This window comes from Mesorhizobium sp. B2-3-4, from assembly GCF_006442315.1.
Classification (GTDB): domain Bacteria; phylum Pseudomonadota; class Alphaproteobacteria; order Rhizobiales; family Rhizobiaceae; genus Mesorhizobium.
The window spans coordinates 1-109,493 of record NZ_VFVY01000001.1 but is presented as its reverse complement, the minus strand read 5'-3'; the positions used below and the strand labels follow the sequence as shown (position 1 = coordinate 109,493).

Here is a 109,493-nt window from a genome sequence, read left to right as displayed (position 1 = left end):
GCGACCGGCCATGGCAGCCCTACCTCTTGTGCGCCTACGTCGCCTTCATCGGCAATATCGGTCTCGGCACCTTCATCGACATCGACCATTGGCGCCACATGTATCTGCTGCTCGGCCTGATCTGGGGCGCGATCGCACTCGAATATCGCCACCAGCGACTGTTGCGCCCGGCAATGCCAGGCTCATTCAAACCGGCGATCGCCGCGAGATAATTATCGCGGAAACCGGTTGACCCGAGCGGGGTTATCACGATACATCGCGACCGGTCCGGAGTGTAGCGCAGCCCGGTAGCGCACTTGACTGGGGGTCAAGGGGTCGTCGGTTCGAATCCGGCCACTCCGACCATTTCGAAGCAGGACTTGCCCCCGAAGTCCGTCACCCCACATCATCCAAGCACCGATCGCCCATTCTTGCCGGCGCCGCTAAGCTGTATCCGGCGCTATCCCTGGCAGACATCGACCCATTGTGCGCCGGTAAGATCAACCATCCGCTGCGGTGCGATCCGCACGGCTGCATTGGTGGCGCCGGCGGCGGGCACCACCTCGTCGAATTGGCGAAGCGAGACGTCGCAATAGACCGGCAGCGGGGTCGGCAGACCGAACGGACAGACGCCGCCGACGGGATGGCTCGTGGCGGCAACCACCTCTTCGGCGTCCAGCATGCGCGGCTTGCCGCCGAACTGGTCCTTGAACTTGCGGTTGTCGAGCCTGGCGATACCGCTGGTCACGACAAGCATGGTGCGCTCACCGACGCGCAGACAGATCGTCTTGGCGATCTGTGCCGGCAACACGCCATGCGCCTCGGCCGCCAGCGTCACGGTCGCCGAACTCGCCTGCGTGACGAGGACCTCGATGTCAGGCGCGTGGGCGGCAAAGAAGGCACGAACGGTATCCAGGCTCATGTCGGAAACTCAGGGTTCAAATTGCTGCTGGCGGGCGTTTGCATGTAGCAGACATAAGCGTGTGCGATTTGCAAATCGGCAAGCCCAGCCTGCCAGGCAGCGCCACGGCATCAACAAGAAACCCGCCAAGCGGGCCCTGGCGGGTTTCTTGTTGACAGTCGTCGCCGATTCTATGCCTGCGGGCGGCCTTGCGCGGCCGGTGTCGGCACGGGCGCAATGAGCGTGTCCTGCGGCAGACGAAGCGCGGTCGCGATACGACGCAGCTTCGCCGGGTCGGCTGCCAGGCCGTTCTCGATGTCCTCGATCTCGTCGACCGAAAGGCCACAGGTCAGGGAAAGCGCTTCGAGGCTGTATCCGCGCGTTTCCCGCATGGCCCTGAGGGTGTTGTAATCAGGCCCGATCTCGTTGGCCAATGGTTCTGAAAGGGCGTGGCTTTTTGCATTGTTGGGCATTGGCAACTCCTTTGGCTGAAAGCGTTTGATGAAAATGGGATGTTGCCTGAGACGAGCAGGAAGATGCCCTCTCGCCAGCGATTTGCCAAGCGCCAAACAGGCCGTCACGGGATCGTGAACCCGTGTACGCGCGAGCCGCCTCGCCCTTTATCGATCAAGTTGTTTTGAACGCCCCGACACCTTTTTGGCCGGCAGTTTCGCCCCGCCCGTTCGTTATCCAGACGTCGCTGGCATGAAACCATCCCGTTCCGGCCAGCCTTGCCCAAAAGGATCCCCCCAATGAACTTCAGGACATCCCTCCTCGTGCTCGGCACGATCTCTATGCTTTCCGGCGCCGGCGTGGCCGGCGCGCAGGCGGCGGACGCATTGCGCGTGCGCGGCACGGTGGTCAGTTTCGAACCGTCTCTGCTGACCGTGAAAACCCGTCAGGGCGATACATCAGCGATCAAACTGAAAGACGGCTGGAAGATTTCAGGCGTCGCCAGCGCATCGGTAAAGGACATCAAGCAAGGCGATTTCCTTGGTATCGCGTCCGTTTCCAAGGCTGACGGCGGCAGCGGTGCGCTGGAAGTGGTGGTCTTCCCGGCGGCCTTGAAAGGCACTGGCGAGGGCGATCGGCCCTGGGACCTCGAGCCGAACAGCCGCATGACCAACGGCACCGTCGCCGACGTCACCGACATAAACGGGCGGGCCGTGACGCTGACCTACGACAATGGGCAGACAAAGAAGATCTCGATCCCGGATGGCACGCCTGTCGTGACCTTCGCGCCGGCCACGCCCACCGATCTCAAGCCAAGCGCGACGGTCTTCGTGACCGCGCAACGCGAGGCGGACGGCACGCTGAGCTCGAGCCGCGTCGTGGTGGGAAACAATGGGGTGATCCCGCCCATGTAGGCCAGCGACACGGCTTTCGGCCTGCGCCCTCGGTGAAGGTGCAGGCCCCTGACGGAAACAGTTCAGAAACAAAATTCTACAATCGGGAAATACTGACGAAAAAATTCGGGCGCGTAATTCCATTCGCGGCGGTCGGGGTATCGGCCCGGTTTACATCTGCCCGCGAAAAAAGGAAACGATCCCATGAAGAAGTCCCTCCTCTCGGCCCTCGGGCTTGCAGCAGCAATCGCTTTCACGGTGCCGATGGTCGGCGCGACGAGCGCGGATGCGGCGCCGATGGCAAAGCATCATCACCATCGTCATCATCATCGCCACCACCACTGGCACAAGCACCACCATCATCACCATCACCACCACCACATGAAGAAGATGATGAAAAAGGCCTAAGCATATCGACTGCCAACGAGAAGACCGGCCTTGGCTTCTTGTTCAAGGCTGGTCTTCCTTGGTCGAGCAACGCCGGGCCTGGATAATTCGGGCCAATCGAACCGTCGCTGGAAAGAGGCGCGGTGGCTACGACAAGCGAGGGCTTCAACGCGAAGCCAAATCGCGATACGGCAAGGGATATTTCTGACCGGCGCGCGCTGCCGGATCAGACTTCGCTGACAAGGCCAGGTATCCCCAATGACGGCCAAGGCCGATCTTTCCCGGACAGACCGTATTGTCCTGTCGGCCGCGCGAATTTGGCTGACGCTGCTTCACCCTGTCCTGGTCGTGCGGTTCGTCATCAAACTGGGCTATCTGCCCAATCCGGCCGCGCCCGCGCGCTACCACGAGCTGTTGCTCTGGCGAAAGATCCTCGATCGCAACCCGCTGTTCGTGACGCTGACCGACAAGCTCGCGGCCAAGGTCTATATCCGGGACGCTTGCCCCGAGATCGCCATACCGGAAACGCTGTGGTCCGGGCGCAATGCCGCCAATATCCCAGCCGGCCTGCTGACCGGCACCGTCGTGGTCAAGGCAAGCCATGGCTGCGCGATGAACCTGTTCGTTTCCAGGGGCGAACCAGATCGCACCGCCATTATCCGCAAGGCGAGCCGCTGGCTCAGGAAACGCTATGGCCGGCGCAATGGCGAATGGGCCTATTGGCCTGTCGTGCCGACCATCTTCGTGGAAGAGCGGCTTGCGCTTTGCGGCGGGACGATCGCCACCGACATCAAGGTCCATGTCTGCAGCGGCGTGATATCGCATGTCTGGGTCGAGGATAAGCACGCCGAGCGGTCACTGCTTTTCGACCGCCATGCCACTCCATTGCCCGGGCGCGATCCGGATTATCCCCGCGAGAACCAGGCTCTGCCTGTCAATGCGCGGCTCATCGACTATGTTGGCCAGGCAATCTCGATCGCCCCCGACATAGCCGGCGACCTCGACTATGTCAGGATCGACTTTCTGGTCACCGACGATCGGCTTTACGCCGGCGAGATCACCGTCTATTCGGCCGCCGGCTATGGCACGTGGACAAATCCGGCCATCGCCGCGGAAATCGAGCGGCTCTGGCGGCTCGACCAGTCGGCCTTCCTGCGCCGGCCGCATACGGGTCTGATGCGCCTCTATGCAGACGCGCTTCGCGCCAGATGCCGGAGCGGTATCGCAAACGGCTGACGAGAGTTGCGACGAGGCCGCGCCCGAGGGGCGAAGTCATGTCGACATCCAGGCAAATCCGATGCGGCGACGCCCTGCGAAAGCTTTTACTAAAACACAAATCGCGATACGAGACGGACACAGCCGACCGACGACCTGCCGGATCGGCCCAGCCAACAATCGCCGGATATGCTGATGAGGGCCAAGGCCGATTTTCGCTGGACGGGGCGCGTTATCCTGTCGGTCGCACGGTTGTTGCTGACCCTTCGTCATCCCGCGCTCACGGTGCGGTTCGCAATGAAACTCGGCTATCTGCCTGATCTGGGGATGCCCAGAACATACCACGAGATGTTGCTCTGGCGAAAAATCGTGGACCGCAATCCACTCTTCGTCACATTGACCGACAAGCTTGCCGCCAAGGCCCATATCCGCAACGCCTGTGCCGAGATCGCCATACCAGAAACACTCTGGTCCGGGCGCGACCCCGCCGCCATTCCTCTCGACCTGCTGGCCAGCGATGTCGTCGTCAAGACGAACCATGGCTGCGCGATGAACATATTCGTTTCCCGCGGCGAACCTCACCGCGACCGTATCGTCGCCAAGGCAAGGCACTGGCTGAAAAAACGCTATGGCCGCCGCAATGGTGAATGGGCTTACTGGCAGATCGTGCCCACGGTTTTCGTGGAGGAGCGGCTGGCGCTCGCCGGCGGCAGGATCGCAACCGACATCAAGGTGCATGTCTGCGGCGGCGTGATAACGCATGCCTGGGTGGAGGATAAGGCGGCTGGGCGTTCGCTGCTTCTCGACCGGGAAGCCAATCCGCTGCCCGGTCGCGACCCGGATTATCCGCGCGAGGATCAGGCGGTGCCGGTCAACGCGCAACTCCTCGACCATGTCCGACAGGCGATCTCGGTCGCGCCTGCCATCGCCGGCAATCTCGACTATATCCGCGTTGATTTCCTGGTCACCGACCATTGCCTCTACGCGGGCGAAATCGTCGCCTATCCAGGCGCCGGCTACGGCACAACCACCAATCCAGCCTTCGCTGGCGAGATCGAGCGGCTCTGGCGGCTCGATCAATCCGCGTTCCTGCGCCGGAAGCACAGGGGCGTTGCCAGGCTCTATGCGGAAGCGCTTCGCGCCAGATGCCAAGGCCACGGTTGACAAAGGCGACCGCCTTCAGGGCGACCGCCATTTTGCGTCTCAAATAAAATCGGACCGCAGGTCGATATCAGCGGCGGCTGAACAACAGGCTAGCGGCAAGGCCAAGTACTACCAGGCCTACTGCCGCGGCTGCCGCCGGATGATCGCGGGCCGATTTCTCGATCACCCTGCCCCGCTCGCGAATAGCCGGCATCGCATCGCGCAGGCGCCCCGCCAGATCCGAATAGGTATCGAGTGCCGCATCGCGGCCATCCTCATAGTAGGCGCCGCCCCGCCTTGACACCGTCTTGCGCAGCGCCGCGAGTTCCCTCGACAGCGCCGCTACCTGCTTTTCGAGGTCGATGTCGGAGAGGGTGGAAAATGATGCCATCATGCGTTTCCTTGTCTTACAAATCGCAGAGCCTTGCAGCTCCAAGAAGGAAACGTAACGCCTGACGCGAAGAGGGGTTCCGGTTTCGAAGCTTCAACCGCTTCGCGGCGCTCAGCGCACCTGGTCGAGCAGGCGCTTGCATTCCAAGAGGTCGAACAGCGCCTCCTGCAGCAGCGCGCGATTATCGCGCGAGAGTTTCGACGCGTCCGGCGTAACCGGTCCTTCCTCGTCGCTCTTGCCCAGGCCGAAAAAGCGGCGGCTGGGCTTGACCCTCGGCTGGCCAACCAGTTCGTCATCGCCGCCGCGTGGCTGCGCGGCCGGCGTCAACGGCACCTGGTCGGCCTGCTTGCGTTGCGAGATCGCTTCGACGGCGGCCATGTCGCCATTGCCTATGGCGACCAGGAAATGATTGCCGTTTTCGCGCAGCAGCTTCTGCACGCCCTTGATGGTGTAGCCCTGGTCGTAGAGCATATGGCGGATGCCCTTGATCAGTTCGACATCCTGCGGCCGGTAATAGCGACGGCCGCCGCCGCGCTTCATCGGTTTGATCTGATTGAAACGGGTTTCCCAGAAACGCAGCACATGCTGCGGCAGGTCAAGATCTTCGGCAACCTCGCTGATGGTGCGGAAGGCGTCAGGGCTCTTGTCCATGGGCGAAATCCTCACGCTGGGCGTGGCCCGGAACGGTCTTCGAACGAGATCACGCTCAACCCAGGAGAAGAGCACGTTCCGCCAGCACGGAACGGATCACACGCCAGAACACCAATCCGACCATGCTGCCGAATCGGGCTTTATTTCAGCGGTTTGTGAAGCAATATTCAAGCCCGGCGTCATCGCCGCGCCGGTTTTCAACCGGACAATGGAAGCTACTTGCCGCCCTTGGCCTTGCTGTTCTGGTGAGAACGCAAGATGCGGTTCTTCAGTACGTTGGACGATTTGAAGGTCATCACCCGGCGTGGCAGGATCGGCACTTCTTCACCGGTCTTGGGATTGCGCCCGATGCGCTCATTCTTGGAACGGACATGAAACGTCGCAAAGGACGACAACTTCACCGTTTCGCCACGCACGATGGCTTCGCATATTTCGTCGAGCACGGCTTCGACGAGTTCGGCGGATTCAGTGCGCGACAGGCCGACCTTTCGGTAGACGGCCTCGGCAAGGTCGGCGCGCGTAAGTGTCTTTCCCCCCATGCGACCGTCCCATCAGCTCAAACATAAAATCGGCACAACAACGGCAGAGCCTAAGTAATTGATCCGGCAAGGTCAAGGACCGAACCGAGCCGTACGGCACTTACCAGCGAACCAGCACAGCGCCCCAGGTGAAGCCCCCGCCCATCGCTTCCAGGAGCACGAGGTCACCCTTCTTGATGCGGCCATCTGCAACGGCCACCGACAGCGCCAGCGGTACGGAAGCGGCCGAGGTATTACCGTGCAGATCGACGGTCACCACCACCTTTTGCTCAGCTATCCCGAGCTTTTTGGCTGAAGCGTCAATAATGCGTTTATTGGCCTGGTGCGGCACGAACCAATCGAGATCCTCGGCGGTAATGCCAGCGGCAGAGAAAGTCGCCTCGATGACATCGGTAATCATGCCGACGGCGTGCTTGAAGACCTCGCGGCCTTCCATCCGGAGATGGCCGACCGTTCCTGTCGTCGATGGCCCGCCGTCGACGAAAAGCTTCTCTTTGTGCGCGCCGTCGGAGCGCAGGCTGGCCGCCAGGACACCGTGGTCGGCGATCGTGCCGGTTCCCTCGCCCGCTTCCAGTACGAGCGCGCCGGCGCCGTCGCCAAACAGCACGCAGGTCGAGCGATCGTTCCAGTCTAGAATGCGCGAGAAGGTTTCCGAGCCGATGACCAGCACGCGCTTTGCCAGACCGCCTCTGATGTAGAGGTCGGCGGTCGTCACCGCATAGACGAAGCCCGAGCACACAGCCTGCATGTCGAAGGCAAAACCGTGCTGCATGCCGAGCCGGTTCTGGATCTCGACCGCGGTGGCCGGGAAGGTGTTGTTGGGCGTCGAGGTCGCCAGCACGATCAGGTCGATGTCGTCCGGGGTCAATCCGGCATTGGCAAGGGCGGCGCGGGCCGCCGCCTCGCCCAGCGAAGCCGTCGTCTCGTCGTCGGCTGCTATATGCCGCTGGCGGATACCGGTGCGCTGGGCGATCCACTCGTCGGAGGTCTCGACCATGCCTTCAAAATCGGCATTCTTCATGATGCGGCGGGGCAGCGCGGCGCCCGTGCCGCGCACAACTGATCTGATCAAAATTCTTTCCTATTCCTTTGCGTCGGCGGCGACGTCGGATTTCCTAGATGTCAGGGCATGCGGGTTGCGCGCATGAAACAGATCGAGGTCGGCCTCGATGCGGTCGAGCAGATTGTTGCGCACCATGTCGTAGCCGAGTTCGATCGCCGCGGCGAAACCGTCCGAATCGGCGCCGCCATGGCTTTTGACGACAATGCCGTTCAGCCCGAGGAACACGCCGCCATTGGAGCGGCCGACATCCATCTTTTCGCGTAGCCGGTCGAAGGCGCCCTTGGCGAAGACATAGCCGATCTTGGCCATCAGGGTGCGGCTCATCGCGGCACGCAGATAACCGCCTATCTGGCGCGCGGTGCCTTCCGCCGTCTTCAGCGCGATGTTGCCGGCGAAGCCTTCCGTCACCACGACGTCGACCGTGCCCTTGCCGATGTCGTCGCCTTCGACGAAGCCATGGTAGTTCATCGAGGCCATGTTGGCTTCGCGCAACATGCGTCCCGCTTCCTTGACCTCCTCCTGGCCCTTGATCTCTTCCACGCCGACATTGAGCAAGCCGACCGTCGGCCGGGCGATGCCGAATACGGAACGCGCCATGCCGGTACCCAGAATGGCGAAATCAATCAGTTGGTGCGCATCGGCGCCGATGGTGGCGCCAACGTCCAGGACCACGCTTTCGCCGCGCAATGTCGGCCACAAGGCCGCGATCGCCGGGCGATCTATGGTGGCCATGGTGCGCAGGCAGAATTTCGACATCGCCATCAGCGCGCCGGTGTTGCCGGCGGAGATGCATGCGTCCGCCGCGCCGGACTTGACCGCCTCGACCGCCTTCCACATGGACGACTTCCAGCGGCCATGGCGCAGCGCCTGGCTCGGCTTGTCGTCCATCCTGACCGCGATCTCGCAGTGGAAGAACTCGCTGACCTCGGCCAGTTTGGGAAATTTGGCGAGTTCGGGACGCACCAGTTCCTCGCGCCCGTAGATGACGAAGCGAATGTCGGGACGGCGGGTCGCGACCGTCATGAGCGCCGGAATGACCACGGTTGGTCCGTGATCGCCGCCCATGGCATCGATGGAAATCCTGATCACGCGGTATTCATCTCATGGTTAGGCGGCAGGTCGCTTTAGTGATCGCGAAGTTTCGGCGAAAATAGCGGTTTTGGGCTGTCGCACAACCGACTTTTCCGTCGCGGGCGAGGTTTTCAGGATTTTCCCAGCAAGGATCGCAGTTTTTGCTGAAATTCATTCTCGGCCGCTCCGGTGTCGTCGCCGGCACCAAGCGATGCGCCAGGCTTGCGCGGATAGGGATCGATCGCCAATCCGAAAAACTGTTCGGCAAGCGCCCCGACATCGATGGTGTCGCCGGAAAAGGTCTCGGGACTGTCGGGTCCGTCCGCATCGAGCAGGATTTCGCCACCGCCTTCGAACCCCTGCCGTCCAAGCTTGGAGTCCTCGGGCAAGAGCAGCGCCTCGACCGGCTCGTCGATATGCGCCTCGATGGGGTCCAGCGTGACGATGCAGGCCTGGGTGATGTCGGCTTCGACACGGCCGGTCACTTTCACGCCATTGCGCTTCCATGACGCGACCAGGAGTTCGGCGCGATAGGCTTCGACCGACAGCAGCCCGTGCGCCTCGGCAAGTGCCGCGCGCTGCGAGGCGTCGGCCTCTACAACAACCGGCAGCCCCTTCTGCGGCAACCGCGCGACATTGGCGAAAAAGGATACCGGGCTTTGCATATCCGCGTGTTTCATCGCTCAGCCTCCGTTGGCCACTGGAAACGCCACAGCGCCGGCAACGATCGATGCGGCCGGCTGCGCGCTCAATTGCCGGCTGGCGTCGGCGACATAGAAGGCCAGACGCGACGCTTCCGGCCAGGCTCCGGTGTCGGGACGGACATTGCGGGCAAGTGCCGCGGTCAGCCCGTCCTGATCGTTTCTCTCCAACGCATCGTCATAGGCGGCGGTGCGGCCGTAGAACATCTTCGCTAGCTTCTTCATGCGTTTGGGCACGCCGACGTCGCCAATGCCGAGTTCGCGCAGCGAATGATCGACATCGAGGAAGAACTCGTCGATCAGCACCTGCGCGATCTCCTGCGCCACGCCATCCTCACCGCGCAAACGGTGCTGAACCAGGAACATGTGCAGCGACAGCATCTCGAAACGGCCAAGCGGCGTGTCCGGCACATTCCAGTGGGAATAAAACACAGTCTGCCGCGCCGCCGCCACGATTTGTGCGTAAAGCGCGTCGGTGATAGCGCGGTTGGCATGGCGTTCACGGCCAAAAAGGCGCTGGAACATGGGGATGGTCTCCGGGGACCGTTTGTTGAATTGGCCTTGTTGCATCGGCAAGCAAGCTGGTTTACCGGTTTTGCGGCCCAGCGCAAGTTGCGGCGATGGAATGGAGAATTGTTGTTGCGCGCGCTGAATTTCAAGTCGACTTTCACTTCCAGGCCTGCCGGCGCGATCTCGCTGCTGGCTGTCATAGCCGCGCTGTCGGGATGCCACACCAATAAGATGATCGGCGACCTGAGCCCGAGCGAGACGTTCACGCAAGGTTATGTCCTCGACCAGCAGGCGATCGATTCGGTGCCGGTCGGTTCCAGCCGCGAACAGGTGCTTCTGGCGCTTGGCACGCCGTCGACCACGGCGACTTTCGACAACGAGGCGTTTTATTACATCTCGCAGACGCGCAAGCGCTACGTCGCCTTCGACAAGCCGAGGCTGATCGACCAGAAAGTGCTGGCGGTCTATTTCGGCCCCGACAGCCGCGTCACCCAGATCGCCAATTACGGCTTGAAGGACGGCAAGATTTTCGACTTCATCTCGCGCACCACGCCGACCGGCGGCAAGGACCAGAACTTCCTCAGCCAGATCATCAGCGGCGCCAGCAAGCTGGCGCCCGGTATCCCCGGCGGCGGCACCCCCTGATCATCAAATCCTGCTCGCCCGATTTTCGCGAAGCAGAAACATCTCAGGCGACCGAAAACCCGTGGGAGCAATCTCACGGGTTTTTGTTTGGCCAATGAGGGGCCGGCTTGTCACTGATGGAGCAAACTCATATCAACCGGCCAGGCTGAGGGGCTTGGACATGAGCAGCGACGACCGTGCGGTGCCGGACGGATGGATGGCAACGGGAACAGCCGACCCGCAGACGGTGACGCCGGACTGGCTTGCCATCGATCCACCGCCGATCGACGGCGTCGCAATCAAGGAAATCAGGCCGGTCGCGACCTCGAACGGCTACCTGACCGAGGTCTTTCGGGACGGATGGGGGCTTGATCCATCGCCTGTCGGCCAAGTGTTTCAACGCACGATGTATCCTGGCGCCGTAACCGGCTGGCATGCGCACAAGGCGACGCTGGACCGGCTTTTCTGCAGTGCAGGGAGTGTGCGCATATCGCTTTACGACGGGCGCAAGGCTTCGCCCAGCTTCGGCACGGTCTGGCACAAGATCGTCGGCGCGCTACGCCCGGCCATTGTCATCATTCCGCCAGGCGTGTGGCACGGTGTGACAGCGCTCGGGCCGGAAACGGCCGTGCTGCTCAATCTCGTCGACAAAGCCTATGCCTATGACGCGCCCGACCATTGGCGCTTGCCGCCAGACACGGAACACATCCCTTACAAGCTGGTTTAGCGTGCAACGATCCGGCCAGTCTGATGCCAGCGGGCGCAATGAGCCGCTCGCCTCGGTCGTCATCGCAACCCACAATCGGCCAGCCGCCTTGCGGCAAGCACTGCGGAGCGCGCTGGGCCAGACAGTACAGGATTTCGAGATCCTGGTGATTGGCGACGCCTGCCGACCCGATACGGCGGCGGTCATCGCCGAATTCGCCGATGCGCGCATCGTCTACATCGACCTGCCGGTCAATTTCGGTGAACAATCCGGCCCCAACAACATAGGCCTTGCAAGGGCGCGCGGGCGCTTCGTCGCCTTGCTCAACCATGACGACCTCTGGTTCCCCGACCATCTGGCGGCAGCCACCGGCTGGATCGATGCGACCGGCGCCGACATCGTCATCGCCCGCGGCGCCATCATCGAACCGCGATCCGATCAAGGAATTCCTCCAAGGAACCTGATCTTCGGGGTTGGCAGGAACGGCTTCTACGATCCCGTCATCACGGCGGGATACGGATCGGCGCAAATCGTCAGGCGATCGTCGCTCCCTTGGCTCGGCCCCTGGCGCCCGGCAGTCGAATGCTTCTGTGAGAGTTCGCAGGACTGGCTCTTCCGCGCATGGCGAAAAGGCGCCGTGATCGCGACGATGCCGCATTTGACCGTGCTCAGCCTGTTCTCCGGCACACGCAAGGGCAGCTATGTCGAAGAGACGGCGGCCGAGCAGCAGGAACTCGTCTCAGCCATGACAACGCCCGACGCGTTACGCGCAAAAATACTTGCCGAGGCCATTGCTCCCGCCCCCTTGAAAAAATCGAGCTATCTCAAACGCAGGCTTCTCGCCGCGTGCGGCATCCACCCGAGAGCTCGGGAGTTTCGCCGAAAGTATGGGCGCGGTGCCTTTGTCGCCAAGCTGCGCGGCATACGCGGCCTGCCGCCTCTGCCCGCGCGCGAACCGGGAGTGCAGGAGATGCTGGCGCGCTACCGCCAAGCCGGCGACCGCAGAGACGCGGACAAAGGCTGAACCGCCTTCCGTCGCGGCCATTTCGGCGCACGCTCGGCGCGCCTTGGGGAACTGGTTGCGCGCCGGTGGCACAGTCCGAACTGTAACGGCTAGCCACGAGGGAATGCCTTTTTCCTATAACGTCTATAAAAAATATAGAATTTCTGTATCGCAGGGCTTCGCGCCCGTACTGTGCCGTTCATATCAGTACGGACAAACGCTTCATGGCCAAGACAATACGCTTCAATGCCTTCGAGATGAATTGCGTGGGGCACCAGTCACCGGGGCTGTGGCGCCATCCGCGCGACAGGTCGTGGCAATACAAGGATTTGGAGTACTGGACCGATCTGGCCAAGCTGCTGGAGACCGGGTTTTTCGAGTCGATCTTCATCGCCGACGTCATCGGCTACTACGACGTCTACAAGGGCAATCTGGACAACGCCCTGTTGCAGGGCGTGCAGATCCCGGTCAACGATCCGCTGCAACTGGCCAATCCGATCGCGCTGGCGACCAGGCATCTGGGCATCGGCATCACCGCATCGACCAGCTTCGAGCACCCCTATACTTTCGCGCGCCGCCTTTCGACTGCCGACCATCATACCAAGGGCCGGGTCGGATGGAACATCGTCACCTCCTACCTGGAAAGCGGCGCCAAGAATGTGGGCCAGGGTGGGCTGCGCTCGCACGACAACCGCTACGACGTGGCGACCGAATATGTCGAGATCCTCTACAAGCTCTTCGAAGGAAGCTGGGAGGAAGGAGCCGTCATCCGCGACAAGGAACGCGGCATCTTCGCCGATCCGTCCAAAATCCATGAGATCGGCCATCGCGGCAAATATTTCGAGGTGCCGGGCTATCATCTGAGCGAGCCCTCGCCGCAGCGCACGCCGGTTCTGTTCCAGGCCGGCGCGTCGGGAGCCGGCAAGCAATTCGCCGCCGGCCATGCCGAGTGCGTCTTCATCTCGACGCCGCTCAAGGACGCAACGCGCACCTATGTGTCCGACATCCGCCAGCGCGCCGCCGCGCAGGGACGCGATCCCAAGAAGGTGCTGATCTACGCCATGGCGACCATCATCGTCGATGAGACCGACGAGAAGGCGCGCGCCAAGTACGAGGACTACGCCAGATACGCCTCCTATGATGGCGCACTGGTCCTGATGTCGGGCTGGACCGGCATCGATTTCGGCCACTACAGGCCGACCGACACCGTCAAGAAGGTCAAGACCAACGCCATAATCTCGGCGGTCGAGCATCTGGCCGAGGGCGATAAGGTCTGGACGATAGAAGAACTTGCCAAATGGGGCGGCATCGGTGGCCTCGGCCCGCTTTTCGTCGGTTCGCCGTCGACGATCGCCGATCTGCTCCAGGAGTGGGTGGAGGAGACCGACATCGACGGTTTCAACCTCGCCTACGCCTTGGCCCATGACAGCTTCGCCGACGTGATCGGCTATGTGGTGCCGGAGCTGCAGAAGCGCGGCGTCTACGCGACCGGCTACCGCGAAGGCACGCTGCGCGAAAAGCTGTTCGGCGAAGGACCCTATCTGCCGGCGAACCACCCCGCTCACCAGTTTCGCGACATTGAACGCGTGAAACGCGAGCAGGCCGCTGCGGCCCCAGGCGAAGCGGCCTGAAGCCATCGGCAGCACGCGCGCCGTGGCGACAACCGCGCCGACAAGCCCCGAATACGGACCCATTGCGACATGACCACGCCCGCGCCACCTGCCCTGGAAATCCAGGATGTTTCGCTCGCCTTCCGAGGCGTCAAGGCGATCTCCGACCTCAGTTTTCGTGTTGAGCAGCAAGAGATCTGCGCGCTGATCGGCCCGAACGGCGCCGGCAAGAGTTCGCTGCTCAACATTCTGAACGGCGTCTATGTGCCGGATGCGGGCGAGATCATCTTCGAGGGCGAGCATTTTCGCCGCATGCAGCCGCTCGAGGCGGCCCGGCGCGGCATCGGCCGCGGCTTTCAGAACAACGCCCTCTTCGCCGGAATGAGTGTCATCGACAATGTGATCGCGGGGCTTTCGCGGCGTTCGCGGCTGACCCTTGTCGAGGAGATGTTCCGGCTGCCGCGCGCACGCCGGGAGGAGCGCCGCTTTCGTGAACGTGCGCATGAGGTACTGCGCCTCTTCGGTCTCGACCGTCATGCCGCAACCGCCGTCGGCACGCTGCCCTATGGCACGCAGAAGAAAGTCGAGTTGGCCCGGGCCATCGTCGCCGAGCCGCGGCTGTTGCTGCTGGACGAACCGCTCGCCGGGATGAACGCCTACGAAAAACAGGAGATCGCGGCGGTCATCGCGCGCCTCAACCGCGAGCTCGAACTGACGATCGTGCTGATCGAGCACGATATCGGCATCGTCCTCGATCTCGCTCATCACGTGGTCGTGCTCGATTACGGCCGCAAGCTCGCCGACGGACCGCCGCAGACCATCCGCGACAATCCCGATGTCATCGCCGCCTATCTCGGCTCCGAACGCACCGAGATCGCCGCATGAACATGTTCCTCGAAACCCTGATCGGCGGCCTCCTTGCCGGAACCATGTACTCGCTGGTCGCGATCGGCTTCGTGCTGATCTACAAAGCGTCGGGCGTGTTCAACTACGCGCAGGGCTCGATCCTCCTCTTTGGCGCGCTCACCTTCGTTTCACTGACCGACCAGGGTGTTCCGGCTTTCGGCGCCATCGCGATCACCATCGCGCTGCTCGTGCTTATGGCCACGTCATCGAGCGGCTGTTGCTGCGACCACTCACCAACCGCAGCCCGATGACGCTGTTCATGGCAACGCTCGGCCTGTCCTACCTCGTCGAGGCCGTCGCCCAGGGCATCATGGGCTCACAGGTTCGCGCCCTCGACCTGGGGATAGATGACCTGCCCATCTTCGTCGGCGACATCATGATCAGCCAGTTCGACCTGATCGCGGCTGGTGTCGCGCTTGCCCTCGGCATCGCGCTGACGCTCCTGTTCAACCGCACGCGCATCGGCATCCAGCTTCGCGGCGTCGCCGACGACACACGGGCGGCCCTTTCGCTCGGCATCGACATCAACCGCATTTGGCAGATCGTCTGGGCGGTCGCCGGTATTGTCGGGCTGGTCGCCGGGCTTTTGTGGGGTGCGCGCCAGGGCGTGCAGTTCTCGCTTTCGCTGGTGGTGCTCAAGGCCTTGCCCGTCCTCATCATCGGCGGCTTCACCTCGATAGCCGGCGCCATCGTCGGCGGCCTCATCGTCGGCGCCGGCGAGAGCCTCACCGAAACCTATATCGGTCCCTTCCTTGGCGGCGGCATCACACCCTGGTTCGCCTATGCGCTCGCGCTAGCCTTCCTGCTCATTCGTCCCGCCGGGCTTTTCGGCGAACGCCAGATCGAGAGGGTTTGACGATGTCCGAGCTCGGCCTGCCCATCGCCCGCCCGATCGCCGACAAGGCCTTGGTTCGCGGCCTGGGCCTCGCAGCCTCCCTCGCCTTGGTGCTGGCAGCGCCATTCCTCGCCTCCGAATACTGGATCAACGCCATCATCGTCCCCTTCCTGATTCTGTCACTGGCGGGGCTCGGGCTCAATCTCCTGACCGGATATGCCGGCCAGTTGTCGCTCGGTGCCGGCGCCTTCATGATGGTCGGCGCCTACGCCACCTTCTCGCTGCAGCTTCGCGTGCCGGACTTGCCGCTGCCGCTGGCCCTGATCGTATCGGGACTGATCGCTGCTGCGGTCGGTGTGGGCTTTGGCATTCCCTCGACGCGCATCAAGGGTTTCTACCTGATCGTCAGCACGCTCGCGGCGCAGTTCTTCTTCGAGTGGCTTTTCCTCAAATTCCCGTGGTTCTACGACGGTAACTCGTCCGCTACCATCGCACTCCCCCGCGGCCTCGAGGTGTTCGGCCTCGACGCCAATGCGCCGCATGGCCGGTATTACCTGACGCTGGCGACCGTCGCGCTCGTCACCCTCCTGTCGTTCAACCTGGTGCGCAGCCAGACCGGGCGCAACTGGATGGCGATCCGCGACATGGACACCGCGGCAGCCGTGATCGGCGTGCCGGTCACACGGGCGAAGTTGCAGGCGTTCGCCGTATCGAGCTTCATTCTCGGCATCGCCGGCGCGCTGTGGGCCTTCGCCTATCTCGGCTCGGCCAGCGTGCAGAGCTTCGGCCTGTCGCGATCCTACCAGATCCTCTTCATCATCATCATCGGCGGGCTGGGCACCATTCGCGGCGCCTATCTCGGCGCGGCTTTCGTCAGCCTGCTGCCGCTCGCGCTGGACTGGCTGTTCCAGCATCTCTTCAGCGGTCACGTCGACGCCGGCCTGCTGCAGAACATCCAGAAAGGCATCTTCGGACTGCTCATCATGTGGTTCCTGATCAAGGAACCCGAAGGTCTCGCGCGCCTGCTCGGCATCAAGCTGCAGGCGCGCCGGCGATTGTTTCCTTCCTCTCAAACCTAGGAGCCTACCCAAAATGAAAAGACTGCTTCTCGCCGCGCTGCTTGCCGGCACCGTCTTGTGCGCCACATCGGCGGCGATGGCCGCCGATGTCAGCCAGTATATACCGCTGCCGACCTATCGCGTCGGCGCCTACGCATCGTCCGGCGAGCTCTGGTGGGCCGGCGAGCGCGACTATTTCCGCTACATCAACGAGGTCGAAGGCGGCGTCGAGGGCGTCAAGCTCAACTATGAGGAGTTCGAGACGGAGTGGAGCCCGGATCGCACCGTGGAGGTCTATGAGCGGGTGAAAGGCGGCAAGGACGGCTCGCCGCTCGCCTTCTTCTTTACCCACGGGACACCCGCGACCTACGCGCTCCTGGAAAAGGCGGCGGCGGACAAGATCCCGCTCATCGATCCCGCCGGCGGCAAGACCGAGACGGTCGACGGCACGGTGTTCCCCTACGCCTTCCCGCTCCTTTTCAGCTACTACAGCCAGGCGTCGACCGGCATCAACTACATCGCTTCCAAGGTCGGCGGCTTCGACAAGCTCAAGGGCCTGAAGATCGCGACCGTCTATCACGACAGCGCCTATGGCCGCGCCAGCCAGCCCGCCATCGACGTGCTGGCCAAGAAATACGGTTTCGAGAACATCCAGATCCCCGTCGCCGATCCCGGCAGCGAGCAGTCTCCGCAATGGCGCCAGATCCGCGAGACGAAGCCGGATTGGGTGTTCCTGCGCACCTGGGGGGTTTCGACGGTCGTGGCGATCAAGACGGCCCAGCGTTTCGGCTTCCCGGCGGATCACATCATCGGCGACGTCTGGGCCGGTTCGGAATCCGATGTCATTCCGGCCGGCAAGGCCGCCATCGGCTATTCGGCGCTCGCGCCCTATCCGGGCGGTACCGATTTCGACATCCACAAACGCCTGAAGGCCGACATCCTCGACAAGGGCAAGTCGGACCTGAGAGACCAGAAGCTCTTCGGCGCCGTGAACTACAATGTCGGCCTGGTCAACGCCGCACTCGCGGTCGAGGCGCTGCGGACCGGCTACAAGCATTTCGGCGCCCGCCCGCTGAACGGCGAGGAAGGACGCTGGGCCTTCGAGCACCTGACGATCGACGATGCAAGGCTGAAGCAGATCGGCTTCGAGGGGCTTCTGCAGCCGATCAAGATCACGCCCACCGATCATGAAGGCGGCGGCGCGGCGCGCATCCAGAGCTGGGACGGGGAGAAATGGGTGCTTCAGACCGACTGGATCAAGGCGGACCATGACCTTCTCAATCCGCTTATCAAGGAGGGCGCGGCTGCCTATGCCAAGGAGCACGGCATCACGCCGCGCACGCCGGAAACAGAGACCAACTGATTGTCGACTATCGGGGCGCGGCGCATACCGCGCCCCGATGAAAAGAGGCCGATCATGACCGCGACACTTGCTATCGCCGATGCACCCCCGCGCAAACTCCTCGATGTTTTCGGCATCGAGGTTGTCTACGGCGGAGCGATCCTGGCGGTTGCCGATGTTTCGCTGGCGATCAACGAGGGTGAAATCGTCGCCTTGCTCGGCGCCAACGGCGCGGGAAAAAGCACCGTCTTGAAAGCGATCTCCGGCCTCGCCGCCGCCGACCGGGCCACGGTGCGCCGTGGCCATGTCCATTTCGACGGCAACGACATCCTCGGCACGGCCGCGAACCGGCTGGCGGCGCGCGGCATCGTCCATGTGCTCGAAGGGCGCCACGTCTTTCCCCATCTGACGGTGGAGGAAAACCTGCTCGCCGGCGCCTTCCTGCATCGTTCACGCGGCCGCGAACTCAGGCTGCATCTCGAGGAAATTTACACCTGGTTCCCAAGGCTCAAGGAGAAACGGCGCACGCAAGCCGGCCTGACATCAGGCGGCGAGCAACAGATGCTCGCGATCGGCCGGGCTCTGCTCACCAGGCCGCGCCTGGTACTGCTTGACGAACCGTCAATGGGACTTGCGCCGCGCATCGTCCAGGAGATCTTCGAAATCATCGTGCGCCTCAACCGGGAGAAAGGCACCACCTTCCTGCTCGCCGAGCAGAATGCCGCGCTCTCACTCGCCCATGCCGAGCGCGCCTATGTGATGGAGGGCGGACGGGTGGCGCTGGAAGGCAAGGCGGCGGATCTGGCCGCACGCGACGATCTTCACCGGATCTATCTCGGCTATTCTGCATAGCCGCCACAGAGCCGGGCCGGCCGAGTGTCCCGTCCCTATAAAAAGCCCGCGGGGATCGCTCCCCGCGAGCTTTGCTTTACTTCCCTGGCTGGCGGTCAGCCGTGCGCGAGCACGGCGAGCAGCAGCAAGGCCACGATGTTGGTGATCTTGATCGCCGGATTGACGGCCGGGCCGGCTGTATCCTTGTAGGGATCGCCGACCGTATCGCCCGTCACCGAGGCCTTGTGCGCCTCGGAGCCCTTGAGGTGCTTGACACCATCCTTGTCGGTGAACCCGTCCTCGAACGACTTCTTGGCGTTGTCCCAGGCACCGCCGCCCGAGGTCATCGAGATGGCCACGAACAGGCCATTGACGATGACGCCGAGGAGCGAGGCGCCGAGGGCGGCGAAAGCCGAAGCCTTGGAGCCCGAGATCAGCAGCACGCCGAAATAGACGACGAGCGGCGCCAGCACCGGCAGCAGCGACGGGATGATCATTTCGCGGATCGCCGCCCTGGTCAGGATGTCGACTGCGCGGGCGTAGTTCGGCTTCGATGTGCCGGCCATGATGCCCTTGTCCTCGCGGAACTGCTTGCGCACTTCCTCGACGATCGAGCCCGCCGCACGGCCGACCGCCGTCATGGCGATGCCGCCGAACAGGTAGGGAATGAGGCCGCCGAAGATCAGGCCGGCGACGACGTAAGGGTTGGACAGGTCGAAGGAGATTTCGCCCATGCCCTGGAAGTAGGGATATTTGTCGCCATTGGCGGCAAAGAACCTGAGATCGTTCGAATAAGCCGCGAACAGCACCAGCGCGCCGAGGCCGGCCGAACCGATTGCGTAGCCCTTGGTCACTGCCTTGGTGGTGTTGCCGACCGCGTCGAGCGCGTCGGTGGAGTGGCGCACTTCCTTGGGCAGGCCGGCCATTTCGGCAATGCCGCCGGCATTGTCGGTGACCGGACCGAAGGCATCGAGCGCCACGATCATGCCGGCCAGGCCAAGCATGGTGGTGACGGCGATCGCGGTGCCGAACAGGCCGCCGAGCTGGTAGGTGGCGATGATGCCGCCGACGATGACGATGGCCGGCAGCGCGGTCGATTCCAGCGAGACCGCGAGGCCCTGGATGACGTTGGTGCCGTGACCGGTCACCGACGCCTGGGCGATCGAGTTGACCGGGCGCTTGTTGGTGCCGGTGTAGTATTCGGTGATCACCACGATGAGGCCCGTCACCACGAGACCGATCAGGCCGCAGATGAACAGGTTCTTGCCGGTGATGGCGATGCCGGCGACGGTGCCGATCTCGCCCCAGCCAATCGTGGCCGAAGTGGCGACGCCGAGGCCCACGATCGACAAGAGGCCGGTGACGATCAGGCCCTTGTAGAGCGCGCCCATGATCGAGCCGTTGGAGCCGAGCTTGACGAAGAAGGTGCCGACGATCGAGGTCAGGATGCAGGCGCCGCAGATGGCCAGCGGATAGAGCATCGCCGCCCCCAGGGCCGCGGTTCCGCCAAAGAAGATGGCGGCCAGAACCATGGTGGCGACAACCGTCACCGCGTAGGTTTCGAACAGGTCGGCGGCCATGCCGGCGCAGTCGCCGACATTGTCGCCGACATTGTCGGCGATGGTGGCCGGGTTGCGCGGATCATCCTCGGGGATACCCGCCTCGACCTTGCCGACCAGATCGCCGCCGACATCAGCACCCTTGGTGAAGATGCCGCCGCCAAGACGGGCGAAGATCGAGATCAGCGAGGCGCCGAAGCCAAGCGAGACCAGCGAGTCGATGACGACGCGGTCATTTGGCTGAAGACCCATCGGGCCGGTCAGGATGAGGTAATAGATCGATACGCCGAGCAGGGCCAGGCCAGCCACCAGCATGCCGGTAATGGCGCCCGACTTGAAAGCTATGTCGAGGCCCGCGGCAAGGCTGTTGGAAGCCGCCTGGGCGGTGCGCACGTTGGCGCGGACCGAGACATGCATGCCGATGAAGCCGGCCGCACCCGAGAGCACGGCGCCGATCAGGAAGCCGATTGCCGCGGTGATCGACAGCAGCCACCAGGCGAGCAGCAGCACGACCACGCCGACTATGGCGATGGTGGTGTACTGGCGCGCCAGATAGGCCTGCGCGCCTTCGCGGATGGCGGCGGAGATTTCCTGCATGCGCTGATTGCCCTGATCGGACGCGAGGACCGAACGTGTCGCCCAGATGGCGTAAAGGACAGAAAGCAGGCCGCAGGCGATGACGGCGGAAAGTATGGTCATTGCCGAATCTTCCTCGATTGTTGGCCCAAAAGAACCCCTCCCTGGGCCGTTGAGACAAAAGACGGAATCCCGTGCGTGGAATCCCCCTCTTCGCATCGGTGTATGCGAAACAGGGCTCGGAACGTCAAGATATTGTTCGGTTTTTGCCCGTCTTTCGCCCAAAAGACATAGGCCGGCCCGACAAGGCCGGCACGACCCCTGATTTAGATCGATTGAAATGACGCAACGGCAATACTCCGCTGAGAATACCATCCGCCAGAAAGCTATTGCGCCTCGCTTCCCATACGGCGCGCCGCGTAGCGCTCGACCGCTGACAGCCCGTCATAGATCAGCACGGCAAGCGCCGCGACGATCAGGCCGCCCTGCAGGATAAAGGCCAGGTTGTTCGACAGCAGGCCGGCGATGATCACCTCGCCCAGCGTCCTGGCGGCGACCGTCGAGCCTATGGTTGCGGTGGCGAGACTGATCACCACCGAGAGCCTGATGCCGCCAAGAATGATCGGCGCGCTAAGCGGCAGCTCGACCTTGGTGAGCCTTTGCCAGCCGGTCATGCCGGCGCCGCGCGCCGCCTCGACGACATTGGCCGGCAGCGTCGTCAGCCCTGTCAGTGCGTTCTCGAAGATCGGCAGCAGCCCGTAGAGAAACAACGCGATCAGCGTCGGCTTCTCGCCGAAGCCGACGGCCGGCACGGCCAGCGCCAGCACCGCCACCGGCGGAAAGGTCTGGCCGATATTGACCAGGCTGCGCGACAAGGGAAGAAATTCGGCACCGGCGGGCCGGGTGACGAGGATGGCGAGCGCCACCGCAACGATGGTGGCGGCGACGGTGGCTATCAGCACGGTGCGCAGATGCAGCAGCGTCAGCGTCAGCAGGCTGCCCTGGTTGTAGATCGCGGGCGCATTGTTCTCGGTCAGCGGCTTCAGCAACGGTTCGAACCAGCCGGGACTGGTGATGAAGGCAACGAGCAACACCACCAGCGCCAGCCTCAGCAGCAAAGGCAGCCAGGCCCTCATGCCGGCCTCGCGGCGCGCTTGACCAGCCCTTCCACCGTGACGCGGCCGAGCGGCTTGCCGTCGGCGCCTTTCACCGGCAGCGCCGGCCGGCCGGACCACAACAATTCGGCCAAGGCGTCACGCTGGCTGGCATCGCCCGGTATAGGCTCGCCTTCGGCACCGCCCTGCTCCACCGCGTCGCGCACCCGCCCCAGCGACAGCAAGCGGAATGGTCTTTCGCTGGCGCCGACCAATGTCTCGACAAAGGCATTGGCGGGCTTCGCCAGGATCTCGGCAGGCCTGGCGTATTGCACTAGCTTGCCGGCATCCATGACGGCGATCCTGTCGCCCATATGCACGGCTTCCTCCATGTCATGGGTGACCAGGATGATGGTGGTGCCGAAGCGCTTCTGGATCGCCAGCAGATCTTCCTGCGCCTTGGTGCGGATGATCGGGTCGAGCGCGCCGAACGGCTCATCCATCAAAAGCACATTGGGCTCGGCGGCGAGCGCGCGGGCAACGCCGACGCGCTGCTGCTGGCCGCCGGAGAGTTCATGCGGGTAGCGCGGTCCGAATTCCCCGGGATCGAGCTGGTAGAGCGTCATCAGTTCGTCGACGCGCGCCTTGATGCGGTCCTTGTCCCATCCGAGCAACACCGGCACGGTGGCGATGTTCTGCGCCACCGTGCGGTGCGGAAACAGGCCATGCCCCTGGATAGCGTAGCCGATGCTGCGGCGCAGCTGGTAACCGGGCACCGATCGATTGTCGGCACCGTCGAGCTTGATGATGCCCGATGTCGGCTCGACCAGCCGGTTGATCATGCGCAGCAGCGTCGTCTTGCCAGATCCCGAGGTGCCGACAATGACGGCGATGGTGCGCGGCTCGATCACTATCGACACGTTGTCAACCACGGTATTCGCATCGTAGCGCTTGGTGATGCCTTCGATCTCGATCATGCCGTTTGTACCTTGCGCCTGGTGGCGGTCATTTCGATCACCGCGTCGAGGATGATGGCGGCGGCGAAGGCGAGCGCCACGGTCGGCACCGCGCCGAGCAGCACCAGATCCATCGCCGTCTGGCCGACACCCTGGAAGACGAACACGCCAAAACCGCCGCCACCGATCAGCGCGGCTATGGTGGCAAGGCCGATATTCTGCACCAGGACGATGCGGATGCCGGTGAGGATCACCGGAAAGGCTAGTGGAAACTCGACGCCGAACAGGCGCTGGCGGTCGGTCATGCCCATGCCGCGCGCGGCGTCGTTGGCCGCGCGCGGCACGCCGGCAAGACCAACCACCGTGTTGGCCACAACAGGCAGCAGCGAATAGAGAAACAGGGCAACGAAGGCGGGAGCGGTGCCGATGCCCCTGATACCGAGCGCGGCCGCGCCCGGTACATGGAGGGCGATCCAGCCGAGCGGCGCGATCAGCAGGCCGAACAGCGCGATCGAGGGGATGGTCTGGATGATGTTCAAGACGTTGAGAACGCCGGCCCGCAGGCTCTCGACGCGGTGGCACAGAATGCCGAGCGGCAGGCCGACGATGACGGCGGCCAGCAGCGAGCCGAGCGCCAGGGTCACGTGTTTGGAGCCTTCGGCCCAAAAGCTGTCGGCGCGGTTGGAATATTCCTTGAGGATCGAGAGACTGTCCCAGCGTCCTGAAACCAGCAACAGGCCGATGGCCAGTGCCGCAACGACAAGCACCCCGACGCGGGCCCAAGGCGACAGATCGAGCCTGGTCAGCACATCGGCGAGCAAAAGCGTGAAGGCAAAGATGAGTATCCAGAAGCCGGAGGCCGGCGAGACCCGGGCAAAGGTATTGCCCGCCGGCGTGAGGAATGTGCCGGCGTCGCCGATGAGCAGTGCCAGCGCGGCAAGCGCCACGATGCCGGCCGCAAGGCGCAAGACGAGCGGCGTCCGGAACAAGGCGACGAAAGCGGCAATGACGAGGATCGCCAAAAGCAGCGGGCCCGTCGTTATCGGCAGGGCTTCGAGGATCGAGCGCGCCTGACCGGGAACGATCCGGTTGGCGCGGAAGGTGGCGAATGGCGCGAGAAACGCGGCATAGGCGGCGAGTGCGGCGATGACCACGCCGAGCTTGTCGAAACGGATGGTCATAGCACGCGCTCGCCTCGCACTGACGTCACTTAGCGACGCGCAGCTACTTCAAGAATCCGTTCTTCTTCAGGAAGTCCTCCGCAACGCCCTTGACCGGCTCGCCACCGACCTGCACGCGGCCGTTGAGTTCCTGCAGCGTGACGAGGTCGAGCTTGGCGAAGACCGGCTTCAGCAACGTTTCAATCTCCGGATGTTCCTTCAGCACGGATTCGCGGATGATCGGCGCCGGCTGATAGACCGGCTGCACGCCCTTGTCGTCCGTCAGCACAACCAGGCCTGACGGCGCAATGCCGCCATCGGTGCCGTAGACCATGGCCGCATTGGCGCCGCTGGTCTGGTTGGCGGCCGCGGCAATGGTCGCGGCGGTGTCACCACCCGAAAGCGTGATCAGCTGGTCCGGCTTCAGCGTGAAGCCGTAAGTCGTCTGGAAGGCGGGAAGAGCCGCCGCCGAATTGACGAACTCGGCGGAAGCCGCCAGCACCACCTTGCCGCCACCGGAGACGAATTTGCCGAAGTCCGACAGCGTGACCAGCTTGTTCTCGTCCGTCACGTCCTTGCGCAGCGCGATCGCCCAGGTGTTGTTGGCCGGCGCCGGCGACAGCCAGACGATCTTGTTGGCGTCGTAGTCGAGCTTTTTGGCCGTCTCATAGGCCTTGGCGGCGTCCTTCCACACGGGATCGTCGGCCTTCTCGAAGAAGAAGGCGGCATTGCCGGTGTATTCGGGATAGATGTCGATTTCTCCGGCGGTGATCGCCTTGCGCACGACCGGCGTACCGCCGAGCTGGATGCGGTCAGTGGTCTTGATGTTGTTGGCGTTGAGAACGAGCTGGATGATGTTGCCGAGCACGCCGCCCTCGGTGTCGATCTTCGATGAAACAACGACCTGAGCGCTCGCGGAGGCAACCGTGATGCCGAGCGCCAATGCCGCGCTGGCCAGAACCTTGACTGAAAACATCGTGAAATCCCTTGCTTTGAACCGGAATGCGGCGGCCGCATATGAGCATGGCTTCAACGCCCCGTCGGGGCACACGGTTTCATAACAATAGGCACAGGCGCAATAATTTTGTTTGAGGACTGCAAGTCGAGCCCGAGCAATCCTGACAACATCATGTCAGGCCGGCCGTTGCGGGATCAGGCTTCTGCTTTGCGCAAACCGGCCAGCTTGAGCGCGCCGAGCGCGACAAAGCAAAGCGCGGCGACCGGAAAGATCATCCAGTTGAGCATCGTCCAGCCCCAGGCGTTGTAGACCATGCCCGACATCAGCGACGCGCAGGCGACCGAGCCGAACAGGACGAAGTCATGGAAGCCCTGCACCTTGCCCTTTTCCGAGGGCCGGTAGCTCGCGGCGACCATGGCGGTGGCGCCGATGAAGCCGAAATTCCAGCCAAGGCCCAGCAGGATCAGCGACGTCCAGAATTGCCACAACGCCAAGCCGGACAAGGCAACGACGGCACAGCCGATCAGCAACAGCAGACCGATGGCGACAATGCGCTCGGCGCCGAAGCGATGGATCAGCGAGCCGGTGAAGAAGCTCGGCCCGAACATGGCCATCACATGCCAGGAAATGCCGAGCGTCGCATCGTCCTCGGACAGGCCGCAGCCGACCATGGCGAGCGGCGCCCCGGTCATGACGAAACTCATCAGGGCATAGCTGCCGACGGCGCAGAAAAGCGCCGCGACAAAACGCGGCCTGGTGACGATCTCGGCCAGGGGCCTGGTATCGCCTTCGACAATGTCGACCTTGCTCACTGGCTTCGCGGGCAAACGCAGGAACGACAGGATGACGGCGCCCACCGCAGCCAACACCAGGATCGACGCGAACGAGCCGGCAAACATCACCGGCGCGAACAGTTCGCGGGTGAAAATGACGATCTGCGGCCCAAGGATGGCGGTGATGATACCACCGGCCAGCACGAAGGAGATGGCACGCGCCTTGAATTCAGGCGGTGCGTTGTCGGCGGCGGCGAAACGGAACTGCTGCACGAAAGCGCCGCCGACACCAAGCACGAGCAGGGCGAACGCGAACAGCCAGAAACTTGCATGAAAAAGTGCCAGGGTGGCGACCAAACCGCCGATCGCGGTGACCACGGTGCCAGTCATGAAGCCACCGCGCTGACCCAGCGTGCGGATGATGGCCGCCGCCGGCAGGGCTCCCAGCGCCACGCCCAGATTGTAGCCGGTGACCGGCGCGGTTGCCAACGACTTGTCCGCGGCCAGCAGATATTGCCCGACCAGCGCGCCCATGGAGATGGCGATCGGCGCCGCCGAGCCGATGATCGCCTGCGAGGCGGCGAGGATCAGCGCGGTTCGCCGCGCCTCCTTGCCCGCCTCGATGGCGATGGCGGTCACGAAGCGTCCTTGCCGCGGCCCTCGCCACGCACCCGGCGCGAAACGCGGTCGAGTACGGCATTGACCAGCTTTGGCTCGTCTTCCTCGTAGAAGGCCTTGGCGATGTCGACATATTCCGTGACGATGACGGCGACCGGCACGTCCTCACGCTTCATCAACTCATAGACGCCCGCGCGCAGAATGGCACGCAGCGTGGAATCGAGGCGCGACAGCGGCCAGTCGTCGGTCAGCGCCTGGCGGATGATCGGATCGATGGTCTTCTGGTTTTCGACGACGCCCGTCAAAATGGCGCGAAACCATTGGGCGTCCGCTTCGCGATAGAGCGCGCCATCGACTTCCTTGCCGAGACGGAAAGCCTCGTATTCGGCAGTGATCTCGAACACGCCGCTGCCGGCGACGTCCATCTGGTAGAGCGCCTGCACGGCGGCCAGACGGGCGGCGCCGCGCTTGTTGGCGTGGCGTATCGCGGGCTGTCCGGGCGAAGCGGGTTCGCTCACGATTGCGCTCCCAGTTTCTCCTTCAGCGCGATCATGGTCAGCGCCGCACGCGCGGCAAAGCCGCCCTTGTCGCCTTCCGAACGCTTGGCCCTGGTCCAGGCCTGCGCATCGTTCTCGGTGGTCAGGATGCCGTTGCCGATGCAGATCGAGTCCTGCACGGACAGGTCCATGAGCGCACGGCTGGATTCATTGGCGACGATGTCGAAATGATAGGTGTCGCCGCGGATGATGGTGCCGAGCGCGACGAACCCATCATAATGCGTGCCGCCCTCGCCGGCGCCGTCCAGCGCGAAGGTGATGACGGCCGGTATTTCGAGTGAGCCTGGAACGGTGACGACATCATAGGTAGCACCAGCCTCCTCCAGCGCGCTGGTCGCGCCATCGAGCAAGGCGTCGGCGAGATCATCGTGAAACCGCGCCTCGATAATAAGCAGATGCGCCTTCGCCTTCGGGCGAATGAACGCTTTGCCATGTTGGGATGTGCCTGCCATAAAAGTCTCCGGGGGGTTGCCGGTGACTTAGGCCGAAGCCGGATTGATCGCAAGCGGAAGATTGCCGTAGGTGCGTGAGAGCATCTTTTGGAAAGGCCATCCGGCCTTTACAACCCCTCTTTCGCCGCCTCCGCCAGCCGGGCGGCGTAGCGGGCCATGGTGTCGATCTCCAGGTTGACGCGGTCGCCGGCCTGGCGCCCGCCCCAGGTGGTCACCGTGAGCGAGTGATGGATCAACAGCACGTCGAAGCGAGTGCCTTCCACCTTGTTGACGGTGAGTGAGGTGCCGTCGAGCGCGACGGAGCCTTTCGGCGCGATGAACTTCGCCAGGTGGCGCGGCGCATCCAGCGTGAAGCGCACGGCATCGCCTTCGTCCTTGCGTTCGACGATTTCGGCTGTGCCGTCGACATGGCCCGAGACGATATGGCCGCCGAGTTCGTCGCCGATCTTCAGCGCCCGCTCGAGATTGATCTTCGTGCCGGATTTCCAGCCTGCCGCGGTCGTCAGCCGCAACGCTTCTTCCCAGGCTTCGACTTCGAACCAGCGCGCATTCGAGCCGTGGTCGGGCAGCGCCGTCACGGTCAGGCAGACGCCGCCGCAGGAAATCGAGGCGCCAATGGCAATCGTCTGAGGGTCATAGGCCGTGTCGATGCGCAGGCCGACGCCTTCGCTCAGCGGCTTCACCGCCGCAACGGTGCCGATATCGGTGACAATTCCTGTAAACATCAGATATCCCTCACCCATTCGGCATAAGAGTCTTCGCCAAACCGCATCTCGCGCAGCTTGCGGAAACCTGCCGGGATATGGTCGGTGTCGATGGGCGATGCAATGCCGTCCGCGCCGATCGCTTCCGGTCCGTTAAACAGCACGATGCGATCGACCAGGCCTTCGGCCAGGAAGGCGCTCGCCACCTTGGCGCCACCCTCGACCAGCACGCTCGCCATGCCGAGTGCCGCCAGATCCTCGAGCAGCTCCGGCAATGCCACGCCGCCCTCGTGCGTTTCGGTGCCGATGAAGCGCACGCCGGCACGCTCCAGCGTCGCCCGCCGCAGCGGATCGGCCTCCAGGCAGGCGGCGAGATAGAGCGGCACGCGATCCACCCCAGAGACCAGCTTCGAGCCTTCCGGCAGCCTTATCTGGCGGTCAAGCACGATGCGCGCGGGAGAGCGGCTCTCCAGCCCGGGCAAACGCACCGTCAACGCCGGATCGTCTTCCAGCGCCGTGCCGATGCCAACAAGGATGGCGTCAGCCTCGGCCCGCATCAGGTAGACTTCACGGCGCGCCATATCGCCTGTTATCGCGACCTGGCCGGCGCCTTCCCGGCCGATCTTGCCGTCACTGGAAAGCGCAAGCTTCAGAATCACTTCCGGGCGTTTTTTCAGCGAGCGAATCAAATAACCCGCCATCTGTTCGGAGGCTTCGGCGGCTAGGACCTTTTCCACCACCTCGATACCGGCGGCGCGCAGGATCGCATAGCCCTGCCCGGAGACCCGGGGATCTGGATCGCTGGCGGCACCGACGACGCGCGCAATGCCGGCATTGACCAGCGCATTGGCGCAGGGCGGCGTGCGGCCATGGTGGGCGCAGGGCTCCAACGTGACGTAGGCCGTGGCACCGCGCGCGAGTTCGCCGGCCTCGCCGAGCGCCTCGGTCTCGGCATGCGGACGGCCGCCGATGGCGGTAACGCCGGTGCCGACGATCATCGGACCGGCGCCGTCGTCACGCACGATGATCGTGCCAACCGAAGGATTGGTCGAGGTGCGACCGGCATTCCGGCGAGAAAGCCGCAAGGCGGCAGCCATGAAACGGTGATCAATGGCCGTCTGTGCGGCCTCGCCGCGATGCGATGCTGCCATGCTCAGCCGGCGTCCTCTTCGCCCTTGTCTTCGTCACCCTTGAGCTCGCCGAGCAGTTCGTGGAAGTCCTTGGCCTCGCGGAAATTCCGGTAGACCGAGGCGAAGCGCACATAGGCGACATCGTCGAGCGACTTCAGCGCGTCCATGACCAGCCGGCCGACCTCGCCGGAGGCGATTTCGGTTTCTCCGGAGCTTTCGAGCTGGCGCACGATGCCGGTCACCGCCCGGTCGATGCGCTCGGGATCGACATTGCGCTTGCGCACGGCGATCTCGACCGAGCGCAACAGCTTGTCGCGGTCGAACGGCACTTTCCGGCCCGATTTCTTGACCACGACGAGGTCGCGCAACTGCACGCGCTCGAAGGTGGTGAACCGGCCGCCGCAATCGGGACAGACACGCCGCCGGCGGATCGCCGCGCCGTCCTCGGCGGGGCGCGAATCCTTCACCTGCGTATCTTCGGACTGGCAATAGGGGCAGCGCATGGAAAGCCTTGGGTTCGCGAATCTGGTGAGGCGAAAAGGCTTAGAGGCTTTTGCCACGATGGCAAGGCACACAGACCCTTTCTCGCCTCAGAGATAGCGAGCCGCGAGGCAGATTGCCAGCACCCTGCCCCCTGAGCCGCTCGCTAGGGCGCAACGTCCTTGGTTGGAAAGCCGCAGGCGGCGCCGAGGTTGCGATAGGCCTTTGTGAAACCGTCCATCGGAATGCTGGCGACAGCCTGCTTGGCGAAGGTGACGTCGAGCGATGTCACCTTTCGCATGGCCCGCAACAACGCCAGACTTGTCTTGGCCTGGTTCTCGATCGTCCAGCTTGGACGGCCATTGATGGCATCGTTGGAATCGATCGTCGCCGAGACCTTGACGCCGGGATCTCCGAAAATGGCCGCGATCTTCTTGCCGGTCGGCAGGTTCCTGTTGTCGATGGTGATCATGACGGCCGGGTATGCATCGGGAGGCAGTGCGTCACCGGTCGAGATCGACAAGGTCAGCGTGCCCGAATTGCCGCCGGCGTCGAAGAACGCGGTGGAAGCCGCGCAGGTCTTGTGCGCATCCTGGCCGGTGTCGAGCGCATCGACCATCGTCGTCCATCGGCCGAAGGTGCTCGTGGCCGGCATCTCCGAAGCGGGTTGCGTCTGCGCCAACGCAGACCCGCAAACAGCCAGCCAGCCGACAGCACCGAGCAAAGCAAGACAAAAACCGCGCATCATCCAGTCTCCAATTCCATGTGTCACCCGATCAAGGGTGACGCACCGCGGTGGATAAAAGATGACGTTCCGTGTCCGGTCAACCGAGGTAGGGGTAGAGCGGGAAGCGATCGGTCAATGCAACGACCTTGGCCTTGACCGCGGCCTCGACGGCGGCATTGCCCTCGTCGGAATTGGCGACCTTGAGACCGTCCAGCACTTCGGCGATGAGCTTGCCGATCTCACGGAATTCGGCCTGGCCGAAGCCGCGTGTGGTGCCGGCGGGGGTGCCAAGCCGCACGCCCGAGGTGACGAAGGGCTTCTCCGGGTCGAAGGGGATGCCGTTCTTGTTGCAGGTGATGTTGGCGCGGCCGAGCGCTGCCTCGGCGCGCTTGCCGGTGGCGTTCTTGGGGCGCAGGTCGACCAGCATCAGATGATTGTCGGTACCGCCCGAGACGATGTCGAGGCCGGTTTCCTGGAGGCTGGACGCCAGCGCCTTGGCGTTGGCGGCGACGCTTTCGGCATAGACCTTGAAGCTCGGCTTCAAGGCTTCGCCGAAGGCCACCGCCTTGGCGGCGATGACATGCATCAGCGGGCCACCCTGCAGGCCGGGGAACACGGCCGAGTTCATTTTCTTGGCGATGTCCTCGTCATTGCAAAGGATCATGCCGCCGCGCGGGCCGCGCAGCGACTTGTGCGTTGTCGTGGTCACCACATGGGCGTGCGGCAGCGGCGAGGGATGCACGCCGCCGGCGACGAGGCCCGCTATATGGGCCATGTCGACCATCAGATAGGCGCCGACCGCATCGGCGATCTCGCGAAAACGCTTCCAGTCCCAGATGCGCGAATAGGCGGTGCCGCCGGCCAGGATCAGCTTCGGCCTGGTCTCGTGCGCGGTCTTCTCGATCGCATCCATGTCGAGCAGATGGTCTTCCTTGCGCACGCCGTAGGAGACAACCTTGAACCATTTGCCGCTCATGTTGACCGGCGAGCCGTGGGTCAGGTGGCCGCCGGAATTGAGGTCGAGGCCCATGAAGGTGTCGCCGGGCTGCAAAAGCGCCAGGAACACCGCCTGGTTCATCTGGCTGCCCGAATTCGGCTGGACGTTGGCGAAGTTGCAGCCGAACAGTTTTTTGGCGCGCTCGATGGCCAGTTCCTCGGCCACGTCGACGAACTGGCAGCCGCCATAGTAGCGCTTGCCCGGATAGCCCTCGGCGTATTTATTGGTCATGATCGACCCCTGCGCCTCGAGCACGGCGCGTGAGACGATGTTTTCCGAGGCGATCAGTTCGATCTCGTGGCGCTGGCGACCGAGCTCGTTGCGAATAGCGCCGAAGATCTCCGGATCGGCATCTTCCAGCGTTGTTTCGAAGAAGGATTCGAATTTGTTCGACGCCGCCGCTGCAGTTGCCATGGCCTGAAAATCCTCCGGTTTGGGATCACTATCCACGCATATCGCTACCCAAAAGCGCTGCTCACTTGTGGGCGACATGCACTGGCGCGCCATTAACACAGTTGTTTTGGGCTCGCCACGTTTGCGGCGCGAAATTTGCTGGCCGGTTTGCGCCAAGGGATCGCGACGGATCGCTATTTCCTGTCCCGGCGCTGCTTCAGCAAGGCCTCGGTCAAGGTAATTTCGGAAAACAGCGCGCGCATCGTGTGATCGTTGATCTCCTGGCTGCGGAACATTTCGCGCAGCGCGGAACGTTCGGCTTCGATGCCCGCGGCCCTGAGTTCCAGCTCCAGCCTGCCGGCTTCGCGGGCCTCGGCGCGCGCCTCGTCGGCCTCGTCCGAAGCCGCGATCCGTCGACGGTAACCAGCCACGATGCTGTCGGCGACCGCCAATCGGGCTTCGACCGCCTCGCCTTCGCCTGCCTCATTGGCGATGCTCTCGATCCGTGCGATCGCCGCATTGGCGGCGCCGACGCGCGCCCGCCGCTCCTCCGCGGCCGCCGGATCTTCACCCGGCTCGACCAGCCCACGCGCAATCCTGGGCAAGGCGAAGGTGGCGATGAGGAGCGAGCAGATGATGACGCCGGCGGCAAGGAAGATCACGACGTCGCGCGCCGGAAAGGGCGAGCCGTCCTGCAGCGCAACCGGCAATGACAGGATGCCCGCAAGTGTGATGGCGCCGCGCACGCCGGCCACGGAGCCGGCGAGCCGGACGCGAAATCCGAACGGTTCGGCCTCGCGCTTGCCGAGCCGCGCGGCGATCGCCTGGGCGATGTCGCCGACCCAGATCCACAGGAAACGCAGTCCGATCAGGCAGAGCGTCAGGATCAGCACCGTCGCCACCGGTTCGATCAGCCAATGTCGGCTGGACAGTTCCGGCGGGACCTTGCGGATGATGTCGGGGAGTTGCAGCCCAAGCAGAATGAACAGGGCACCGTTGAAGACGAAGGTGAGCGTCGCCCACAGCGACAGGGTTTGCATGCGCGCCGACACGCCCAGGAAACGGAACATGCCGGTGACCCCGGTCAGCAGGCCGGCGGTGACCGCCGCCAGGATGCCCGAGGCACCGACATGTTCGGCGCCGAGATAGGCGACGAAAGGCAAAAGGATCATGACCAGGACCTGTGCCTCGGCCGGCACGCCCCCGATGCGGTTGAGCAGTTGCAGCGTCTTGGCGGCAATGAACAGGGCAGCGACGCCGGCCACGATGCCGGCGGCAACGGCGTAGAGGAAACTGAGCGAGGCTCCGGCAAGCGAGAAGCTCCCGGTCAATGCCGCCGCCACGGCAAAGCGGAACATGACCAGTCCGGACGCATCGTTGAGCAGCGACTCGCCCTCCAATATGTGCATCAGACGGGACGGAACCACATTCCTGTCGACAATCGAGGACACCGCCACTGCGTCCGTCGGCGACAGCACAGCGGCCAGAGCGAAAGCGACAACGAGCGGAATGCTCGGCACCAGCCAGTGCAAGGCATAGCCGAAGCCGACAATGGTGAAGAAGACCAGGCCGATGGCGAGATCGAGTATCGGTCCACGCAAGGCGACAAGTTCGCGTTTCGGCGCCACGAAAGCGTCGCCGAACAGAAGTGGCGGGATGAACACCAGCAGGAAAAGTTCAGGATCGATCTCGACATGCAGCCCCCGCGCCGGCCAGGCAAGGGCCGCGCCAATGGCGATCTGCAGCACCGGCAGCGGTACCCGCACCAGCCGCACCAGCGCGCCCGACAGCGCCACGAAGACGAGCACGACGAGAATGAAGATAGCGACGTCCATGGCACGATTCCGGCTGTTTGGCCGACCATGCGCAATCGCCGGAGCTTCGTCCAGCCGCTCTGACCGCTGGAAAACAGGGCAGGCCCGGCTTTAGCAGCGGCCGGCGCCCGGCGTCAGCGCAAGGCTGCCTAGGGGCACCGGGCGGCCGGCCTCCACGCCGGCCCCCTGGGTGCCGGCGCGGAAAATGCGGGGGCTTTCGGGCGGGAGGCTCTACCCGCCATGAGTCCCGCGGCTTCCTGAATAAGCCAGGACCCCACCGCCTCAACCTCCCGATAACGCGGGCTTGACAGGCGCTCTTTACCGCCCGGCGGCTTGCGGCTGACAGGCGCCTGTGCCACGCTGCACGGCGGCTGGCGGACGGGGGGTTCGATCGATGCTGTCACGGATCATGGCACATGCCGAACCGGCCTTCGCCTCGACGACGGCGGAGGATGCGAGCGTCGCCTATTTCGCGGCGATGCAAGCGTTCGGCGCTTCCTATCTGCAGACCCGGCTCTACCGGCGCCCGGCAGCGACGCTGACCTCGTCGAGCCATTGGGCGGCCGGAGGTTTCATCACCCGGCTGGCACCAGCCAACTGGCCGGGCAGCCCGGCGTTCGACTATGTCTGCTTCGAATGCAATCCGCTGCTCGGCGCGATCCGCGAAAGCCGCACGCGCTACCGCTTCTCGGACTTCGCTCCACGCAGCGGGGAATTCGGCGTCTACTGGGAAGCCCTCGGCGAGGCCGGGATCGATGACGCGCTGTGTTCCACCTCCTACGGCGCCGACGGCGCGATTGCCTCATTGCACCTGGGTTTCCACGAGCGCGATTTCACGGCGGACGAGAGCTTCGCCATCCAGATGGCCGGCCTCGTGCTGACCGAACGGCTGATGAGCCTGACCACGCCACCTGCAACCGCCACCGTCCGCCTGACCGTGCGCGAGCGCGACAGCCTGGCGCTTGTCGCGGAAGGCAAGACGGATTGGGAAATCTCGGTCATCCTGGGCATTGCCGAGGCCACCGTGCGCTTTCACGTCGACAATGCCAGGCGCAAGCTCGGCGCCGTCAACCGGGCGCAAGCGGTGGCTCGGCTGGTGAATCAGCGGCTGATCTGAAGGCAGCTCCCGCCAAACAAGAAAAAGCCGCCTTAACGGCGGCCTTTTTTAGAGCAATATCAGACACTTACAGCGAAGACGTCATCTGCAGTTCGCTGGCGCCGTCCAACGCGTAGACGTCGTCGCGGAACTGGACGACGCCGGGTCCTGTCGACCAGGCCGAGAGATAGAGGAAGTGCACGGGCACCGGGTTTGTGACCTGGATCGGCGTGTTCTGGCCGGTCTTGATCGCCGCCTCGAAATGCTGGCGATCCCAGCCGGGCGTGTCGCGCAGGATCCAGGTGACGAGATCGCGCACGTTCTGAACACGCACGCAGCCCGAGGAATCGAAACGCATCATCTTGCCGAACAGGCTCTGCTGCGGCGTGTCGTGCATATAGACGCCGTCCGGGCTCGGGAAATTGATCTTGACCGACGCCATGGCGTTTTCCGAACCGGGATCCTGGCGGAAGCGGTACTTGGCGGCATCGTCGGTCGACCAGTCGACATTCATCGGATCGACTTCGCTGCCATCGGGCGCGAACAGGCGGATATGGCTGTTCTTGAGATAGTCGGGATCCTTCCGCATCAGCGGAATGATGTCCTTGCGCACGATCGAGACCGGCGCGTTCCAGTACGGATTGACGATGATCTCATTGATCTTGGAATTGACGATCGGCGTCTGGCGATCGATCTTGCCGACGATCGCGGTGTGGCGAAGCACGACGCGGTCGTTCTCGACCGCCTCGACCTGTGCGGCCGGAATGTCGACCAGCACATAGCGGCTGCCCAGCGTACCCGCCTTCTCCTTCAGCCGCTGCAGATTGGTCTGCAACTGGCCAAGCCTGATCTGCGCCGAAACGTTCATCGCCGCATAGGTGTATTTGCCCATCGAACCGTCAGCCGGCAGGCCATGGCGCAACTGGAAGCGCTTGACCGCCGAGTCGACATAGGAATCGAAGGCCGTCGAAATACCGGCACTTTGCGACAGATCGCCGGCGACCATCAGACGCTTGCGCAACGGCACCACGTCCGGATCGTCGACGCCGAGCTGAAGCTTCTTGGTCGCGGGAACATCCGTCCAGCCACCCTGCGAGACGATATTCTGATACTGCGCCACCGCCTGTTCGGTGAAGGCAACGGTCTGCGGGCTGAAGATCGGCAGCGTGGAAGCCACCTTGCCGCCTTCGCTGGCACGGGCGTCGAACTGGTCGTCCCAATTGCCACGGGCCGAGGATTTCAGGATATCCCCGATCACATCCTGCGCATTCGCGCGACCGGCCACCACGGCGGCGGCGAGCGCGGAGGCTCCGGAAAGGAAAAAGCGGCGGCTGGTTCTCATGGACGTTCCAGACATTCTTGTAGCATTCGATCCAGGGGCGATCTTGCCCGCACTCTAGAGTTGGCAAACTTAACAATTCGCCAACCATGTCCGTATCAAGTCGGCCACAAACGCGCGAGGCATGAAACGGGTTCCAGGCGAACGCACGGCCTTGACCATGGCATCACCGGCATTCTCGGTTCCATTGGAATATGGCGGCAACGTGGCCTTGCGCGCAATTTCGAACCGGGCGGCGAAGCGAAATGAAAGCGCCGTGCTTTTTGGGTATCGCCTGACAGGGTTTGGCCGCCGGCCTCACAGCTTGGGGCTGTCAGTATCCAGTTCCGAACAGCGTTGCAGCACCTGGTTCTGAGGATAGCGCAGTATCTTGTTGTCCTCGAGCTTGAGCAGCAGTGTCCGGCTCTTCCCGACGCTGTTCTCGTCGTCGGAACAGGTCATGTCCAGAATGACGGCATCCAGGCCTTTCAGCTTCTGAACCTTGTCCAGCGTGCACCCGACTTCCCACATGTCCACGGACTTGTCGCTGAATGTGATCCTGGAATCATTGTTGTCGCACGGGCTCGAGCCTTCGTTGGCGAAGGCCCCCTTCCACCAATCCTCGGCGAAGGCGGTTTGAGGCCCAAGCAGGATCGCCATCAAGACAGCACAGATTTCGATGCAGCGCCTTCGATCCATCATGTCCCCCTTAACAGATGAGACACTAGGCATTGAGAGCGCGAAAGCATAGCGGGGTCATGCGGTTCGCCCGCCACGCCGGCATTTGTTGACTGACGGCGACCGTGCGCAACGAGAAAAAGGGCCGGCGCTTTCGGCACCGGCCCTGACTGGAAGTCGCTGTCCTTGCCGGCTTCTATGGCGCGGCTTTGATTTCGGCCGTCGGCTTACATCCGGTAAGCGATGGTGTCGTTCCAGAAATGGGGCAGAGTTTAAAACAAGCCGCTACGGACGGGTCTGCAACGAAACTGCTACGTTCAGCGGGCGTAAGGGATTGGCGGTGCATCGAGAGGTATAGCGGCGCGCAGCAGTTTTTCCAACGCCGCCGATGACTTCTCCAGATAGTCGGGTGACCAGCTGGCATAGCGTTCGGTCATCGAAAAGCCGGTGACCTTATGGCCCAGCTGCATCGCCGTCTCCCAAGGCTGCACACCCTCACGCCGGAGCCAGCGCGCCACGGTGTGGCGGCAGGAGTACGCCGTAATCTGCCGATCAAGCTTGGCCCGGCGCAGGGCGGCGCGGATGCCCTTGTTGATATGGCCGACCTTTTGGCCGCGGAACATCAGCACATACGGCGTGGTCTTGTCCATTGGCTCCAGCACTTCCCGCAGGAAGGGGAGCAGCTTGACGGTCGGACGGCGTTTTGAGGTCTGTTTACGCCCCTTGGGGTTCAGTTCTATCAACCCGGCCTCAAAATCAATCTGTGCCCACGTCAGGGTGGTTATGGCCTCATTCCTGGCACCAGTGCCAAGCATCAGGATGAGGAACAGCCGGATATGGTCACCGGCCGCCGTATACAGGCGCCGGATTTCCTCGACCTCCATGGGCCGGCCCATCGGAGGCCCCTGCTCCATCGCCGGGACCTCGATGTATGGCCGGTCGCGAACAATGCCGCGCTTCCAGGCGCGGTTGATGGCCGCGCGGCCGACTTCGAGCCCCCTGACTACCGAATTGTGCGAAAGCCCCTTGGCCTCCAGGAAGGCCTTGAACTCTTCCTGTCGGGGCACGTCCCGCAGGTCGGCCACGGTGGCGTCCTTCCAGAAGTCCAGCCAGTATCGCAGCAGGATCTTGACCGCCTGCCGCGAGCGCAGCTTCTCGACGTGGCTGGCCTGATATTCTTTCCAGACATCCCGCAGCAGGACGCTGTCGGCCGACAGGTCCCGGCCGTTCTTCATCCGCTGCTCCACAAACCACTCGGTGAGTTTGGTCTTGGCCTCTTCAAGGTCGGCCGTGCCCAAACTCACCTTGCGGGTCTGCTTTGCGGCTTCATCGTAGGATGTCCGATGCCAGGCGGCGCTGCCGGGACGCTTGTCCAGCCAGTAATCGCCAAGCTGGAACTCGCGTTTCTGGTATCGCGGCATGACTACTCACCGGGGGCTGACGTGCCGGGCCGGGGGTAGCGGCCGAGCATCATGTCGGCGACATGGATGCCCAGATACCGCACCTTGCGCGGCCCGAGCCGGATGGCGGGCACGAGGTTCTGTGCCCGCCATCGCTTCAGGGTGGACAGGTCGATGTCCACGAAGTGTGCGGCCTGCTCTTCCCCGTACCGGTGGTACGGGTCGATGCCGTGCTTCTGCATGATGGCTTCGCGCACTTTCTGGTACTCCTCATCCACAGGAGCCTCCCAATCTGAAAACCGTATCGGCTGCGACTGGGGCATTAAGAACCATTAACATAATGACTATGTTAAAGATTGCAATGTTCCACCGGCGCGAAAACGCGCCGATGATAAAGCCACCCAGTGTGACCAGATAGACGAACTGCCCCAGCGGTTCCCAGACGTAGCGGAAGGGCGGGGCAAACCAGCAATAGAGGTACGGATAGTGCCACCATCTGACGGTCATGTAGTTGGCGCACCACGCCAACCCGGCGACGACAAACAGCACGTCGGTATCGCCAATCAGCGCCTTCCTTGCCATTGCCTCCTCCTTTGGCGCCCGGAGCGGGAAGAACGCCGTCGAGGCATTCTTTCCGCTTGGCGACCCTGCCAGCTTGACCAGATGTGGCTGACGATGGCGGAGACTGCGCGGAATGCAGCGGTGATGAGCATCACCAGGATCTGCACGTAGGCGCGGACAAAAAGCTCCGCCAACCGCAGGATGAACTGCAGCAGATGTTGCATTGTGAGAGCCTTCAGCGTGGGTTGCAGATTTGGTTCAGGGCAGCAGTGTTGGCCGGGTCGCCCGCCTGGTAATGCCTGCAGTCGGTGTACTCGATCTTAACCCCGCTGCACTGGATGAGGAGCGTAAGGGCGCCGACGACGCACAGGACGGTAATCACGCACCATCCCAGAAAGTCGGCGAAAGTCTGCTCCGCTGCCACGGTCTGATAGATTTGCGTGATGGACGCCTCCGCCGAGGAGTTTCCGCCGTGGGCGTTGTTCGAGATTCGCTGTGACATGGTCAGACCCTCACGAACTTGCGGTGGGCCAAGGTGAATTGCCGGACTTCGTAGAAGCATTCCGGCGTCTTCACCCACACCACACGTTCCGTGCCGTGCCGACCTGCGAGGCTCACCGGCAGCGTATAGAAGGCCACGAACTTGCCCTTGAACGTCCCGTCCCGCCAGCGTTCGCAGTGGTCGAACACAGCCCCAATCACGCCGAAACCGGGGATTTCGTAATGGGGACGGAAGTGACGGTATTCACGTTCCAGCCAACGCGGAGCCTCATCCTGCGTTCGGTGGCCAAGGCTTCGGTTCTGAGTGGTGATTTCGGCCATGACGCGGCTCCCGTTCACCAGCACGGGTAGTTTCAGCTTTTGCAGGAACTTGCCCACTTTCGCCTCCATCCCCGGCGGTCGCTCCGGGTGTGGAGCGCCTTCGATGCCGGGTACGAGGTCGCATCGACCACTAAATGGAAAACCGATAAATTTGCCCGAGCAGAAAACCTTGGATCACACCAAGTGCTTTGAGTTCCAACCGGTGTGCACGAAGATGTGCATCTCACGATTCGGGAGGTCTGGTTGCCAATCAAGAAGCCGAGGAAAGCGCCTGGCCAAGCCTCTGACGAGGAAGAGAAGCGCTTGGTAGCGAAAATAGATGATGAATACGAGACCGACGTGCTTATGCCTGCGGTCAAGCATTTCAAAATGAGCAAATCCGATCTTGCCCGTGAGGGTATTCGGCAAATGCTTGAACGTAAAGACCAGCCGACTCCCGACGCCATGAAGCGCTTGGCCGAAATTGGTCTTATCGACGCTGTCGATCATCGGACTTATAACTGTTCGGACATCATCAGTGACGCGCAAACGCTAGTCGTGCAGACCGGGCAGCTCGCAACCTGGTCCAGGCTCCATGGGCACGAGAGAGCGCTTTTAAACCACATCGGCTCAGGCAAGCCTATCGACTTCGTATTGCCTGCGGAGGCCGGCTCCAGCCCCGAACTTACGTCATCTTCCAAAGAGGCGGTGCGGCGATTTTTTGCGTTGCTCAATTGCTACGATCACACGCCCACAGCAGTTGCGGGAATTTTCAAAGCAACCCGCTTTTTCAGTACCTGGATGAATCCCGATGCGTTTCGGCTTTTCACTGACACGATCGCGATTTCAAACTCGCCCTATGACCTGAGTATCAACGAACGGTCGCTTGTCTTTCGCAACGGGATCAATTGGGAGGGTCGGGAGAGCGTGGGATTTGCGCTCTCGCAGGCGAGGGACATCCATCCATCTGTTCAACTTGACCCCCTTGCCGCTGCAGGAATGGCTTAACTGGTATTAACACACTGGCTGCGCACTGATATGCAACGCTGGTTGTGTGGCAGAGGTCACAGGTGAAATCTAGGATGGTGCAGTTATAGGGCACAATATGGGTCGCAAGCGACCCGAAGTGCCTTGGGCTGCACCGTGCTAGGGTACTCCTGTGGCAATCACGTACTTCAACCACACCTTCATCAAAAAGATGCTCAGAAAGAGCCCGGCACCGCCGTTGCCAATCTGAACTACAACACCCGCCAGAAGGCGACCGTATATGTCGGCGCTGGCGGTGGCCTCTCCCCCAGCTACGGACACATCCGGCGAGTGCTGGAGGATCGGGAAAACCGCATTCGGAAAGACGGCCGGGTCATCGAGAAATTCATCATCGCCCTGCCCCGCGAAATGACGATGGAGCAGAGCATCGGCACGGTCCACAAATTCGGTTTCCGGCTGACCCGGGGCGGACAGGCGCCCTACTACTTTTCGATTCAGGACTGGAATACCCACAACCCCCATGTCCACTTCGTCCTGATCGACCAGCACCGGGAAACCGGCAAGACCGTCGCCAAGGCTTGGGAGCGCAACAGCACGCACCGCTTCAAGCGCCTCTGGCAGGACGTGGCGAACGACGACATGGCCGCGCTGGGTATCGACGCCCGGATTGATTTTGACGCCGCCGAGGAGAAGGCGCAGGCGCTGCGGGAGCAGGAGACGGCCAACGACAATCTTGAGCCCGCTCGGGAGGCCGCACCGCTAAGCACCGATAGCGAGATAGAACCGCCGGCAGAATCCGTGAACGACGAACCTCTGGAAACAGAGGACGCCGATGACGGCGATGATGAAGATATGGCCCTGCTGGAGCTTACCGGATCGCCCCTGGAGAATGTGCTGGAGGCGCACCGTGAACTGGAGACGCTGGAGAACGCCAAGACGGAGTTGACACGAGCCGAAGCTGACTTTGGTCGCGCCGACAAAGAGTTGGCGATAGCTTCGCATGAGGCTGGGCAAGCCCACATCGCCAACGAAGATGCCAAGAAGGCAGTCGAATCCGCGGCGAAGGAGTTCCGCCAGCATTTAAAGCCGAATGGGCGCCTGAAGGGGTTCTCGATAGGCATCGGTGGGCTCAGGTGGGCTTCGCAGGCCAGAACGCGCGCGGAACTCGCGGCTGTCAGAGTCTACATGGAGCGGTCGTTGCAGGAGCGGCAGGCAAAGGCCTTGCAGGAGCATCAGCAGCAGGTGCAGCGCTGGGAAAACGCGAAGGCTGACTACGCACGCAAGCAGGTCATGCTGGCAAATCAGCTCCTCCGCTACAGCAACCGCAGGAACCAGGATTATGCTGAGAACCTGTTCAAGGACGCTATCCGCAAGAACATGGAAAAGCTTTCCCTGGAGGAGTTGCGTGACCTGTACGAGAAAGGCGAACTGTCAGAAGCCAAGTACCGCCATATCCTGCATATTGCCGGCGCGATGCACGAACTTGACGACCTTGATGAAGAAACCGGCAAAAACCGAGATCGCAGCGAAGGCTACTGATAGAACTCCACCACGGTTTTCCGCCACAGGCGCTTGACCAGCTTAAAGGGCTTTAAGCCAAACACCTTCGCCCTGCCCGGCACGATCAAGATGCACTCCATAAAGCCCATTGAGGCGACCTGATCTGCGTTTCTGAGATTGGTCGGTGTTTCGCTCCGGCCCTGACTGGAACCGTGCTGACTGGCACTCTCGGACCGGCCGTAAGAGGTGCGCTTGCCGAGCAGTTTGCTGACCCGCTCCAGCCAGCCGATTTCATTCGAGCCGCCATAGACCAGCAGGCTGCATCCGCCGATGAGAGCTTCTGCATCCTGCTGGAATTCTTCCTTGATGTCCGATTCCGACAGGTAGGCGACCAGCAGGTTCACGCCGGCCTCACCCAGTTCGCGGTTGACATCGAGGAGGGCGTTGCAGCGCCCGATCGTCTTAGCTTCATCGACGATGACCCAGAGGCCTTTGCGCAGCGGCGTGTCGCCGGTGGCGTTGAACATTCGCTTCGCCGAGTTGATGGCGCACCCGATGAGCAGCCGCACCAGGGCGCCCTCGCCCGTCCCGAGACCACAGCGTATGAAAACCGCTACCGGCGCGTCGTCAGTAAACACTTGCTCCCATGTGAAGGTGTTGACCAGCAAGCCTTCGGCGTCCCGGTGTTCGGTGATGGCGCAGATGGACGGGCGCAGCCACACCTTCATCTTCTCGAAGTTGGTGGTAATGAAACTGCCCTTCTCCCGGTCCCCGGCGGAACGGAAGGAATCAACTGCGGCGGTGATAATCGGATCATCAACCAGCGCCATCAAAGCGAACAGCGCCTCCCGGCTTTCATTGCTGCTCACCAAAAGTCTCACAGCATGCGGCACCGTCGCCTGGCTAGGCTGTTTCAGGAGGAGGTACTTGATCACCCCTGCAATCATGATCTTTGGGTAATTGTCGAAGTGACTGTGTTTGCCGTGCTTCGCATCGGCGGCGAGCAGATCGGCAAAAACATCATTCTGCCGATCGAAATCGTACACATCATGGATGTCCAGGAATGTGACTGGGTTGATCCACGCCTCCGTGTTCTCGGGATTGTCGATGTCGATCACCAGCACCCGGTAGCCGAGCCCCTCCAGCGTCGTGCGGGTCCGTTTTAAGGTGCCGAGCTTCGGGTCATACATCACGAGGTCCGGAAGCTGCTGACGGCGCCGCTTGATGTGATTACCGCCGACATCGATGGTCTCCGTCACCCATGGCCGGTTGCGGAGATCCAGTAAGTTGGCGTTGACCGCCTGTGTCTTCCCCTGCCTTTTGTTCGCGATGATCATCAGGCTGGCATCCTTCGGCAGGTAGACCTTTCGGCGCTTCCGGGTAACGCAGGCCAGAAACCCACCCGGCTTCAACATCCCTTGTTCTTTTAGCTCCTTGTCCGAGTCAAAAGCGGCATCGCCGTGGGTTGGCTCCTCCTTCTGCGCCGTCATGCTACGGTATATGCCCTTTATTACGGCGATTATCCCATGAATAATATAGCCAAGAGCCAAATCAACCCAAGATATGAGCTTCAATAATCCTTTGACGAACTTGACGATAAGCATAGTATTTTCCTGTTCAGCTACATCTAAACTGTTTTTGCAACCGGGCGCAAACCCGGCTGGACACTCTTTTGCGCCCATTTTCGGAGAGCAAAATGCAACCCGCGAAGAAAATGCCTACGCATGACATCCTGGTCGCCACACCGCTGACCGAGGAAGAGAAAGCCCGGGGCGTGAAGCCGTTCTGGACCAAGATCGGAGCGGCCTGGTCGCTGCCCGATGGGAGTGGCTACAGCCTCGTTCTGCAGGCCCTTCCCCTCGATGGCCGCATGGTCATGAAGGTCCCGCAGTCGAAGGACGACGAGCAGAAGGACGACCCGCGCGACGACAGTCGTTTCGGTCGTTCGGACTACCAGACCCGAAGCAACGGCCGATAAACCACGCCTACGCCGGGTAAAGCCCAGCCTTCGGCTCCTGTCGGCTGCGGGGCGTTGACCCGGACTACGGCGCGGTTTCAGGCGCTGGGAACACCAAGCCCACACTGTGGGCTTGGCAGCCCCCTCACCCAAACATCGCGAGCAACCCATGCACACCACCGATCTGCATTCGGCGGTCACGGACCGCATTGTCTCAGAAATCGAAAAGGGAGGACTCCTGCCATGGCAGAAACCATGGGCCGTCACTCGGTCAAACGGCATCGGCATCATGCCAACCAATGCCGCGACCGGGCGGCCCTATTCGGGCATCAACATCGCCTTGCTGTGGTTTGCGGCGGGCGATCATGGCTACCCCAGCCATGGCTGGATGGGCTTCAAGCAGGCGCACGACCTGGGCGCCCGGGTAAGGGCTGGCGAGAAGTCCACAAGCATCGTCTACGCGACGGTACTTGAGAAGGAGAACGAGGAGACGGAGGAAACGATCCTCCAGCCTATCATCCGCGTTCACCGGGTCTTCAACCTGGCCCAAATCGACAACCTTCCGCCACACCTGTGCGAACCACCGGCGGAAGTGCCGGCGGAACTCACCTATCAAGATGCGCTCCGGACCTTGGACGGTAGCGGGATTAAGGTGGAATATCGGGGCGACAGGGCTTGTTACATCCCGTCGGTGGACATCATCCGGATGCCGCAGGCCAAGGCCTTCCAGACCGAGGAGGCGTTCTTCCAGACCGCCTTCCACGAGCTGACCCATGCCACCGGCCACAAAAGCCGGTTGGACCGTGAGTTCGGCAAGCGGTTCGGCGACGAGCGTTATGCGTTCGAGGAGCTTGTGGCGGAACTGGGCAGCGCCTTCCTTTGCGCCCACCACGACATCCAGCCCGGCAACTCCAGCGATGCCTCTTACATCGCCGGGTGGCTGAAGGTGCTGAAGCAGGACAAGCGCGCCATCTTCACCGCAGCCAGTCATGCATCAAAGGCGGCGGACTGGGTCAGAGAGCAGGCGGCCAAGGTTGTGGACTGCCCGGCCGCCCGCGAGATCCAGGCATCCCTCTAGCGATAGACCCCGGCGCGAAGCCGGGGTCTTTCTTTATGCCTAGAGATTGACCGAGCCAGGCAGGTCTGCGGCGTCGGCGCCGCGGTGGTTGAGGAAAGCCGGCCGGTCTGCCGCCATCGCCATCAGGACATAGGCTGCCCGCAGGTTTGGCAGCCGGGTTTGTCCGCGAAGGACTTTGAGATTGCCGTTTGCCTCCCGCCAACAGAACCGGAAGCCGTCCTCGGTGGTGCCATCCGGATGATGGTAACGAGCTGCCTGCAGACAAAGGCGCCCACCGTGTTTGTATTGCATGCTGACTTCGTCAATGATCTCGACGTTGGTCTGACCTGATGCCATTTACCGTATCTCCAAAGCGGCACCGCCGGGTGGCGGTTTTCATTTGCCATGGAAGATACCTTTTCAGGCGTCAATTCAGACTTCTGGATCGAAAAAAATTTGCAGGCAGATGACGGTCAGGCGAAGTCCCGGCCCTCTCTGACGAACACATCCGCTTCCTTGGCGGCGGCGGTGAAGGCTTTGCGACCGACACTAACCGTTTTGCGTTGCTCCAGAACGTCTCGCATGGCCTTGAGCGCCGCGCGGTATTTCGGCCCGCGGGTAGTCGGCCATTTCTCCAGCAACAACGAGGCAGCCTGGGCTGTCCTGGTCACGGTCAGATATCGGCCTGTCTGGCTGGTCTCGATTGTTACGGGAATGTCGAAATTCTCGTCACGCATACGCCCCACTCCACAACTCTGGCGAGTCGAACTACCCACCGCCTGATTCGTTCCGGCGAGCGAACCTACCCATTCCCAATCGACGTGCAGCCGATCGACCGCACAGCATGGCGCCAGAAGCGTTTTCAGGGGTGCGAGTGCTGCCATGCCTTGAACCCCACCCAGATCAATCCAGCGAGCCCGGCGATGGCCACTAGCCATGCACTGAGCCATGCCAGATACAAAATCAGCCAGGCGAATGCCGAAACTGCCGCCAGGGTGAACGCAATGCCCAGGACCAACGCCACCCAAATCATCGGCACGCGGCCTCCCACCGCTCATTCAGCCGGATCATCTGCTTTTGGGTGTTGCTTCCGCGCTGCACCCCGTCAGCGAAAAACTGCTTGCTGTGGAATGGCAGGTCGGCGCCGACCCGGGCGCAATCAACTCCACTTGTCGAGAAGGTGCTGCATGCCGTCATCGTCGGTAGCATCAACAGCGCGGGCAGCATCGTCAGCTTTGCCCACGCGATCGAGCGCCCTTCTGGCGTCGGCGCCCTCATTCAGCGCCGCTCCGGCTGACACCAGCCCGATCTTTTCGAGATACGGGAGAATTGCCGCGACGAGGGTGGCGATGGCAGCAAGCGCCTTGTCCAGCCATGCGGACATTACTGGACGGTTTGGCTTACCGCAGACGGATCGACCAGCTTGGCTTTGACGCCGTCAAGGCTGGTTTCCACCGGCGCCTTGATGCTCTCCAGGCCGGGCACCACGCCAAGGACGGTTACAGTGCCACCGAGGCCGAAAATGACCAAGAGAAGCTTCCAGTTCTTGGCTATGAATTCAACAATTGCACCCATGTTTTTATGCTTTCCTTATACAGGAATCAGACCACGAGCGAGCTTGGCTGTAAATAAAAATGGAGGCCGAAGCCCCCACCTTGTGTTGCACAAAAGGAAATTTGAACAACTGCGTTATACCGGAAAGTATCCCGCGTCGAGAATCTGACACGGCCATACTCACGCAGCAACTGAAATATCGTCCAGCGAGCGAATAGTCAGGGTGAATGGATTTGCCCCGATTATTGCGCGCAGTACCCCCAAAGCGTCGGCGCTGCTGGTGAGGGCGCCCGAAAAGACGCCCAGCCCGACCAGGATGCAGCCTTCGGTGTCGGCGGGGCGGTTGCCGGCGTGTATCAGGACCGCAGAGCGGCCGGGAACACCGGTAATCTCCCAAGTCCGCTTCCTTTTGACCGGGCTATTCGGTTCCCAGCCGTGGGGTACGCAGTGATATGTGCCGGCCGGGATACAGCTCACTTTGGGTTGGTTGTCCCGCCAACTATCCTCCAGCGTGTAAACCACCCGTTTGCCAGCCCGAAACACGCCGAGCGTAGCGTCCCCGGTGTCGGCATAACGAAGAAGGGTTATTTCCGGCGTCATCAGCGGAACGCCTTTTGGCGGATTTCCTGCAGAAGCTGGGTCTGGTTCGCCTGGTTGGCTTCGATCCGGGCAAGCCGCTCAATCTGGGAGACTGACGAGGCGTCGGCACGGTCCTGCCGGGTCTCCAAACGCGCGATTGCGGTGTCCTGCTGATCGTTGACGTTCTGCACCTTTGCAGCCCACCACACGCCCCCGGCGATATTCATGGCCGTGCTGAGGATGAGGCCAAGGGTAATCCGCAGGTCGAGGTGCCAATCGTGTTTGGGTTTCATCGGCCAAACCCGTCCAAACCGAGATTATTGGGTGTCACATCGATGTGCCGCGGTGTGATTTTGCTACCGGTCGCAAGTGCGTGAAGTGCGGATTCGATATTTCCTCGCGCCATTTTCTGGCCGACGTAGCGAGCAGCGGTGGCAGCAGCGACCGATCCGCCCCCGGTGCTGACCCCATGAGTGGAAGAGAGCGCCAGGTTAATGACAGGTCCAAGCCAGCTGTTCTGGGGATTGGCCAGATCCACCCCGCCTTTGCCGATCAGATTAAGCACCTGTTCGCCCTTCGAGGGATATGCAATCGCCTTCAGGACCGCCTTCTGATCGTCGGTAAACCCGCGCAATCTTTTCTCATTGCCGGGACGGAACCATCCCTTGAGATCAGTACGAACCTTGTTGATGTCGCCCCCAGCGGCCTCGACCACCTTTCGCACGTCGTCAAACCGCTTAAACTGGCTGTATTGACCGAGGTAATTGTAGAGCGTGTCCACATTGTCGGCCGAACCAGTCGCGATGTCTTCCGGCTTGAGACCAGTGACAAAATCATCGAACCTGCCGAGGAGCTGAGTGGCTTTCGCTGCATCCGGCGTCGCACCGGGGGTTTTGAGACCCTTTGAGATTGTTTGGCCGATGAGCTGGCGAAACTCATGAATCTCCCCTAGCGAAACCGGCCGGCCTTTCATGGCCTCCAGATCTTTCATGAGCCCCATGGTACCGCCGTAGAGGTTGTCGGCTGTCTGGCGCTTGCTCAATTCGGCGAAATTCATGTCGCCCAGAATACCGTCAATGCCCTTGGTGGATGCAGTGGGCGCCACAACCGTGCCGTTCTTGTCGGCCGCTTGAAGCGTGGCATTGGCATTGGCAGCCAAATCATCACCGACTGCCCGCCATTCGTCGGCTGTTTTGGCCCCGAAGCCCTTCGCGATCTTGCCATAGCCAGCCGCGATGATTTTCGGCGCTGCTGCAACGGTCTTAACCGCGCCTTCGATGGCCGGAACCGCCACGGCACCCGTCACGGCCCCGATCCCCGCATCTTCCGCGCGGGTCTTAAGGTCGCCGGGCGTGTCGCTGGCGCGGGTGGCGCCTTCCAACCCACCAGCAACCGCGCCAAGGCCCGCACGGCCCGCCATGGTGGCGGCTCCGCCGGGAATGAGAAGGAACGGCGCCACATCACCCGCGAACGAGGCAATGTTGCCTGTGGTGCCCATGCCGGAAACGTCGCGATCGATGTTCTTTTTGACCTGTGCTGCGGCTTCGCTGGTCTTTTTCGCCCCGACGAGGTCCGCACCGGTTTGAATGACGCCAACACCCCGCTTGAGGAGCCCGCCGCCAAAACCTGCCAAGGCGTGACCGGCCACGTCACCAGCCTTTTGGAGTAAGCCTTCATCTGGTGCCGAAGGCTGGCCCTTCAGGGCGAGCAACCCGTCGGTCGAGACCTTCGACAGGTCGCCGGATTTCAGCGCCAGGAGGTCTTCGGTGCTGACTTGCGACAAATCCATCTACTTCAGCACCCCACGGCGGCGAAGTTCGGCATCAATTGAGTCAGGGGCCAGCAGAAGCTGGCTTTGCGGGGTGGTTGGCGTGCTGTCAGAGGTGTTGCCTGCCGCTGGTGGCGGGTTGAGCGTGGCCTCCCTGCCGGACGCATGCAGGAAGTCTTTGAAATACTGATCAGGCGCAGCAAGCTTGAATTCTGCCGATGCCGGTGTGTCCATAATTCCAGCAAGATATGCGTCGGCGGTCCGCTGGACCTCGCTTTCTGGCACGGCTGCTCCGCTTTCCAGGCGCAGTTTGGCATTGGCCATATTGTAAAACGCTGTCCGAAGCTCACGGGCCTTTTCGGAGAAAGCAGGCGTCTTACCGACAAACGGTACGTTGACGCCCGATGCTTCGACCAAGGTCGATTTGTTCAACGAGCCGTCCGCGTTGAACATAATCTTGCGGATGTCGCCGACCGCTTTCTGGCCTTGTGTTACGATTGCCAATTGTCCGGCTTCCGTACCGCTCGGTTTAGTGGCGGGACCACCCGGAATGGTTTCAAGCGTTTGACCGTCGGCGGCCCAGCGATAACCTGCGGGCGCTTTACCCTGCCCAGGATGGGACGACGACACGTCCGATGCAGCGCTTTTTGCCTCCGCCGCGTACTTGCCAGCCTGGGCGTGCTCGGTGGCTATCTCAGCCTGCTTTTTCTGGATTTCCAGACCCTGTTTCAGGGCCTCTCCCCTGGCAGCGGCACGGGCCGCCAGCACGTCGGGGGCGAACGTAGACAGAATGCTGTCGATATTCATGGGCTTGGAGCCGCTGACCGCCGTGCCGTCCGGCAGCTGGCCCACCGGCACCAGCGATTTCACTCCGTCCGGGCCGGTCTGCAGGTTAACGCCAGTGTAGGTGGCGCCGTCAGGCAGTTGAGACGCAATCACCTTCTGCATGACGGGGTTGGCACGGATGAAGCGATCCACTTCCGAGGTATCCCCGAACTGGTCGGCAATCTGCAGCCCGTTCACCAGGTGGTCCTGATTGGCCTTGGCATACTCGCCGGCCTGCAGGATCTGCTGCATTTCCTGCTGGTGCTGGGTCAGGTCAATCTGGTGCTGGTTGAGCTGCTGAAGGTACCGGTTGGCCGCATCGCGCTTTTGTTGAGCCTGCTGCTTCTTGGTCAGGCCAACGCCCTGCACAACACCTTTGAGAATGGCCGATATATTCCCGCCCGGCGTGATCTGCGAAGCAATGCCGGCAAGGCTCTGCGCCGTTTGATCGTCCGCAGTCGGCTGGTTGGCCAGATCGCTCGCCTGGGAAAGCGGCAACGACGTGGGGCTACCCGACAGTTTCATCAGGTTGGCAAGGGTATCGCTATCCATGGACCCGGTTGCGATGTCCGCGAGATTGGCCATTAATTGAGCTTTCCGTAATCGACCATCTTGAAGCCTCGCGGGCCGACCATCACGGCATCGGGATTCACGTCTTCAACTTCATCGGCCATCACCCCGAGCATGACGGGACCGCCAGCCTTGTAGCGATAACGATAGACGTTCAGGCCGCTGTCGAGCTTCCCGACGAGCTGGATGTCGGTTTTCAGCCGGCGATCTGATGAGAGGTAGCCATTGATGGCAGCATTGGACACGGCAGAGGTACCAGCCTTCGACGCCAAGCCGTAGAGGCCGAACCCGGCCGGGCCGGCCGCCAGTGTCGCCAAGCCTGCAAGCGCGGCGATATTACCGAGACCGGCCTGACTGGCTTGCTGCTGCAATTGTTGTTGCTGGAGGGCGCCGCTGTAAATCGCGTTGTTGCGCGATGTCTGGAGGCCAGCATCGTTCAGTTGGAATTGCTGCTGCTGGCCAAGCGAGCTTTCGAGATTGGACAAGTTGGTCTGGATGCCGCCCGTGGCGAGCTGGTACAGGTTGGTGGCGTTGCCGATTGCCTGCTGGCGGCCCTGCTGTTCGATTTGGGCCGCGTTCTGATCAATCGTCTGACGACCTTGCTGGTAATTATAGCCGCGAGCAGCGCGGTCTTTGATGGCCGCCGTACTATCGGCTTGACCAAACCTTGCCAGCGCTGTTTCCGACTGGTTTGTCTGGTCCGAAGTGGCCTGATCCAGCCCCTGGATTTGCTGGGCTTTATAGCTGTTGACGTAATCAGCGAGACCCGGCACCTGTGAAATATCGTAATTGTTGGTCAGGGTATCGATGTAGTCGAGGTTCTGCTTGGCGATCGAATCGAGCTTGTCCTTGACGGCCTGCTGCTCCTCCGTCAGGGGCAGCTGGCTGGTAACAAGGGTCTTGGTGCCGTCCGGATTCGTGACGTAGTTGCTTTGCGTCCCGGCGACTTCATCCCGACTGTTGATGTAATCGACCGGCGGGGGCGGCGGCGGGGCAGCAGGCGTCTTTGGGCTTAAAATGCTTCCCACGTCATGCAAGCCTCCCGTTGAAGTAATTGTCCTTGGAGAGGATGTAGACGCCGCAGTTCATGGCACCATCGTAATACGGCTTGGCGCCCATGCGCAAAGCCAGTTTAACGGCACCAGCCCTCTTCGCGTGCAGGACGAGAAATTGTCTGTCGGGGGTAAACAAAAATGTCGCAATCTGCATTAAAAGATCTCGGGTGGCCCATTTCCCCTGCCACTCCGGACGGATTGCCATATCGAGGGTCCACAGGCCGTCTAGGCACTTCACCAGACCGAGCCAGCCAACCGTTTCGCCGTCCTTGACCAGGATGTAGTTTTCCGCCTGCTCCAGCACTCCCGCAAGCGCGCCGTCATCTGGAATATCCATGACGTGCGATAGCCAGGAGGCAACTGCCTCGCCAGCTTCGGTTGACGGAGCGGGTTGGCAAGTCATCATGGGTAGTAAACAAACACTCTGCCGTTGGCACCTGCACCACCGGTCGTATTGCTTGCGCCTGACCCACCACCGCCAGGCACGGCGCCGTTGAAGAAGCTGTTTTGAATCGTTATTGGTCCACCCGTGCCGCCGCGGGGTGAATCTCCACCCTGCCCTCCAACACCGTATGCGGTCGTGGAGGCATGAGCAGAATCCTCACCTCGCCCGCCATTGATGAGGATTGTTCCGGACCCACCAGTACCACTGGCGCCGCCCGTATACCCCACGTTGGCCGACGTGGCGAACGCACCTCCTCCCCCGCCGTTTGCTATGACATACGACCCAAAGCTGGTGTTGCCGCCGACTCCTCCATTGGTGCTGCTCGTACCGTTAGCCCCGCCAACGCCTATGGTGACGGTGACACTTACCCCGGGTGTCACGTTTACAAATCCCGCTGCGTATTGACCCGCGCCACCGCCAGCGCCGCCGTAGTTAACCGAGTTGGAGCCACCACCCCCGCCGCCAGCGCCCCACGCCTCCACGTAGGCGGCTGAAGCTGTCGGCACAAAAGTTGAGGTGGAAGTAAAAACCTGCAGATGCCCGAACGGGATGAAGGGGATGTCCGCATTGGTCAGAGCCCGGAAAGTCGGAGTTGCACTGACAGATGAGGCTGGCCCCGCGAAAACGGTGTTGCTGGGCTGTATAGAGAGCGTGAGGCTGATGGCGCCGCTTGGCGCCACGGCAGATTCCGAAACCGCGAAAATGTCCGGAACGAGGAAATCCGCCGGCGGAACCGCGCCCCAACTTCCCTTCGAACCATCGTTGGTAAGAAACAGCCCAGTCTTCCCCAGGGCAGATGGCGGGGTCCGTGCCTCGATGTCGTTAAGTCCCTGGAAGGCCTTGTTGAGGTCGCCGTCCACCTTCGCCGAGGAGATGGCCACGTGGTTGGCGCTATCGGTCTGGTATTTGGTGGTATTGACGGAGTGGTTGGTAGGCGTATAGGCGCCGGTCGGACGCTCCCAGACTGCGGCATGGGCCGAATTCGCAAGAAATACGAGCGCCATAAGCAAAGAGTTTAAATATTTCACATGTTTATCTTCCTATTGGTCTTACACCGAGTACGTTTAGCGGCCCGGTCGTTGTTTCATGCCTCAGCATAAATGAAAAACTGTCGGCAAGGAACTTGTCTAAGGCAACTGGATTGACCGGAACACCATCCCAGAGATTTACATCCCACATCCCTTCGTCCCACCGGGCGCCATCACTGGTGACGTTAAAGGACAACGTCACCACGTCGCGCGGGTTAAAATTGATGAACCGGTCGATGTAAAAGAGCGACGTTTCCACGTCCTCCATGATCACCTCCCAGGCCTGGTTGCTCCAGCGCCCGCCTACCTGTATCCACGGCGACCACCATTTGCAGAGAATGGCGGTACCGGCATCGCTGTATTCCACCCCCACCACTGAATCCGAGCCGTTGGCATAGGCATAGAGTTGCGAGCCGCGACCGATCATCAACCTGCCGTCCGACGTGCCCAGAAACGCGCGCGCGTCGGCAAAGAATCCGGTGAACGTCACCCAACCCTTGCTCTCTTCGCTAAGGACGTAGATCAGGGTGCCGGTGTCATCGAGCTTGAACCCGTACAGGCCGTCGCGGGCATAGAAGAAGCTGCGCGCTTTCTTGTAAGCAGTATCGTCCGCCATCAGTGCAACCAGCCGGGCTTGTATGGTCGGGTCGATATCGCTGCCCAGATCACCCTGAACGTCGAGCTGCTCGGTCTGGAATACACGGGTGAGGGATCGCGCGCCGTAGGGCGTCATGAACAGCGTATCGCCGGGGAATCGCTGTACCAGTTTCTGGTGAACGGTGCCGACCGGGATTGTCTTCGAATAGATGAAGCCGCCAACCGTGTTCGGATCGCTGCCGGTGTAGATGTAAAGCTGGTTACGGCCATGAAACACCGCTGCGCCGTCAATGCTGGACATCGCCACCAACTCGTCTGACACGATCGCCTTGTTGGTGAGGTTTATGTAGGGCACATCCTGTGTCGGGGTGGTTCCCGCGTAGTCATACCAGGAGTTTTCGTTGTTCAGGGCCGCCTGGTAATAGGCTTTCATCCCGTCGAACCCACGCCAGACCTTTGAGCGCAGTTCTCCCGGCGACAAGCCCCAAAGCATGTCGAGGTGAACGAACATGAACGAGAAGGCGGGGGGCGAGGCTTGATATTCAACCTTCGTAATCGTCTGGGTCGGATTGGGCAGAGGCGTGCCGGTCACGCTGATGGTAAGGACGTTGTTGCCTGAATTGTACGATGTGCCGGCAACGGTGGCGCTGACGGTCCCGGCGCCCCCCGAGAATGTAACCCTGATTGCCCGGCCGACGGGGTAATCGGAAGCCCCACGGTCAACACCGGGCTTGATCGTGAATGAACTGGCATCTACCTGCGTTTCGGCGGTGCAAAGCACGTCCTCGACGTATTCGGCCAGATTCACACAGTTCGATCCGTTCCAGCTGAAACACGGGTCGATCCCGTTCCAGAAGACCAGCTTGTTGTTGAACGGAATGGCGCCTACCGTGCCGAGGGTGCTTAGGCCGGATCTGATGTTGGTATAGACGTTGCTGCCCTCATCGAGCGTCCACAGCGTACCATCAGAGCAGTATACGACGATTTGCAGCGTGCCGTCGCTTTTGCGGTACTCCCAGGCGTCCGTAACCGTCAGCCCGGTGAGTTCAGCACCGCGGGCACCCATCCCATACCGCTTGGCGCCGCTGCCCGCCTTGTTCGTGTTGGGGAGGATGTTTTCGAGCAGCCTGGCGTACCGGTCTTTCACAAGCAGGGTCGGGCTGACGGCGGTGTTCTGGAGCTGGCGCGGAAAGAGCGTCAGCAGACGCCCATCGAACAAGCCGAGCCGGGTAGCGCTCAATTCAGATAGCTTTGCACCTGTTTCTTCTGCTTGGGCGCATGGGATTCGAAATACCTCCACATGCGATCCAGAACTTCGTCATGGGCATCCTTGTTGTAGGCAAGCTCGGCGCCAATGACCTTGTCGCGCTCGTCATACGCCATCAGTTTCAGCGTGCCCCACAGCAGTGCATCATGATGCACCGGCTGCAATGCGATGTCCGATTCCTCGCTGGTTTCGCTAAGGGCGTTTGCCTGCGGTGTGAACCGTACCCGTAGCGTGGTCGAGCTTCGGGGATGGCTGTTCAGCCCGGTAAAGCCGTCAACCCAATACCGCGACGGGTTGCCGGTGTCGTCCAGTCCCGGATATTCGCTTTCCACCGTAAGCACATCGGTGGGCGTCAACGCCGCGAGGTTATTGCCTGTGTCCCGCACGCTCAGAATGTGGAGCGGTTGCGGGTCCATCGTCCCCTCCCCGGCGGCCATAAGGACAGGCTGTGTAGTCTGGACAAACCAGGGGTAGCGCTCCGCCACCATCTCGTAGAGCTGTCGGTAGGCGGTGTTGAGGTAAGTGTACACCTTGACGTTGACTGTGGCGTCTCCGGTGGCCCCAACCAGGGCCAGGCTCTTGATGGCTTCGACCAGTTCGGCGGGCGTCGGCACGGGCGTGACTTTCAATTACATGGGGCGTTGAGGCCGCCCCGAGCCTTAGGGTTGATAGACGACGATGCCGCGCAGGACATCGCCGGACGCGATCGTGCCGGAGGTGGCGTTGCTACCGGTGACGGTAACCGTCGCACCAACACGGACGATATTCGGGGACTTCAACGAGCCGCTTACGGTGGTCATCTGGCCCACGAAGCCAACGATATCGGATGATTTCTTGCCCTTGGGGACAGGAAGATCAAACGTGAAGCCGTTGGCGGTCGAGTTCGAGTTTGCCGTGATGTGCACGTAGCCGACCGTCGGGGTTGCCCCCACCGGCTTGGCGGTTGTCCGCAACGTCACCGTGGCGCTGGTGTCGGCCGCTTGGGCGGGAATGACCCCGCCCAGCATTGCCGCCACGAGCAAGCTTTTGATGAGCTTGTTCATGTCGCCTCCTACTCTACCGCTGCCGTGTAGTGGTGGATGGTACCGTAGGCCTGGCTGGTGCCCGAGGTGTCCTCGCACAGCTGCTTGGCACCGGTGACCATGGAGAAGCCGATCTCGAGCTTCTGGCCGTGGTCTTTTTCCATCATCGTCATGACGCCGCGGTATTCGGGGCCGGCTACCTTCTTGATGCCGGTACCGTTCGACAGCTCGACCTTCCCGAACCCAACACCGACCGCGTTCTGGCCGAGCAGGAAGTTGTGGGCGATCTGAATCCCGCCCGCACCTGCCGTCGCTTCCAGCATCGTGTCGTTGTTGAACTCGTAGATCATCACGCCTTCGTATTGGCCGATATAGTCGGCACCGGCGATCAGGTCGTACTCGGGACGATCCTTGTAGATGATCTGGTTGAGGAAGTTGGCGCTCCGCTTCAAGTCGCGGATCGCCAGCGGGTGCGCAAGGTAGATGTATCTGCGCTCCATGTTGCCGTTCGGACCCTTGACCATGTACGGGGTCATCTTCAACCCACCGGAGACCGTCTTCCGTTTCGCCATCAGCGCCAGGTCGGCGATGTTATCGAGGGTCAGCTTATCGTCAGTAGCATCGACGTTGCCCTTGGCGGTGGCTTCCGTGGCGTTGTAGTTCGAGTCATCAGCGCCGTAACGGTAGCGTTGCTGTACCCGGCCGGCCGAGGTGTCCAGGAGAGACGCCATGATGACATCTTCCATCTTCTCACCCACCGAGCGCTTCAACTCTACCGTATCGCTATCGATCAGGTCGAAGGTGGTGCGCTGCTGGCTCATGGTCACGCCGTTCACGAGGATCGGAACGCGCTTGAGGCCGATGGTCAGGCTGTCAGTGGTTTTCGCCAGCGCGGTACCGGTATCTTCCATGACGGTCGTGCCGGACAGCCACGAGGAAAGCGCGACCCCTGCGGTAAACGGGAACTTGAAGGTATCGCCGTCGCCCTTTTCGAACATTTTGACGTTGATGACGCCACTTTCACCGCCGACAGAACCCATGAGGTGCTTGAAGCGGTTATCTTCTTTGTAACCCCGGAACACCTTGTCCGCCACGTTGACGGGTTTAAGGGATGAGCCGGTGGCTACGTTTTCGGTAAACGTTGTCACGTTTAGAGACTTTCATTGGTTGGCTTAAAGCCCCTCGTAGAAACCCCCAGTCCGCGCGGCCGGAGCCGCGGGCGTTGAGCCGCTTCCACTAAGAGGCACCCTTTGCGGTTGACCGGTTTTGGGCTTGTCAGAAGGATTGCCAGCCTTGAGGGCTGCGTTTTCAGCTTCGAGTTCAGCGATGCGTTGCTGCGATTCAGACAGGGCGCCAAACACGTCCCCGTTGGCTTTCACCAGCGGTGCAATGCGACCTTCGGCTTCCGCCGTGCGCGCAATGATGTGTTCGACCGTCTTGTCTTCCGGCAGCTCCATAAACCGGGCGCGCTCTTCTGCGTCGAAACGCAGGAGATGGCCGTAGGTCTTGGTGATGGCGTCGGCGTCCTTGCCCGCGCTTTTCAGCACGGAAGACACCGCCATGATCTGCTGCTCCGCCTGATTGCAACGGCGCATGAATGCATCGTTATCATCGGCGGTTTTCGCATCGAGGATTCCGTCGAGACGACGCCGGTCCAGGCCAACGGCCTGGGCGATTTCGTCGCGATCGACAACTCCTGCCTCTTCGAGGCTTTTTACGACTTTCTGCAGGATATTGCGGGTTCCGCGCTCGGTCCCAACCCGGCCGTTGGTCTCATCAAGCTGCTTTTTCAGCTTGGCAAGCTCATCGTCCCTGGGATCCTGCTTGGTTTCCACGGCGGCGGGGTCGCCCTCGCCTTCCTGCTTGTCGTTTCCTTCTACTTGTACTGTCTCGGTTTGCTCGGGGTCGGCACCCGCTTCGCCTTCTGCGGTCGCATCATCCAGTTCCTCTTCGGTATTGGCTTGTGCGTCGGCAGCGGCGGCATCGGCCGTCGCTTGTGCATTGAGATTTTCTTGTTCGGTCATCCTACTTGTCCCGTTGTCGGTTGAAGAGTGGGTTGGCCCCCACCTGGCGTTACAGGCGGCGGCGGGACTTGCCCGCCACGGTCAGTAATTCCTTGTCCGGCAGCGTCGGCGGCGGCATTTCTGGCGGCCATCTGCTGCGGTAAACCCTGTGAAACTTCTTCCATGATCTTCGCCGACTGCGGCACTCCCAGCAGTTCCAGCAAGCCGGGGGTAAGGCCTTGCATGCCGCCAACACTGGGGAGTGCCTGCACGACCAGGTCGCGGGCGTATTCCTGCTGTGTGGCAACGTCCGGGACTTCCTCGACGTACACGTCGTACACGCCGGTCTTGATGTCGTACTTAATGATCGGCTTGCCGTGCTCGTCCTTGATCGGCTTGCCCTGCGCATCCAGCAGGGGCTCGTTCAGCACCAGGCTTTTCACCTCGTTCTGGTCGTCGGTGACCCAGAGTGCGGTTTGTTCAGTGAACACCGACTGGATGAGGTAAAGGAGCTTTTCCGCCCACCCGCGCTTCATCGCCAAGGCGTTGTCGATGACCATCGCCATGTTGCGGCTGCTGCCGGTCTGGCGCTTCTGGATTGCGACACCGGAGTTGGCGTTGGTTTCGATGCCAAGGCTTTCGTCATAGATGCCGAGCGCGTCCTGAATGTCCTTATCGTCGCCGACCAGGATTTGCTGGTGCTGGGCGATGGCTTGCTCATGGCGGTTGAGAGTCAGTTCCTTGCCGGCCTTTTTTAGAAGTACGCCGTCCGGCCGCGCCGCTTCCTGTCGGGCGTTTTCCTGATCGACCGCATCGCCTTCCATGATGACCTGAGTGGCTGCCTGCAACCAGCCGAGGCGGGTTTTGGTCTTGTTGTACCGGCGCTGGGCGTCACGAGCGGCACGGATGAGCCCATAGGGCTGCCCGCTGCTGTTCTCGCGGTAGCAGATGGTTGGCGTCAGCATGAACAGGCCCTTGGCCGGGTTCAGCTGGTAGAAATCGTCAATATGCTTGATGAGCTGGTCGCCGGTGAAATAGGCGATGTTAACCTTGAAGCCGTTGCGCTCGGCGATGTCCTTCGGCGACCGGGCCAGCTTGTCCGCTTCGGCCTTGTCAAAGGTGTTGACGAGCTGGTTGGCCTTGGTGGTGACCTCGTAGTATTTGGCAGGCTCCCGATAGAAGTGCTCGATGATCAGCACCTCGTTGGCCTGCTTGTCCCAGTAGCTACCACATGAGCCGAGCCGGAACCCGTCGCAGAACGCGCCACCGACGCCAAAGGCCCAGGCCGCTGTTGGCGTCAGGATTTCATCGATGTTGGGAACGTCCGCGAACTTGGCCTTGGCAACGTCGAGCGGCATCCAGTTGAGGCTGGACAGGAAGCCCTGATTGGTCATGCCGGGCGTGCGGTCGCGCGGGTCGAACACCTGATCCATCGGGCTGCGGCGCGCTTCGACAATCACGCCGTCCTGCACGTCGAACTCATGCCAGCCGATCCCGCAGATGCGGGAGTCATGACCGACCTCGGAGAGGATGTGGGTGCTGTTGTTCTTGTCCTGGACGAACATGGCGAGATCGGACAAAGCCTCTGCCGTCGCCTTCTCGTTCTTGTCGTAGGACCGTGCCCGGAATGTCACTTTGGTGCGGGTCTGCACCTCCATACCGGTGACGTTGTTCAGCCGTGGTGCGATCTTGTTGATGGTGACGGCGCTGACGCCCATCTCCGCGAGTTTTTCCAGCTCCTCAGCTGACCAATGGCCGGTGCTTTCGTAGAAGCCGTAGGCCTCAGTCGCTTCCCGCAGCCAGTTTTGGTAGACCGGCGAGGACGCGGCGGCCTCAAACTGCCCCTTCACCTTATCGAGGATGGCCTTGTCGGAATCGGGCGCCTTATCGTCCGGCACGCATGGGTTATTTCGCTACCCGAACGACGGCATGCTTGATGCTGTTCAGCAGGCCAATGACAGGCTTGCCGTCCACTTTCACGGCCTCGACAGTGTGGTTGCCTTCCAGTTTATGGGCTGGGATGACGGTCAGGCCGCCTTCGCCAGCAACGGCCTTGGCGAACAGGTCATCGCCCTTGGTTGACTTGTCGGCCTGCTGAAAAGCAGCCAGTTTCTCCGCAGGCGTTGCCGCCACGGGTTTAGTTTTCGCAGCCACGATCCGAGCTTTCTGTTGGTTTGACAGATTCTAAAGCTGAATTAGCGAGCTAGGCAAATACTTTAACATGGCACCGCAGCCCGTCGATGGGGACGCGGATTGTCGTTGGCAGGCTGCATGGTGTTGTCGTTCTGGTATACGGCAAAGCCACGGAAGGCGTCGGTGCCATGGCTCTCCCAACCGTGTTTAAAGCGCCACAGTCCTGTCTTCGGATCGCGTTCCTGTCGGTAGTTCCGGAGGGCGGCGAGACCCGGCTTGCAGTGCTCGGCATCGAACCGGCAGCGGGGGAGGACCAGGCGGACGTTCTGCACATCGCCATTCTTGTCCCGAGTGCGCTCCTGGACAATTACCGGCCTCACGCCGGCAGACTCCAGTATCTCGGCGTCGGTCTTGCCAGTCTGGCGGTTGCCGTTGCCGCCGTCGTGCGGGATGACGTGCTTGGCGTAGGAGTATTTCAGGTCGTTGGCGCGGGCGATAACAACTTCTCTAGCGATGGTCGGAAGGTCGGTGTTCGCCCCTTCCCAATAGTCGATGACATTAAACACGCCGGTATCGGTCGGCTGGATGAACCAGATGGCGGTGCTGTCGTCCCAGCCCAGATCCCAGAAGGTCCAGACCTGTCTGGCGGGGTCATGCGGCACCAGGCCGATGCGCCCAAACTTGGCAGCGTCCTGCATCTGCTGGGAGAAGTAGGCACCTTCGGCGAAGGTCCGACAGTTGCCCTCCCAGACGTTGTCGTAGGCGACAGGGTCAGTTTGCCGGAGGTGGCGTCGCTCTTCGTCCAGCACCGCTGGAAACCAAGGATTGTCCGAATAATTGACCTTGATGATGTAAGAGTTGGGAGGCGGATTGATAACGAGACGCTGGTGTGTGGGGGCGTCTTCAACGGTCGGGTTCCAGGAAGCCCATATCTCCGAGTTCTCAGCCCGGATGGTGGGTATCACATTCTCCCAGCTGCCATGAGAGATGTTCTGCGCCTCTTCAAGCCACAGCTTGGTGGCGCCTTCGAGGGACTTCAGGGATGCGGCATCGAGCTTGGACAGGCCCTTGAAAATGAACTCGCTGCCGGTGGTTGTGCATTCGATGCTGGTCTTGAAGAACCGATAGGGGAGATTGTAGCGCTCGATTGATTTCTGCAGCAGACGATAAACGCTGTCGTCGATGCTGTTCTGAAACTCGCGACCGCAGACGATTAATTCCTGCTGGCGAGCCGCCAGGTTGACCAGGATATTGGAGATCGTCCAGCTCTTTGCCGAACCGCGTCCGCCATATGCGCCCTTGTAGCGATACGGCTTGAGGAATCCCTCAAATTTCTCCGGTATCTCCAGGCGGCTCAATCATTGGAGCTTCCCTTGGGCCGGACAAGGATCACTTCCATCCTGGTGTCAGTCCGGATCGGCTCACCTTCAACACCGGAGTGCCATAGAGGGGTGACGGCCTTGCCGTAGCCCTGTTCCAAGAGCAGCTTCGCCCATTCCTTCTCGCCCTGAAGGCCTTGCAACAGGCCGACGATAATCAGGGCATCCAGCGCGCTCCGGTCCTCACCCACCGCGTTGACAATCGTTTCCTTGATCGCGGCCGGAAGCGGCGTCACGCCTTCAAGGATGTTGCGAATGCGGACAGAGAGGTTGGGAATGCCGGGCGGACGGCCAGCCGGGTTGCCGGACTGACCCGGCTTGAACTGATGCTCAACAGGGGGCCTCTTTGCCCTGCTCGTCCCTGATGACACCCTGTTACTGCTCATTACAGGGGAGCATGAGTCAGCAACCATTAGCTGGCAAGAGAAATTGATTAGGGCGGCGGTCCATACCAACCGCCACGCAGCTATGGTATCGCAACAACAGCGGGCTTTGCGGCTTTCAATGCTGCCGCCTTAGCCGCTGCGGCAGCCTTCACTCCCTCGTAGTGCTGGATCGCATCCACCACGGCATTCAGCAGGGGTTCAAACCCGTCGAATTTGATGGTGCCTCGCTCAGGCGCCACGATCTTGGTCGCAAACTCGTTTTTCCCGTACCATTTGCTGCCATCCTTTTCCTTCCCTGTTCGGTCGAAGTCCTTTCCGTCGATCTTGCGGGCCAGCAGAGCCGGGTCAAAAAGGTCCTCGATCGCGACCGGCGTCGCCACCTTCGGAATCGGAACGACATAGAGGTTTTCGATGACGTGGTAGAAGGGGTCCAGTCCTCCAATCGGTTTCCCGAGCAATTTGGTGAGCATCTGGAAAATGCCCACGGAGCCCGCATCGTTATCGACAATCACCAGGACGGGGTGAGGCGCGCCATGCTTGAATCGCGCTGTCCTGGTCGCATAATTGTTGATGAGCTTCTTCAGCTCATCACTACCACCGGAGAGGTCCTGAAAGGTGGCCGCTCTCTTGGTGTAATTGAAAAGATCCACCTTCAGGGGAGGCTTTTTGCCCGGATCAATAAGGCTGGGATACTTGACCGCCAGAGCCTTCAAGGCCGAGCGGATATAGACGTTATCCGTCTTGCCCTCGCAGATGATACGCGGCTGCGCGAGGCCATAGAATGACCGGTAGTCAAGAAATCGTCCGTACAGCTTCGAAAACCCGGCTTGGTCGGCTTTGAAATTCTCAATCTTGATCTTTCGGATTTGATAGATGAAAGCCAGCATGCCTTCGAGCTTGGCATCGGGGACGTACGCGCGGTCTGGCCCGACGTAGCAATATCCATCGGTAAACAGCTGGTGGCACATAGAACGAGCCAGCTTGTAATACTCATTTGGCACATTGAGCTTTTGATTGACGATAAGGCCGGTTGCGTCTTGTCGCGAGTCACGGTGCTGCATTCTGGTCTTGGCTTCGTTCAAGCTGAATCCAGAGCGGTAAACCCGCTCAAGCAGCAGGTCGCCGGCCACCCATTTGTCATGGCTGCCACGTACCAGGCGGGCGATCGAGGCCGGAAACTCTCTCTCGTTCGTGGAAAACGTTAGGTCATCTGCATATCGGGTGTAGCTACAACGTCCGGCACTCGCGATCTTGTTCAGCTTGATATCGAGCACGTGTGCGATGAGGTTTGAGATCACGGGAGAGCACGGGCTGCCTTGAGGCAGCTGATTATCGTGGCAAGCGATCTGGGCAATGATGGTTGCGATCTTTGGCGACAGATGGAAATTACGGTCCTTTTGGAAAAACCCGTACACCCTGCCAAAGTTGATCGAGGGGAAGAAATCGCGCAGATCAGCGTTGAAAACGTGGCGCCTGTTCCTGTGAACATCCGCATTGGTGACGATTGAAAAGCCCTTTTTGAATCCGTGGGACAGCACGCAGTATTTCGTTGTCCGCCGCCCCTCCAGTTCGGCTTCAATCTTGCTCAGCAACTCAGCCAACTGGCCTTGGACGTATTTGAGGCGGTCGGTCGGAGCGGCGATAAGGCGTCTTGTTCCGTTTTTCTTCGGAACGGTGAAGTGGACGTACTTCTGGCTGGGCTTGAGCCAGTACAGAACGGAGGAGAGGGTTTCGCCCTTGATCCCGAGCAGATGTGCGAGCTGCGGGAGTGTCGAACAACTCTTGAGCTTCTCCAGTTCAGACATGGACAAGGGCTTGCGGATACTCGTACGCCATACGATCGGGTCGCATGAAGCAATCCGGAAGGAGTGCCCAGGCATTGCCTGGTGCAATAATATCAACTGTCACGATACATAACAGCAAAATCTATCCGCAAGCCGTTGTCCAAACAGCACAAGACGGCGGCGGTCGCAAGGTTTACACGAGGCTGTCCACAGCCGTTCGTGCGGCAAAGTCCTGATCAGGCCTAATGGAGCAACTTCCACAACAAATCGGTCAGGTCGCCCTCGACTTGCCCGTTCCGGTAAACGTCATTCCCGGCGATGCGCCTGTTCGGCAGATCCACGATCAGATGCACCCCGAGCCGGTAACCGTAGTGGTATCTGGGATCGGCGCTTTCTTTCCGCGTCAGCAGGGTCAGCTTCCTGATGTCGCCGGCATGATCCTTGTTTCCTATCCGTTTTGCCTCGACCACCAGGATGTTGTGCTCGTCGGTGTGCGGGATGTGAACGATGATGTCGGGACGGATAGGCATGCTTTGCAGCTTGCCATCGTCGTCCCGCCAGCTGATCTTCTTCAGCATATCTTCCCGGCTGGTCCATTCGGCCGAGACTCGCCAGTAGCGGAAGAGCGGAATCATCTTCATCGCCAAGTCAGGCGTTATCGAAAACTCCTGCGGCGCGGCTCTTATCAGGTCATCGTCAGCCAGCATGTCCCGCACAGCACGAGCAAACTGCCCAAGGATAGCTCTGTCAGGTATTTCTACCATCTGACCGATCACTTTCGCTGGTCGAGGGGTATATTCTTTTCTGAAAAGAGTTGGTCGGCTGACGCATCGGCGAAGATTGTCACAACGCCATGGCAGCGCACCAGCTGATCGAATGTAATCGCCATATCCGCAAACTTCTGACCGCTCTTCTTTTCTGGATACCGGAAACGATCGCCGTTGGGATCATGGTCGTGGATGTGCTGCAGGATGTCGTTCGTTCGCCAGGTCCACTCATGCTCGATCGGGATGCCGATGGCCTCCACCTGTTTGCACAGATTGTTGAATAGGCTCAGCAAGCGGTGGCCATCCAGAGGCGCAGGAATACCTGTGTAGGCCGGAAACTCGACCAACGCGGCCTTCAACGAGAGTTCCATGGAGTGCCGGGCCAGCATGTACAACGGTAGGAGGTAAAACTCCTTCTCGGCCACCTTGTCAGCTACGCCATCAACCAGCGCTACAACGCCATGGCTATACGCATAGTTGTAGTGGTTCCAAGTCTCATTGTCCGCGTCGGGCTTATGGCGCTTCGTTAGGAACTGCTGCGCCGAGTTGGGCAGCATGTCCACTTGCGCGTCAACGATATCGTAATAGGCACCCATAACGGCTTGCTACCATGGAGCCGGGCACCCGATAAACGGCTTTTGAAAGAATCTGCTGTTGGGAGGTTTTTCGCACTTGATGGTCGGCAGAGGTGGCACTATTTTTCATGTGGGATATGGCCAATGCTACAAACTGCGGACCGCCGCAGTGCCATCCTTTTGATGTTGATGTTATGTTGATGGATCTTGCTCTGTTATTTGACCTGAAGCTGTCCCGACCCTGAAGCTGTTATGTTTCTGAAGCTGTTTTGGCTCTGTATCTGATCTGAACAATCCCCAGTGATGAACTAACCGGACGCGGATGGTGTGCGCACGCCACGTGGCCGGAACTAATCCACCAATTCCCATCAACATATGGGTTTTGTCGGTACCTTCAGGACCCGGCAAGGAGGCCATCGTGCTTTCATTCCGGTTTACGATCGAGTTCCACCTTTCGGAACGCACCATCCAGACGTTCCTTTACGTCGCGGTGCTTCTGATCCGGTGGTATTTCGGTCACTAAATCGTCGCGAGACGGATGGAGCAGGATGCCGCATTGGCATCCTGTTTCCATGTTCGGTCTAGCGCATCGGCAGCCAGACTATTTTTATATCCATCACCGCCCTCCCCGAACACGAGCGCGGCGCTCTAGTTGCGGCGGTCGCTTACCGGTCCAGTAGTGATGGCGATGGGTTCCATGGCCGGAGCGGTTGCGTTGCTCGAAATGGCCGCGCGGGTTATCGGCGGCGAACAGGTAACCCTTGCGGCGCAGGCGGGTGAGCAGTTTGTGGGCGTCGGTTGTGCCCATCTGCACGATAGTCCATGCATCGATGACGCCGTGCCTGACGAGGTGGTCAATGACACGGGCCTGAATACCGGCTTGGCTGGGTGTTTCAGCCGGCGGCGCCGGTTTGCGGAAGATGTCGAAGAGGCGCATCAGCATTCCTCCCCGCTCAGGCCGTGCCCCTCTTCAACGTCGATTTCAATGCAGGCGACACGGCGGCCAGTCTCAAACAGGTCGGCAAGCTTCTTCGAAGGATGAATGACGTTATTGGCTATAATACCCATGCCCGTTTCGGACGGGTAGAGATTCACGAATCCCCTTATCCGCTTAGGCTCTTTCCATTCGGCCACAAGATCGGATTCGGTGTCTTGGTACTTGTGATAGTGCCCGGAAGCAAACCATTCAGTGGATTCCTCGTCGCCTTCGACCCAGCCAATGGCTCTGCGTGACTCTGCTGTTGAATCGAAAGGCGATATCCCCGCCACATATGCCTTCTTGCCATTGCGGGTTTTGTAGAATTTCCCGGCCTCGACACTGGAGTTGTTCGGTCTCACATTCCTCGCTTTCTCTTAGATTACGCTCACGCCTATCGCGGCGATGACCGCACCAGCCACAAACAGCACGCCCGCCAGCGCCAGCGCGCCGCGATTGCTCCAGTACCAGTCCGCCAGCAGGTCGGCCGCAGTGGGCTTGAGCGCCAGCGGATCATCCATAGTAAAATACGTATTCATTGTTGTTTCTCCTTTTGTTTATCCAACGGTCTCACAATACTTTATAGGTGTAAATACATTTACGCGCATTATTTTATATTGACTATTTATGCCCATGTAGTAATATTATTACACAACAAAAGGAGATAGACATGCAAAACAACTATGGCTGCGTGGCCGTGGTGGGACCGGCTGCGCAATTGCCGGGCCACCAGTACCAGACGGGCGAGCGCATCAAGGCGCTGGTCCGCGAGATTGACGAGTTGAGCCGCATCATGACGCCGTGGGGCTTCAAGAATGCCATCCGCCAGCTCGGATACGATGTTGACGCCTGCCCGGACACTTTGCGCCGGCGCGGCGTGGACGCCTAAGACAAACCAACGAAACGTACTGACATGAACCTAAACGATGCATTCCCGTCGAACTACCTGAAATCCGACGACCTGAAAGGCCGCGAGGTCAAAGTGACCATCGCCAACTACAAAATGGAAAAGCTGGGGGACGAGACCAAGCTGGTCCTGTTCTTCGAGGGCAAGGACAAAGGCATGGTCTGCAACAAGACCAACGCCAATCGCATCGCCCACTTCTATGGCCAGAACCTTGATGGCTGGAAGGGCAAAGAAATCCTTCTCGGCACCGAGCTGGTGGACTTTCAGGGCAAGACCACCGAGGCCCTGCGGGTCAAGGGTGGGTCTAAGCCGTCATCCGACGATGGCGCGCCCTTCGATGACTCGGAAATACCCTTCTAGGGGGGGGGCGTTTCATGAAGAAGAACCTGAACGTTAAACCGGGACGGGCGCTCTATAAGCCCGTCCGGTTCGAGAACGGCGATGGCAAGCAGCTCACGGTATGTGAGATATGTGCCGGTTCCGGCATCCGTGCCAGCGCCGAGAAAACTACAACCAACACCGCAGGGCGCGACAAGAAGGAAGCTAAGGAGATTTCCGGCAACCTCATCCGGATGTTCCGCAAGAACGGCTGGGGCGTGCGAGCCTATCAATGCGACCGATGCAAGGGCGCAGGCACGCACATGGTCGAGGAGGCTAAGCAATGAACCTCACCGACATCAAGGAGAACATTACCGCACAGGTTGACAGCTTGAAGGACGAACTCAAAGGCCGCCTAGAGAACATCCGGGATGCCGTCGCCGAAATCGAGGACGAGATAGACGACTTCAATACGGAGGGAATGGATAGTGATCGCCTTTGCGCGGTCGTAGACGTTCGTGGCCGCATCTACCTTGACGGCGTTCATGTCGGATACGTCAAAAAAGGCCTGCCAGCCCTAGAGATGGGTCAGATATGCGACCACTTGGGCTGTATCGCTCCCGCCCTCCAGGACGAATTTATTGCGTTTCCGGAGCCCGAGCAGGAGTGACCGAATTCGACACCCTCAAAGCCGAATGGATCGCCGCGGAACAGGCTGTGCTTGATGCCTACACCGCGGCGAAGGCTTTGTGGAAACGGGTCAAGACCCTCCGGCGCAAGGCCAAGAAGGCGCGTGAGCGGTTCAGAGCCGCCTGGTACGCCGATATGAAAACCAACGAAAGAACGAACAATGAAGAAACACACCAAGGGTAAGCTGGCGGTTCCGAAGCTGCTGCAAATCAAGATGGTTGCCCACCCGGATATCGCCGCCAACATGGAGATCATCGCTACGGCGCTTGGGCTGACATCCTCCACCGAAGTGATCAAAGTCGCCTTGCACCACATGGTTCAGAGGGAAATGCAACGCGAGGCGGCAGGAAAGACTTCCAGTTTGTCCAGCCAGATGATCGCCGGCCGAAACTAAGCCGGTTCGACGCGCACCCGCGTCATATCCCCTTCCCCGTATCTCTTCTCTGCGACAATCCTGACAACCTGGCTGTCGTCCAGCCACACCCCGGCGCCTGTCATGGCATCCAGTACGGCCTTGCCGAGGTTGTCGATATCGCCACGCGGCCACCCGCTTTGCATACGGGCCTGCCGTCGCTTTTTGCTATCGCTTTTGGGCGGTGCCTCGACATACTCGATGAAAACGCTCACACGGCCAGCATATTGCGTCGTGACGAGCTTCCGGATGTCGGCTTCGGCCTGTTTCTTCCAGATGGTGTAAGGCTTCGGATAGAAGGTGCCCCATCGCGTAACCCTTGGCCTTGGGCATGGCGGTGTCTTGTAGGGCAGCACGAATTCCAGCCCTCAGATTCTGCCAGCTTTCCTACTAGCTGACAACACAGGTCAATCACAGGGGTTGGTATAGGATTAGTATCTTGTCGTCCTTGTTCTCCAATGTAACCTCAGCGGAAAATGTAGCATTGGAACCCACCACGGACAGCATACACTTGCGACTCGTTTCTGTTTTTCCGGTCTCGACCGCGCTCGAAATGTCGATAACGTTACCGTAAAAGCTGATAAGCTGAGCGTTCTCGTTCATCAGCCTTGTAACTTGGGTCTTGAGATATTTTCCGTTACACTCTGGAAGCCCCGTTCCCCAGTATAATGTACCGTCGAACAATCCGGGGCTGGTTAGGTACAGACAGCCCACAAACGCTGCCGTCCAGATGGCGAAATGGTACATCGGCTCTGACAGGGCACGCGCTCTGGCAATCAGGTATCCGGGCACAAGCACGACCCAGCCTACAGCAAGGTCACGCCCCGACTTCCGCACCAGCCCCGCGTCGATGCCGCACAAGACGAAAATCGCGAACGTGGCTATGATAAAGTTGCTCTTGGGATCGACGTTGTAGCCCGCATTCTCCAGCATCCTGTTGGCGACGTATATCAAGATCGGAGACAGGGTGATTAGCCACACCAAGACGCTGGCGGGGTACGGCTTTTTGACATCGGGCGGCAGAGGCGGGGATGAATCCAGCACCTCAGATGTCTGCAGGTCCAGCGCGGACAGCGGCTTCCATTCTTTTCCTAGACGCTCAGACCAGACCAGGGTGTCCGGCTCTATGCTGCGGCGCTGCCTTAGATCGCGGATGACGTTCCACGACACCGGACCAATCTTCTCACCTCGCACGACGTAGAACCATTCGCTGCGTGGTAACTCGGGAGGAGCCATGACAGAGGAGGGCTCAACTGAAGCCTCCACTTTTCCTGCCACCGGCGCCTCAGGCATCGTTACCGGTGTCACTTCTGGTGCGGTTACAGTCGGCGCTTCCGGTGGCGCAGCGGGTGTAGCAAGGACAGCTTCCCGGCGGGCGAAATGGAACTCGACCCGCTTGAGTATGACATACAAGGCGGCCAGCACAGCCGCGCCGACAGAGACGAACAATACAAATCGATTGCCCTTTTCGAGCGCGTATCCCAGCAGCTTTGCGGTGAAGGAAATGCTCAGCAGAACCAGCAGGAACCAGATGATCGGATACGTCACCAGAGCCCAGACGAACGCTCCCGTCTCACGGTAGTCTATTGCCGCGCTTTGCTGCTTGTTCACTGGTGCCCCCACCCCGGATGTCCCGATTCCGCTATACACGTTCTCTGGTGCTATTTGCGAGGCGTCTTTATCTTTTTCCTCCACTTCTCCCAGCCGCTGCCCTTGCCGCGATCGAGCGCGCAATAGGTCTCGCCCCCGAACTCGGCCGCCATGGCTGCGGCCTGTTCCAGCTCCTTAAACCGGAAGACCTGATATTCCCGGTTGTCGCGCCGGATGTATTGGCGACGGCTGGCCATCTCCAGTTCAGTGCCGCGCCTGTGGGCCTTGTCGTAGGCCTTCTCGCAGCAGTTTTCCCAAGGGATGACGGCATGGTGCGGCCAATAGCGGTCGAGGTAGGAATCCGAGTGGATACCCTTGTGACGGGCTGGCATTAGAAACCCCTAAAATGACATAGGATTATGTTCCTGTTTTGTTCTGAAAGAGTCAACCCGCCGCACGTCCCGCGTGCACAGCCTGTCCAGCCGTTCGATCACATCAAAATTGATTGCGCATTTCACACGCTTGTCGCACTCTTCGCGCTTCGTAGCTTTCGAGGAAAGGCTATGTTGTATCCCGGCCAGGTCATCATGGACGACGAGCTTGCGATGCTTGCCCGCGTTCACAAAGCCATATGCCAGGAGCGCGCGATCCCATTGCAGGGCGCGCGCGGGCAAAAGATAGCAGCCCACTTGTTCAAGATGTTTATGAACGGCCTCACCGAGGAAGACGAGCTTCTTCACGCCATGCGGAATCGCGGACTTCTGGTGCAGCCCAATGAGGTTTTCCAGCACCCGCTTCCGATCTAGGCTTCAAACGCCTATCTGACCGGCACCCTGCCGAGATTCACAGCCGCATGGCCGTGGGCGCCGATCGCCGCCAGATATTCTGCCTTCCGCTCATTGGCGGTAGCGAAATAGCGAGCTGCCTTGGCCTCGAAGCAATTGGGCACGACGCCGTCGAGCCACGCTTGCGTCAGTAGTTGCCCGAAGGTCTTACGGCGGTTTTCCACCAGACCAGACCCGATGAGATCCAGCACCACATCAGCCCAGCCGCACGGCCACGCGCCGGCCGGAAGGGGTTTGCCCATCAGGCCGCGGTACCAGATATCGGCATCGCGCTCGGCCTGCTTGATCCCCTCCGGCCGTCGGTCGGCAAATGCCGCGCCGGCAGGTCGGCAGCCCAGTTCCCGAAGCTGCTCCATGAACTCGCCTTCGGACGGCCAGCGCTGCCACTTCCAGGAGGCGAACAGGATGCGCATGGCGGTTTGAATGTCCTTCCACGAGAAGGCGCCGACGCTGTTCTGCCAGCTCCTTTCCACGAAGGTCATGTTTTGCCCGTCCTTCAGCTCCAGTGCGCCGAAGCGGCCCGTAAGGGCTTTGAAGAGAGCGGAGATCTTTTGGTCTGCGGTGGTTGGTTCCACGGTTGTTTCTTTCGTTGACTAGAAGGGTATCGGTTCGCCTGGCACAGGAGCGTGTGGGTTTAATGCCCGCTCCGGTTCTGGACAGTCCTCCCAGCGGCGCTGGTTCAGGAAGGTGGTAGGGTGCGGGATGAATTTCCCACCGTCCCGCTTCCAGGGCGATGAGGCCTTCCAACGCTCAAGGCCAGCCAGCACATTCCCGGCGACCGCATCGAGCTTCTGGGCATTCCAGGATGACAGCGCTTTTGGCTTGCCGACTTTCAGAGGGTATGAATTCCAGAAGACGCCGAATTTCGATGGCGCCGGGGGGGCTACCGGGGGGGTATTAAATTGGGTTGTTAGAAATGAGGTATTATGGGCGTCCGGCTCCCGGACTACCCCTAGTCTGGCTCCCGGACTACCCTGGTCCGGCTCCCGGACTACCCCTGGAACTGCCGGACGATAAATATTGGTGGATTGGCTACCGTTCTCACGCTCTCGGCGTTCCATCACCAGAAAGCCAGCGACCACGGCTTTCTTTACATGGTCCATTACCGTGCTGCGGCTAAGACCGCTTTCCTCCGCTATGAGCGCATAAGAAGGAAAACAACCGCTACCATCTAGCGCCATATGGCAGCCGATGGTGTGGCAGACGAGTTTGGTTGTTGGTTCGAGCTTGGATTTTAAGACGGCGTGTTGCCACGAGAAGAAGGAGTGCACATCGCTACGCTTTCATTGTTATTGGCTCCTACGTCGTTGGCAGCTGATAGCCGGGAGTGCGGCGCGTAGGAACCGCACCCCTTCCCAGAAGCTTCCCCCCGAGTTCGCGGGGTTGGCAAGCGATTTTAGATATAGCCAGTTGGAAAACTTTCGCCGTTGATGCAAGGCTGCCGAATATGGAGCTCAGCGGTCACACATTTCGGCATATCTGCAACATTGAGCCCGTCCGAAATGAGGACGGCACGGTGCAGCTCTTCGCGCCGCAGGACCGGTACACTAAGAGGGACGCCTACCCGCTTAATCACTATGGTGCCGGCCCATTCTGTAAATTCAAAATATCGAACCGCATCAACGAAAGCGGCGTGTACGTTTTCGTTATCGGGGACGCCGTCCACTACATTGGCGAATGCGCCAACCTGTCGAAGCGCTTCAACATGGGATACGGCAATATCTCGCCGAAGAACTGCTACAAAGGCGGCCAGGAAACGAATTGCCGAGTTAACAACCTGGTATGCGAAGCCGCCACAGCTGGCCGGGAAATTGCGCTGTGGTTTCTATCCACCGCCGACTACAAGACCATCGAGTTGACGCTTCGCGCGGCTAACCGGACCGCCTGGAACCGCATTTAGTCCACCAGCTTGTTTTAGCGCGATTGGCGGAATTGATCCCATGAATTTATGCCGTCACAGACGGTCGCCACTTCGCTTTGGGAAGCTTTGACCTCTACCGCGGCAGGTGCTCGCTTCAGAAACTCTGCAGCGAATTCCTTATTGGCGGAGGCGCCGTCCGCGGGATTGGAATAGGCCAGCATGAACGTGTAACTCTGAAGCGCGACATGACGGATGATCTTTCGACCGATACCTTCGACGGTAACTTCTGTTATGCCGACCCGGTTCAGCCGCGGCTCCCAGATCTCCGGTACTTCTTCGCCGCCCAGACGAGCCCTCTCGGCGGGAGGTATTGGCGCCGGGTAAGCCAGTTGAAGAAACAAACGAACAGACCGACCCAGGTGGTCATTTTCGCCGCGGATATAAGGTAGCACGGCCTTTAATGCGAAGGTGTCCGGCGCAGAATGTATCCGGGCTGAATTGTACGCCATCTTAAGAAGCCATCGTTTCAGCAAATGAAAATCGTAGCTGAAAAGCACCTTTTCAAAGCGCTGGCGAATGGTTGAAAACTGGGAATCAAACTCTCGGCAGATATAAGCGTCCAAATCAGACAGATAGCCGTTGTTGCAGCGGCTACAGACATCCTTGAGGGTTGGTTCTCCCTTAACGTCCTTGTCTAAGCGTCTCAGCCAGAAAACATGCCCGACCTTGTTGCACTCCTGGAGGCGGCGATGAAGCGCTGTCGGAAAAAGGTGCTCCCGGGTTCGCGGCGCGTCGGTTAGGCCACAGTATGCGCACTCCCAGAGATCTGCCATCGTCATGCTCAGTACCTGTCAGCGTCTGTTCGCTCCGGCGCCTCATTGCCTGGCCTGACGCGGTAATCCTTCAGATCCTTGCCGGGCTCAAAATGCGCCCGGAAGGCCTCTTCAGCTTTTTTGCCGCCCCTGCCCGTCCAACCCTTCTGCTTTGCACGAATCCAGTATTTGAACTGCGGCACCGAGCGACGGACCTTGCCGGCAGGTTCAGGGCCGGTCTGTTTCGCCCGTAGCTGGGCGAGGTTCTTTTCCAAGGTGGCTATCTGCTCGGCCAGCTTGCTGTCACGGACGGCTGTGGCATCCGCAATCAGTTTATCCAGCTCATCAATGGTCATGCCGTGCAGGTTCGACGCAGTTGCCATCGGTCTCTCCAATGGAGGCGGACGGTAGGCTTAATGGCTATGAGAGTCAAAAATGCCGGGGATTAAAGGGTTTTAGCGGTTAATGGCCGAAGCTTTTGATATTGCCGAATGTGGATAAATAAATATTAGAAAATGCTTTACAGTATTATATTAGCGGAGCATGATATATTTACAAAAGGAGATAAAGACATGAGTTTTGAATGCGATGTAGACCACGATAAACGTCAGGATATTCTGGCTGAATTCCACGACGGCGATACCCGCCAAGGCTTTTTCATCTGCCCGAATCAGTTCGGCCATATTGCCGAGGATGCGAGCGAAACCGCTGGCCGCGATGAAATGGTGGACTGCTTTATCGAGACCGAAGAAGAAGCCCGCGCCGCAGCTTTAAGGCTTGCCAAGCTGGTCGGTTACCACGTCGATGTCGATGCGGTGACCGTACGCCGCGACAACTGGCAATCCGAGCACGCCTTCCGCGTGTTCCCATGGTCGAATTAAGGGAGGGCTCGATGCGTGAACCACACATCTACGCCTTGGGCGCTTGATGGGCGCCTTCTCGAAGGCCTGCTAACAATCGCCGAAGCGCATTGGCAGCAGTCAAAGGAACGCTCCCCTGACACTGCCGCCTTCATCGTCCGCGCTTGCGATGCCCATGATGAGTTGCTGACGATGCTTAAGCGCTTCGTTGAAGCGGAAGACGGGCCGGACTCAGACGATTACCGAGATGCTCAGAAGCTGATTGAGCAGCTGGAGAGCGCGGAGGTTCAGCGATGAAAACCACAATCGCCCTCCTCGCTTTGGTGGCCTACGTCGCCATCGCTGACATCACCTACGACTTCACCCGCCGTCACGGCTTCGAGCCGGGCGTCGCTGCTGGCACAGCGGTGGGCTGGCCGGTGTTCTGGGTGTTCATGGCCGGAAACTAACCAACGAAAGCACAGGAGATGCCAACAGATAACACCAACCTGCCGGAGCGGTTAGAATTGCCGAACGGCCATTTTATTACTCTTGAAGGTGACTATTCCTATGTGCGTGGCCCAGGTTATGAGCACATCGTCACGCTTGATAAATATGGAACGCAGAACGGACACCAAAGGGCACGCGCCTTCGCAGCAGCGATGGCCCCGCAGGATGGGCTGCGCGAGGCTTTGGAACATGCTGCAAAAGTAGCCGATGAGTTTACCAAGCATACTTGCCGGGATGAGCGCTCACGTTTCACTCTCGCGGATATGCAAGCGATGATGCGTACAACTGCCAGAGCAATTGCTGCTGATATTCGTGCCCTAGCAGCCACCCCAGCGGCCCAGCAAGCAGCGCCTGCCGTTAAAGTATGTGAGCGGTGCGGAAACACTGTGTCTGATGGGGTTTTGCATCTGCCAGCAAAATCTGACTTTCCGCATAAGAAAACTCACCCGTGCGAAGTTGTAACGCCAGCCGGGACGCAAGGCGATGCCGATAATGAGGCGCTGGCCGTCTTAATACATACCGAATGTTTTAATGGGCGTTATTATGACATTCAAAAAGCCGCAGCCCTAATCGCCCGCCACGTCGAAACCCGGCTAGCCGAGGAACGCGCCCGCAATGACCGGCTGTCGGCGGCTTTGGAGCGCATCGCCCAGTATCATGTTGGTGGATTAATTGTAGAAGGCTCGCCTGAATCAGGGCGACAGGAGCTAATTCACATCGCTCGCAAGGGCCTGGCGCAGGCGAAGCGCACGTCGACGAAGCACAACATCTAGTTTGACGGCGGCCCGCGATATGCTAAATATCGCATATCCAGGGAGATCTGCGATGTCTAACGATTCACCCAACCGCATCAACGTTGAAAAAGGCTCAAGCCTATCGAACCTGAGGGACGGATTAAGGCAGTCGGGCGGCCAGCCCCAATCTCAGACTGGCGGGTCTTCTGGTGGAAATTCCAGTTCATCGAACACTCAGCCCAAGAAGTAGCTTGCCCGACCCTATAGCCTATTGGACGCTCATCGCCACCGCGGCGAGTGCTGTTGCGTCTGCCATTGCTTTGGGTTTCAACGCCTATGAGCTTCGGCAGAATGGCCGCAGCCGAGATGCGGAGTGGCTGTTTCGCTTCCTGTCAGAAATTCGGGAAAACGAGCGCGCGTTTCTCAACGCGCCGCCCGGAGACGAACAAGGTCGGGCGCTGGTAGACTATGTGAACTTCCTGAATTCGGCGGCGGGCGCGTGTCAAAAAGGCCTGCTTCCCAAGCACACCCACGCCTTCCTGACGGACTACCTTGTCGAAGCCATTGCGACCATCGAGACCGAGGGTTTCGCCGAACGACTGGAGCGCATGAGAACCTCCAGTTCCACGTTCATCGAATTGGCCGATTTCTACAAATCACATCGACGCCAAATCGAGCGGGCGGTAGCCGAACAAAGAATTTTGAACGCAGCGGCAGATAATACCTTGCAGGCCGATTCCGCCGAATCGTAGACTCGCCTGACCATATCGAGGATGTCCTCGAAATGGTCATGGGAGGCGAACATGGACGAACGGACCTACCAGCTTTTCACCTACTACAAGGGCGTGCTTGAGTTCTTCAAAACGCCGGAGAGCGCGTTGTGGGCGACCAAGCACCATATTGAGCGTTCCAGCTACACCAAAGCCGACTTGCAGGCTGTGCTTGCCGAGGTCGAGCGGCAGAAAGCCGATACCTCGCCTATGGTCCACCTGAGCCAGCATCAGCTTGATGAAATGGTCAGGGGTTTTTATCCCATGACAGTGCCGGACGAGTTGAGTGCCTGACCAACGCATTTACCCACACCGCGCACGCCAGCCGTTGGGAGGCGCGTGCGGGCATGGATAAATGCTCACATCGCGCGAGATGAGAGAGCAAACAAAGAAGGCGCCCGCCGCGAGCGGCCCTCGCCAAGCCGCCGTACGTGGGTTGTTGGGGGCGGCGTTGGTGAGGATACCAGGGCACCTGGCATGCGGAAGCGGCCCCCAGATTCTGCGCTAGGGGCCGAAGTTTGGGTGCTACGCAACTGCAACGCTACCGGGTAAACCCGGGTGCACCGCTACGCCTCTTTGTGCGCTTACGTTGCACCCGGTACGTCAACCTACCCCAGTAAAATCAATTACATACGATACGCAATTGTATCGTTCCAGAAGCGGTCGAGGCGCTGCAAGGCGCGGTTCATCTGCTTGAACTCGTCGGTGTTGATACCGCCGACCTGCTCGATCGAGCCGACGTGGCGCTCATAGAGACCGGCGACCACTTCGGCCACGTCATTGCCCTTCGGGGTCAGCGAAACGCGGACCGAACGGCGGTCGATGCGCGAGCGCTGGTGGTTGATGAAGCCAAGATCGACCAGCTTCTTCAGATTGTAGGAAACGTTCGAGCCGAGATAGTAGCCCCGCGAGCGCAGCTCGCCGGCGGTCAGCTCGGAATTGCCGATGTTGAAGAGCAGCAGCGCCTGGATAGCGTTGATGTCGGAACGGCCGTTGCGGTCGAATTCGTCCTTGATGACGTCAAGCAGACGGCGGTGCAGGCGCTCGACCAGCTGCAGCGATTCCATGTACAGGGAACGGATAGCCTCGCGGCGATCGTCGGAAACGTTGGCGGTCTTCGCCGCCGGACGCGAATTGATCATTGTCTTTGCCTCTCGTTTGTCGCCCTGGTGATTTTTTGTTTTTCACCTTGATCGCGACACTATCGAATACTCATAAAATTCGACTTAAACGCTAGGGCTAACAAGAGCTTACCGGTAAGAGGTTTCGCAAGACGCTTAACGAACGGTCACCCGAGCAAGGATGATTAACCTAAAGATTTAGGCAATGATCGCGGGGCCGGGTAGAGGCGCGCGCCAAGTCGTCAGCGCGCCCAATGGCTTAGTGCCGTGCCGGGCGTTTCTGCAGGTATATGACGACGCGAAAGACGATGTAGAGCAGCGCCACGCAGGCATGCGAGACGATGATCAGCAGGCGATGGCCGAAAAGCTCGGGAAAGCCGGCATACATCACCGTCTCGGTGGCCGCACACATGAACCAGATCACCGGCCCCCAGGACGCCAACATCCACAGCCCGGCCGCGGCGAAGGGAAAGAACACGGCGAGCATCACCGCCGCCACCTGCCAATGCACCGGCATGAGGTCGAAGCGCCACAGCGAACCCGGGTAGAATCCAATCAGCTTGATCCAGTACAGGATGCCGAACAGCAGGCAGTAGCCCGATATGACGCGCTGAAACCAGGCAAAGATGACCTCGACGGTCGAAGGCTGGAGAACGACGCGCCTGGATGTCACCTCGCTCACAGCCCAAGCTCCTGATCGCCGAGCGGGGCAAAATAGGCCTCGACATCCGCCTCGCTGACGGCATCGATCCGCGCCGGCCGCCATTGCGGCTTCGAGCCCTTGTCGATGATGGCGGCGCGGATGCCTTCGTAGAAATCGCGGCCGGCCAGCATGCGGTTGAGGATGCGGAACTCCATCCTCATGCAGTCGTCCATCGACAAGGTCTGCCCGGCGCTGATCTGCCGCCAGGCGACCCGCAGGCTGGTCGGCGAGCGCATGCGGATCGTCGCCAGCGCCCTCGCCGCGAATTCGTCGTTGCCGGCGCGATCCAGGCTGTCGATGATGGCGGCCAGCGAGGGCTGTGCGAAATGGCGCGAGATCGCCTCCAGCGTCGTCCTGTCGGTCTCGCGCCTGGCCTGAATGAAAAAGCCGCGCAACACCGATTCCGGATCGCCCGTCAGCGCCAACCGGTCGAGGAAGCTTGCCTGGTCCTCGGCCTTGATGGTGTGGGTGGCCAGTCCCGACCAAAGCGCGTCGCCATAGCGGATGCGGCTGCCGGTCAGCGCCAGGTACATGCCGAAGGAGCCGCCCAGGTCGGGCAGCAGATGACTGGCGCCGACATCCGGGAAGAAGCCGATGCCGACCTCCGGCATGGCGAACTGGGCATTCTCGGTCATCACCCGGTGCGAACCGTGGAAGGAAATGCCGACGCCGCCGCCCATGACGATGCCGTCGATGAGCGCCACATAGGGTTTCCTGAAACGGGCGATGTAGGCGTTGAGACGATACTCGTCGGCGAAGAACTCCACAGGCGGCTTTCCGGCCCGGCCGGCTTCGTAGACGTGCAGGATATCGCCCCCGGCCGAAAACGCCCTGCCATCGGCCTTGACGACGACCACATCCACGCCCTCGTCGCGCTCCCAGGAACGCAGGGCCTTGCCCAGCGCCCTGACCATGCGATGGGTGATGGCATTGAGCGCCTGCGGCCGCGTCAGCGTGACGACGCCGGCCCTGCCCTGTCGCTCGAAGCGGATCTCGTCGCCGCCGCCAAAATCCATCGTGAAAGAATCCCTCCCCCGCGCCGGCGGGACTGAAGTGCTAAAGCGTGGCGCATGGGCGCGTCAATGGAGAGGGTGGCCAGCGGCAGCATTTGACGTGGCGTCACGGCTGGTTCCGAAACGGGAGATTCGCGATCCGGCGGCGTGGCCCAGCGGAAATTGCCCAACGATCGCTTCACGACCAACGGTTGCAATGATACCGTGATCGCCACTCAGTATCGTCTTGACGAGATGGAGCGACCAGGAGCTTGGCTGGATCGCCGATTGGCGGTTGGCCGACAGGGGAGAGACCTATCATTGGCAGGTGCGTGGCGTCAGCTTCGACGAGGCATTCCGTGTGGCAATGGCAGGCGCGGCACAGATTCTTTCAGGTAACGGCCAACCCTGATCGGGTAGCCCCCGCCGCTGGCACAATCGTGTCGCATTGGTCCGCGACGCGTCCGCGTGGTAAAAGCCGCCGACTTGGAGTTTTGGCCATGAACAAATTCACCCCGACAAAACCGGCCGGCGCGCGCAGCGTCGACGATGTCACCGGCAGCCGCCGCCTGCGCCGCATGCGCAAGGCCGACTGGTCGCGCCGGCTCGTGCAGGAGAACAGGCTTTCGGTCGACGACCTGATCTGGCCGATCTTCGTCGTCGAGGGCAGGAATATCCGCGAACCGATCGCCGCCATGCCCGGCGTCTTCCGACTGTCGGTCGACCTTGCAGTCAAGGAGGCCGAGCGCGCGGCCAGGCTTGGCATTCCGGCGCTCGCCACCTTCCCCAATGTCGATCTTGGCCTGCGCGACCAGACCGGCTCGCATATCCTCGACCCGGAAAACATCATCAACCGTGCCACCCGTGCCATCAAGGACGCGGTGCCGGAGATCGGCATCATCACCGATGCCGCGCTCGATCCGTTCACCAGCCACGGCCATGACGGCATCCTGCGCGACGGCATCATCGTCAATGACGAGACCGTGGAACAGGTCGCGGCGGCGGCCGTCATCCAGGCTGCCGCCGGCGCCGACATCATCGCGCCGTCCGACATGATGGACGGCCGCATCGGCGCCATCCGCGACGCGCTCGACGCCAATGGTTTCCAGGACGTGGCGATCATGTCCTACGCCACCAAATTCGCCTCGGCCTTCTACGGCCCCTATCGCGAGGCGGTCGGCACCGCCGGGCTGCTCAAGGGTGACAAGAAGACCTACTATATCGACCATGCCAATTCGGACGAGGCGGTGCGCGAGGCCGAACAGGACATCGCCGAGGGCGCCGACATGCTGATGGTCAAGCCCGGCCTGCCCTATCTCGACATCATCCGCCGGCTGAAGGACGAGTTCCAGATGCCGACCTTCGCGTACCAGGTGTCGGGCGAATATTCGATGATCAAGGCGGCGGGCGCCAATGGCTGGATCGATGGCGAGAAGGCGATGCTGGAATCGCTGCTCGCTTTCAAGCGCGCCGGCTGCGACGGCATCCTGACCTATTTCGCGCCCGAAGTGGCGGTGATGCTGAAGGGCTGATCCGGGTCCGCGGCCAGAGCCTTTCAGGACCGGCCAGAGCCTTTCAGGACGGCGAGTGCCTTTCAGGAGATGTCACCACTGTTTCGGCTGGGCTGCGGTGCTTTCGAATTTCCGCTGACAAGAACCCGCGGCCCCAGCTATGATGCCGGTACGGCCGGAGGCGGCCGGCAGCCCGCACCTCGCCCAAGAGGTATGGCGAACGCCTCCAGAGGATGCTTCCTGACCCGTTTCACCGTCGGGCGAAGGCGTCGGCAATGCGGGCACTGACGAAGACTTCGCCGCGACCGAAGGAACGGACATGCTTGCCCATAGCGATGCCAAGACCATGGCGAAAGCCATGCGGGAGGCGCTTGCCGCCCGCAACCTGACGATCAGCCACAGCGAGGCGCTGGAGATCGTCGCGCGCCAGTTCGGACTGGCGAACTGGAACATCCTTGCCGCGAAGATCGACGCGCCGACCGCCCGCCAGGAAACGATCGCGTTCGAGCTGACAGCACCGATCGTGCGCATCTTCGATGTCGCCAAGGCGCACGAATTCTACCTCGGGTTCCTCGGCTTCACCGTGGATTGGGAACACCGCTACGGGGAAAACTTCCCCCTCTATACCCAGGTCTCACGCGGCGATCTTGTCCTGCATCTGTCGGAACACGCGGGCGACGCGACACCGGGCGGCAATATGGTCGTCTACATGAAAGGCATCCGCGACCTTCAAAAAGAGCTCGCGGACAAGGACTACCGCTACATGAAGCCCGGCCTCGAGCACGAAGACGGCCGGCTGACGGTGGAGGTGACCGACCCGTTCAACAACCACATCCGTTTCATGGAACTGACCGGCGAATGAGCCGACGTGGCGGTCGCTGCGGCGTCCGCCACGTCATGCCGCGTTTCCTTCCATCAAGAAATACCGCTTGCAATTTAAAATCAGATTGCTAAAAGATAACCGCTTGCAAAATACAACTGGTTATCAAGGAGGAGGCCTTCATGTCCAAGCTTCGTGTCAATGCTTTCAGCCTGTCGCTCGACGGCTATGGCGCCGGTCCCGATCAGGACCTTGAAAATCCGCTCGGCGTCGGCGGAAAAGCCCTGCACAAATGGGCTTTCGGAACCCGGACCTTCCGCAAGATGTTCGGCGAGGATGGCGGCGAAACAGGCATCGACGAAGCCTTTGCGGCGCGCAGTTTCGAGAACCTTGGCGCCTGGATCCTCGGCCGCAACATGTTCGGTCCGATCCGGGGCGAATGGCCTGACGACAACTGGAAGGGCTGGTGGGGTCCCAACCCGCCCTATCATGTGCCGGTTTTCGTACTGACGCACCACAAGCGCGCATCGCTCACCATGGAGGGCGGCACGACCTTCCATTTTGTCACGGACGGCATCCATTCGGCGCTCGAACAGGCGAAAGCGGCGGCCGACGGCAAGGATGTGCGGGTCGGCGGCGGTGTCGCCACCATCCGCCAATATCTCCAGCAGAAACTGATCGACGAGATGCACCTTGCGATCTCGCCGGTGTTGCTGGGTCGGGGTGAACATCTGTTCGGGGGGCTGGATATGCTGAAGCTCGGCTATCGCTGCACAAGCCAGGCCGCAACCGCCGACGCCACACACGTGGTGATCGAGCGGGCGTAACTAAAGCTCTTTCTCCCCGTTCACGGGGAGAAATGCCCGGCAGGGCAAGGAGGGGCAGCGCTACCGCTTGAGATTATCGCCATGCTGGCGTCGCCCCTCATCCGCCCTTCGGTGTTCGTCGTTCGAAAAGCCAAGCAGTTGACTTTTCGTCTGCCGTAGAACGGGGAGAAGGAAACACACGTCAATACTTCTCCGGCACATAAAGCTCGCGCGGCAGCACCTGGCGCTCGTATTCCGGGTTGAAGACGCGTTCGGGAAGCGTGATCTCCTCGTGCGGCACATCCTCGTAAGGAAGCTGCTTCAACAGGTGATCTATGCAGTTCAGCCGCGCCCGCTTCTTGTCGTTGCCTTCGACGATGAACCAGGGGGCCTCGGGAATGTTGGTGCGGGCAAAGGTTTCTTCCTTGGCCTTGGTGTACTGCTCCCAGCGCACGCGCGACTGCAGGTCCATCGGCGACAGTTTCCACTGCTTCATCGGATCATGAATGCGCATCAGGAAGCGCATCTGCTGTTCCTCGTCGGTGATCGAGAACCAGTATTTGACGACGGTGACGCCGGAGCGCACCAGCATGCGCTCGAACTCCGGCACGTCATGGAAAAACTCCTCGACCTGATCGGGGCTGGCAAAGCCCATCACCCGCTCGACGCCGGAGCGGTTGTACCAGGAGCGGTCGAACAGAACGATCTCGCCGCCTGCCGGCAGGTGCGGAACGTAGCGCTGGAAATACCATTGCGACTTCTCGCGCTCGGTCGGCGCCGGAAGTGCCACGACACGGCAGATGCGCGGATTGAGCCGCTGGGTGATACGCTTGATGACGCCGCCCTTGCCAGCGGAGTCGCGGCCCTCGAAGATCACCACCAGCTTCTTCTTGTGATAGGCGACCCAGGACTGCAGCTTGATCAGTTCGGACTGCAAGGTGATCAGATCGCGAAAATATTGCATGCGATCGATCGAAGGCGGATGCGAGTTCTTGTAGATCTTGGCGATCTCCATCGACAGCGCCGGCTCCGACATTTCGAGTTCATAATCTTCGTCGAGCGTGTCGGCGAGTTCGGCTTCAAGCCAGTCCTTGGCAGGGGAATTCTGTCTCAGCTCGGTCATATCAACTGCTCCGCTTGCAAGCCTGTCGGTTCCCTATGGCGTCCCCGGATCGCTGGCCGGCGGCCTGGAATGGAAACACCTGAGCCGACTTCAATATAGGCCGGCGGTGACGGTTTTATTGCAGCCCAGGCGCGATCCACGACGTTGCAAATCCACGATGCGTGATCGATCCACCGCCATTGCATGGCGACAAGCCAGCCGAATTGTCCTACAAATCCCCGGTCGCATTTCAGGCCTGCCCTTTGCCGGCACGCCTCTTCAACAAAATCGTGAGGATCTGACATGGAATACCGCACCCTTGGCCGTTCGGGCCTGAAGGTTTCGACACTGACGCTCGGCACCATGACCTTCGGCGGCACCGGGCCTTTCGCCGCGGTCGGCAACAGCGATCTCGCCGAAGCGAAGCGGATGATCGACATGTGCATCGACGCCGGCATCAACCTCATCGACACCGCCAATGTCTATTCGAACGGCCTGTCGGAGGAGATCATCGGCGAGGCACTCGGCGGCAAGCGCAAGAACGACGTGCTGATCGCGTCCAAGGCGCGGATGCGCATCGGCAAGGGCCCGAACGACGAGGGGCTGTCGCGCTACCACCTGATCCGCGAATGCGAGAAGAGCCTGAAACGGCTGAAGACCGATGTCATCGACATCTATTTCGTTCACCAGTGGGACGGCCTTACCCCACTCGAGGAAACCGTTGCCGCGCTCGACACTTTGGTCAGTCAGGGCAAGGTGCGCTACATCGGCTGCTCCAACTATTCCGGCTGGCAAGTGATGAAGGCGCTTTCGATCAGCGACAGCCGTCACCAGCAGCGCTTCGTCACCCAGCAGATCCACTATACGCTGGAGGCGCGCGAGGCCGAGTACGAGCTCTTGCCGATCTGCATCGATCAGGGGTTGGGCGTGTTGGTCTGGAGCCCGCTCGCCGGTGGATTGCTGTCAGGCAAATACCGTCGCGACAGCCCGACCGCCCGCCAGCTCGGCGGCTGGTCGGAGCCGCCTATCCGCGACGAGGACCGGCTCTGGCGGATCGTCGATGTGCTGGTCGAGATCGGCGGGGATCGTGGCGTGTCGGCGGCACAGGTGGCGCTCGCCTGGCTGCTTGGCCGGCCTGCCGTCTCCTCGCTGGTGATCGGGGCGCGCAACGACGCCCAGCTCAAGGACAACCTCGCGGCGGCAGCCCTGGAGCTTGGCGCCGAAGAACGCCAGCGCCTCGACGCGGTCAGCCGCCCGCCTTTGCTCTACCCCTACTGGCACCAGCAATTGACGGCGAAGGACCGCTTCGGCCCGGCAGACCTCGTCATCGACCGCAGCGTGATCTGATCCGCGCCATCAGGCCGGCAAGCAACGCCTACCCGTCGATGAAGCGCCAGAGTTCGGGATCGGGTTCGATCTGGCCGCCGAGCACAAAATATTTGTAGAGGACGAGCAGGGAAATCGCCTGCTCGTCCGGTTCATTGAAAAATTGGCGGCAGTAGGCATTGGCGGCCGCGACGATGCGCTTGGCGGCGGCCGGATGCCGCTCGAAGTAGGCCACCTTCTCACCGAGATCGGCGAAGTCCTGGTCGAGTGGCACATAGTGGACACCGGCTTCGAGCTGGCTCTCGCCAAACCATGTTTCGTAGGTCGGCTGCGGCATCAGGCAGAGCGAGTTGGAATTCATGATCCATTTGAGATTGGTCGCCACGTCGTTGCCCTCCAGGGAGACGATGTAGCGGTAGCGCAGGTGCTGGCTGATGCTGAGGAAGGGCTTGCTGTACTCAGCCGGCGCGCTGCGCTTGTGCGAGCCGACATCGCAGAACGGCAAGTCGCGCGCGGCATCCAGGAACCGTGTCCTGATCGGATTGTTGAGGTCGCCTCGCCAGACAACGGCCGGGCGCTTGTCGGCGAAGGCGACGGCGTCGACGGGCATGTGGAAGTGGCGGAACTTGTTGAACTTCATAAGGACGGCGTTGCAATTGTCGGCAGAAATCGGCCGGTCCTTGACGAGGGTGGGCACCTTTGGCACGCCGATGACGTCGCCGAACTCCAGATCGACGACCAAGGATGGGTCGAAATAGCGCGCGAATTCCTTCAGGTCGTAATAGTACATGCTCGGTTCAAAAGGCATCTTGTCGATGCGCACCGCATCCGGGCTTGGCGTAAAGGCGTCCTGAAGCTTGTTGTATTGGTTCAGGCGCCGGCGTACCGCCTGGTGAGAGAGCCTGGCCTCTTCAAGGCGGCCCGCCAACCGTCGTCGGAAAATCGCCTGGGGTGCGATGTCGCGCATGACGTTGCGCGCATAATAGAAAACCTTCGCCGTCGTTCGTTGTATGGTGGCCATCGTTCTCGGGATCAGAAACAAGAGCCCCTAAACAGACGACAGCCGGGATGGTTCCCGCGGCACGATCGCACCCCGTTGGGCCAGGCTTCCGGCAATGTCCGAACATGTGGTGCCAGCCGAGACCAGGCGCCCGGCAACTAGCCCTCGATGTAGCGCCACACCTCGGCGTCAGGTCTGATCTGGCCTGAAAGCACAAAGTATTTGTAGAGCACCAGCAGGGAGATCGCCTGCTCGGTCCGCTCGTCGTCGAATGTCCGGCAATAGGCATTGGCGGCCGCGACGATGCGCTCGGCCTTGGCCGGATTGCGCTCGAAATAGGCCACATGGTCGGCGAGGTTCGAGAAATCCGCATCGAGCGGCACGTAGTGGACATTGGCCTCGAGCCGCCGTTCCGCGAACCACGTCTCATAGGTCGGCGGCGGCATCATGCAGAGCGACTTCGAATTCATGATCCATTTGAGATTGGTCGCCACGTCATTGCCCTCGAGCGAGACGATGTAGCGGTAGCGTTGATGCTGGCGGATGGTGAGAAAAGGCTTGGCGTACTCCGCCGGCGCGTTCTTCTTGTGCGAGCCGGCATCAACGAACGGCAGGCCGCGCACGGCCTTGAGGAATCTTGTCCTGATCGGATTGTTGAGATCGCCGCGCCAGACAACGGTCGGCAATTTGTCGGAGAACGAGACGGCGTCGGCAGGCATCTGGAAGTGACGAAACTTGTCCAGCTTCATGATGACCGCGTTATGATCGTCATCGCGGATTGGCCGATCCTTGACGATCGTCGGCACCTTCGGCACCCGCATGACGTCGCCGAATTCCAGATCGATAAGCAGTCCAGGATCGAAGTAGCGGGCGAATTCCTTCAGGTCGTAATAGTACATGGTCGGCGTGAAAGGCATTGTGTCGATGCGCACGGCATTGGCGCTTGGCGCGAAATTCTCCTGCAGCTTGTTGTAGTAATTCAGCCTGCTGCGTGCGACCTCGCCGGAGAGCCTGGCCCTTTCCAGGCGGCCGGCAAGCCTGGCGCGAAACAGCGCTTGCGGGGCGACATCGCGCGCGACGTTTCTCGCATAATAGAAAACTCTTGCTGCGGTCCGCGAAATTGTGGCCATCGGTCACTTGATCAAAACAAACAGGCAGCTCTCAATTCATTGGCGCCCCGCATTTCCTACACCATTGTGGCGTCCGTCTGGCAAGCCCCCCGCATCTCCTCGACGCCGACATCCGTGCATTGTCGCTTCGGCTGTTGTGTTTGACGGCTAATGCTCCTAGGCAGGGCTTCAGGGCAGCAAGGCAGTAGCAAAAGGAGCCGACATGGCGCGAGCACCAAACTACGATCAGGAACGCAAGGAGCGCGATCGCCAGAAAGCGGCCAAGAAGGCCGAGAAGCTCGCCGCCAAGGCCGCCGCGCGCGAGCGTTCGAAGCCTGAGACCGAGACTGAGGCCGAAACAAAGGACTGACGGCATGCGGCCCGCGAAATGCGGGCCGTGGCTCAAATCGGAACTATCCAGCCTTTGTCAGGCAGGCGCCTTGTCGGAGATGAAAACATCCACCTCCCGCGCCGCGGCAATGAACGCGCGTCTGGCAATCATGGCCGGCTTGTCGCCGGCCAGCGCGTCATGGCAGGCCTGCAGCGCGGCGCGATGCTTGGCGCTGCGCTTGCCGGGCCAGCTGTTGAGAAGATAGTCGGAAGCCTCCCTCGCCGAGCGCAGGAGTTGAGTGCTTCCCGCCGTGACGGACTTGACGGTCACGGGTGTTTCAAACCGATTGTTTTCCATCGCCGCTCATACGCCATCGGCCTCCCCGAAGCGAGGCCGAAAGTGCGCGCTGTTTCAGATACCGCCGGTTTCCCGGCGGACTCGCCGCCGCGCATCGACCGCGCGCGTCTTTTACGCAATCCCCAAGGGGGAGCGCTACGCGCTTCTCCCGGGAAAACTGCTACGCCCTTTTCCTGGAATTGCTCTACGCGGCGACGACGGCAAATCCCCTGGCGCGAAGGCCACGCCGGTCGTTGGCAAGCGACGTCACCAGCCGGCCACGGCTGCCCGTGATGTGGGCCGAGAGCAGCCGCGCGGCTTCATCGGCCTGACCAAGGCGTGCCGCGGCAAGGATAGCGCGATGTTCGAGCCATGCGCGGCCCAGGGCCGTCTCGTCACGCACTTCCAGCCAGCGGGCGCGCGACAGCCTTGTCATCGCGTCACGAACCGCCCGGAACAGGAATTCATTGCCGGAGAGCCGGGCGAGCTCGATGTGAAAATCCATGCCGACACGATGCCATTCCTCGCGTGGCGTGTTTTCGTCGCAGGAATCGAGCATCGCCTCGATCACATCGATGGCGCCCCTCTCGGCGTGCATGCATGTCAGCCGCAGCGCGGCGACCTCGACCGCTTCGCGATAGACCGCGATCTGCTCGAGTTCGGCCAGATTGATGGGCGAGACCGTCCAGCCGCGCCCGTCCCTGCCGACCAGTCCCTCGGTTTCCAGCCGCAGCAGTGCCGCCCTGACCGGGGTGCGCGAGGCGCCGAAGCGGCCTTCGATCCAGCGCTCGGTCAGCCGCTCTCCCGGCCCGATCTCGAGCGCCAGGATCATCTCGCGAAGCTGCCTTTCGACACTCTGCATCTGCGACATCGCGCATCCTTTCCAAAGCCGCATTGACAGCGACACGCTTGAAGTTCATGACGGATACCAGTTTGGTATCCCAAAATGGTATCCGCGACAAGCGCCGATACCGGGCAGGCAGGACATGGCACAGGAAGACACACGGCAAGACGGCTACAACATCCATTGGCGGCGCAATCTTGCCGTCTGTTTCGCGGGCTCGTTCAGCACGCTGATCGCCATGACGCTGCTTTTGCCCTTCCTGCCGCTCTACGTCGAACAGCTCGGCGCGCAGGGCCACGCGGCAATCGTGCAGTGGTCCGGGATCGCATACGGCGCAACCTTTTTCGCCGCCGCAATGGTCGCACCGTTGTGGGGCCGCCTGGGCGATCGCTACGGCCGCAAGGTGATGTTGGTGCGTGCCTCCTTCGGCATGGCGATCTGCATGTCGCTGACGGGCATGGTCGAGACGGTCTGGCAACTGGTGCTGTTGCGCCTGCTGATCGGCTTCGCCGGCGGCTATTCTTCGGGCTCGACCATACTCGTGGCCATGCAGACGCCGAAGGACCGTTCCGGCTGGGCACTTGGCGTCCTGTCGGCGGGCATTACTGCAGGCTCGCTGGTCGGCCCCCTGCTCGGCGGCGCGCTGCCGCCGGTGATCGGCATTCGCGCCACCTTCCTCTTGTCGGGCGGTGTGATCTTCCTTGCCTTCCTGGCAACGACGTTCCTCATCAAGGAGAACCCGCGCCCGAAGCAAGCCAAAGCCGCCTCGGCGGCAAAGCCGAAAAGCGGTTGGTCGCAGATTCCGGACAAGCGACCAGTCGTGGCCATGCTGACCACCGGCATGCTGCTTGCCTTCGCCACGATGTCGATCGAGCCGATCATTACCGTCTATGTGCAGCAGTTGATCGAGGACCAGACCCGTGTCACGCTTGTCGCCGGTATTGTCATGTCGGCAGCCGCGCTCGGCACCATCCTGTCGGCCTCATGGCTCGGCAAGCTCGCGGACCGGATCGGACACTGGAACGTCGTCGTGGGAGCGCTGGCAGTCTCGGCCCTGCTCCTCGTTCCGCAGGCTTTTGTCGCCAACAGTTGGCAGCTTATCGGCCTGCGTTTCCTGATGGGCCTGGCCTTGGGCGGCCTGCTGCCCTGCATCACCAGCGTCATCAGGCACAACATTCCCGACGGCATCGGCGGCAACGTGCTTGGCCTGGCAATCTCGGCGCAGTATGTCGGGCAGGTCGCGGGGCCACTGGCCGGCGGCTTTGTCGGCGGCCATTTCGGCATGCCGGCGGTGTTTCTCGGCACATCAGTGCTGATGGCACTCGGCGCCGTCTACAACTGGATTGTCCAGTCGCGGCGGACACGGCATATGGCGCTGGAAGCGGGCAAGCCGTGAGGCCAACCCCATCAAGGAAGGAACACGCCTATCATGACCCTGGCTGATCCAATTGGCAGCCGCCTCCTCGTTACTGCCGGCGGTCTCCTCGGCGCGGCGGGCGTGGCGCTTTCAGCGGCGGCCGCGCATCGCGGCGGCGCCTTCACCGGCACGGCCGCATCGTTTCTGCTGATGCATGCGCCGGTCTTTCTCGCCATTGGCCTTGCCGATGCAAACCGCTGGCTGCGCATGGCTAGCCTGGTTCTGCTTGTCGGGCTGCTGCTCTTCGCGGGCGATCTCCTCGCCCGCGATTTCTGGGGATCGAGACTGTTTCCGATGTCGGCGCCGATCGGCGGCACCCTGCTCATTGCAGGCTGGCTGGCGATAGCAGCCAGCGCCCTGGCGCGTCCACGGTCCTAGGCGCGCCCACGGGGCTCAATCCCGCCGGCGCTCCGCGCGAAGCCAAAGGACGCGGCTGCGTGTGACCGATGTTGTCCGGCGCCGGGCCTCCGGCCGCTCGGCAGCCGGCGCGATGCCCCAGTAATTGCGATAGATGTCTTCGAACAGATGATTGATGGGATGCATGATTGATCCTCCTTGTTTTGAATCGATCCAACCGATAGGCGCGAGAAGAGCGGATTGATCAGCTCCGCTTACGCCCCACCAGGAAGCGAAGGTCGCGAATCCATGGACCGGATTCGCCACGGCGCCTGGCTTTGTTGGCAGCCGATACGATATTCCAGTGGTTGCGATCGATGTCTTCGAACAGGTAATTGAGCGGATGCATGGCGCTCCTCACGTCAGATCGATCAGTCGAACAAATCAGTGGTTTGGATCGATTCAAACATAGTGCCGGGCCGCCCGTCGGTCAAGCAAAAATTGAATCGATCCAACGAAAGTGCTAGATGCGGCCTCAGAACCTGCTAAATGCATGTCAGGAGGCACGCGCAAAATGGCGTCACTCACCGCAGGCAATCGACGACCCGTCCGGCTGGCCGACATCGCAAAGGCCGCCGGCGTTTCGCACGGCACGGCGTCCAATGTTTTCAGCCGCCCCGAGATCGTGCGCGAGGAGGTTCGTGAAAGGGTTCGCGCCGCGGCCGAGGCGATGGGTTATGGCGGACCCGATCCAAAGGGCCGGCTGCTGCGGGCCGGCAAGGTCAACGCCATTGGCGTCGCCACCGCAGAACCCCTCTCCTACTTCTTCGAGGATCCGTTCGCGCGCGTCATGATGGCGGGCATCTCCCAGGCCTGCGATGCGACGGGAGCCGGGATTTCCCTGGTCTCGGCCGCCAACAACGAACAGCTTGCGTGGAACATCCAGAGCGCGCTCGTCGACGGCTTCATCGTCTTCTGCATCGAAGGCGGCTCGCGCCTGGTGGAATTGGCCCGCGAACGCAAACTGCCCTTCGTCGCGCTGGACCTCGCTTCCGAGGACGGATCGGTCGCGGCGATCGGCGTCGACAACATCGCCGGCGCCAGCATGGCGGCGCGCCATCTCACCGACCTCGGACATCGCCGGTTCGCGGTGCTGGCCCTGCCATTCGCCGACGGCAGAACAGGTCTTGTTTCACCCGAGCAGGTCCGGGTCGCGACCTATGCGGGAACCCGCGACCGCCTCACCGGCTACCTCCAGGAGCTTTCGCGGGTCGGCATCGACATATCCAAGGTGCCTGTCTACGAGACCGCCAACGACGCGGCGAGCACGAAGGCGGGGCTCGAAACCATCTTCGCCTCAGAGGCGGCGCCGACCGCCATCCTGGCTATGTCCGACAGAATGGCCCTTGTCGCGCTCGAATGGCTGCACGCTCGCGGTCTCGACGTGCCCAGCGATGTTTCGGTGGTCGGGTTCGACGGTGTTCCGGAAGCAAAAGTGTCCGAGCCGCCATTGACCACGATTGCCCAGCCGATCGTCGAAATGGGCCGCCTTGCCGTCAAGGCGATCCTGGATAGCGACGGACCGGTCAGCCGGCATCAGTTGCCGGTCGAACTGATCGTGCGGGCCTCGTCGGGTCCACCCCGCGGTTGAACCGTACTCACTGCCCGCCTACCGATTGGCTCTTGCCACGGCGGTGAGGCCGAAAGGCGCACGCGCCGGTGCCGGATGCTTCTGGGTCGTGAGGGCCTTGCCCGCACCGCCGATGGTCGACAGCCATTCGAGATAGAAGGCGAGCGCGAACTGCATGGCGATGCCGGCAGACAGCAGCAGGCTGTCATAGACGAAGCCGCCCGGATTGATCAACTTCATCACCTGGGCGACCATGGCGATCACCGTGCCGGCGATGAAGACCGGCAGGGATCGTTTGCCCAGTATCGCCAGCGGGTGGTCGGGGCTGGTGCGGAACAGCCCGGAGAGCGCCGGCAGGGCAATGACGAGGTAGCTGACCGCCAGGATGTGCAGCAACCGCGGCAGCGACAGGAAAGTCTTGTCGAAGCCGCCGATCACCACCGGCAGGTTGAACCAGGTTATCTGCCCCCAGAGCGGGCTATGCACCCACACAAGCGCTGCCAGCACATAGGCCGCGGCCGCGCCGACCAGCCAGCGATTGACCGGGATGACACCGCCGCGCCTGATATGCAGCATGGCGGCAAGGCCGATGTTGAACAGGAACTGCCAGGACAACGGGTTGAGGAACCAGAAGCCGGGCTCCGGATAGTTGGGCGGCGCGATCTGCCAGATACCGGCAACGAGCCACAGCGTCCCGGATGCGACAAGCGCCGGGACGGGTCTGTAACTGACGAACAGGACGAAGACCGGCGCCATCAAAAGCAGCGCGGCATAGACCGGCAGGATATTGTTGTAACCAAGCTGGTGGCCGAGCGTGACGATGCCGACCAGCACCTGCGGCGGGTTCTTCATCAGCGGCTCGATGTTGATGAGCTTCAGCATTTCCGGCCGCTTGGCAAACACCGCCACGGCGCAGAACAGCGCTATCACCGCCATGGTCGTGACGATATGAGCGGCGTAGAGCACGCCCGCCCGCCGCCACATCTTCAAGGTCGCGAGAAGCCGGCCTCCCGGCCTGAACTTCGTGCCATAGGCGAGCGCGACCGAAATGCCCGATATCAGCACGAACGCCTCGGCAGCGTCCGAGAAGCCGAAATTCTTGTAGGTCAAGGCTTCGAAAGCCGTGCCCGGAACATGGTCGATGAAGATGGTGAGCAGCGCCAGCGCGCGCAGTACATCGATACGCGTATCGCGCTCGGGGATGCGCGAATCGGGATCCGGGATACGCAAGCTGCGATCCGGGATACGCAAATGTCGATCCGGGATACGCAAATTGCGATCCGACAAAACAGGGGTGGTCATCGACAAAAGGCCTCAAAGCTGGTTGTTCATGTCCAGCAATGCGACCCCCGACGCACCGCTTCGATTCCTCCCATGCGGAGTATATCGGCGCAGAAACGGGCTGGAATGCGCCTGGTTCAATCAACTTTCGCGGAGCTTGAAAATATTGCGTTTTGAAGCCGGCAAATTCAGCGAAACCTCATATAATCAAGGGGATCCGGGATGACTGGCGCCAATGCCGCAAACGGTGCGCTGACGCTGGATCTGGCCTTTCCCTATCGTGTCCTGAGCACAGGCGAAAAGAGCCGGGATTGCCTGTTCGTGCTGCATGGATCGGGCGTCGACGAGACAAGCATGGTGGAGCTGGCCAGGCGCATGGCAGGCGATGCATTGCTGGTCGCGGTACGAGGTCGCGTTCCCCAGGAGGATGGTTTTCGCTGGTTCGAGCGAATCACGCCGACGCGCTTCGATCAAGACAGCATCCGTGCCGAAACCGCTGCCTTCGCGGCATTCGCAAGGGATGCCGCCGCGCGCCATGGGCTTGATCTCGATCGCGCGGCATTCCTCGGCTATTCGAACGGCGCCAATCTGGTTTCGAGCCTGATGCTGCTCCATCCCGGCATCGTCCGTAAAGCTGTGCTGCTGAGGCCGATGCCCGTGCTCGACAACGTGCCATCCACAAACCTCGCAGGAACACGAACGCTGATCATCGCCGGAGCGGCCGACGAAACCTATGGGCCCTTCGCGCCGGCACTGGTGACGCTGCTCAGCCTGCACGGCACCGAGATCGACGCGCGGATCGTTGCGTCGGGCCATGAAATCGGCGATCCGGACGCCGCGATAGTCAGATCTTGGCTGGCGGGATCAGCGGCACCCGAGCGGATAGGATGACCGGCTTTCCGCCAGTTTCCCATCAGGATTTGCGCACGATTGCGGCCTCAGCCCCGGCGATCAGCAGAGCAAGCCCGCTTTCAAACAATGCCTCGTGTCCGCCGGCACGGTAGTGAAGCAGGGCCTGGCTCAAAAGCGGATGATCGCGCGCCGCCGCATCCAGCGCTTCGCCACGCCCCGGGCCTGATGGATATTCGGCCTGCTCCTCCATGACGCAGCCGACCGTGTAGCGGCCGATCGTTATCAGCAGTTCCATGGCAGGGATCACGGCCATACCCTCGCCGGCCAGAAATTCCAGCAACCGCTCGAAGTGCCCGAGTTCTTGCGGATCCGCTTCCGTGCCGGCGTGGACGCGCGCGCCATCCCGGTACGCAACCAAGGCGCCGCGGAAGCTGCGGGCGTTCTTGCGCACGAAATCCTGCCAGCTCTCACCGGCCCGCGGTGTTCGATGCTTATGACCACGCCGCAGGATTTCCTCGTTCATCGCATCGAGCAAGGCGCGCTTGCTCCTGAAATGCCAGTAGAGCGCCGGCTGCTGCACCTTGAGCCGTTGCGCAAGGAGGCGTGTCGAAAGCGCATCGATGCCGACCTGGTTCAGCAATTGCAGCGCTTCGTCGACGATCAGCATCTTGTCCAGTTTCATGCGTACACTCTTGCGCTTTGCTCCGGCTTGCGTCGTCAATTTATCAGTGATAAACGCCCCTTATCAACGATAAATTTTTGAGTCCTGTGATGAAAAGAACCTATCTCGTCGTCCTGATGGCGATGGCGCTCGATGCCGTGGGCATCGGACTGATCATGCCGGTGCTGCCGGGCCTGCTGCGCACGGTCGGCCATGTCGACGACATCGGCTGGATCTTCGGCGCCTTCCTGTCCGCCTACGCGGCCATGCAGGTGCTGTTCTCGCCGCTGCTCGGCGCCCTGTCGGACCGCTATGGCCGCCGGCCGGTTCTGCTTGTCTCGCTGGCCGGGTCGATGGCGGACTATCTGTTCATGGCCTTCGCGCCCTCGCTGCCGCTGCTGTTCGTCGGCCGGTTGATCTCCGGCATTACCGGCGCGAGCATGGCGGTGGCATCGGCCTATATGGCCGATATCAGCAGCCAGGACCGCCGCGCCCGAGGCTTCGGCCACCTCAGCGCTTCATTTGGCGTCGGCTTCATAGCCGGTCCAGCGCTCGGCGGTGTGCTCGGCGATATCTGGTTGCGCGCGCCCTTCCTGGCCGCGGCCGTGCTCACCGGAACGAACCTGGCGCTGGCTTTCTTCCTGCTGCCGGAACCCAAACGCGCCCATGAAGGCCGCGAGAAGCCGTCCCTCAACCCATTGGCGCCGCTGCGCTGGGCGCTGACCTTTCCAGCTCTTTTGTCATTGCTGGGCGCTTTTGCCGTTCTGGCCCTGGTCGGTGAGGTCGGCGGCACCATCTGGGTGCTTTATGTGCAGGACAAGTTCGGTTGGGACTTGTTCACCGTCGGCATTTCGCTGGCGCTGTTCGGTGTGTTCCACGCCGGGGCGCAAGGGTTCGTTGCCGGTCCGATTGCCGAACGCTGGGGCGAAAAACGAGCGCTGATCATCGCCATTCTGGCCGATGGTGCCGCCTATGTCTCGATCGCGTTGGCCTGGCAGGGATGGATGGTTTTCCCGCTGCTGCCGCTGTTCTGCCTCGGCGGCATCGGCGCGCCGGCATTGCAGTCGCTGTTGACGTCACGCGTCGGCGCCGATCACCAGGGACGACTGCAAGGCGTGCTCACCAGCATGACCAGCCTGGTCTCTGTGTTCGGCCCGTTCGTCATCGCGACGCTCTATTTCCGCACACGGGCGGTCTTTCCGGGAACGGTGTGGATCGCGGGCGCGGCGCTCTATGTCGTGTGCCTGCCGCTGCTCCTGCGAGCCGGGCCATCTCCAGCCTTGCGGGAGGCCGCCGAGTAGATATCTTCTGGCGTCAGGCCGGAAAGCGGCACTGTTTGCCACCAAAAACGGCCTCGAACTCCCGTTTTCCACAGCGGCGACATATCTCTGTTACAGACTATCTATCGAGATACTGTTCACTGAGGGAGGTCTGCATGGCCGATAAGAACAGCGTCACTCTGCTCGACGATACGTCGCGACTGCCTGTCATTGCGGCAAATCCGGGTGAAGTCGCCAGGATAGAGGGCGGCATCGACATTGGCGACCGTGCTGCGATCTCGGTCTTCGGCGACCGCGCGCAGCAGGCGGTCAGCGACTATGCCGACAAGATCCTCTCCCAGATCCGCAACCGCGACCTCGGCGATACCGGCACGCTGCTGACCGACATCATCATGAAGGCCAAGAACCTCGATCCGGCCTCACTCAAGGACGAAGGGTTCCTCAGCAACCTGTTCTCCTCGTTCAAGGCGAGGCTCGAACGCTTCAAGGAGAAATACGAGGATGTGGCCGGCCAGATCGACCGCATCGGCCTGGAACTCGACCGCCACAAGGACACGCTGCGGCGCGACATCGCCGTGCTCGACGATCTCCATGAGCAGACGAAAGAGTCCATCCTCAAGCTCGATGCCTATGTCCAGGCCGGCAAGAAGTTCGTCGACGACTACCGCGTCAACGAACTGCCCAAGCTGAAGGCCGCGGCCGATGCCAAGAGCGGCGACGCGGCCGGCACGCTGGAGGCGCAAGGCTATCAGGATGCCGTGCAGGCGCTGGACCGCCTGGAAAAGCGCGTTTTCTACCTGGTGCAGGCGCGCCAGCTCGGCATCCAGCAATTGCCGCAGATCCGTATCGTGCAGTCGGGCGACGAGACGCTGATCGAGAATCTGCAGGCGACATCGGCGCTGACCGTGCCTGCTTGGAAGCAGAAAATGGTCATCCTGCTCGGGCTGACCAACCAGAAATCGGCACTCGAACTGCAAAAAACGGTGACCGACGCCACCAACGAGATGATCCGCCAGACATCGAAAATGATGAAGGATCAGGCGATCTCGATCGAGGAGCAGGCGCAGCGCGGTATCGTCGACGTCGAGACTCTGGCGCAGGCCAATCGCGACCTCATCGACACGGTACAGGGCGTGCTCAAGGTCCAGCAGGACGGCCGTCAGAAGCGGGCCGAGGCCGAAAAGCAGATGGACCAGATGACCGCCGACCTCAAGAAAGCGCTCACCCAGGGCTGACGGGGCCTCGATGCGAATGAAGCTTTCGTCCGTCCTCGTTCTGGCCGCCACATTGCTGCTGGCGGCATGCAATGCGAGCAATGTCAAATTCTCGATCGTCTCCGGTTCCGAAAACACGGTGCTGGAGCCGATCGTGCAGGAATTCTGCGCCAAGCAGGGCGAGACCTGCACCATCTCCTATCAAGGGTCGCTCGACATCGGGCTCGGTCTTCAGAAGCCTGGCGGCCTCGACCAGGACGCGGTTTGGCCGGCCTCGAGCGTGTGGGTCGACCTGTTCGATAGCGGCCGCAAGGTGCGCAACCTGACCTCGATCGCGCAGATGCCGGTCATCCTGGGCGTGCGCAAATCCAAGGCCGCCGAACTTGGCTGGGTCGGCAGACAAGTCTTCATGAAGGACATCCTGGCCGCGGTGAAGGACGGCAAGCTGAAATTCCTGATGACGTCGGCGACGCAGTCCAATTCGGGGGCCAGCGCCTATCTCGCCATGCTGTCCAGCGCGCTTGGCGGCAACGAGGTGATCGAGCCGGGCGACCTCGACAATCCGGCCGTGCACGATACCGTGAGCGCCCTGCTGCAGGGCGTCGAACGCTCGTCCGGGTCGTCGGGCTGGCTCGCCGACCTCTATGTCGACAGCGCCGGCAAGGGCACCGTCTATGACGCCATGTGGAACTACGAGGCGACCCTGAAGGAGACCAACGACAAACTGAAGCAGATGGGCAAGGAGCCGCTCTATGCCATCTATCCGGCCGACGGCGTCGCTGTCGGTGACTCGCCGCTCGGCTTCATCGACCACGGGCGCGGAGCCGATGTCGAAAAATTCTTCACCGACCTGCTCGCCTACCTGCAGTCGGACGCGGTGCGCAAGCGCATCGCCGATACCGGCAGGCGGCTGCCGCTCGGCGGCGCGGCGATCCAGGCAACCGCCGAGCCGGATTGGAACTTCGATCCGGGTAAACTGGTGACGTCGATCCGCATGCCGGAGCCGGCCGTGATCCGCAAGGCGCTCGATCTTTATCAGGAAGCCTTGCGCAAGCCTTCGCTGACAGCGCTTTGCTTCGACTTCTCGGGCTCGATGGAAGACCAGGGCGAGAAACAGCTGCAGGCGGCGGCGCAATTCCTGTTCACCCCGGAAAAGGCGAGCGAGGTGCTGGTGCAATGGACGCCGTCCGACCGCATCTTCGTGCTGCCTTTCGACGCCGTCGTGCGCGACACGTTCGAGGCCAACGGCGACGCCGCCGGCCAGAGCGAGCTGCTGGCTGATGTCGCCCAGCAACGCGCCGGCGGCGGCACCGACATGTATGCCTGCGCCGACCAGGCCCTGCAGAAGATCGTCGCCACGGTCGACCTGTCGAGGTACCTGCCGGCCATCGTCATCATGACCGACGGCCGCACCGATGGCGGTGCGGACCTGTTTCTTGCCCATTGGCGCAACGCGCCCGTGCGCGTGCCGGTGTTCGGCGTGACCTTCGGCGACGCCGACAAGAGCCAGCTCGACAGCCTCGCCAAGGCGACATCGGCACGGGTCTTCGACGGCAGCGGCGATCTGGCCGGCGCCTTCCGCGCCGCGCGCGGCTACAATTAGAGCCTGCCGGGATGCGTGGCTTGTTCGGCAATGACGGGAACTGGATCGCGGCGGGCGTCGTCTCGGCGGCGTTGCTGGTCGGCCTGGCGTTTCTAACCCATTTCCCGTTTCTGGTTTCGGCGATCATCGCCGCGCTCGTCTTTGCGGGGCTGGTGTTCGTGCTCGCGCCGCGCCAGTTGTTCGAGGGCCTCGACCTGACCACGCTCAGCGGCAGCAAGGTGGCCTTCGCCCGCGAACTGCTGGCACAGGCGCAACCGGCGGCGGATCGGCTGTCGGCGGCGGCAGGATCGATCGCCGACAAGGACATGAAGGCCAAGGTCAAGAACCTGTCCGACATCGCCGCCGACGTGATTTCAAAGGTCGAGACGAAGCCGGAAACCGCGCCCTCGGTGCGGCGTTTCCTCACCTACTACGTGCCGCAGGCGGCGGAAGTGGCGGAAGGCTACGCGACACTGGCCAACCGGCGGGCGCCGAGCCAGGCAAGGCTTGCCAATGTCGGCGCGGTGATCACCAAACTGCAGGATGCTTTCGTGCATTATGCCGACAGCCTGGCCGACAGCGAACTCGGCACGCTCGACGTCGACCTGCGACTCATTCAGGAATCGCTGAAAGAGGATATCGGACGCTGATGGCCATTTCGCGCCGCGCTTTCGGACTGGGATTGCTGGGGGCCGCCGCCGCCGGCACCGGCGGCTATCTGACGTTGAAGGATCGCCCCGAATTCCGTGGCTATCTCGGCAACAAGGCGCATCTGTTCGGCTTCATCGGCGGCGAGAAGCAGGCGTTCCTGGCCGATCCCGATGTCGGCCATGCGCTTGGAGGCTACGGGCTTGAGCTCGACGCACGTGTCGCCGGGTCGGTGGAGATGGTGCGCGAGCCGGCACTGCTTGGCCAGAAACCGCAATTCCTGTGGCCCTCCTCCTCGATCATGGTCGACCTCGCGCGCAAGAGCGGTGTCTCGATCCGCAACGATCAGGTGGTGCTGAACTCGGCGATCGTCGTCTACACCTGGGGGCCGGTGGTCGAAGGGCTGAAAAAGAGCGGCCTCGTCACGGTCGCCGCCAAGGGCGGCTACAACCAGTTCGATCTCAAGGCCTTGCTCGACGCCATTCTTGCCGGCAAGAACTGGTCCGATCTCGGCATCGAGGAACTTTACGGTCGCGCCCGCATCGTTTCGACCGACCCCAACCGCTCCAACTCCGGCTTCATGTTCGCGGGCCTGGTGCTCAGCCTGATGAGCGGCGACGTGGCGACGCAGGAACTGCTTGCCCAGCACGGCGACCAGGCCAAGGCCATCTTCCGCAGCATGGGACTGAAGTCGTCCTCCTCGGGAAAGCTGTTCGACCAGTACATAGCCGGCGGCCTCGGCGCCGAGCCGATGGTGGTGGGTTATGAGAACCAACTGGTGGAATGGGCGCTTGCCGATCCGGCACGCTGGCAAAGGGTGCAGGCCGGCATGGGCGCCAAGCCCGAAATCCTCTACCCCCGGCCGACCGTCTATTCCGCGCATCCGTTGATCGTCATCGATCCGGCGGTCGACCGGCTGCTGGAGGCGCTGACCAGCCCCAAGCTGCAGGAGCTGGCCTGGTCGAAACACGGGTTTCGTGGACCGCTCGGCACCGTCACAGGCGGCGCCGATGCAGCGATCGCCGGTGTGCGGCCGGCGGAGATCGAAGCGGTGCTGCCGATGCCCTCGGCCGACGTGATGCTGGCGCTGCTGGCTCAGATGGACGGGTAACCTACCCCCGCCCCATCCGGTTCCAGGCGTCCAGCCCGGCGATCTTGTAGGCCTCGGCCAGGGTCGGATAGTTGAAGGTGTTGTTGACGAAGAAGTCGACCGTACCGCCGAGATTGATCACCGCCTGGCCGATATGAATGAGCTCGGTAGCGCCCTCGCCGACTATGTGGGCGCCAAGCAGCCGCCGCGTCTCGATCGAAAACAGCAGCTTCAGGAAGCCAGTGTCGACGCCCATGATGTGGCCGCGCGAGGTCTCGCGGAAGCGCGCGACGCCGACCTCGTAGGCGCCGCCGCCCTGGCGCACCTGTTCCTCGGACTGGCCTACCGTCGAAATCTCAGGCACCGCATAGATGCCATAGGGGAATGTCTCGGGCGGTGGCGGCAAGGCCACGCCGAAGGCATGGCAGGCGGCCACCCTGCCCTGCTCCATCGAGGTCGAGGCGAGGCTCGGAAAGCCGATGACGTCGCCGGCGGCGTAGATGTTGGGCACGGTGGTCTGGAAGGTCTGCGGATCGACCTTGATGCGGCCCCTGGAATCGGCCTCGATGCCGACCACGTCGAGCCCCAGGCTGCCGACATTGCCGGTGCGGCCGGCGGCATAGAGCACGACCTCGGAGCGGATGGTGCGGCCGTCGGCCAGTTCCACCTCGGCGGCTTCGGGCTTCGAGCGGATTTCCTTGACCGCGCTGCCGAGCCTGATCGTCATGCCGCGGTCGCGCATCTGGTGGATGAAATCATCGACGATCTCGCGGTCGACGAAATCGAGGATGGAGTTGCGCGGCTCGACCAGCGTCACCGGCACGTCGAGCGCGGAAAAGATCGTGGCGTATTCGACGCCGATGACGCCGGCGCCGATCACCGTCAGCGTGCGCGGCAGGCGGTCGAGCTCGAGCATCTCGTCGCTGTCGAAGACACGGGTCTTGTCGAAGGGCACGTCGCGCGGCCGATGCGGCCTGGTGCCGACGGCGATCAGCGCATTGGCGAAGCCGACCTCGCTGTAATCGCCATTGTCCGCTGTCAGGCTGACCTTGTTGGGACCAAGAAACTTCACCGCCGCGCGCGCGCTTTTGACCGTGTTACGCATGAACTGGTGCTGCAGCACCTCCACCTCGTGATCGAGCGTCTTGTGCAGGCGCTCGATCAGGTCGCCGACCGAAATATCCTGCTTGACCCGGTAACCGCGTCCATAAAAGCCGCGCTCGCGCCAGCCCGAGAGGTTGAGCACCGTTTCGCGCAGCGTTTTGGAAGGGATGGTGCCGGTATGCACCGAGACGCCGCCAAGACGCCGGCCCCGGTCGACCACCAGCACCGATTTGCCGAGCTTGGCCGATTGCACCGCGGCGCGGCGGCCCGATGGGCCGCTGCCGATGACCAGCATATCGTAATCCATATTGCCCCGTCCCCTCGGCGTCTTGTTGCGCCGCAGCAAGCTAACGCCATCCGCACTGCAAATTCAACCGGTTCGCACCGCCGGCCGCTTCTCGCCCGCCCGGCGCTGCCGCGAAACGGCCCGATCTTGATTCCACCATGAGCCCTCACCATTTCTGGTGCGGTGGGCGCAGGCTAAGCAGGCCCCTGTTACGAGGAAATGACATGAACGCTCGCGTTCTCGACGGCGAAATCATCAACACAAGGCTCGACGATGTCAGGGCTTACGAAGGCGTGCGCACGCGGCGCATCCTGGCCTGCGTGCTCGACTATATCATCGTCGCGCTGCTGACCATTCCGTTCGCCATCCTGGTGTTCTTCCTCGGGATATTGACCCTTGGCCTCGGCTGGATGCTGTTTGGCGTCCTGGTGCCGGCAGTCGCCATCCTCTACATCTGGAACACGCTGGGCAGTTCCGACCAGGCCACCATGGGCATGAAGATGATGGGCATCCGCCTCGACCGTCTCGACGGCAGGCCGATCGACGGCCTCACCGCCGTTGTCCATTCCGTGCTGTTCTGGGCTGGCAATGTCATCCTGTCGCCGCTGGTCCTGCTGGTGACCTTGTTTTCCGACCGCAAGCGCACGCTGCACGATCTTCTGCTCGGCACGGTGGTCAGCCGCACAGGCCGCTGAAACCGGCCCTCGAGACAAGCCGCAGCCCCTTGAGCGCAAAAGTGAAGGTGTTGAGTGAACCACACCTTCACAATCCTGTTGAATTTTTCGCCGCCCGAGCCAAAGGTAGAGCGATTCGAAGGAGTGTTTCCAAGGCTCGATGACGCAGCATCCGACCCAGTCGCCGCAGTTTTTCCTGACCGCGCCGTCGCCGTGCCCCTATCTCGACGGCCAATTCGAGCGCAAGGTGTTCACGCATCTGGTCGGCGACAAGGCCTCGGAGATGAACGACCTGCTGACGCAAGGCGGCTTCCGGCGCTCGCAAAACATTGCCTACCGTCCAGCCTGTGAGACCTGCCGCGCCTGTGTATCGGTGCGGATCCTGGCCCAGGAATTCGCCGCCAGCCGCAATATGAAGCGCGTGCTGCAGCACAATTCCGACCTTGTCGGCGCCATGCACAATGCAGAGCCCTCGACCGAACAATATTCGCTGTTCCGCAGCTATCTCGATGCCCGCCACCGCCGCGGCGGCATGTCCGACATGACGGTGCTCGACTACGCCATGATGGTCGAGGATACCCATGTCGACACCAAGGTGATCGAATACCGGCGGCGCGGGCCCGATACCTTCATCACCGGCAAAGGCCAGGGCGAACTCATCGCTGTCGCGCTCACCGACAAGATGGCCGATGGCCTGTCGATGGTCTATTCCTATTTCAATCCCGATTTCGAAAGCCGCTCGCTCGGCACGTTCATGATCCTCGACCATATCGCCCGCGCCAGGGCGATGGGGCTGCCCCATGTCTACCTCGGCTACTGGGTCAATGGTTCGCGCAAGATGAATTATAAGATGCGCTTCATGCCGCAGGAGCATCTCGGCCCGAAAGGCTGGGAGCGCTATACCAACGAAGCGGTCTGACGCTTAGTTTTCCCTCGATCCACGCTTAAACTGTTTCAAGGCAGGGGGTGCTGGTCTTTCAGCCGCTCGGCTGGAGAGAGTGCGCGCATGCGCCGATCGGCCGCCGCCTGCAATTCAATTGCGAAAGTTGCTGCATGTCCTCTCACTACGATCACCAGAAAGGCCTTTTGATAACCGCAATCGGCGGATTGACGCTGACAGTCGACATACCCTTGATCCGGCTCGCCGATGGCGGAGCATGGACGATCATGCTTTTGCGAACCGGCACGACATTCGTCGCCGCAATGGTCATCTGGTCGGTATGGCGGGCGCTCAGCCGCAACGCGCCACCGCTCATCCCCGGCTGGTCCGGCCTGATCGTGGCGCTCTGCTATGGACTAACGGGGATCACTTTCGTCACCGCCGTCTTTCACACCTCGACCGCCGACCTGGTGTTCATCCTGGCTTTCAACACCGTCTTCTCGGGGCTGCTGTCCTGGATATTCCTCAGGGAAAGGCCGCAGCTGGTGACGATCGCGGCAATGGTGATCATGATCCTCGGCGTGCTGGTCATCGTCGGCGGGTCGGTCGGAACCGGCAAGCTGTTCGGCGATTTCATGGCGCTTTGCTCGGCTTTCTTCATCGCGGTCGCCATCACCATCTCGCGCGCCAGCGGCAAGGATATGGGGTTCACGTCACTCGTCGGCGTGCTTCTGCCGCTCGCCCTCGCCGCCTTCATGGTCTCGGGCGAAGGCTTTCACGTGAATGCGCCGTGGTGGATCATCTTCAACGGCGCGGTCATAATGCCGATCTCGTTCTTCTGCCTCGCGGCCGGCCCCAAATATATCTCAGGGCCTGAAGTGGCGATGTTCTACCTGCTCGAAACCGTTCTGGCGCCCGTCTGGGTGTGGATGATTTTCGCCGAAACGCCAACCCGCAACAGCCTGATCGGCGGCGGTATCCTGATCGTCACGTTGGTCGCCCATTCGCTCTGGCAGTTGCATGACGGGCGCAAGCGCAGGAGCGACCTCGTGGTGCACCATCCGGTGTAGGAACGCTCGGGCCGCGATCAGGCACTTTCCTTCCTGGCCGCGTCGGGCCCGGGCAGCACCTCGATCCGCGGGCTTGCCTCGATCTCGGCCGCCGCTCCGGCGGCCGTATCGTCCGCAAGTTCCACTTCGCGCAGCCACTCGCGCCAGATCGCGACAAGCAGAGCCATCAGCACCGGGCCTATGAACAGGCCGAGAAAACCCATGGTCTTGACGCCGCCGATCAGTCCGAAAAAGGTCGGCAGGAAAGGCAGTTTTATCGGCCCGCCGACCAGCTTCGGGCGCAGTGTCTTGTCGACGATGAACAGTTCGACCGTGCCCCATATGAACAGCGCCAACCCTGGTATCAGCGATCCGCTGGCGGCGAGATAGATCGAGACCAGCGTGAAGGACAGCGGCGCACCGCCGGGGATGAGCGCCATCACGCCGGTCAACGCGCCCAGCGTCACCGGCGACGGCACTCCGGCGAGCCAATAGGCAATGCCCAGCACCAGCCCCTCGCCGATGGCGATCACGGTCATGCCGGTCACGGTCGAGGAAATGGTCGCCGGTACGACCCGCGAAATGCGCTCCCATCGGGTCGGCAGGATGCGTTCGCCGAGGCGGTCGATCTGGCCGGCGAAATTCTCGCCGTCACGATAAGCAAAAAACAGGGCAATCATCATGAACAGCAGCGTCAGGAACAGGCTGAAGGCGCTGCCGCCGGCGGCGAGCGCACCGCGGTAGATACTGCCGATGTTGGCGCCGCTGACCAGTTGGATCAGCTCGCCGATGCCGCCGGGATGACCGAGATTGGTCGTCCACTGCTCGTTCAGCCACTCGCCGACGACGGGCAGCGTTGCGATCCAATGCGGCGTCACCGCACCGTGCCGGTTGGTCTCGATCGCCCAGCCGACCCATTCGCGCACCTCGTTGATGGCATAGGTGCCGGCGAGCGCGATCGGTATCACCAGGAAGGCGAGGATGAACAGGATGGCCAAGGTAGCGGCGATGGTGCGGTTGCCGCCGACGCCCGCGAGCATCCGCTGGTAAAGCGGCCAACTGGCGAAGGCAATGACGAGGGCGGCCAGCACCGGGAACAGGAAGCCATGGAAGAAATAGACACCGGCGGCGACGATCAGAACCAGCAGCCAGCGTGCCGCCGACAGCGGCGGAATGACGGCTGACCGCAACGGCGTCGACAGGCCGAACAGGCGCTGCTGACGTTCCGGTTTCTGGATTCTGGATTCCTTCAAATGCAGGCCCTTCCCAAACATCCCTCCCCGTTATGCACCGACATAGTGCAGCAATCGTGACGATAGTCCAAATGTTTGGGTTGCATCTTCTCCCTTCTCCCCTTGCGGGAGAAGTTGGATTGGCGCGAAGCGCCGGGACAGATGGGGGTGTTCCAGCGGATCAAGGCGTTGGTGTCAAGCTGGAGCACCTCATCCGACCTCGCTGCGAGGCCACCTTCTCCCACAAGGGGAGAAGGGAAAGCGCTACCCGAACTTGCCCGTCCTCGGGAAACCTTTCGGCACCATGCGCCCGGCCGATGCCCTCGCCCCGATCCACTCGGCCAGTTCCTCGCGTGATCTTGTGAAGGTACGGTCGGCCGAATCCTGCCAGGAAAGGCCGGTCTCCAGCGTGAACGGCTTGAGGTCGAGAAGGCCGCCGTCCTTGTATTTCTGCAGCCGCACGCCCTTGCCGCGACCCATCTCCGGAATTTCCGAGAGCGGGAAGACCAGCATCTTGCGATTCTCGCCGACGATGGCCAGGTGATCGCCGATGACAGGCACGCAGCGCTTGGCTTCGTCGGGGCTCTTGACGTTCATCACCTGCTTGCCCTTGCGGGTGTTGGCGACCACCTCTTCCTCCGGGACGATGAAACCGTTGGCGTCGAAAGAGGCCAGCAGCAGCTTGCGCTTTGGGTCGTGGACGAAGGCGGTGACGATGTCCTGATCGTTTTCCATGTCGACGATGATGCGGATCGGTTCGCCATGACCGCGCCCGCCGGGCAGCCGGTCGGCGCCGATCGTGTAGAACTTGCCGCCGGTGGTGAAGACCAGCACCTTGTCGGTCGTCTGGGCATGGAAGGCGAGTTTGAGGCTGTCGCCTTCCTTGAAGGTCAGCGTCGAAAGATCGGCCAGATGCCCCTTCATTGCCCTGAGCCAACCCTTTTCCGACACCACCACGGTGACCGGCTCACGCTCGATCATGGCGTGGGCGATGTCGGTCAGGTCGTGCTCGGGCGCATCGGCGAACTGGGTGCGGCGCTTGCCGAGTTCGGTTTCAGGGCCAAACTTGTCGCGAACCTGGGTAACTTCCCACTTGATCGTCGCCCATTGCTTGGCATCGGACGCCACCAGCGCCTCGATCTGCTTCTTCTCGGCGGTCAGGCCGTCGAATTCCTTGCGGATCTCGAACTCTTCCAGCTTGCGCAGGGCGCGCAGGCGCATGTTGAGGATGGCCTCAGCCTGGGTGTCGGTGAGCGACCAGCGGGCCATCATGACCTGCTTGGGCTCATCCTCCTCGCGGATGATCTTGATCACCTCGTCGATATTGAGATAGGCGATCAGGTAACCGGCAAGGATTTCCAGCCGCCTCTCGATCTCGCCAAGGCGATGTTTCGAGCGCCGGATCAGAACGTCGCGGCGATGATCCAGCCACTCCTGCAGCACGCCTTTCAGCGACAGCACGTTGGGCACCTTGCCGCGCGAGAGCACGTTCATGTTGAGCGGGAAACGGCTTTCGAGCTCGGTCAGCTTGAACAGCGATTCCATCAGGATGCCGGGATCGACGGAACGGCTCTTGGGCACCAGCACGACGCGGATGTCCTCGGCGCTCTCGTCCCTGATATCCTCCAGCAGCGGCAGCTTGCGGGCCATCAACAGCTCGGCGATCTTCTCGATCAGCCGCGCCTTCTGCACGCCGTAAGGGATTTCGGTGACGACGATGCTCCAGGTACCCCTGCCCTGATCCTCCTGGATCCATTTCGAGCGCACGCGAAAGCCGCCGCGGCCGGTTTCGTAGGCTTCCAGGATGGAGGCGCGACTGTCGACGATGATGCCGCCGGTCGGGAAATCCGGCCCCTGGACGAAATCCATCAGTTTCGCCACCGGCGCATCGCGATGCTCGATCAGATGCAGCGCGGCGTCGCAGAGTTCGGCGGCATTGTGCGGCGGGATCGACGTCGCCATGCCGACCGCGATGCCGGACGAGCCGTTGGCGAGGAGATTCGGGAAGGCGCCGGGAAGCACGACCGGCTCCTCGTCCTCCTCATTGTAGGTCGGCCTGTAGTCGACAGCATCCTCGGTGATGCCGGCAAGCAGTTCGGTCGCCACGTCGGTCATGCGCGCTTCGGTGTAGCGCATGGCGGCCGCGTTATCGCCGTCGATGTTGCCGAAATTGCCCTGGCCGTCGACCAAGGGGTAGCGCATCGAGAAATCCTGCGCCAGGCGCACCAGCGCATCATAGATCGACTGGTCGCCATGCGGATGGAACTTGCCCATCACCTCGCCGACGATGCGGGCGCATTTGGCAAAACCCTGGTCGGGATTGAGGCGCAGCAGGCGCATGGCGTGCATGATGCGGCGATGGACCGGCTTCAGCCCGTCGCGCACATCCGGCAGGGCGCGATGCATGATGGTCGACAGCGCATAGGCGAGATAGCGCTCTTCCAGCGCCTTCTTCAGATCGACCGGTTCAATATGATCGCCGCCGCCATCTTCCGGCGGCGGTAAAAGCCTTTTTCCCATGGGCTGGGACTATCCGAGCGGGTGATTCGCGGCAAGAGGCGCGCGGCGGACGGTCGATTTGCGGGCCTTTCTGCAACAGGAAACAGTAAGATCCAGCTTGCCGGCCAACATCAATCTGTTACATGCCGCTTCTATTGCAAAGCACGATGACGCTTGATGGCCCGGCCTTCATGCCAAATTCACTGCATTATCCAAAGGCGTTCGGATCGGGTTTGCCTTTCATCACGATTTTTGACCATTGTGCCGGGACACGCCTTTTTCCGGTCCAGTTCGTCACGGAATGGTGATGGCGCGAAGAATAGAAAAACAAATTTCAGGACACTCTCAGGGACCTTGCGATGACAATCAAACGCTCAACTCTCCGGAAATTCGCTCTTTCGACCTTCTTGTTCACACTGCCGCTGAACGCGGCCCTTGCTCAGGACGCAGCGGTCGCCGACCGGCTGAAGGCGGCACTCTCCGCACAGGGCGTCGACATCTCCTGGACCGGCGTGACCGGCGACAACACCAGCATGGTGCTGCAGGGCGTGTCGGTGAAACCGGCAGCGGAAAAGGAAGCGCTGGCGATCGGCGACGTCAAGCTCGAGAACATCACCGAGGCTAATGGCGGCTATGATATCGGCACCGTGTCGACCTCGGCCTTCGAGCATAGCAAGGACGGCGTCACGCTCGATCTCAGCCCCTTCGTCATCCACGACATGAGCGTGCCCGCCGACGGCGCCACCAGCCCTCTCGGCTCGCTGATGATGTACAAGTCGGCCGAATTGGCGAACTTGACGGTCAAGGTCGCCGACAAGACCGCCTTCTCGATGGACGGCCTTGCCATCCAGATCACGCCGCCGGCCGACGGCAAGGCGATGGAATTCACCGGGAACACGGAAAAGTTCACTGCCGATCTGTCGCTGGTCGACGATCCCAAGTCCAAGGAAGTCATCGACGCGCTCGGCTACCAGAATATTTCGGGCAATCTCGAAATGGCCGGCACGTGGCAGCCGTCGGACGGCAAGATGGAACTGTCGAAATACGACATCTCCGTCGAGAATGCTGGCACGCTCGGCATGACCTTCGACCTCGGCGGCTACACGGTCGATTTCATCAAGTCGCTGCAAGAGATGCAGAAGAAGATGGCGGCGCAGCCGGAAGGCGCCGACAATTCGGCACAAGGCATGGCCATGCTCGGCCTGCTGCAGCAGTTGTCGTTCAACAGCGCCTCGATCCGTTTCGACGACGATTCGCTGACCGGCAAGGTGCTGGAATATGTCGGCAAGCAGCAGGGCATGTCCGCCAAGGACATCGCCAACCAGGCCAAGGCGATCGTGCCGTTCGGCATGGCGCAGCTCAACAATCCGGAACTGACGGCCCAGGTGACCGCGGCGGTCAGCAATTATCTCGACGATCCGAAGAGCCTGGAAATCTCGGCCGAGCCGCCGGCGTCGGTGCCGTTCGCGCTGATCATGGCGGGCGCCATGTCCAACCCGCTCGACCTGCCGAAGACGCTGGGCGTTTCCGTAAAGGCCAACGAAGACTGACCGAAATACCCCGAGGCGCGAAAAAGCCCGGCATCGTGAACTGACCCCCGAAAGTTGGACGGTTCATTGAGCTGGTAGATTTAAGGGCTGGTTCCTGTATTGCACAGGGGC

General features: G+C 61.4%; 128 protein-coding genes, 1 tRNA gene and 2 pseudogenes (1 of these 131 running past the window's edge). 52 read left to right on the top strand and 79 right to left on the bottom strand.

The genetic code is table 11. The annotated features are described in order from the left end of the window. Positions 1-212, top strand: partial view of an O-antigen ligase family protein gene (locus FJ967_RS00645; protein WP_140729798.1) — the final stretch only. The gene continues 1,057 nt to the left of window position 1, outside the view; 212 of the gene's 1,269 nt are visible here — the last part of the coding sequence; its start codon lies beyond the left edge, outside the window; the stop codon is at positions 210-212. A gap of 56 nt (positions 213-268) precedes the next feature. Beyond that, positions 269-345: transfer RNA gene (locus FJ967_RS00640), tRNA-Pro, on the top strand. A 94-nt stretch (positions 346-439) separates the two neighbouring features. Here FJ967_RS00640 and FJ967_RS00635 read toward each other — a convergent pair. Continuing rightward, the gene (locus FJ967_RS00635; RefSeq protein WP_140729797.1) at positions 440-901 is read right to left on the bottom strand and encodes a YbaK/EbsC family protein; all 462 of its coding nucleotides are present in this window, start codon (positions 899-901) and stop codon (positions 440-442) included. A 170-nt stretch (positions 902-1,071) separates the two neighbouring features. Beyond that, positions 1,072-1,353, bottom strand: coding sequence for a helix-turn-helix transcriptional regulator (locus FJ967_RS00630; protein ID WP_140729796.1), 282 nt, complete (start codon positions 1,351-1,353; stop codon positions 1,072-1,074). A gap of 279 nt (positions 1,354-1,632) precedes the next feature. Here FJ967_RS00630 and FJ967_RS00625 point away from each other — a divergent pair, with 279 nt between their 5' ends. The 4 genes from FJ967_RS00625 (at position 1,633) to FJ967_RS00610 (ending at position 4,992) form a co-directional block, all read left to right on the top strand. Further along, positions 1,633-2,247, top strand: a complete 615-nt coding sequence (locus FJ967_RS00625; protein WP_140729795.1) for a hypothetical protein — start codon at positions 1,633-1,635, stop codon at positions 2,245-2,247. A gap of 183 nt (positions 2,248-2,430) precedes the next feature. Then, positions 2,431-2,634, top strand: coding sequence for a hypothetical protein (locus FJ967_RS00620; protein WP_140729794.1), 204 nt, complete (start codon positions 2,431-2,433; stop codon positions 2,632-2,634). Positions 2,635-2,871: 237 nt separating this feature from the next. Then, a complete protein-coding gene (locus FJ967_RS00615; protein ID WP_140729793.1) occupies positions 2,872-3,849 on the top strand; it encodes an ATP-grasp fold amidoligase family protein in 978 nt (325 codons plus the stop codon). Between the two features lie 174 nt (positions 3,850-4,023). Next, positions 4,024-4,992, top strand: coding sequence for an ATP-grasp fold amidoligase family protein (locus FJ967_RS00610; RefSeq protein WP_181175631.1), 969 nt, complete (start codon positions 4,024-4,026; stop codon positions 4,990-4,992). Positions 4,993-5,059: 67 nt separating this feature from the next. Here FJ967_RS00610 and FJ967_RS00605 read toward each other — a convergent pair whose 3' ends face one another. The 7 genes from FJ967_RS00605 to FJ967_RS00575 all read right to left on the bottom strand — a co-directional run bounded on the left by FJ967_RS00605 (position 5,060) and on the right by FJ967_RS00575 (position 9,912). After that, entirely contained in the window at positions 5,060-5,362 is a 303-nt protein-coding gene (locus FJ967_RS00605) for a hypothetical protein (RefSeq protein ID WP_140729791.1), read from the bottom strand. A 111-nt stretch (positions 5,363-5,473) separates the two neighbouring features. Then, positions 5,474-6,013, bottom strand: a complete 540-nt coding sequence (locus FJ967_RS00600; protein ID WP_027028529.1) for a MerR family transcriptional regulator — start codon at positions 6,011-6,013, stop codon at positions 5,474-5,476. Between the two features lie 215 nt (positions 6,014-6,228). Then, on the bottom strand, positions 6,229-6,552 hold the full coding sequence (locus FJ967_RS00595; RefSeq protein WP_010915609.1) for an integration host factor subunit alpha: 324 nt from the start codon (positions 6,550-6,552) through the stop codon (positions 6,229-6,231). A gap of 100 nt (positions 6,553-6,652) precedes the next feature. Then, positions 6,653-7,624, bottom strand: coding sequence for a beta-ketoacyl-ACP synthase III (locus tag FJ967_RS00590; RefSeq protein ID WP_140729790.1), 972 nt, complete (start codon positions 7,622-7,624; stop codon positions 6,653-6,655). Between the two features lie 9 nt (positions 7,625-7,633). Continuing rightward, positions 7,634-8,704, bottom strand: a complete 1,071-nt coding sequence (gene plsX, locus FJ967_RS00585; protein ID WP_140729789.1) for a phosphate acyltransferase PlsX — start codon at positions 8,702-8,704, stop codon at positions 7,634-7,636. A gap of 113 nt (positions 8,705-8,817) precedes the next feature. Next, positions 8,818-9,366, bottom strand: a complete 549-nt coding sequence (locus tag FJ967_RS00580; RefSeq protein ID WP_140729788.1) for a DUF177 domain-containing protein — start codon at positions 9,364-9,366, stop codon at positions 8,818-8,820. A 3-nt stretch (positions 9,367-9,369) separates the two neighbouring features. Continuing rightward, positions 9,370-9,912, bottom strand: coding sequence for a ubiquinol-cytochrome C chaperone family protein (locus FJ967_RS00575; protein WP_140729787.1), 543 nt, complete (start codon positions 9,910-9,912; stop codon positions 9,370-9,372). Positions 9,913-10,026: 114 nt separating this feature from the next. Here FJ967_RS00575 and FJ967_RS00570 point away from each other — a divergent pair, with 114 nt between their 5' ends. From FJ967_RS00570 to FJ967_RS00530, 9 genes and pseudogenes are all read left to right on the top strand, one after another. Then, on the top strand, positions 10,027-10,542 hold the full coding sequence (locus FJ967_RS00570) for an outer membrane protein assembly factor BamE (RefSeq protein ID WP_140729786.1): 516 nt from the start codon (positions 10,027-10,029) through the stop codon (positions 10,540-10,542). Between the two features lie 160 nt (positions 10,543-10,702). Continuing rightward, entirely contained in the window at positions 10,703-11,248 is a 546-nt protein-coding gene (locus FJ967_RS00565; protein ID WP_140729785.1) for a dTDP-4-dehydrorhamnose 3,5-epimerase family protein, read from the top strand. Position 11,249: 1 nt separating this feature from the next. Beyond that, positions 11,250-12,251, top strand: a complete 1,002-nt coding sequence (locus FJ967_RS00560; protein ID WP_140729784.1) for a glycosyltransferase family 2 protein — start codon at positions 11,250-11,252, stop codon at positions 12,249-12,251. Between the two features lie 203 nt (positions 12,252-12,454). Then, on the top strand, positions 12,455-13,861 hold the full coding sequence (locus FJ967_RS00555; RefSeq protein WP_140729783.1) for an LLM class flavin-dependent oxidoreductase: 1,407 nt from the start codon (positions 12,455-12,457) through the stop codon (positions 13,859-13,861). A gap of 69 nt (positions 13,862-13,930) precedes the next feature. After that, positions 13,931-14,725 carry an ABC transporter ATP-binding protein gene (locus tag FJ967_RS00550; RefSeq protein WP_140729782.1) on the top strand — a complete coding sequence of 265 codons (795 nt, stop codon included), beginning with the start codon at positions 13,931-13,933 and terminating at the stop codon, positions 14,723-14,725. After that, positions 14,722-15,602: pseudogene (locus FJ967_RS00545) on the top strand (branched-chain amino acid ABC transporter permease). Before FJ967_RS00550 ends, FJ967_RS00545 begins: the two are co-directional and overlap by 4 nt. Before the next feature lie 2 nt (positions 15,603-15,604). Next, on the top strand, positions 15,605-16,660 hold the full coding sequence (locus FJ967_RS00540) for a branched-chain amino acid ABC transporter permease (RefSeq protein ID WP_140729781.1): 1,056 nt from the start codon (positions 15,605-15,607) through the stop codon (positions 16,658-16,660). Positions 16,661-16,673: 13 nt separating this feature from the next. Beyond that, positions 16,674-18,002, top strand: coding sequence for an ABC transporter substrate-binding protein (locus FJ967_RS00535; protein ID WP_140729780.1), 1,329 nt, complete (start codon positions 16,674-16,676; stop codon positions 18,000-18,002). Between the two features lie 54 nt (positions 18,003-18,056). After that, positions 18,057-18,833 carry an ABC transporter ATP-binding protein gene (locus FJ967_RS00530; RefSeq protein ID WP_140729779.1) on the top strand — a complete coding sequence of 259 codons (777 nt, stop codon included), beginning with the start codon at positions 18,057-18,059 and terminating at the stop codon, positions 18,831-18,833. A gap of 95 nt (positions 18,834-18,928) precedes the next feature. Here FJ967_RS00530 and FJ967_RS00525 read toward each other — a convergent pair whose 3' ends face one another. From FJ967_RS00525 to FJ967_RS00460, 14 genes are all read right to left on the bottom strand, one after another. After that, on the bottom strand, positions 18,929-21,070 hold the full coding sequence (locus tag FJ967_RS00525; RefSeq protein ID WP_140729778.1) for a sodium-translocating pyrophosphatase: 2,142 nt from the start codon (positions 21,068-21,070) through the stop codon (positions 18,929-18,931). Positions 21,071-21,333: 263 nt separating this feature from the next. After that, complete coding sequence (locus FJ967_RS00520) at positions 21,334-22,083, bottom strand: ABC transporter permease (protein ID WP_140729777.1); 750 nt, start codon at positions 22,081-22,083, stop codon at positions 21,334-21,336. Beyond that, complete coding sequence (locus tag FJ967_RS00515) at positions 22,080-23,018, bottom strand: ABC transporter ATP-binding protein (protein ID WP_140729776.1); 939 nt, start codon at positions 23,016-23,018, stop codon at positions 22,080-22,082. Before FJ967_RS00515 ends, FJ967_RS00520 begins: the two co-directional genes overlap by 4 nt. Further along, positions 23,015-24,178, bottom strand: a complete 1,164-nt coding sequence (locus tag FJ967_RS00510) for an ABC transporter permease (protein WP_140729775.1) — start codon at positions 24,176-24,178, stop codon at positions 23,015-23,017. Before FJ967_RS00510 ends, FJ967_RS00515 begins: the two co-directional genes overlap by 4 nt. 43 nt (positions 24,179-24,221) lie before the next feature. Further along, positions 24,222-25,133: an ABC transporter substrate-binding protein gene (locus FJ967_RS00505; protein WP_140729774.1), complete on the bottom strand. Its 912-nt coding sequence runs from the start codon at positions 25,131-25,133 to the stop codon at positions 24,222-24,224. 176 nt (positions 25,134-25,309) lie between these two features. Then, positions 25,310-26,527, bottom strand: a complete 1,218-nt coding sequence (locus FJ967_RS00500) for an MFS transporter (RefSeq protein WP_140729773.1) — start codon at positions 26,525-26,527, stop codon at positions 25,310-25,312. Next, positions 26,524-27,024 carry a transcription antitermination factor NusB gene (gene nusB, locus FJ967_RS00495; protein ID WP_140729772.1) on the bottom strand — a complete coding sequence of 167 codons (501 nt, stop codon included), beginning with the start codon at positions 27,022-27,024 and terminating at the stop codon, positions 26,524-26,526. Before nusB ends, FJ967_RS00500 begins: the two co-directional genes overlap by 4 nt. After that, positions 27,021-27,515: a 6,7-dimethyl-8-ribityllumazine synthase gene (gene ribH, locus FJ967_RS00490; protein ID WP_140729771.1), complete on the bottom strand. Its 495-nt coding sequence runs from the start codon at positions 27,513-27,515 to the stop codon at positions 27,021-27,023. The genes nusB and ribH overlap by 4 nt, the downstream gene beginning before the upstream one ends. A 107-nt stretch (positions 27,516-27,622) precedes the next feature. Next, positions 27,623-28,240, bottom strand: coding sequence for a riboflavin synthase (locus FJ967_RS00485; protein WP_140729770.1), 618 nt, complete (start codon positions 28,238-28,240; stop codon positions 27,623-27,625). Then, on the bottom strand, positions 28,240-29,370 hold the full coding sequence (gene ribD / locus FJ967_RS00480) for a bifunctional diaminohydroxyphosphoribosylaminopyrimidine deaminase/5-amino-6-(5-phosphoribosylamino)uracil reductase RibD (protein ID WP_140729769.1): 1,131 nt from the start codon (positions 29,368-29,370) through the stop codon (positions 28,240-28,242). The genes FJ967_RS00485 and ribD overlap by 1 nt, the downstream gene beginning before the upstream one ends. Positions 29,371-29,372: 2 nt before the next feature. Continuing rightward, the gene (gene nrdR, locus FJ967_RS00475) at positions 29,373-29,852 is read right to left on the bottom strand and encodes a transcriptional regulator NrdR (protein ID WP_140729768.1); all 480 of its coding nucleotides are present in this window, start codon (positions 29,850-29,852) and stop codon (positions 29,373-29,375) included. Between the two features lie 143 nt (positions 29,853-29,995). Further along, positions 29,996-30,574 carry a hypothetical protein gene (locus FJ967_RS00470; RefSeq protein WP_181175630.1) on the bottom strand — a complete coding sequence of 193 codons (579 nt, stop codon included), beginning with the start codon at positions 30,572-30,574 and terminating at the stop codon, positions 29,996-29,998. A 79-nt stretch (positions 30,575-30,653) separates the two neighbouring features. Beyond that, a complete protein-coding gene (glyA, locus tag FJ967_RS00465; protein ID WP_140729766.1) occupies positions 30,654-31,967 on the bottom strand; it encodes a serine hydroxymethyltransferase in 1,314 nt (437 codons plus the stop codon). Positions 31,968-32,140: 173 nt separating this feature from the next. Beyond that, positions 32,141-33,781: a Na+/H+ antiporter gene (locus tag FJ967_RS00460; RefSeq protein ID WP_140729765.1), complete on the bottom strand. Its 1,641-nt coding sequence runs from the start codon at positions 33,779-33,781 to the stop codon at positions 32,141-32,143. Positions 33,782-34,154: 373 nt separating this feature from the next. Here FJ967_RS00460 and FJ967_RS33895 point away from each other — a divergent pair, with 373 nt between their 5' ends. Next, positions 34,155-34,877: a helix-turn-helix transcriptional regulator gene (locus tag FJ967_RS33895; RefSeq protein WP_281405668.1), complete on the top strand. Its 723-nt coding sequence runs from the start codon at positions 34,155-34,157 to the stop codon at positions 34,875-34,877. A gap of 67 nt (positions 34,878-34,944) precedes the next feature. Here the strand turns inward: FJ967_RS33895 and FJ967_RS00450 are convergent, their stop codons facing one another. From FJ967_RS00450 to FJ967_RS00415, 8 genes are all read right to left on the bottom strand, one after another. Further along, the gene (locus tag FJ967_RS00450) at positions 34,945-36,198 is read right to left on the bottom strand and encodes a L,D-transpeptidase family protein (protein ID WP_140729764.1); all 1,254 of its coding nucleotides are present in this window, start codon (positions 36,196-36,198) and stop codon (positions 34,945-34,947) included. A 294-nt stretch (positions 36,199-36,492) separates the two neighbouring features. Then, positions 36,493-36,873: a hypothetical protein gene (locus FJ967_RS00445; protein WP_246675128.1), complete on the bottom strand. Its 381-nt coding sequence runs from the start codon at positions 36,871-36,873 to the stop codon at positions 36,493-36,495. A gap of 296 nt (positions 36,874-37,169) precedes the next feature. Further along, positions 37,170-38,273, bottom strand: coding sequence for a site-specific integrase (locus FJ967_RS00440; RefSeq protein ID WP_140729762.1), 1,104 nt, complete (start codon positions 38,271-38,273; stop codon positions 37,170-37,172). 2 nt (positions 38,274-38,275) lie between these two features. Next, positions 38,276-38,530, bottom strand: coding sequence for a hypothetical protein (locus FJ967_RS00435; protein WP_246675127.1), 255 nt, complete (start codon positions 38,528-38,530; stop codon positions 38,276-38,278). Then, positions 38,523-38,834, bottom strand: coding sequence for a hypothetical protein (locus FJ967_RS00430; protein WP_140729761.1), 312 nt, complete (start codon positions 38,832-38,834; stop codon positions 38,523-38,525). The genes FJ967_RS00435 and FJ967_RS00430 overlap by 8 nt, the downstream gene beginning before the upstream one ends. Continuing rightward, positions 38,816-39,037 carry a hypothetical protein gene (locus FJ967_RS00425; RefSeq protein WP_140729760.1) on the bottom strand — a complete coding sequence of 74 codons (222 nt, stop codon included), beginning with the start codon at positions 39,035-39,037 and terminating at the stop codon, positions 38,816-38,818. Before FJ967_RS00425 ends, FJ967_RS00430 begins: the two co-directional genes overlap by 19 nt. Before the next feature lie 11 nt (positions 39,038-39,048). After that, positions 39,049-39,315 carry a hypothetical protein gene (locus tag FJ967_RS00420; RefSeq protein ID WP_140729759.1) on the bottom strand — a complete coding sequence of 89 codons (267 nt, stop codon included), beginning with the start codon at positions 39,313-39,315 and terminating at the stop codon, positions 39,049-39,051. Positions 39,316-39,317: 2 nt separating this feature from the next. Beyond that, the gene (locus tag FJ967_RS00415; protein WP_140729758.1) at positions 39,318-39,692 is read right to left on the bottom strand and encodes a hypothetical protein; all 375 of its coding nucleotides are present in this window, start codon (positions 39,690-39,692) and stop codon (positions 39,318-39,320) included. A gap of 186 nt (positions 39,693-39,878) precedes the next feature. Between FJ967_RS00415 and FJ967_RS00410 the strand changes: the two genes are divergently transcribed. Together FJ967_RS00410 and FJ967_RS00405 are read left to right on the top strand one after the other, a co-directional pair. Continuing rightward, positions 39,879-40,622 carry a hypothetical protein gene (locus tag FJ967_RS00410; protein WP_140729757.1) on the top strand — a complete coding sequence of 248 codons (744 nt, stop codon included), beginning with the start codon at positions 39,879-39,881 and terminating at the stop codon, positions 40,620-40,622. Positions 40,623-40,745: 123 nt separating this feature from the next. Beyond that, on the top strand, positions 40,746-42,140 hold the full coding sequence (locus tag FJ967_RS00405) for a MobA/MobL family protein (RefSeq protein ID WP_140729756.1): 1,395 nt from the start codon (positions 40,746-40,748) through the stop codon (positions 42,138-42,140). Here the strand turns inward: FJ967_RS00405 and FJ967_RS00400 are convergent. Beyond that, positions 42,134-43,705 carry a TraM recognition domain-containing protein gene (locus FJ967_RS00400; protein ID WP_181175629.1) on the bottom strand — a complete coding sequence of 524 codons (1,572 nt, stop codon included), beginning with the start codon at positions 43,703-43,705 and terminating at the stop codon, positions 42,134-42,136. The two genes, FJ967_RS00405 and FJ967_RS00400, sit on opposite strands and share 7 nt — an antisense overlap. A gap of 92 nt (positions 43,706-43,797) precedes the next feature. On the opposite strand from FJ967_RS00400, the gene FJ967_RS00395 reads away from it, so the two are divergent. After that, entirely contained in the window at positions 43,798-44,079 is a 282-nt protein-coding gene (locus FJ967_RS00395; protein ID WP_181175628.1) for a hypothetical protein, read from the top strand. 148 nt (positions 44,080-44,227) lie between these two features. Then, complete coding sequence (locus FJ967_RS00390) at positions 44,228-45,136, top strand: zincin-like metallopeptidase domain-containing protein (protein WP_140729754.1); 909 nt, start codon at positions 44,228-44,230, stop codon at positions 45,134-45,136. Between the two features lie 39 nt (positions 45,137-45,175). Here the strand turns inward: FJ967_RS00390 and FJ967_RS00385 are convergent, their stop codons facing one another. From FJ967_RS00385 to FJ967_RS33260, 26 genes are all read right to left on the bottom strand, one after another. Further along, positions 45,176-45,472, bottom strand: a complete 297-nt coding sequence (locus FJ967_RS00385; protein WP_140729753.1) for a hypothetical protein — start codon at positions 45,470-45,472, stop codon at positions 45,176-45,178. A 116-nt stretch (positions 45,473-45,588) separates the two neighbouring features. Next, positions 45,589-45,999 (bottom strand): DUF982 domain-containing protein, encoded by a 411-nt coding sequence (locus tag FJ967_RS00380; RefSeq protein WP_181175627.1) that lies wholly within the window; start codon positions 45,997-45,999, stop codon positions 45,589-45,591. Positions 46,000-46,274: 275 nt separating this feature from the next. Further along, complete coding sequence (locus FJ967_RS00375; protein WP_140729751.1) at positions 46,275-46,499, bottom strand: hypothetical protein; 225 nt, start codon at positions 46,497-46,499, stop codon at positions 46,275-46,277. Further along, complete coding sequence (locus tag FJ967_RS00370; RefSeq protein WP_140729750.1) at positions 46,499-46,690, bottom strand: hypothetical protein; 192 nt, start codon at positions 46,688-46,690, stop codon at positions 46,499-46,501. The genes FJ967_RS00375 and FJ967_RS00370 overlap by 1 nt, the downstream gene beginning before the upstream one ends. A 159-nt stretch (positions 46,691-46,849) precedes the next feature. Continuing rightward, positions 46,850-47,269, bottom strand: coding sequence for a DUF5675 family protein (locus FJ967_RS00365; protein WP_140729749.1), 420 nt, complete (start codon positions 47,267-47,269; stop codon positions 46,850-46,852). Further along, positions 47,269-47,541 carry a hypothetical protein gene (locus tag FJ967_RS00360; protein WP_140729748.1) on the bottom strand — a complete coding sequence of 91 codons (273 nt, stop codon included), beginning with the start codon at positions 47,539-47,541 and terminating at the stop codon, positions 47,269-47,271. Before FJ967_RS00360 ends, FJ967_RS00365 begins: the two co-directional genes overlap by 1 nt. Next, the gene (locus tag FJ967_RS00355) at positions 47,538-49,037 is read right to left on the bottom strand and encodes a hypothetical protein (protein WP_140729747.1); all 1,500 of its coding nucleotides are present in this window, start codon (positions 49,035-49,037) and stop codon (positions 47,538-47,540) included. The genes FJ967_RS00360 and FJ967_RS00355 overlap by 4 nt, the downstream gene beginning before the upstream one ends. Then, positions 49,038-50,426 (bottom strand): hypothetical protein, encoded by a 1,389-nt coding sequence (locus tag FJ967_RS00350; protein ID WP_140729746.1) that lies wholly within the window; start codon positions 50,424-50,426, stop codon positions 49,038-49,040. Further along, entirely contained in the window at positions 50,426-51,439 is a 1,014-nt protein-coding gene (locus FJ967_RS00345) for a tail fiber domain-containing protein (protein WP_181175626.1), read from the bottom strand. Before FJ967_RS00345 ends, FJ967_RS00350 begins: the two co-directional genes overlap by 1 nt. A 1-nt stretch (position 51,440) precedes the next feature. After that, on the bottom strand, positions 51,441-51,803 hold the full coding sequence (locus FJ967_RS00340; protein WP_140729744.1) for a hypothetical protein: 363 nt from the start codon (positions 51,801-51,803) through the stop codon (positions 51,441-51,443). Positions 51,804-51,868: 65 nt separating this feature from the next. Beyond that, positions 51,869-52,939: a glycine-rich domain-containing protein gene (locus FJ967_RS00335; protein WP_140729743.1), complete on the bottom strand. Its 1,071-nt coding sequence runs from the start codon at positions 52,937-52,939 to the stop codon at positions 51,869-51,871. Between the two features lie 4 nt (positions 52,940-52,943). Then, entirely contained in the window at positions 52,944-54,776 is a 1,833-nt protein-coding gene (locus tag FJ967_RS00330; protein WP_140729742.1) for a hypothetical protein, read from the bottom strand. Further along, positions 54,773-55,417: a hypothetical protein gene (locus tag FJ967_RS00325; protein WP_140729741.1), complete on the bottom strand. Its 645-nt coding sequence runs from the start codon at positions 55,415-55,417 to the stop codon at positions 54,773-54,775. Before FJ967_RS00325 ends, FJ967_RS00330 begins: the two co-directional genes overlap by 4 nt. A 45-nt stretch (positions 55,418-55,462) precedes the next feature. Next, positions 55,463-55,846: a hypothetical protein gene (locus tag FJ967_RS00320; RefSeq protein WP_140729740.1), complete on the bottom strand. Its 384-nt coding sequence runs from the start codon at positions 55,844-55,846 to the stop codon at positions 55,463-55,465. 8 nt (positions 55,847-55,854) lie between these two features. Continuing rightward, the gene (locus FJ967_RS00315; RefSeq protein ID WP_140729739.1) at positions 55,855-56,973 is read right to left on the bottom strand and encodes a DUF4043 family protein; all 1,119 of its coding nucleotides are present in this window, start codon (positions 56,971-56,973) and stop codon (positions 55,855-55,857) included. 24 nt (positions 56,974-56,997) lie between these two features. Next, on the bottom strand, positions 56,998-57,849 hold the full coding sequence (locus tag FJ967_RS00310) for a hypothetical protein (protein ID WP_140729738.1): 852 nt from the start codon (positions 57,847-57,849) through the stop codon (positions 56,998-57,000). Continuing rightward, positions 57,846-59,726 (bottom strand): hypothetical protein, encoded by a 1,881-nt coding sequence (locus FJ967_RS00305; protein ID WP_140729737.1) that lies wholly within the window; start codon positions 59,724-59,726, stop codon positions 57,846-57,848. The genes FJ967_RS00310 and FJ967_RS00305 overlap by 4 nt, the downstream gene beginning before the upstream one ends. Before the next feature lie 7 nt (positions 59,727-59,733). Then, complete coding sequence (locus tag FJ967_RS00300; protein ID WP_140729736.1) at positions 59,734-59,961, bottom strand: hypothetical protein; 228 nt, start codon at positions 59,959-59,961, stop codon at positions 59,734-59,736. An 83-nt stretch (positions 59,962-60,044) separates the two neighbouring features. After that, positions 60,045-61,319, bottom strand: a complete 1,275-nt coding sequence (locus tag FJ967_RS00295; protein WP_140729735.1) for a PBSX family phage terminase large subunit — start codon at positions 61,317-61,319, stop codon at positions 60,045-60,047. Next, entirely contained in the window at positions 61,316-61,726 is a 411-nt protein-coding gene (locus tag FJ967_RS00290) for a DUF5681 domain-containing protein (RefSeq protein ID WP_140729734.1), read from the bottom strand. Before FJ967_RS00290 ends, FJ967_RS00295 begins: the two co-directional genes overlap by 4 nt. Before the next feature lie 80 nt (positions 61,727-61,806). Next, complete coding sequence (locus FJ967_RS00285; RefSeq protein WP_181175625.1) at positions 61,807-63,531, bottom strand: retron Ec67 family RNA-directed DNA polymerase/endonuclease; 1,725 nt, start codon at positions 63,529-63,531, stop codon at positions 61,807-61,809. A gap of 221 nt (positions 63,532-63,752) precedes the next feature. After that, positions 63,753-64,217, bottom strand: a complete 465-nt coding sequence (locus tag FJ967_RS00280) for a hypothetical protein (RefSeq protein ID WP_140729732.1) — start codon at positions 64,215-64,217, stop codon at positions 63,753-63,755. 65 nt (positions 64,218-64,282) lie between these two features. Further along, on the bottom strand, positions 64,283-64,873 hold the full coding sequence (locus tag FJ967_RS00275) for a hypothetical protein (protein ID WP_140729731.1): 591 nt from the start codon (positions 64,871-64,873) through the stop codon (positions 64,283-64,285). Positions 64,874-65,468: 595 nt separating this feature from the next. Continuing rightward, positions 65,469-65,789: a hypothetical protein gene (locus FJ967_RS00270; protein WP_140729730.1), complete on the bottom strand. Its 321-nt coding sequence runs from the start codon at positions 65,787-65,789 to the stop codon at positions 65,469-65,471. Then, positions 65,789-66,190: a hypothetical protein gene (locus tag FJ967_RS00265; protein ID WP_140729729.1), complete on the bottom strand. Its 402-nt coding sequence runs from the start codon at positions 66,188-66,190 to the stop codon at positions 65,789-65,791. Before FJ967_RS00265 ends, FJ967_RS00270 begins: the two co-directional genes overlap by 1 nt. A gap of 15 nt (positions 66,191-66,205) precedes the next feature. Next, complete coding sequence (locus FJ967_RS33260) at positions 66,206-66,367, bottom strand: hypothetical protein (protein ID WP_181175624.1); 162 nt, start codon at positions 66,365-66,367, stop codon at positions 66,206-66,208. Between the two features lie 131 nt (positions 66,368-66,498). On the opposite strand from FJ967_RS33260, the gene FJ967_RS00260 reads away from it, so the two are divergent. Genes FJ967_RS00260 through FJ967_RS00235 form a run of 6 tightly spaced genes read left to right on the top strand, consistent with a single transcriptional unit; the run spans position 66,499 to position 68,137 of the window. Next, entirely contained in the window at positions 66,499-66,717 is a 219-nt protein-coding gene (locus FJ967_RS00260; RefSeq protein WP_140729728.1) for a hypothetical protein, read from the top strand. Between the two features lie 24 nt (positions 66,718-66,741). Next, on the top strand, positions 66,742-67,095 hold the full coding sequence (locus tag FJ967_RS00255) for a hypothetical protein (RefSeq protein WP_140729727.1): 354 nt from the start codon (positions 66,742-66,744) through the stop codon (positions 67,093-67,095). Between the two features lie 14 nt (positions 67,096-67,109). Then, entirely contained in the window at positions 67,110-67,400 is a 291-nt protein-coding gene (locus FJ967_RS00250; RefSeq protein WP_140729726.1) for a hypothetical protein, read from the top strand. Beyond that, entirely contained in the window at positions 67,397-67,723 is a 327-nt protein-coding gene (locus tag FJ967_RS00245; protein ID WP_140729725.1) for a hypothetical protein, read from the top strand. Before FJ967_RS00250 ends, FJ967_RS00245 begins: the two co-directional genes overlap by 4 nt. Next, positions 67,720-67,926 carry a hypothetical protein gene (locus FJ967_RS00240; RefSeq protein WP_140729724.1) on the top strand — a complete coding sequence of 69 codons (207 nt, stop codon included), beginning with the start codon at positions 67,720-67,722 and terminating at the stop codon, positions 67,924-67,926. Before FJ967_RS00245 ends, FJ967_RS00240 begins: the two co-directional genes overlap by 4 nt. Continuing rightward, entirely contained in the window at positions 67,904-68,137 is a 234-nt protein-coding gene (locus FJ967_RS00235; protein ID WP_140729723.1) for a hypothetical protein, read from the top strand. The genes FJ967_RS00240 and FJ967_RS00235 overlap by 23 nt, the downstream gene beginning before the upstream one ends. Here FJ967_RS00235 and FJ967_RS00230 read toward each other — a convergent pair. The 5 genes from FJ967_RS00230 to FJ967_RS00210 are packed head-to-tail and all read right to left on the bottom strand — an operon-like array spanning position 68,134 to position 71,165. Continuing rightward, positions 68,134-68,511, bottom strand: coding sequence for a RusA family crossover junction endodeoxyribonuclease (locus tag FJ967_RS00230; protein WP_181175623.1), 378 nt, complete (start codon positions 68,509-68,511; stop codon positions 68,134-68,136). The two genes, FJ967_RS00235 and FJ967_RS00230, sit on opposite strands and share 4 nt — an antisense overlap. A 55-nt stretch (positions 68,512-68,566) precedes the next feature. Continuing rightward, positions 68,567-69,766 carry a DUF4339 domain-containing protein gene (locus tag FJ967_RS00225; protein ID WP_140729721.1) on the bottom strand — a complete coding sequence of 400 codons (1,200 nt, stop codon included), beginning with the start codon at positions 69,764-69,766 and terminating at the stop codon, positions 68,567-68,569. 50 nt (positions 69,767-69,816) lie between these two features. Continuing rightward, positions 69,817-70,137 carry a hypothetical protein gene (locus FJ967_RS00220; RefSeq protein ID WP_140729720.1) on the bottom strand — a complete coding sequence of 107 codons (321 nt, stop codon included), beginning with the start codon at positions 70,135-70,137 and terminating at the stop codon, positions 69,817-69,819. Positions 70,138-70,146: 9 nt separating this feature from the next. Further along, entirely contained in the window at positions 70,147-70,536 is a 390-nt protein-coding gene (locus tag FJ967_RS00215; protein WP_140729719.1) for a hypothetical protein, read from the bottom strand. Positions 70,537-70,562: 26 nt separating this feature from the next. Then, on the bottom strand, positions 70,563-71,165 hold the full coding sequence (locus FJ967_RS00210; protein WP_140729718.1) for a hypothetical protein: 603 nt from the start codon (positions 71,163-71,165) through the stop codon (positions 70,563-70,565). A gap of 941 nt (positions 71,166-72,106) precedes the next feature. On the opposite strand from FJ967_RS00210, the gene FJ967_RS00200 reads away from it, so the two are divergent. Then, entirely contained in the window at positions 72,107-72,490 is a 384-nt protein-coding gene (locus FJ967_RS00200) for a GIY-YIG nuclease family protein (protein WP_140729716.1), read from the top strand. A 14-nt stretch (positions 72,491-72,504) separates the two neighbouring features. Here the strand turns inward: FJ967_RS00200 and FJ967_RS00195 are convergent, their stop codons facing one another. Both FJ967_RS00195 and FJ967_RS00190 read right to left on the bottom strand, forming a co-directional pair. After that, complete coding sequence (locus FJ967_RS00195) at positions 72,505-73,290, bottom strand: HNH endonuclease (RefSeq protein WP_140729715.1); 786 nt, start codon at positions 73,288-73,290, stop codon at positions 72,505-72,507. A gap of 2 nt (positions 73,291-73,292) precedes the next feature. After that, positions 73,293-73,646, bottom strand: coding sequence for a hypothetical protein (locus FJ967_RS00190; RefSeq protein ID WP_140729714.1), 354 nt, complete (start codon positions 73,644-73,646; stop codon positions 73,293-73,295). 189 nt (positions 73,647-73,835) lie between these two features. On the opposite strand from FJ967_RS00190, the gene FJ967_RS00185 reads away from it, so the two are divergent. The 6 genes from FJ967_RS00185 to FJ967_RS00165 all read left to right on the top strand — a co-directional run bounded on the left by FJ967_RS00185 (position 73,836) and on the right by FJ967_RS00165 (position 76,410). Beyond that, complete coding sequence (locus FJ967_RS00185; RefSeq protein WP_140729713.1) at positions 73,836-74,144, top strand: hypothetical protein; 309 nt, start codon at positions 73,836-73,838, stop codon at positions 74,142-74,144. Positions 74,145-74,159: 15 nt separating this feature from the next. Then, on the top strand, positions 74,160-74,420 hold the full coding sequence (locus FJ967_RS00180; RefSeq protein WP_140729712.1) for a hypothetical protein: 261 nt from the start codon (positions 74,160-74,162) through the stop codon (positions 74,418-74,420). After that, a complete protein-coding gene (locus FJ967_RS33255) occupies positions 74,417-74,572 on the top strand; it encodes a hypothetical protein (RefSeq protein ID WP_181175622.1) in 156 nt (51 codons plus the stop codon). Before FJ967_RS00180 ends, FJ967_RS33255 begins: the two co-directional genes overlap by 4 nt. Positions 74,573-74,590: 18 nt before the next feature. Further along, positions 74,591-75,385 (top strand): hypothetical protein, encoded by a 795-nt coding sequence (locus tag FJ967_RS00175; RefSeq protein WP_140729711.1) that lies wholly within the window; start codon positions 74,591-74,593, stop codon positions 75,383-75,385. Between the two features lie 212 nt (positions 75,386-75,597). Further along, complete coding sequence (locus FJ967_RS00170; RefSeq protein ID WP_140729710.1) at positions 75,598-76,098, top strand: hypothetical protein; 501 nt, start codon at positions 75,598-75,600, stop codon at positions 76,096-76,098. Positions 76,099-76,149: 51 nt separating this feature from the next. Further along, positions 76,150-76,410, top strand: a complete 261-nt coding sequence (locus FJ967_RS00165; RefSeq protein WP_140729709.1) for a hypothetical protein — start codon at positions 76,150-76,152, stop codon at positions 76,408-76,410. Positions 76,411-76,742: 332 nt separating this feature from the next. Here FJ967_RS00165 and FJ967_RS00160 read toward each other — a convergent pair whose 3' ends face one another. The 3 genes from FJ967_RS00160 to FJ967_RS00150 form a co-directional block, all read right to left on the bottom strand. Beyond that, positions 76,743-77,258: a winged helix DNA-binding protein gene (locus FJ967_RS00160; protein ID WP_127397809.1), complete on the bottom strand. Its 516-nt coding sequence runs from the start codon at positions 77,256-77,258 to the stop codon at positions 76,743-76,745. 238 nt (positions 77,259-77,496) lie between these two features. Then, positions 77,497-77,919 (bottom strand): DUF6163 family protein, encoded by a 423-nt coding sequence (locus tag FJ967_RS00155; RefSeq protein WP_140729708.1) that lies wholly within the window; start codon positions 77,917-77,919, stop codon positions 77,497-77,499. Then, a complete protein-coding gene (locus FJ967_RS00150; protein ID WP_140729707.1) occupies positions 77,916-78,956 on the bottom strand; it encodes an enoyl-CoA hydratase/isomerase family protein in 1,041 nt (346 codons plus the stop codon). The genes FJ967_RS00155 and FJ967_RS00150 overlap by 4 nt, the downstream gene beginning before the upstream one ends. A gap of 214 nt (positions 78,957-79,170) precedes the next feature. Here FJ967_RS00150 and FJ967_RS34070 point away from each other — a divergent pair. The 4 genes and pseudogenes from FJ967_RS34070 to FJ967_RS00130 form a co-directional block, all read left to right on the top strand. Then, positions 79,171-79,344, top strand: a pseudogene (locus tag FJ967_RS34070) (hypothetical protein); the annotation flags it as partial. A gap of 88 nt (positions 79,345-79,432) precedes the next feature. Then, positions 79,433-80,464, top strand: coding sequence for a porphobilinogen synthase (gene hemB / locus FJ967_RS00140; protein WP_140729706.1), 1,032 nt, complete (start codon positions 79,433-79,435; stop codon positions 80,462-80,464). A 298-nt stretch (positions 80,465-80,762) separates the two neighbouring features. Next, the gene (locus FJ967_RS00135; protein WP_140729705.1) at positions 80,763-81,305 is read left to right on the top strand and encodes a glyoxalase superfamily protein; all 543 of its coding nucleotides are present in this window, start codon (positions 80,763-80,765) and stop codon (positions 81,303-81,305) included. Between the two features lie 140 nt (positions 81,306-81,445). Further along, positions 81,446-82,090, top strand: a complete 645-nt coding sequence (locus FJ967_RS00130) for a dihydrofolate reductase family protein (protein WP_140729704.1) — start codon at positions 81,446-81,448, stop codon at positions 82,088-82,090. Between the two features lie 181 nt (positions 82,091-82,271). Here FJ967_RS00130 and ppk2 read toward each other — a convergent pair whose 3' ends face one another. Further along, positions 82,272-83,192 carry a polyphosphate kinase 2 gene (gene ppk2 / locus FJ967_RS00125; RefSeq protein WP_140729703.1) on the bottom strand — a complete coding sequence of 307 codons (921 nt, stop codon included), beginning with the start codon at positions 83,190-83,192 and terminating at the stop codon, positions 82,272-82,274. A gap of 282 nt (positions 83,193-83,474) precedes the next feature. Here ppk2 and FJ967_RS00120 point away from each other — a divergent pair, with 282 nt between their 5' ends. Then, on the top strand, positions 83,475-84,518 hold the full coding sequence (locus FJ967_RS00120; protein WP_140729702.1) for an aldo/keto reductase: 1,044 nt from the start codon (positions 83,475-83,477) through the stop codon (positions 84,516-84,518). 28 nt (positions 84,519-84,546) lie between these two features. Here the strand turns inward: FJ967_RS00120 and FJ967_RS00115 are convergent, their stop codons facing one another. Further along, the gene (locus FJ967_RS00115; RefSeq protein ID WP_140729701.1) at positions 84,547-85,518 is read right to left on the bottom strand and encodes a glycosyl transferase family 90; all 972 of its coding nucleotides are present in this window, start codon (positions 85,516-85,518) and stop codon (positions 84,547-84,549) included. Positions 85,519-85,655: 137 nt separating this feature from the next. Continuing rightward, entirely contained in the window at positions 85,656-86,627 is a 972-nt protein-coding gene (locus FJ967_RS00110; RefSeq protein WP_140729700.1) for a glycosyl transferase family 90, read from the bottom strand. Between the two features lie 202 nt (positions 86,628-86,829). On the opposite strand from FJ967_RS00110, the gene FJ967_RS00105 reads away from it, so the two are divergent. Next, positions 86,830-86,976: a hypothetical protein gene (locus FJ967_RS00105; RefSeq protein ID WP_140729699.1), complete on the top strand. Its 147-nt coding sequence runs from the start codon at positions 86,830-86,832 to the stop codon at positions 86,974-86,976. A gap of 57 nt (positions 86,977-87,033) precedes the next feature. On the opposite strand, the gene FJ967_RS00100 is transcribed toward FJ967_RS00105, so the two are convergent. Together FJ967_RS00100 and FJ967_RS00095 are read right to left on the bottom strand one after the other, a co-directional pair. Then, on the bottom strand, positions 87,034-87,267 hold the full coding sequence (locus FJ967_RS00100) for a DUF982 domain-containing protein (protein ID WP_246675126.1): 234 nt from the start codon (positions 87,265-87,267) through the stop codon (positions 87,034-87,036). Between the two features lie 211 nt (positions 87,268-87,478). Continuing rightward, the gene (locus tag FJ967_RS00095; RefSeq protein ID WP_140729697.1) at positions 87,479-88,144 is read right to left on the bottom strand and encodes a GntR family transcriptional regulator; all 666 of its coding nucleotides are present in this window, start codon (positions 88,142-88,144) and stop codon (positions 87,479-87,481) included. Positions 88,145-88,259: 115 nt separating this feature from the next. Between FJ967_RS00095 and FJ967_RS00090 the strand changes: the two genes are divergently transcribed. Beyond that, positions 88,260-89,513: an MFS transporter gene (locus tag FJ967_RS00090; RefSeq protein ID WP_140729696.1), complete on the top strand. Its 1,254-nt coding sequence runs from the start codon at positions 88,260-88,262 to the stop codon at positions 89,511-89,513. A 33-nt stretch (positions 89,514-89,546) separates the two neighbouring features. Continuing rightward, positions 89,547-89,912, top strand: a complete 366-nt coding sequence (locus tag FJ967_RS00085) for a DUF423 domain-containing protein (RefSeq protein WP_140729695.1) — start codon at positions 89,547-89,549, stop codon at positions 89,910-89,912. A 15-nt stretch (positions 89,913-89,927) separates the two neighbouring features. On the opposite strand, the gene FJ967_RS33250 is transcribed toward FJ967_RS00085, so the two are convergent. Next, positions 89,928-90,077 (bottom strand): hypothetical protein, encoded by a 150-nt coding sequence (locus FJ967_RS33250; protein WP_181175621.1) that lies wholly within the window; start codon positions 90,075-90,077, stop codon positions 89,928-89,930. Between the two features lie 367 nt (positions 90,078-90,444). Between FJ967_RS33250 and FJ967_RS00080 the strand changes: the two genes are divergently transcribed. After that, positions 90,445-91,521 (top strand): substrate-binding domain-containing protein, encoded by a 1,077-nt coding sequence (locus FJ967_RS00080; protein WP_140729694.1) that lies wholly within the window; start codon positions 90,445-90,447, stop codon positions 91,519-91,521. Between the two features lie 18 nt (positions 91,522-91,539). Here the strand turns inward: FJ967_RS00080 and FJ967_RS00075 are convergent, their stop codons facing one another. Next, positions 91,540-92,802, bottom strand: coding sequence for an OpgC family protein (locus FJ967_RS00075; protein WP_140729693.1), 1,263 nt, complete (start codon positions 92,800-92,802; stop codon positions 91,540-91,542). Between the two features lie 201 nt (positions 92,803-93,003). Here FJ967_RS00075 and FJ967_RS00070 point away from each other — a divergent pair, with 201 nt between their 5' ends. Further along, a complete protein-coding gene (locus FJ967_RS00070) occupies positions 93,004-93,672 on the top strand; it encodes an alpha/beta hydrolase (protein WP_140729692.1) in 669 nt (222 codons plus the stop codon). 22 nt (positions 93,673-93,694) lie between these two features. Here the strand turns inward: FJ967_RS00070 and FJ967_RS00065 are convergent, their stop codons facing one another. Further along, the gene (locus FJ967_RS00065) at positions 93,695-94,315 is read right to left on the bottom strand and encodes a TetR/AcrR family transcriptional regulator C-terminal domain-containing protein (protein ID WP_140729691.1); all 621 of its coding nucleotides are present in this window, start codon (positions 94,313-94,315) and stop codon (positions 93,695-93,697) included. 89 nt (positions 94,316-94,404) lie between these two features. On the opposite strand from FJ967_RS00065, the gene tet reads away from it, so the two are divergent. The 5 genes from tet to FJ967_RS00040 all read left to right on the top strand — a co-directional run bounded on the left by tet (position 94,405) and on the right by FJ967_RS00040 (position 100,129). Further along, positions 94,405-95,595 (top strand): Tet(A)/Tet(B)/Tet(C) family tetracycline efflux MFS transporter, encoded by a 1,191-nt coding sequence (tet, locus tag FJ967_RS00060; protein ID WP_140729690.1) that lies wholly within the window; start codon positions 94,405-94,407, stop codon positions 95,593-95,595. Between the two features lie 134 nt (positions 95,596-95,729). Continuing rightward, the gene (locus tag FJ967_RS00055) at positions 95,730-96,809 is read left to right on the top strand and encodes a toxic anion resistance protein (RefSeq protein WP_140729689.1); all 1,080 of its coding nucleotides are present in this window, start codon (positions 95,730-95,732) and stop codon (positions 96,807-96,809) included. A gap of 10 nt (positions 96,810-96,819) precedes the next feature. After that, positions 96,820-98,391 (top strand): substrate-binding domain-containing protein, encoded by a 1,572-nt coding sequence (locus FJ967_RS00050; RefSeq protein ID WP_140729688.1) that lies wholly within the window; start codon positions 96,820-96,822, stop codon positions 98,389-98,391. An 11-nt stretch (positions 98,392-98,402) separates the two neighbouring features. After that, on the top strand, positions 98,403-99,020 hold the full coding sequence (locus tag FJ967_RS00045) for a 5-bromo-4-chloroindolyl phosphate hydrolysis family protein (protein ID WP_140729687.1): 618 nt from the start codon (positions 98,403-98,405) through the stop codon (positions 99,018-99,020). Then, entirely contained in the window at positions 99,020-100,129 is a 1,110-nt protein-coding gene (locus FJ967_RS00040) for a substrate-binding domain-containing protein (RefSeq protein ID WP_140729686.1), read from the top strand. Before FJ967_RS00045 ends, FJ967_RS00040 begins: the two co-directional genes overlap by 1 nt. Position 100,130: 1 nt before the next feature. On the opposite strand, the gene sthA is transcribed toward FJ967_RS00040, so the two are convergent. Continuing rightward, on the bottom strand, positions 100,131-101,519 hold the full coding sequence (gene sthA, locus FJ967_RS00035) for a Si-specific NAD(P)(+) transhydrogenase (protein WP_140729685.1): 1,389 nt from the start codon (positions 101,517-101,519) through the stop codon (positions 100,131-100,133). 203 nt (positions 101,520-101,722) lie between these two features. Here sthA and FJ967_RS00030 point away from each other — a divergent pair, with 203 nt between their 5' ends. The 3 genes from FJ967_RS00030 (at position 101,723) to FJ967_RS00020 (ending at position 104,122) form a co-directional block, all read left to right on the top strand. Beyond that, entirely contained in the window at positions 101,723-102,193 is a 471-nt protein-coding gene (locus FJ967_RS00030; protein ID WP_140729684.1) for an RDD family protein, read from the top strand. A 139-nt stretch (positions 102,194-102,332) separates the two neighbouring features. Further along, complete coding sequence (locus FJ967_RS00025) at positions 102,333-103,091, top strand: arginyltransferase (protein WP_140729683.1); 759 nt, start codon at positions 102,333-102,335, stop codon at positions 103,089-103,091. A 134-nt stretch (positions 103,092-103,225) separates the two neighbouring features. Beyond that, positions 103,226-104,122, top strand: coding sequence for a DMT family transporter (locus FJ967_RS00020; protein ID WP_140729682.1), 897 nt, complete (start codon positions 103,226-103,228; stop codon positions 104,120-104,122). Between the two features lie 17 nt (positions 104,123-104,139). On the opposite strand, the gene FJ967_RS00015 is transcribed toward FJ967_RS00020, so the two are convergent. Then, positions 104,140-105,375: an AI-2E family transporter gene (locus FJ967_RS00015; protein ID WP_181175620.1), complete on the bottom strand. Its 1,236-nt coding sequence runs from the start codon at positions 105,373-105,375 to the stop codon at positions 104,140-104,142. 222 nt (positions 105,376-105,597) lie between these two features. Further along, positions 105,598-107,853 carry a DNA topoisomerase IV subunit A gene (gene parC / locus FJ967_RS00010; RefSeq protein ID WP_140729680.1) on the bottom strand — a complete coding sequence of 752 codons (2,256 nt, stop codon included), beginning with the start codon at positions 107,851-107,853 and terminating at the stop codon, positions 105,598-105,600. A gap of 338 nt (positions 107,854-108,191) precedes the next feature. Between parC and FJ967_RS00005 the strand changes: the two genes are divergently transcribed. After that, complete coding sequence (locus FJ967_RS00005; RefSeq protein ID WP_140729679.1) at positions 108,192-109,382, top strand: hypothetical protein; 1,191 nt, start codon at positions 108,192-108,194, stop codon at positions 109,380-109,382. Positions 109,383-109,493 lie beyond the last annotated feature (111 nt).

Coding starts and splice junctions, on each gene's coding strand:
- FJ967_RS00635 (WP_140729797.1), bottom strand. CDS start 901: ATGAGCCTGGATACCGTTCGTGCCTTCTTTGCCGCCCACGCGCCTGAC.
- FJ967_RS00630 (WP_140729796.1), bottom strand. CDS start 1,353: ATGCCCAACAATGCAAAAAGCCACGCCCTTTCAGAACCATTGGCCAAC.
- FJ967_RS00625 (WP_140729795.1), top strand. CDS start 1,633: ATGAACTTCAGGACATCCCTCCTCGTGCTCGGCACGATCTCTATGCTT.
- FJ967_RS00620 (WP_140729794.1), top strand. CDS start 2,431: ATGAAGAAGTCCCTCCTCTCGGCCCTCGGGCTTGCAGCAGCAATCGCT.
- FJ967_RS00615 (WP_140729793.1), top strand. CDS start 2,872: ATGACGGCCAAGGCCGATCTTTCCCGGACAGACCGTATTGTCCTGTCG.
- FJ967_RS00610 (WP_181175631.1), top strand. CDS start 4,024: ATGAGGGCCAAGGCCGATTTTCGCTGGACGGGGCGCGTTATCCTGTCG.
- FJ967_RS00605 (WP_140729791.1), bottom strand. CDS start 5,362: ATGGCATCATTTTCCACCCTCTCCGACATCGACCTCGAAAAGCAGGTA.
- FJ967_RS00600 (WP_027028529.1), bottom strand. CDS start 6,013: ATGGACAAGAGCCCTGACGCCTTCCGCACCATCAGCGAGGTTGCCGAA.
- FJ967_RS00595 (WP_010915609.1), bottom strand. CDS start 6,552: ATGGGGGGAAAGACACTTACGCGCGCCGACCTTGCCGAGGCCGTCTAC.
- FJ967_RS00580 (WP_140729788.1), bottom strand. CDS start 9,366: ATGAAACACGCGGATATGCAAAGCCCGGTATCCTTTTTCGCCAATGTC.
- FJ967_RS00575 (WP_140729787.1), bottom strand. CDS start 9,912: ATGTTCCAGCGCCTTTTTGGCCGTGAACGCCATGCCAACCGCGCTATC.
- FJ967_RS00565 (WP_140729785.1), top strand. CDS start 10,703: ATGAGCAGCGACGACCGTGCGGTGCCGGACGGATGGATGGCAACGGGA.
- FJ967_RS00555 (WP_140729783.1), top strand. CDS start 12,455: ATGGCCAAGACAATACGCTTCAATGCCTTCGAGATGAATTGCGTGGGG.
- FJ967_RS00550 (WP_140729782.1), top strand. CDS start 13,931: ATGACCACGCCCGCGCCACCTGCCCTGGAAATCCAGGATGTTTCGCTC.
- FJ967_RS00540 (WP_140729781.1), top strand. CDS start 15,605: ATGTCCGAGCTCGGCCTGCCCATCGCCCGCCCGATCGCCGACAAGGCC.
- FJ967_RS00535 (WP_140729780.1), top strand. CDS start 16,674: ATGAAAAGACTGCTTCTCGCCGCGCTGCTTGCCGGCACCGTCTTGTGC.
- FJ967_RS00530 (WP_140729779.1), top strand. CDS start 18,057: ATGACCGCGACACTTGCTATCGCCGATGCACCCCCGCGCAAACTCCTC.
- FJ967_RS00525 (WP_140729778.1), bottom strand. CDS start 21,070: ATGACCATACTTTCCGCCGTCATCGCCTGCGGCCTGCTTTCTGTCCTT.
- FJ967_RS00520 (WP_140729777.1), bottom strand. CDS start 22,083: ATGAGGGCCTGGCTGCCTTTGCTGCTGAGGCTGGCGCTGGTGGTGTTG.
- FJ967_RS00515 (WP_140729776.1), bottom strand. CDS start 23,018: ATGATCGAGATCGAAGGCATCACCAAGCGCTACGATGCGAATACCGTG.
- FJ967_RS00510 (WP_140729775.1), bottom strand. CDS start 24,178: ATGACCATCCGTTTCGACAAGCTCGGCGTGGTCATCGCCGCACTCGCC.
- FJ967_RS00505 (WP_140729774.1), bottom strand. CDS start 25,133: ATGTTTTCAGTCAAGGTTCTGGCCAGCGCGGCATTGGCGCTCGGCATC.
- ribH (WP_140729771.1), bottom strand. CDS start 27,515: ATGGCAGGCACATCCCAACATGGCAAAGCGTTCATTCGCCCGAAGGCG.
- FJ967_RS00485 (WP_140729770.1), bottom strand. CDS start 28,240: ATGTTTACAGGAATTGTCACCGATATCGGCACCGTTGCGGCGGTGAAG.
- ribD (WP_140729769.1), bottom strand. CDS start 29,370: ATGGCAGCATCGCATCGCGGCGAGGCCGCACAGACGGCCATTGATCAC.
- nrdR (WP_140729768.1), bottom strand. CDS start 29,852: ATGCGCTGCCCCTATTGCCAGTCCGAAGATACGCAGGTGAAGGATTCG.
- FJ967_RS00470 (WP_181175630.1), bottom strand. CDS start 30,574: ATGCGCGGTTTTTGTCTTGCTTTGCTCGGTGCTGTCGGCTGGCTGGCT.
- glyA (WP_140729766.1), bottom strand. CDS start 31,967: ATGGCAACTGCAGCGGCGGCGTCGAACAAATTCGAATCCTTCTTCGAA.
- FJ967_RS00460 (WP_140729765.1), bottom strand. CDS start 33,781: ATGGACGTCGCTATCTTCATTCTCGTCGTGCTCGTCTTCGTGGCGCTG.
- FJ967_RS33895 (WP_281405668.1), top strand. CDS start 34,155: ATGCTGTCACGGATCATGGCACATGCCGAACCGGCCTTCGCCTCGACG.
- FJ967_RS00450 (WP_140729764.1), bottom strand. CDS start 36,198: ATGAGAACCAGCCGCCGCTTTTTCCTTTCCGGAGCCTCCGCGCTCGCC.
- FJ967_RS00445 (WP_246675128.1), bottom strand. CDS start 36,873: ATGGATCGAAGGCGCTGCATCGAAATCTGTGCTGTCTTGATGGCGATC.
- FJ967_RS00440 (WP_140729762.1), bottom strand. CDS start 38,273: ATGCCGCGATACCAGAAACGCGAGTTCCAGCTTGGCGATTACTGGCTG.
- FJ967_RS00430 (WP_140729761.1), bottom strand. CDS start 38,834: ATGGCAAGGAAGGCGCTGATTGGCGATACCGACGTGCTGTTTGTCGTC.
- FJ967_RS00425 (WP_140729760.1), bottom strand. CDS start 39,037: ATGCAACATCTGCTGCAGTTCATCCTGCGGTTGGCGGAGCTTTTTGTC.
- FJ967_RS00420 (WP_140729759.1), bottom strand. CDS start 39,315: ATGTCACAGCGAATCTCGAACAACGCCCACGGCGGAAACTCCTCGGCG.
- FJ967_RS00400 (WP_181175629.1), bottom strand. CDS start 43,705: ATGCTTATCGTCAAGTTCGTCAAAGGATTATTGAAGCTCATATCTTGG.
- FJ967_RS00395 (WP_181175628.1), top strand. CDS start 43,798: ATGCAACCCGCGAAGAAAATGCCTACGCATGACATCCTGGTCGCCACA.
- FJ967_RS00390 (WP_140729754.1), top strand. CDS start 44,228: ATGCACACCACCGATCTGCATTCGGCGGTCACGGACCGCATTGTCTCA.
- FJ967_RS00385 (WP_140729753.1), bottom strand. CDS start 45,472: ATGGCATCAGGTCAGACCAACGTCGAGATCATTGACGAAGTCAGCATG.
- FJ967_RS00380 (WP_181175627.1), bottom strand. CDS start 45,999: ATGGCAGCACTCGCACCCCTGAAAACGCTTCTGGCGCCATGCTGTGCG.
- FJ967_RS00375 (WP_140729751.1), bottom strand. CDS start 46,499: ATGTCCGCATGGCTGGACAAGGCGCTTGCTGCCATCGCCACCCTCGTC.
- FJ967_RS00370 (WP_140729750.1), bottom strand. CDS start 46,690: ATGGGTGCAATTGTTGAATTCATAGCCAAGAACTGGAAGCTTCTCTTG.
- FJ967_RS00365 (WP_140729749.1), bottom strand. CDS start 47,269: ATGACGCCGGAAATAACCCTTCTTCGTTATGCCGACACCGGGGACGCT.
- FJ967_RS00360 (WP_140729748.1), bottom strand. CDS start 47,541: ATGAAACCCAAACACGATTGGCACCTCGACCTGCGGATTACCCTTGGC.
- FJ967_RS00355 (WP_140729747.1), bottom strand. CDS start 49,037: ATGGATTTGTCGCAAGTCAGCACCGAAGACCTCCTGGCGCTGAAATCC.
- FJ967_RS00350 (WP_140729746.1), bottom strand. CDS start 50,426: ATGGCCAATCTCGCGGACATCGCAACCGGGTCCATGGATAGCGATACC.
- FJ967_RS00340 (WP_140729744.1), bottom strand. CDS start 51,803: ATGGATATTCCAGATGACGGCGCGCTTGCGGGAGTGCTGGAGCAGGCG.
- FJ967_RS00320 (WP_140729740.1), bottom strand. CDS start 55,846: ATGAACAAGCTCATCAAAAGCTTGCTCGTGGCGGCAATGCTGGGCGGG.
- FJ967_RS00310 (WP_140729738.1), bottom strand. CDS start 57,849: ATGACCGAACAAGAAAATCTCAATGCACAAGCGACGGCCGATGCCGCC.
- FJ967_RS00290 (WP_140729734.1), bottom strand. CDS start 61,726: ATGAGCAGTAACAGGGTGTCATCAGGGACGAGCAGGGCAAAGAGGCCC.
- FJ967_RS00285 (WP_181175625.1), bottom strand. CDS start 63,531: ATGTCTGAACTGGAGAAGCTCAAGAGTTGTTCGACACTCCCGCAGCTC.
- FJ967_RS00280 (WP_140729732.1), bottom strand. CDS start 64,217: ATGCTGGCTGACGATGACCTGATAAGAGCCGCGCCGCAGGAGTTTTCG.
- FJ967_RS00275 (WP_140729731.1), bottom strand. CDS start 64,873: ATGGGTGCCTATTACGATATCGTTGACGCGCAAGTGGACATGCTGCCC.
- FJ967_RS00270 (WP_140729730.1), bottom strand. CDS start 65,789: ATGCGCCTCTTCGACATCTTCCGCAAACCGGCGCCGCCGGCTGAAACA.
- FJ967_RS33260 (WP_181175624.1), bottom strand. CDS start 66,367: ATGAATACGTATTTTACTATGGATGATCCGCTGGCGCTCAAGCCCACT.
- FJ967_RS00260 (WP_140729728.1), top strand. CDS start 66,499: ATGCAAAACAACTATGGCTGCGTGGCCGTGGTGGGACCGGCTGCGCAA.
- FJ967_RS00255 (WP_140729727.1), top strand. CDS start 66,742: ATGAACCTAAACGATGCATTCCCGTCGAACTACCTGAAATCCGACGAC.
- FJ967_RS00250 (WP_140729726.1), top strand. CDS start 67,110: ATGAAGAAGAACCTGAACGTTAAACCGGGACGGGCGCTCTATAAGCCC.
- FJ967_RS00245 (WP_140729725.1), top strand. CDS start 67,397: ATGAACCTCACCGACATCAAGGAGAACATTACCGCACAGGTTGACAGC.
- FJ967_RS00235 (WP_140729723.1), top strand. CDS start 67,904: ATGAAGAAACACACCAAGGGTAAGCTGGCGGTTCCGAAGCTGCTGCAA.
- FJ967_RS00220 (WP_140729720.1), bottom strand. CDS start 70,137: ATGCCAGCCCGTCACAAGGGTATCCACTCGGATTCCTACCTCGACCGC.
- FJ967_RS00195 (WP_140729715.1), bottom strand. CDS start 73,290: ATGACGATGGCAGATCTCTGGGAGTGCGCATACTGTGGCCTAACCGAC.
- FJ967_RS00190 (WP_140729714.1), bottom strand. CDS start 73,646: ATGGCAACTGCGTCGAACCTGCACGGCATGACCATTGATGAGCTGGAT.
- FJ967_RS00185 (WP_140729713.1), top strand. CDS start 73,836: ATGAGTTTTGAATGCGATGTAGACCACGATAAACGTCAGGATATTCTG.
- FJ967_RS33255 (WP_181175622.1), top strand. CDS start 74,417: ATGAAAACCACAATCGCCCTCCTCGCTTTGGTGGCCTACGTCGCCATC.
- FJ967_RS00175 (WP_140729711.1), top strand. CDS start 74,591: ATGCCAACAGATAACACCAACCTGCCGGAGCGGTTAGAATTGCCGAAC.
- FJ967_RS00165 (WP_140729709.1), top strand. CDS start 76,150: ATGGACGAACGGACCTACCAGCTTTTCACCTACTACAAGGGCGTGCTT.
- FJ967_RS00160 (WP_127397809.1), bottom strand. CDS start 77,258: ATGATCAATTCGCGTCCGGCGGCGAAGACCGCCAACGTTTCCGACGAT.
- FJ967_RS00150 (WP_140729707.1), bottom strand. CDS start 78,956: ATGGATTTTGGCGGCGGCGACGAGATCCGCTTCGAGCGACAGGGCAGG.
- hemB (WP_140729706.1), top strand. CDS start 79,433: ATGAACAAATTCACCCCGACAAAACCGGCCGGCGCGCGCAGCGTCGAC.
- FJ967_RS00135 (WP_140729705.1), top strand. CDS start 80,763: ATGCTTGCCCATAGCGATGCCAAGACCATGGCGAAAGCCATGCGGGAG.
- FJ967_RS00130 (WP_140729704.1), top strand. CDS start 81,446: ATGTCCAAGCTTCGTGTCAATGCTTTCAGCCTGTCGCTCGACGGCTAT.
- ppk2 (WP_140729703.1), bottom strand. CDS start 83,192: ATGACCGAGCTGAGACAGAATTCCCCTGCCAAGGACTGGCTTGAAGCC.
- FJ967_RS00120 (WP_140729702.1), top strand. CDS start 83,475: ATGGAATACCGCACCCTTGGCCGTTCGGGCCTGAAGGTTTCGACACTG.
- FJ967_RS00115 (WP_140729701.1), bottom strand. CDS start 85,518: ATGGCCACCATACAACGAACGACGGCGAAGGTTTTCTATTATGCGCGC.
- FJ967_RS00110 (WP_140729700.1), bottom strand. CDS start 86,627: ATGGCCACAATTTCGCGGACCGCAGCAAGAGTTTTCTATTATGCGAGA.
- FJ967_RS00105 (WP_140729699.1), top strand. CDS start 86,830: ATGGCGCGAGCACCAAACTACGATCAGGAACGCAAGGAGCGCGATCGC.
- FJ967_RS00095 (WP_140729697.1), bottom strand. CDS start 88,144: ATGTCGCAGATGCAGAGTGTCGAAAGGCAGCTTCGCGAGATGATCCTG.
- FJ967_RS00090 (WP_140729696.1), top strand. CDS start 88,260: ATGGCACAGGAAGACACACGGCAAGACGGCTACAACATCCATTGGCGG.
- FJ967_RS00085 (WP_140729695.1), top strand. CDS start 89,547: ATGACCCTGGCTGATCCAATTGGCAGCCGCCTCCTCGTTACTGCCGGC.
- FJ967_RS33250 (WP_181175621.1), bottom strand. CDS start 90,077: ATGCATCCCATCAATCATCTGTTCGAAGACATCTATCGCAATTACTGG.
- FJ967_RS00080 (WP_140729694.1), top strand. CDS start 90,445: ATGGCGTCACTCACCGCAGGCAATCGACGACCCGTCCGGCTGGCCGAC.
- FJ967_RS00075 (WP_140729693.1), bottom strand. CDS start 92,802: ATGACCACCCCTGTTTTGTCGGATCGCAATTTGCGTATCCCGGATCGA.
- FJ967_RS00070 (WP_140729692.1), top strand. CDS start 93,004: ATGACTGGCGCCAATGCCGCAAACGGTGCGCTGACGCTGGATCTGGCC.
- FJ967_RS00065 (WP_140729691.1), bottom strand. CDS start 94,315: ATGAAACTGGACAAGATGCTGATCGTCGACGAAGCGCTGCAATTGCTG.
- tet (WP_140729690.1), top strand. CDS start 94,405: ATGAAAAGAACCTATCTCGTCGTCCTGATGGCGATGGCGCTCGATGCC.
- FJ967_RS00055 (WP_140729689.1), top strand. CDS start 95,730: ATGGCCGATAAGAACAGCGTCACTCTGCTCGACGATACGTCGCGACTG.
- FJ967_RS00050 (WP_140729688.1), top strand. CDS start 96,820: ATGCGAATGAAGCTTTCGTCCGTCCTCGTTCTGGCCGCCACATTGCTG.
- FJ967_RS00045 (WP_140729687.1), top strand. CDS start 98,403: ATGCGTGGCTTGTTCGGCAATGACGGGAACTGGATCGCGGCGGGCGTC.
- FJ967_RS00040 (WP_140729686.1), top strand. CDS start 99,020: ATGGCCATTTCGCGCCGCGCTTTCGGACTGGGATTGCTGGGGGCCGCC.
- sthA (WP_140729685.1), bottom strand. CDS start 101,519: ATGGATTACGATATGCTGGTCATCGGCAGCGGCCCATCGGGCCGCCGC.
- FJ967_RS00030 (WP_140729684.1), top strand. CDS start 101,723: ATGAACGCTCGCGTTCTCGACGGCGAAATCATCAACACAAGGCTCGAC.
- FJ967_RS00025 (WP_140729683.1), top strand. CDS start 102,333: ATGACGCAGCATCCGACCCAGTCGCCGCAGTTTTTCCTGACCGCGCCG.
- FJ967_RS00020 (WP_140729682.1), top strand. CDS start 103,226: ATGTCCTCTCACTACGATCACCAGAAAGGCCTTTTGATAACCGCAATC.
- FJ967_RS00015 (WP_181175620.1), bottom strand. CDS start 105,375: ATGTTTGGGAAGGGCCTGCATTTGAAGGAATCCAGAATCCAGAAACCG.
- parC (WP_140729680.1), bottom strand. CDS start 107,853: ATGGGAAAAAGGCTTTTACCGCCGCCGGAAGATGGCGGCGGCGATCAT.
- FJ967_RS00005 (WP_140729679.1), top strand. CDS start 108,192: ATGACAATCAAACGCTCAACTCTCCGGAAATTCGCTCTTTCGACCTTC.